Annotated in this window: 106 protein-coding genes, 1 tRNA gene and 1 riboswitch (1 of these 108 running past the window's edge); of the genes, 46 read left to right on the top strand and 61 right to left on the bottom strand. The window is 35.3% G+C overall.

All coding sequences use genetic code 11. The features are described from left to right. Nucleotides 1-227: 227 nt before the first annotated feature. The gene (locus tag BAZ10_RS06405; protein WP_078771361.1) at nucleotides 228-2264 is read right to left on the bottom strand and encodes a M3 family metallopeptidase; all 2037 of its coding nucleotides are present in this window, start codon (nucleotides 2262-2264) and stop codon (nucleotides 228-230) included. 92 nt (nucleotides 2265-2356) lie between these two features. Here BAZ10_RS06405 and BAZ10_RS06410 point away from each other — a divergent pair, with 92 nt between their 5' ends. Further along, entirely contained in the window at nucleotides 2357-2890 is a 534-nt protein-coding gene (locus BAZ10_RS06410) for an SRPBCC family protein (protein ID WP_078771362.1), read from the top strand. A 184-nt stretch (nucleotides 2891-3074) separates the two neighbouring features. Here BAZ10_RS06410 and BAZ10_RS06415 read toward each other — a convergent pair whose 3' ends face one another. The 6 genes from BAZ10_RS06415 to BAZ10_RS06440 all read right to left on the bottom strand — a co-directional run bounded on the left by BAZ10_RS06415 (nucleotide 3075) and on the right by BAZ10_RS06440 (nucleotide 11355). Beyond that, nucleotides 3075-3989, bottom strand: a complete 915-nt coding sequence (locus BAZ10_RS06415; protein WP_245803768.1) for a glycerophosphodiester phosphodiesterase family protein — start codon at nucleotides 3987-3989, stop codon at nucleotides 3075-3077. Between the two features lie 31 nt (nucleotides 3990-4020). Continuing rightward, nucleotides 4021-4902, bottom strand: coding sequence for a glycerophosphodiester phosphodiesterase family protein (locus BAZ10_RS06420; protein WP_221407372.1), 882 nt, complete (start codon nucleotides 4900-4902; stop codon nucleotides 4021-4023). Between the two features lie 17 nt (nucleotides 4903-4919). After that, nucleotides 4920-6320 (bottom strand): RagB/SusD family nutrient uptake outer membrane protein, encoded by a 1401-nt coding sequence (locus BAZ10_RS06425; protein ID WP_078771364.1) that lies wholly within the window; start codon nucleotides 6318-6320, stop codon nucleotides 4920-4922. Between the two features lie 22 nt (nucleotides 6321-6342). Beyond that, nucleotides 6343-9549: a SusC/RagA family TonB-linked outer membrane protein gene (locus BAZ10_RS06430; RefSeq protein ID WP_078771365.1), complete on the bottom strand. Its 3207-nt coding sequence runs from the start codon at nucleotides 9547-9549 to the stop codon at nucleotides 6343-6345. An 84-nt stretch (nucleotides 9550-9633) separates the two neighbouring features. Next, nucleotides 9634-10452 (bottom strand): FecR family protein, encoded by an 819-nt coding sequence (locus tag BAZ10_RS06435; RefSeq protein WP_078771366.1) that lies wholly within the window; start codon nucleotides 10450-10452, stop codon nucleotides 9634-9636. Nucleotides 10453-10866: 414 nt separating this feature from the next. Continuing rightward, entirely contained in the window at nucleotides 10867-11355 is a 489-nt protein-coding gene (locus BAZ10_RS06440) for an RNA polymerase sigma factor (RefSeq protein ID WP_165690094.1), read from the bottom strand. A 392-nt stretch (nucleotides 11356-11747) separates the two neighbouring features. On the opposite strand from BAZ10_RS06440, the gene BAZ10_RS06445 reads away from it, so the two are divergent. Then, nucleotides 11748-12260 carry a nitroreductase family protein gene (locus BAZ10_RS06445; protein WP_078771368.1) on the top strand — a complete coding sequence of 171 codons (513 nt, stop codon included), beginning with the start codon at nucleotides 11748-11750 and terminating at the stop codon, nucleotides 12258-12260. A 151-nt stretch (nucleotides 12261-12411) separates the two neighbouring features. Here the strand turns inward: BAZ10_RS06445 and BAZ10_RS06450 are convergent, their stop codons facing one another. Then, on the bottom strand, nucleotides 12412-12756 hold the full coding sequence (locus tag BAZ10_RS06450; protein WP_078771369.1) for an FEKKY domain-containing protein: 345 nt from the start codon (nucleotides 12754-12756) through the stop codon (nucleotides 12412-12414). A 147-nt stretch (nucleotides 12757-12903) separates the two neighbouring features. Here BAZ10_RS06450 and BAZ10_RS06455 point away from each other — a divergent pair, with 147 nt between their 5' ends. The 4 genes from BAZ10_RS06455 (at nucleotide 12904) to BAZ10_RS06470 (ending at nucleotide 18884) form a co-directional block, all read left to right on the top strand. Next, nucleotides 12904-13293 carry a hypothetical protein gene (locus BAZ10_RS06455; protein ID WP_078771370.1) on the top strand — a complete coding sequence of 130 codons (390 nt, stop codon included), beginning with the start codon at nucleotides 12904-12906 and terminating at the stop codon, nucleotides 13291-13293. Between the two features lie 67 nt (nucleotides 13294-13360). Beyond that, nucleotides 13361-16516 (top strand): efflux RND transporter permease subunit, encoded by a 3156-nt coding sequence (locus BAZ10_RS06460; RefSeq protein ID WP_078771371.1) that lies wholly within the window; start codon nucleotides 13361-13363, stop codon nucleotides 16514-16516. A gap of 5 nt (nucleotides 16517-16521) precedes the next feature. After that, a complete protein-coding gene (locus BAZ10_RS19435; protein WP_078771372.1) occupies nucleotides 16522-17748 on the top strand; it encodes a TolC family protein in 1227 nt (408 codons plus the stop codon). A 2-nt stretch (nucleotides 17749-17750) separates the two neighbouring features. Further along, the gene (locus BAZ10_RS06470; protein ID WP_078771373.1) at nucleotides 17751-18884 is read left to right on the top strand and encodes an efflux RND transporter periplasmic adaptor subunit; all 1134 of its coding nucleotides are present in this window, start codon (nucleotides 17751-17753) and stop codon (nucleotides 18882-18884) included. A 71-nt stretch (nucleotides 18885-18955) separates the two neighbouring features. Here the strand turns inward: BAZ10_RS06470 and BAZ10_RS06475 are convergent, their stop codons facing one another. The 28 genes from BAZ10_RS06475 to BAZ10_RS06610 form a co-directional block, all read right to left on the bottom strand. After that, entirely contained in the window at nucleotides 18956-19417 is a 462-nt protein-coding gene (locus BAZ10_RS06475; RefSeq protein WP_078771374.1) for a lipocalin-like domain-containing protein, read from the bottom strand. Between the two features lie 270 nt (nucleotides 19418-19687). After that, on the bottom strand, nucleotides 19688-20338 hold the full coding sequence (gene ribB / locus BAZ10_RS06480; RefSeq protein ID WP_045182071.1) for a 3,4-dihydroxy-2-butanone-4-phosphate synthase: 651 nt from the start codon (nucleotides 20336-20338) through the stop codon (nucleotides 19688-19690). 92 nt (nucleotides 20339-20430) lie between these two features. Then, nucleotides 20431-20556, bottom strand: a riboswitch (FMN riboswitch). A gap of 181 nt (nucleotides 20557-20737) precedes the next feature. Then, a complete protein-coding gene (locus BAZ10_RS06485; protein ID WP_009084853.1) occupies nucleotides 20738-21286 on the bottom strand; it encodes a YbhB/YbcL family Raf kinase inhibitor-like protein in 549 nt (182 codons plus the stop codon). An 89-nt stretch (nucleotides 21287-21375) separates the two neighbouring features. Then, a complete protein-coding gene (locus BAZ10_RS06490) occupies nucleotides 21376-22212 on the bottom strand; it encodes a helix-turn-helix domain-containing protein (RefSeq protein ID WP_078771375.1) in 837 nt (278 codons plus the stop codon). An 87-nt stretch (nucleotides 22213-22299) separates the two neighbouring features. Further along, entirely contained in the window at nucleotides 22300-22989 is a 690-nt protein-coding gene (locus BAZ10_RS06495; RefSeq protein ID WP_078771376.1) for a hypothetical protein, read from the bottom strand. 137 nt (nucleotides 22990-23126) lie between these two features. Next, on the bottom strand, nucleotides 23127-23855 hold the full coding sequence (locus BAZ10_RS06500) for a DUF3108 domain-containing protein (RefSeq protein ID WP_078771377.1): 729 nt from the start codon (nucleotides 23853-23855) through the stop codon (nucleotides 23127-23129). A 204-nt stretch (nucleotides 23856-24059) separates the two neighbouring features. Continuing rightward, on the bottom strand, nucleotides 24060-24533 hold the full coding sequence (locus BAZ10_RS06505; protein ID WP_078771378.1) for a GNAT family N-acetyltransferase: 474 nt from the start codon (nucleotides 24531-24533) through the stop codon (nucleotides 24060-24062). A gap of 79 nt (nucleotides 24534-24612) precedes the next feature. Continuing rightward, a complete protein-coding gene (locus BAZ10_RS06510; protein WP_165689647.1) occupies nucleotides 24613-25641 on the bottom strand; it encodes a proline-specific peptidase family protein in 1029 nt (342 codons plus the stop codon). A gap of 37 nt (nucleotides 25642-25678) precedes the next feature. Then, a complete protein-coding gene (locus BAZ10_RS06515; RefSeq protein WP_078403442.1) occupies nucleotides 25679-26179 on the bottom strand; it encodes a DinB family protein in 501 nt (166 codons plus the stop codon). Nucleotides 26180-26181: 2 nt separating this feature from the next. Continuing rightward, a complete protein-coding gene (locus tag BAZ10_RS06520; RefSeq protein ID WP_078771380.1) occupies nucleotides 26182-26703 on the bottom strand; it encodes a YdeI/OmpD-associated family protein in 522 nt (173 codons plus the stop codon). A 12-nt stretch (nucleotides 26704-26715) separates the two neighbouring features. Further along, nucleotides 26716-27273 (bottom strand): YdeI/OmpD-associated family protein, encoded by a 558-nt coding sequence (locus BAZ10_RS06525; protein WP_078771381.1) that lies wholly within the window; start codon nucleotides 27271-27273, stop codon nucleotides 26716-26718. A gap of 18 nt (nucleotides 27274-27291) precedes the next feature. Further along, entirely contained in the window at nucleotides 27292-27675 is a 384-nt protein-coding gene (locus BAZ10_RS06530) for a 5-carboxymethyl-2-hydroxymuconate Delta-isomerase (protein WP_078771382.1), read from the bottom strand. 10 nt (nucleotides 27676-27685) lie between these two features. Continuing rightward, nucleotides 27686-28132, bottom strand: coding sequence for a nuclear transport factor 2 family protein (locus BAZ10_RS06535; RefSeq protein ID WP_078771383.1), 447 nt, complete (start codon nucleotides 28130-28132; stop codon nucleotides 27686-27688). 135 nt (nucleotides 28133-28267) lie between these two features. After that, nucleotides 28268-28450 (bottom strand): hypothetical protein, encoded by a 183-nt coding sequence (locus tag BAZ10_RS06540; protein ID WP_078771384.1) that lies wholly within the window; start codon nucleotides 28448-28450, stop codon nucleotides 28268-28270. A gap of 186 nt (nucleotides 28451-28636) precedes the next feature. Then, nucleotides 28637-28987 (bottom strand): NUDIX hydrolase, encoded by a 351-nt coding sequence (locus BAZ10_RS06545; protein ID WP_245803787.1) that lies wholly within the window; start codon nucleotides 28985-28987, stop codon nucleotides 28637-28639. Nucleotides 28988-29074: 87 nt separating this feature from the next. Next, nucleotides 29075-30370 (bottom strand): hypothetical protein, encoded by a 1296-nt coding sequence (locus BAZ10_RS06550; protein WP_078771385.1) that lies wholly within the window; start codon nucleotides 30368-30370, stop codon nucleotides 29075-29077. Between the two features lie 143 nt (nucleotides 30371-30513). After that, nucleotides 30514-31284: a hypothetical protein gene (locus tag BAZ10_RS06555; protein ID WP_078771386.1), complete on the bottom strand. Its 771-nt coding sequence runs from the start codon at nucleotides 31282-31284 to the stop codon at nucleotides 30514-30516. 30 nt (nucleotides 31285-31314) lie between these two features. Beyond that, a complete protein-coding gene (locus BAZ10_RS06560) occupies nucleotides 31315-32013 on the bottom strand; it encodes a DUF6304 family protein (protein WP_078771387.1) in 699 nt (232 codons plus the stop codon). 9 nt (nucleotides 32014-32022) lie between these two features. Beyond that, entirely contained in the window at nucleotides 32023-32874 is an 852-nt protein-coding gene (locus tag BAZ10_RS06565; protein WP_078771388.1) for a GLPGLI family protein, read from the bottom strand. A gap of 145 nt (nucleotides 32875-33019) precedes the next feature. Then, nucleotides 33020-33691: a hypothetical protein gene (locus BAZ10_RS06570; protein WP_078771389.1), complete on the bottom strand. Its 672-nt coding sequence runs from the start codon at nucleotides 33689-33691 to the stop codon at nucleotides 33020-33022. 1 nt (nucleotide 33692) lies between these two features. Then, the gene (locus BAZ10_RS06575) at nucleotides 33693-33989 is read right to left on the bottom strand and encodes a hypothetical protein (protein WP_078771390.1); all 297 of its coding nucleotides are present in this window, start codon (nucleotides 33987-33989) and stop codon (nucleotides 33693-33695) included. Nucleotides 33990-34153: 164 nt separating this feature from the next. Continuing rightward, nucleotides 34154-35197 (bottom strand): tetratricopeptide repeat protein, encoded by a 1044-nt coding sequence (locus tag BAZ10_RS06580; protein WP_078771391.1) that lies wholly within the window; start codon nucleotides 35195-35197, stop codon nucleotides 34154-34156. 142 nt (nucleotides 35198-35339) lie between these two features. Next, nucleotides 35340-35747 carry a helix-turn-helix domain-containing protein gene (locus tag BAZ10_RS06585; RefSeq protein ID WP_078771392.1) on the bottom strand — a complete coding sequence of 136 codons (408 nt, stop codon included), beginning with the start codon at nucleotides 35745-35747 and terminating at the stop codon, nucleotides 35340-35342. A 185-nt stretch (nucleotides 35748-35932) separates the two neighbouring features. Then, nucleotides 35933-36703: a hypothetical protein gene (locus tag BAZ10_RS06590; protein ID WP_165690095.1), complete on the bottom strand. Its 771-nt coding sequence runs from the start codon at nucleotides 36701-36703 to the stop codon at nucleotides 35933-35935. 180 nt (nucleotides 36704-36883) lie between these two features. Next, the gene (gene groL, locus BAZ10_RS06595; protein WP_078771394.1) at nucleotides 36884-38509 is read right to left on the bottom strand and encodes a chaperonin GroEL; all 1626 of its coding nucleotides are present in this window, start codon (nucleotides 38507-38509) and stop codon (nucleotides 36884-36886) included. Nucleotides 38510-38623: 114 nt separating this feature from the next. Further along, nucleotides 38624-38902, bottom strand: a complete 279-nt coding sequence (locus BAZ10_RS06600) for a co-chaperone GroES (RefSeq protein ID WP_024564629.1) — start codon at nucleotides 38900-38902, stop codon at nucleotides 38624-38626. Between the two features lie 719 nt (nucleotides 38903-39621). Continuing rightward, a complete protein-coding gene (locus BAZ10_RS06605; RefSeq protein WP_078771395.1) occupies nucleotides 39622-41982 on the bottom strand; it encodes a M1 family metallopeptidase in 2361 nt (786 codons plus the stop codon). A gap of 111 nt (nucleotides 41983-42093) precedes the next feature. Then, nucleotides 42094-42672, bottom strand: coding sequence for a HupE/UreJ family protein (locus tag BAZ10_RS06610; RefSeq protein ID WP_078771396.1), 579 nt, complete (start codon nucleotides 42670-42672; stop codon nucleotides 42094-42096). An 87-nt stretch (nucleotides 42673-42759) separates the two neighbouring features. Between BAZ10_RS06610 and BAZ10_RS06615 the strand changes: the two genes are divergently transcribed. Further along, nucleotides 42760-43272 (top strand): DUF6702 family protein, encoded by a 513-nt coding sequence (locus BAZ10_RS06615; RefSeq protein WP_059324145.1) that lies wholly within the window; start codon nucleotides 42760-42762, stop codon nucleotides 43270-43272. On the opposite strand, the gene BAZ10_RS06620 is transcribed toward BAZ10_RS06615, so the two are convergent. The 7 genes from BAZ10_RS06620 to radA all read right to left on the bottom strand — a co-directional run bounded on the left by BAZ10_RS06620 (nucleotide 43269) and on the right by radA (nucleotide 50780). Then, nucleotides 43269-43844, bottom strand: a complete 576-nt coding sequence (locus BAZ10_RS06620) for an acyl carrier protein phosphodiesterase (protein WP_078771397.1) — start codon at nucleotides 43842-43844, stop codon at nucleotides 43269-43271. The genes BAZ10_RS06615 and BAZ10_RS06620 overlap by 4 nt on opposite strands. An 861-nt stretch (nucleotides 43845-44705) precedes the next feature. Continuing rightward, nucleotides 44706-45680, bottom strand: coding sequence for an NAD-dependent epimerase/dehydratase family protein (locus BAZ10_RS06625; RefSeq protein ID WP_078771398.1), 975 nt, complete (start codon nucleotides 45678-45680; stop codon nucleotides 44706-44708). Next, nucleotides 45677-46510 carry an SDR family NAD(P)-dependent oxidoreductase gene (locus BAZ10_RS06630; RefSeq protein ID WP_078771399.1) on the bottom strand — a complete coding sequence of 278 codons (834 nt, stop codon included), beginning with the start codon at nucleotides 46508-46510 and terminating at the stop codon, nucleotides 45677-45679. The genes BAZ10_RS06625 and BAZ10_RS06630 overlap by 4 nt, the downstream gene beginning before the upstream one ends. 345 nt (nucleotides 46511-46855) lie before the next feature. Next, nucleotides 46856-47560: a VanW family protein gene (locus BAZ10_RS06635; RefSeq protein WP_078771400.1), complete on the bottom strand. Its 705-nt coding sequence runs from the start codon at nucleotides 47558-47560 to the stop codon at nucleotides 46856-46858. A gap of 6 nt (nucleotides 47561-47566) precedes the next feature. Beyond that, nucleotides 47567-48247 carry a class I SAM-dependent methyltransferase gene (locus BAZ10_RS06640; protein WP_078771401.1) on the bottom strand — a complete coding sequence of 227 codons (681 nt, stop codon included), beginning with the start codon at nucleotides 48245-48247 and terminating at the stop codon, nucleotides 47567-47569. Nucleotides 48248-48279: 32 nt separating this feature from the next. Further along, nucleotides 48280-49413: an AraC family transcriptional regulator gene (locus tag BAZ10_RS06645; protein ID WP_078771402.1), complete on the bottom strand. Its 1134-nt coding sequence runs from the start codon at nucleotides 49411-49413 to the stop codon at nucleotides 48280-48282. Between the two features lie 20 nt (nucleotides 49414-49433). Beyond that, entirely contained in the window at nucleotides 49434-50780 is a 1347-nt protein-coding gene (gene radA / locus BAZ10_RS06650; protein ID WP_078771403.1) for a DNA repair protein RadA, read from the bottom strand. A 216-nt stretch (nucleotides 50781-50996) separates the two neighbouring features. On the opposite strand from radA, the gene BAZ10_RS06655 reads away from it, so the two are divergent. After that, complete coding sequence (locus BAZ10_RS06655) at nucleotides 50997-52616, top strand: CTP synthase (protein WP_065081204.1); 1620 nt, start codon at nucleotides 50997-50999, stop codon at nucleotides 52614-52616. Nucleotides 52617-52624: 8 nt separating this feature from the next. After that, complete coding sequence (gene yidC, locus BAZ10_RS06660) at nucleotides 52625-54406, top strand: membrane protein insertase YidC (protein WP_078771404.1); 1782 nt, start codon at nucleotides 52625-52627, stop codon at nucleotides 54404-54406. Between the two features lie 55 nt (nucleotides 54407-54461). On the opposite strand, the gene BAZ10_RS06665 is transcribed toward yidC, so the two are convergent. Together BAZ10_RS06665 and BAZ10_RS06670 are read right to left on the bottom strand one after the other, a co-directional pair. Next, nucleotides 54462-54599, bottom strand: a complete 138-nt coding sequence (locus BAZ10_RS06665) for a hypothetical protein (RefSeq protein ID WP_059333890.1) — start codon at nucleotides 54597-54599, stop codon at nucleotides 54462-54464. Between the two features lie 70 nt (nucleotides 54600-54669). Continuing rightward, a complete protein-coding gene (locus BAZ10_RS06670; RefSeq protein ID WP_078771406.1) occupies nucleotides 54670-55248 on the bottom strand; it encodes a ribonuclease HII in 579 nt (192 codons plus the stop codon). Nucleotides 55249-55966: 718 nt separating this feature from the next. Here BAZ10_RS06670 and BAZ10_RS06675 point away from each other — a divergent pair. Next, the gene (locus BAZ10_RS06675) at nucleotides 55967-58918 is read left to right on the top strand and encodes a SusC/RagA family TonB-linked outer membrane protein (protein WP_078771407.1); all 2952 of its coding nucleotides are present in this window, start codon (nucleotides 55967-55969) and stop codon (nucleotides 58916-58918) included. A gap of 11 nt (nucleotides 58919-58929) precedes the next feature. After that, nucleotides 58930-60489, top strand: a complete 1560-nt coding sequence (locus BAZ10_RS06680; RefSeq protein WP_078771408.1) for a SusD/RagB family nutrient-binding outer membrane lipoprotein — start codon at nucleotides 58930-58932, stop codon at nucleotides 60487-60489. Nucleotides 60490-60562: 73 nt separating this feature from the next. On the opposite strand, the gene BAZ10_RS06685 is transcribed toward BAZ10_RS06680, so the two are convergent. Next, nucleotides 60563-61087 carry a hypothetical protein gene (locus BAZ10_RS06685; protein WP_078771409.1) on the bottom strand — a complete coding sequence of 175 codons (525 nt, stop codon included), beginning with the start codon at nucleotides 61085-61087 and terminating at the stop codon, nucleotides 60563-60565. A 238-nt stretch (nucleotides 61088-61325) separates the two neighbouring features. On the opposite strand from BAZ10_RS06685, the gene BAZ10_RS06690 reads away from it, so the two are divergent. From BAZ10_RS06690 to argS, 9 genes are all read left to right on the top strand, one after another. After that, entirely contained in the window at nucleotides 61326-64355 is a 3030-nt protein-coding gene (locus BAZ10_RS06690) for a SusC/RagA family TonB-linked outer membrane protein (RefSeq protein ID WP_078771410.1), read from the top strand. 26 nt (nucleotides 64356-64381) lie between these two features. Further along, entirely contained in the window at nucleotides 64382-65830 is a 1449-nt protein-coding gene (locus BAZ10_RS06695; protein WP_078771411.1) for a SusD/RagB family nutrient-binding outer membrane lipoprotein, read from the top strand. Nucleotides 65831-65996: 166 nt separating this feature from the next. Beyond that, complete coding sequence (locus tag BAZ10_RS06700; RefSeq protein ID WP_078771412.1) at nucleotides 65997-67232, top strand: lanthionine synthetase C family protein; 1236 nt, start codon at nucleotides 65997-65999, stop codon at nucleotides 67230-67232. Between the two features lie 22 nt (nucleotides 67233-67254). Then, nucleotides 67255-69486 carry a lantibiotic dehydratase family protein gene (locus tag BAZ10_RS06705; protein WP_078771413.1) on the top strand — a complete coding sequence of 744 codons (2232 nt, stop codon included), beginning with the start codon at nucleotides 67255-67257 and terminating at the stop codon, nucleotides 69484-69486. Further along, nucleotides 69483-70382 (top strand): thiopeptide-type bacteriocin biosynthesis protein, encoded by a 900-nt coding sequence (locus BAZ10_RS06710; RefSeq protein ID WP_078771414.1) that lies wholly within the window; start codon nucleotides 69483-69485, stop codon nucleotides 70380-70382. Before BAZ10_RS06705 ends, BAZ10_RS06710 begins: the two co-directional genes overlap by 4 nt. 56 nt (nucleotides 70383-70438) lie before the next feature. Further along, entirely contained in the window at nucleotides 70439-70612 is a 174-nt protein-coding gene (locus tag BAZ10_RS19035) for a hypothetical protein (RefSeq protein WP_154492337.1), read from the top strand. 17 nt (nucleotides 70613-70629) lie between these two features. Next, a complete protein-coding gene (locus BAZ10_RS06715; RefSeq protein WP_078771415.1) occupies nucleotides 70630-70908 on the top strand; it encodes a hypothetical protein in 279 nt (92 codons plus the stop codon). Between the two features lie 147 nt (nucleotides 70909-71055). Then, nucleotides 71056-71205 (top strand): hypothetical protein, encoded by a 150-nt coding sequence (locus BAZ10_RS18885; RefSeq protein ID WP_165690096.1) that lies wholly within the window; start codon nucleotides 71056-71058, stop codon nucleotides 71203-71205. Between the two features lie 68 nt (nucleotides 71206-71273). Continuing rightward, complete coding sequence (gene argS / locus BAZ10_RS06720) at nucleotides 71274-73037, top strand: arginine--tRNA ligase (RefSeq protein ID WP_078771416.1); 1764 nt, start codon at nucleotides 71274-71276, stop codon at nucleotides 73035-73037. Nucleotides 73038-73088: 51 nt separating this feature from the next. Here argS and BAZ10_RS06725 read toward each other — a convergent pair whose 3' ends face one another. Further along, complete coding sequence (locus BAZ10_RS06725) at nucleotides 73089-75248, bottom strand: S9 family peptidase (RefSeq protein WP_078771417.1); 2160 nt, start codon at nucleotides 75246-75248, stop codon at nucleotides 73089-73091. Between the two features lie 161 nt (nucleotides 75249-75409). Here BAZ10_RS06725 and BAZ10_RS06730 point away from each other — a divergent pair, with 161 nt between their 5' ends. From BAZ10_RS06730 to BAZ10_RS06770, 9 genes are all read left to right on the top strand, one after another. Then, nucleotides 75410-77974 (top strand): M1 family aminopeptidase, encoded by a 2565-nt coding sequence (locus tag BAZ10_RS06730; RefSeq protein WP_078771418.1) that lies wholly within the window; start codon nucleotides 75410-75412, stop codon nucleotides 77972-77974. Between the two features lie 43 nt (nucleotides 77975-78017). Further along, nucleotides 78018-79049: an AMP-binding protein gene (locus BAZ10_RS06735; RefSeq protein ID WP_078771419.1), complete on the top strand. Its 1032-nt coding sequence runs from the start codon at nucleotides 78018-78020 to the stop codon at nucleotides 79047-79049. A gap of 38 nt (nucleotides 79050-79087) precedes the next feature. Continuing rightward, nucleotides 79088-79480 (top strand): alternative ribosome rescue aminoacyl-tRNA hydrolase ArfB, encoded by a 393-nt coding sequence (gene arfB, locus BAZ10_RS06740; protein WP_059324163.1) that lies wholly within the window; start codon nucleotides 79088-79090, stop codon nucleotides 79478-79480. Nucleotides 79481-79557: 77 nt separating this feature from the next. Next, nucleotides 79558-80535, top strand: coding sequence for a deoxyhypusine synthase family protein (locus BAZ10_RS06745; protein WP_034870957.1), 978 nt, complete (start codon nucleotides 79558-79560; stop codon nucleotides 80533-80535). Nucleotides 80536-80596: 61 nt separating this feature from the next. Continuing rightward, entirely contained in the window at nucleotides 80597-81685 is a 1089-nt protein-coding gene (locus tag BAZ10_RS06750; protein WP_078771420.1) for an acyltransferase family protein, read from the top strand. 86 nt (nucleotides 81686-81771) lie between these two features. Next, nucleotides 81772-82470 carry a Dph6-related ATP pyrophosphatase gene (locus BAZ10_RS06755; protein WP_078771421.1) on the top strand — a complete coding sequence of 233 codons (699 nt, stop codon included), beginning with the start codon at nucleotides 81772-81774 and terminating at the stop codon, nucleotides 82468-82470. A gap of 49 nt (nucleotides 82471-82519) precedes the next feature. Next, nucleotides 82520-82828, top strand: coding sequence for an MGMT family protein (locus BAZ10_RS06760; protein WP_059324166.1), 309 nt, complete (start codon nucleotides 82520-82522; stop codon nucleotides 82826-82828). 2 nt (nucleotides 82829-82830) lie between these two features. Next, on the top strand, nucleotides 82831-83397 hold the full coding sequence (locus BAZ10_RS06765; RefSeq protein ID WP_078771422.1) for a Crp/Fnr family transcriptional regulator: 567 nt from the start codon (nucleotides 82831-82833) through the stop codon (nucleotides 83395-83397). A gap of 106 nt (nucleotides 83398-83503) precedes the next feature. After that, nucleotides 83504-84193 carry a type 1 glutamine amidotransferase domain-containing protein gene (locus tag BAZ10_RS06770; protein WP_078771423.1) on the top strand — a complete coding sequence of 230 codons (690 nt, stop codon included), beginning with the start codon at nucleotides 83504-83506 and terminating at the stop codon, nucleotides 84191-84193. 82 nt (nucleotides 84194-84275) lie between these two features. Here the strand turns inward: BAZ10_RS06770 and BAZ10_RS06775 are convergent, their stop codons facing one another. After that, nucleotides 84276-84614: a winged helix-turn-helix transcriptional regulator gene (locus BAZ10_RS06775; protein ID WP_078771424.1), complete on the bottom strand. Its 339-nt coding sequence runs from the start codon at nucleotides 84612-84614 to the stop codon at nucleotides 84276-84278. 135 nt (nucleotides 84615-84749) lie between these two features. Here BAZ10_RS06775 and BAZ10_RS06780 point away from each other — a divergent pair, with 135 nt between their 5' ends. Together BAZ10_RS06780 and BAZ10_RS06785 are read left to right on the top strand one after the other, a co-directional pair. Further along, nucleotides 84750-85697 carry an NADP-dependent oxidoreductase gene (locus tag BAZ10_RS06780; RefSeq protein ID WP_078771425.1) on the top strand — a complete coding sequence of 316 codons (948 nt, stop codon included), beginning with the start codon at nucleotides 84750-84752 and terminating at the stop codon, nucleotides 85695-85697. Between the two features lie 119 nt (nucleotides 85698-85816). After that, the gene (locus BAZ10_RS06785) at nucleotides 85817-86611 is read left to right on the top strand and encodes an alpha/beta hydrolase (protein ID WP_078771426.1); all 795 of its coding nucleotides are present in this window, start codon (nucleotides 85817-85819) and stop codon (nucleotides 86609-86611) included. 75 nt (nucleotides 86612-86686) lie between these two features. Here BAZ10_RS06785 and BAZ10_RS06790 read toward each other — a convergent pair whose 3' ends face one another. Then, nucleotides 86687-87001, bottom strand: a complete 315-nt coding sequence (locus BAZ10_RS06790) for a hypothetical protein (protein WP_078771427.1) — start codon at nucleotides 86999-87001, stop codon at nucleotides 86687-86689. A gap of 428 nt (nucleotides 87002-87429) precedes the next feature. Between BAZ10_RS06790 and BAZ10_RS06795 the strand changes: the two genes are divergently transcribed. Further along, entirely contained in the window at nucleotides 87430-88506 is a 1077-nt protein-coding gene (locus tag BAZ10_RS06795; RefSeq protein ID WP_078771428.1) for a serine hydrolase domain-containing protein, read from the top strand. An 84-nt stretch (nucleotides 88507-88590) separates the two neighbouring features. Here the strand turns inward: BAZ10_RS06795 and htpG are convergent, their stop codons facing one another. Beyond that, nucleotides 88591-90486, bottom strand: coding sequence for a molecular chaperone HtpG (gene htpG / locus BAZ10_RS06800; protein ID WP_078771429.1), 1896 nt, complete (start codon nucleotides 90484-90486; stop codon nucleotides 88591-88593). Between the two features lie 145 nt (nucleotides 90487-90631). Continuing rightward, nucleotides 90632-91633 carry a recombinase RecA gene (recA, locus tag BAZ10_RS06805; protein ID WP_009084978.1) on the bottom strand — a complete coding sequence of 334 codons (1002 nt, stop codon included), beginning with the start codon at nucleotides 91631-91633 and terminating at the stop codon, nucleotides 90632-90634. A gap of 190 nt (nucleotides 91634-91823) precedes the next feature. Between recA and BAZ10_RS06810 the strand changes: the two genes are divergently transcribed. Beyond that, nucleotides 91824-91894, top strand: a tRNA-Gln gene (locus BAZ10_RS06810). A 225-nt stretch (nucleotides 91895-92119) separates the two neighbouring features. Then, nucleotides 92120-92620, top strand: coding sequence for a Cif family virulence factor (locus tag BAZ10_RS06815; RefSeq protein WP_078771430.1), 501 nt, complete (start codon nucleotides 92120-92122; stop codon nucleotides 92618-92620). 91 nt (nucleotides 92621-92711) lie between these two features. Here the strand turns inward: BAZ10_RS06815 and BAZ10_RS06820 are convergent, their stop codons facing one another. Then, nucleotides 92712-93161 (bottom strand): cupin domain-containing protein, encoded by a 450-nt coding sequence (locus BAZ10_RS06820; RefSeq protein WP_078771431.1) that lies wholly within the window; start codon nucleotides 93159-93161, stop codon nucleotides 92712-92714. Between the two features lie 137 nt (nucleotides 93162-93298). Then, nucleotides 93299-93748, bottom strand: a complete 450-nt coding sequence (locus BAZ10_RS06825) for a GNAT family N-acetyltransferase (protein WP_078771432.1) — start codon at nucleotides 93746-93748, stop codon at nucleotides 93299-93301. 278 nt (nucleotides 93749-94026) lie between these two features. Here BAZ10_RS06825 and BAZ10_RS06830 point away from each other — a divergent pair, with 278 nt between their 5' ends. Further along, nucleotides 94027-94848, top strand: a complete 822-nt coding sequence (locus BAZ10_RS06830) for a hypothetical protein (RefSeq protein WP_078771433.1) — start codon at nucleotides 94027-94029, stop codon at nucleotides 94846-94848. 73 nt (nucleotides 94849-94921) lie between these two features. After that, entirely contained in the window at nucleotides 94922-95701 is a 780-nt protein-coding gene (locus BAZ10_RS06835) for a hypothetical protein (protein ID WP_078771434.1), read from the top strand. 14 nt (nucleotides 95702-95715) lie between these two features. On the opposite strand, the gene BAZ10_RS06840 is transcribed toward BAZ10_RS06835, so the two are convergent. From BAZ10_RS06840 to BAZ10_RS06855, 4 genes are all read right to left on the bottom strand, one after another. Beyond that, entirely contained in the window at nucleotides 95716-96429 is a 714-nt protein-coding gene (locus BAZ10_RS06840) for a LytR/AlgR family response regulator transcription factor (protein WP_078771435.1), read from the bottom strand. A gap of 2 nt (nucleotides 96430-96431) precedes the next feature. Further along, a complete protein-coding gene (locus tag BAZ10_RS06845; RefSeq protein WP_165689646.1) occupies nucleotides 96432-97448 on the bottom strand; it encodes a sensor histidine kinase in 1017 nt (338 codons plus the stop codon). A 270-nt stretch (nucleotides 97449-97718) separates the two neighbouring features. Beyond that, nucleotides 97719-98381: a hypothetical protein gene (locus BAZ10_RS06850; protein ID WP_131828790.1), complete on the bottom strand. Its 663-nt coding sequence runs from the start codon at nucleotides 98379-98381 to the stop codon at nucleotides 97719-97721. Nucleotides 98382-98477: 96 nt separating this feature from the next. Further along, complete coding sequence (locus BAZ10_RS06855) at nucleotides 98478-100640, bottom strand: TonB-dependent receptor (RefSeq protein WP_078771438.1); 2163 nt, start codon at nucleotides 100638-100640, stop codon at nucleotides 98478-98480. Between the two features lie 203 nt (nucleotides 100641-100843). On the opposite strand from BAZ10_RS06855, the gene BAZ10_RS06860 reads away from it, so the two are divergent. The 5 genes from BAZ10_RS06860 to BAZ10_RS06875 all read left to right on the top strand — a co-directional run bounded on the left by BAZ10_RS06860 (nucleotide 100844) and on the right by BAZ10_RS06875 (nucleotide 104449). Then, the gene (locus BAZ10_RS06860; RefSeq protein WP_078771439.1) at nucleotides 100844-101836 is read left to right on the top strand and encodes an MsnO8 family LLM class oxidoreductase; all 993 of its coding nucleotides are present in this window, start codon (nucleotides 100844-100846) and stop codon (nucleotides 101834-101836) included. A gap of 93 nt (nucleotides 101837-101929) precedes the next feature. Further along, nucleotides 101930-102472 (top strand): helix-turn-helix domain-containing protein, encoded by a 543-nt coding sequence (locus BAZ10_RS06865; protein WP_078771440.1) that lies wholly within the window; start codon nucleotides 101930-101932, stop codon nucleotides 102470-102472. A gap of 87 nt (nucleotides 102473-102559) precedes the next feature. Continuing rightward, on the top strand, nucleotides 102560-103474 hold the full coding sequence (locus BAZ10_RS06870) for a hypothetical protein (protein WP_078771832.1): 915 nt from the start codon (nucleotides 102560-102562) through the stop codon (nucleotides 103472-103474). 156 nt (nucleotides 103475-103630) lie between these two features. Continuing rightward, entirely contained in the window at nucleotides 103631-103768 is a 138-nt protein-coding gene (locus BAZ10_RS19040; protein ID WP_165689645.1) for a hypothetical protein, read from the top strand. Nucleotides 103769-103840: 72 nt separating this feature from the next. After that, nucleotides 103841-104449, top strand: a complete 609-nt coding sequence (locus BAZ10_RS06875) for a DUF5715 family protein (RefSeq protein ID WP_078771441.1) — start codon at nucleotides 103841-103843, stop codon at nucleotides 104447-104449. A 42-nt stretch (nucleotides 104450-104491) separates the two neighbouring features. Here the strand turns inward: BAZ10_RS06875 and BAZ10_RS06880 are convergent, their stop codons facing one another. Continuing rightward, on the bottom strand, nucleotides 104492-105769 hold the full coding sequence (locus BAZ10_RS06880; RefSeq protein WP_185116397.1) for an esterase-like activity of phytase family protein: 1278 nt from the start codon (nucleotides 105767-105769) through the stop codon (nucleotides 104492-104494). A 166-nt stretch (nucleotides 105770-105935) separates the two neighbouring features. On the opposite strand from BAZ10_RS06880, the gene BAZ10_RS06885 reads away from it, so the two are divergent. The 5 genes from BAZ10_RS06885 (at nucleotide 105936) to sucC (ending at nucleotide 111541) form a co-directional block, all read left to right on the top strand. Next, a complete protein-coding gene (locus BAZ10_RS06885; protein WP_078771834.1) occupies nucleotides 105936-107870 on the top strand; it encodes an ABC-F family ATP-binding cassette domain-containing protein in 1935 nt (644 codons plus the stop codon). A gap of 103 nt (nucleotides 107871-107973) precedes the next feature. Further along, nucleotides 107974-109302 (top strand): hydroxymethylglutaryl-CoA reductase, encoded by a 1329-nt coding sequence (locus BAZ10_RS06890; RefSeq protein WP_078771442.1) that lies wholly within the window; start codon nucleotides 107974-107976, stop codon nucleotides 109300-109302. An 11-nt stretch (nucleotides 109303-109313) separates the two neighbouring features. Beyond that, nucleotides 109314-109703 carry a DUF423 domain-containing protein gene (locus tag BAZ10_RS06895; protein ID WP_078771443.1) on the top strand — a complete coding sequence of 130 codons (390 nt, stop codon included), beginning with the start codon at nucleotides 109314-109316 and terminating at the stop codon, nucleotides 109701-109703. A 9-nt stretch (nucleotides 109704-109712) separates the two neighbouring features. Continuing rightward, the gene (locus tag BAZ10_RS06900; RefSeq protein WP_078771444.1) at nucleotides 109713-110270 is read left to right on the top strand and encodes a hypothetical protein; all 558 of its coding nucleotides are present in this window, start codon (nucleotides 109713-109715) and stop codon (nucleotides 110268-110270) included. A gap of 77 nt (nucleotides 110271-110347) precedes the next feature. Then, nucleotides 110348-111541 (top strand): ADP-forming succinate--CoA ligase subunit beta, encoded by a 1194-nt coding sequence (gene sucC / locus BAZ10_RS06905; protein ID WP_009085002.1) that lies wholly within the window; start codon nucleotides 110348-110350, stop codon nucleotides 111539-111541. Between the two features lie 54 nt (nucleotides 111542-111595). Here sucC and BAZ10_RS06910 read toward each other — a convergent pair whose 3' ends face one another. The 3 genes from BAZ10_RS06910 to BAZ10_RS06920 all read right to left on the bottom strand — a co-directional run. Continuing rightward, the gene (locus BAZ10_RS06910; RefSeq protein ID WP_078771445.1) at nucleotides 111596-112450 is read right to left on the bottom strand and encodes a mechanosensitive ion channel family protein; all 855 of its coding nucleotides are present in this window, start codon (nucleotides 112448-112450) and stop codon (nucleotides 111596-111598) included. Between the two features lie 71 nt (nucleotides 112451-112521). Further along, nucleotides 112522-113106, bottom strand: coding sequence for a porin family protein (locus BAZ10_RS06915; protein WP_078771446.1), 585 nt, complete (start codon nucleotides 113104-113106; stop codon nucleotides 112522-112524). A gap of 240 nt (nucleotides 113107-113346) precedes the next feature. After that, nucleotides 113347-115343 carry the 3' portion of a TonB-dependent siderophore receptor gene (locus BAZ10_RS06920; protein ID WP_078771447.1) on the bottom strand. 244 nt of this gene lie beyond the right edge of the window, so the window shows 1997 of its 2241 coding nt (coding positions 245-2241); the start codon falls outside the window, past its right edge; its stop codon occupies nucleotides 113347-113349.

The following is a 115343-nucleotide window of genomic DNA, read 5'->3' on the forward strand; positions in this document are numbered from 1 at the left end:
GGTTTTTAGGGATACTTACAATATGAACCAAAAAAAAGTAAGAATAACAGAAGAAGTAATTCAAAATATTATTAAAAACCAGGAAAGGCTGATTGAGCTGACGGAAATACAAAATGGAATTCTAATTCAAATATTGAAATGTGAGAATTGAGAAGAGTATATATTCGTTATCTAAAAAAATCCCCTTAGAAATCTAAGAGGATTTAATGTATAAGAGTTTTTTATAATTATCCGAATGCTCTTTTTAGCAAGCTTTCTACTTTCGGTTCACTACCACGGAAGTTTTTATACAATTCCATAGGATCTTTAGTTCCTCCCGAAGATAATAATACTTTATATTTTGCTGCTGTTTCCGGATTGAAAATTCCGGTTTCTTTGAAATAAGCAAAAGCATCTGCATCCAGTACCTCTGCCCATTTATAAGAATAATAACCGGAAGCATACCCACCCTGGAATACGTGTGAGAAGCTTGGACTAATTGCTGTCTCCGGATTTACAGGATACAATTGTGTTGCTTTGGTCTGTGCATCTTCAAAAGCTTTTATGTCTGTTACTTCATTAACTTTTATATGATAAGCCATATCCAGTAACCCAAATCCTAACTGACGCAGGGTCTGATAGCCTTCCATAAAGTTTTTAGAGTTCTCAATTTTTTCAATCTTTTCATCGCTTAGTACTTCACCTGTTTGGTAATGTTGCGCGAAAGTCTTTAAGAATTCAGGTTCGTAGCAGAAGTTCTCCAGAAACTGAGAAGGTAATTCTACAAAATCCCATTTTACAGATGTCCCGGAAAGACCAGGATATTGAGTGTTTGCTAATATTCCGTGGATAGCATGTCCAAATTCATGGAATAATGTAGTTACCTCCTGGAATGTTAGTAAACTTGGTGTATCTCCACTTGGCTTGTTGAAATTACATACCACTGAAATATGTGGACGGCTATTTTCTCCATTTTGCTTGTATTGGTTTTTATAGCTTGTCATCCATGCACCGGCACGCTTTCCTTTTCTTGGGAAATAATCCACATACAAAATTGCTTTGTACTGTTGATTGTCAGCCGAACTATCGGAGGTTTCTTTTACTTCATAGGTTCTTACTTCATCGTGATATTTAGGAATGTCTTTTCTTTCTTCAAAAGTAAGCCCAAATAATTGCTTAGCAAGACGGAAAACAGCATCCTGAACTTTTTCCAGAGAAAAATAAGGCTTTAGCTCCTCATCATTCAGATCATATTTTTGCTTTCTTAGTTTCTCAGCATAGAAAGAGTGGTCATGGCTTTGCATATCCTCTATTCCGTCAGCTTTAGCCAGAGCTTTTAATTCTTCTATTTCTTTTTGGCTGTATGGTGTTGCTTTCTCCAGTAATTCATGTAGGAAATTTTCAACCTTTTGTGGTGATTTTGCCATTCTTTCTTCCAATACAAAAGCAGCATAGTTTTCATAACCCAAAAGTTTTGCTTTCTGATCTCTGAGGCTGATAATATCTTTAATCATTTGCTGATTGTCGAATTCTCCACCGTCAAAAGACTTTTTACCATTGGCTAAAGCCAGCTCCTGGCGTAATGCACGATTCTCTGCATATGTCATAAAAGGAACATAGCTAGGATATTGCAGGCTTACTGCCCAGCCATCCAATCCTCTTTCTTTAGCTTCCTCTGCGTATTGTGCGATAATAGCTTCCGGAATTCCGGCAAGATCTTCTTTTTTTGTCAGGTGCTTTACATAAGCATTTGTAGCAGCCAATACATTTTGTCCGAACTGAAGTTGTTTTGTGGATAACTCTATACTAATGTTTTTTAGCTTTTCTTTATCCTCCTCATTCAGTAAGGCACCATTTCTTACAAAACCTTTGTAGGTTTCATTCAGTAAAGTTTGTTGTTCTTCATTCAGCTCATAGTTTGCCTTTTCGTCGTATACTTTTTTAATACGTTCAAATAACTTTTCATTCTGAGATATTTTAGAGGAGTATTCTGTTATTAAAGGCGAAACCTCCTGTGCAATTTGCTGGATTTCATCGTTGGTCTCGGCAGAATTGAGGTTGAAGAAGATATTGGAAACCACATCCAGTTGTTCTCCTGCATAAGCTAATGCTTCAATAGTATTGGCAAAAGTTGGAGTTTCCGGGTTGTTAGCTATCTGTTCAATTTTTGCTTCGGATTTTTTTATCAGTTCCTGAAATGCAGGAAGGTAATCTGTGTTTTTTATCTGGTCAAAAGGAGCCGTATGAAACGGAGTTTGAAAGGATTCTAATAAAATATTGTTCATTTAAATCTTAAATTTTTAGAGATATAAATTTACAAAATTCGCACCAATAATATTGTTTACCTTTGTTCTTAATAACTATTAAAATCTGAACTATGAAGAAATTTTTTAAAATCATGCTATGGTTTTTTGCTATAGTATTCATTCTTCTTACCGTTACCATGTTTGTATTGGGTAAAAAATACCACTACGAAAAGTCCATTACAATTAATACGGCACCGGATAAGGTATGGCCTCATATCAGCTCTATGAAAGCACTGAATGAATGGAGTCCTTTTATGAAACTTGATCCTAACATGAAAAGAACTTATAGTGGGACTTCCGGAGAGGTTGGAGATTCTTTTACATGGGATAGCAATGTTCGTGATGCCGGGAAAGGAGAGCAAAAGTTATTAGAAATTGTTCCCGGTGAGAGAATTAAAACTGCAATTCATTTTATTAAGCCTAATGAAGGTCAGGCAACTTCTAATATTACACTTACTCCTGAAGGAGCGCAGACTAAAGTAATCTGGAGTCTGGATACAGAAATGAACTACCCTATGAATCTTATGAAACTCTTTATGGATGGATTCATGGATGATGCCTACGGAAGAGGACTTAAGAGTTTAAAAGAAATCATTGAGAAATAAGTCTGTTAAAAGAATCAGACAAAAAAATACCTTATAGGTTTTAAAACCTATAAGGTATATAATTACGAAATTTACGGAAAGTGGCTTAGGGATCTGAAAGAAATCAGAATAAAAATATCTTATAAGCCTCCAAGACCTGTAAGGTATAAAGGTATATAAGTACTGATTTCTGTGAGGATTTTGTTTATTTTCCGTCGTATTTTTTTCCAATTGATCTTAGATAGCGGATCAGACTTTCCGGTCGGTCGGTCTGAATGATATTTGCTCCCTTCCGGATCATCCATCCCCAATGTACATCTGGCTGGTCTTCTGCAAGGTCATCATCGTGTCCTGCACAAAGTTCTGGCCACAGGGCATTGATCCAGATTAATGCTTTTTTACTTCTTATAAGCTTCAGAAGCTGATCAGCCTTTGGTGTATCATCTTTAATAATCACTTCGTAGGCAACAGGATTAAAAATAGCTGAGAAATCATTGATATAGGTTTCCGGATTTACTACCTCATCTCTTTTATAGATGCTATAATCTTCCGGCCATACCATTGGCATGTAGATTATGTTATCCAGCTTGTTACCGATTTCCTTTTTCAGTTCAGATGCCTTTTTATTTCCTTTTAGTATGATCTGCTCTCTGGTTCCAGTCTTGTTAGCGATGGCAAGAACCTCATCCAGATAGTCCCAGGCTTTATCCAGATTGAGCATAATCCTTTTGCCTTTAATAAAATTAAGCATTTCTTCAAGCGTCGGAACTTTCTCGCGCGTCGGCATGGAAGCACCGTTTCGTAAAATAAGAGTTTTCACATAATCTAATGTTACGTCCGATATTTTACCGGTACCATTGGTGGTACGGTCTAGTTTGGGGTCGTGCATAATGATGAGCTGCCCGTCTTTAGTTTTCTGGATATCTATTTCCACAATATCTACACCCATTTTAATAGCGCCTGCAACTGCTTTTATAGAATTTTCAGGATAGTTTCGCCAGTCACCGCGATGGGCAACTACAAGTACTTTATCCTTTGGAAAGGTTTTACTGAAGTAGTTGGTTTGTGAGAAAAAGAACTGGCATAAAAGGAGAGCCAGAACAAAAGTATATTTTGACATTTTTGGTATCATAATTTTTTATTGATAGTGGTTAATAATAAAGTCCTTTTGCTTTTAGAAAGTTAATGAGCTCTTTGGGCCTGTCTGTTTGGATTATATTCACTGCATGATCGGTATACCATTGATAAATATTGGGGTTGTCCAGTACCTTATCATCCTCATGTCCGGCATTGTGATGTGGCCATAAAGAATTTACCCAGACTCTTGCTCCCTTTTTTCGAACTTCTTTAAAGTCGATCAGCCTGGATTCATCGTTTCCTATTGTGAACTCAAATCCATAAACTTTATAATGATCCAGATATTCCTTTATTTTTTGCCAGCCCTCCAGATTATTCAGCCGGATAATAGGCATGTACTTTATATCATTTTTAATGTTACCATACTTTCTGTTGAATTCCGGGTAGGTTTCTGTTCCTTTGAACAAAACCTGATCCAGCATGTTTCTTTGTTTCAGCATGGGATATACAATATTGATATAATCAAAACCTTTATCCAGATTAATAAGGATTTTGTCCTTGGTAATATCCAGTATCTCTTCCAGAGTAGGTATTGGTATTTGTGTTTTACTGCCAAGACCGTCCCGCAAACTAAACTTTCGGATCTCCTCGAGTGTATAATCGGAAACCTGACCTTTTCCTGTGGTAGTCCTGTCAATGGTTTTATCATGCATCAGAACGAGTTTTCCGTCCCTGGTTATTGCCAGATCCAGTTCTACCATATTAATACCTTTTTCAATCGCTTTTTTTACAGCCCATACAGAGTTTTCCGGAGCTTCCCGCCAATCGGCTCTGTGGGCAACAACCATTACTTTGTCTTCCGGAAATCCGGATAAGGAAACTTGTTGTCCCCATACAAATCCGGAAACCAGAAGAAGTAAAATAAATAGTGTGATATTCGAGAATCTATTAGTCATTTTTTGAAATTTTTAAATTAATAACCCGGATTTTGTTTAATGGATGGGTCTGTATTAATTTGTCCTTGTGGAACAGGCATTACCAGATTGTACTGTTGTATCTTCGCAGTGCTGTACCCGGGTGTATTTTGGAAATGCTTTGTCATTACTTCTATGGCTTTGCCAGTTCTTACCAAATCGAACCAGCGATGTCCTTCACCAATTAATTCTTTTCTTCTCTCAGTAGCAATCTCGTCCAGCAGAGTATTTTTATCAGAGATATTAACATTATCCAATCCGGCTCTTGTTTTTATTTTATTCACATAAATATTCGCATTGGTAGTATCACCTGTCTGAGCGTAGCATTCGGCAATCATCAGATAAATTTCGGCAAGTCTTAGTACAACAACATTACTACCGCTGTCTGCGATTACATCAGATGTTTTTACCAGTTTTTTGGTGTAAGGAACTCCACTCGGGGTTAATCCTATATAAGCATCTCTTCGTTTGTCTTTAGACGAATACATATTGTATATCTCCTTAGTAGGCAAATTATGCCCCTTGGCTCCTGGTACAAACCCGGAAGGACTAAACATTTGAAAAGCGCTATTTCCTTCAGAGTTGGCATTGATTCCTGATGCGAACTGAACATCGAAAATAATCTCAGAATTATTTTTGTTGGTTGGTGAAAAAATCTGAGCAACATCGTTTTGTAGACTGTATCCTAAACCTTCTGACTGTTTTAGGTAAGGAATTGCTTCATTGAATTTTCCATTTGTAATCAGAACTTTTGCCAGTATTCCCAATGCTGCACCTTTTGTAGCTCTTCCTTTCTGAGCTGTAGTGGCCGGGAGTAAAGCAATAGCATCTGTAAGCTCTTTCACAATAAATGCATAAATCTCTGTTGTAGCATTTCTGCCTTTACCAAAATAGTTATTAACATTAGTTGTTTCTTCTGTACTTAGTGGGACATCTCCAAAGATCCTTACCAAATCGAAATACATTAGAGCACGCAGAAATTTCATTTCGCCAATTCTGTAGTTTTTAATCTGGCTGTCCATAGCTACAGGGGTTATTCTGTTCAGTACAATATTGGCCTGCTGAATTCCGATATAGTGATCGCGCCATGCCTTTGCTAATAGATCATTTTTAGCCTGTATTGTAAAAAAGTCAAATTCACCATAGGTAAAGCTGTCATTTGCCGGAACTTCATCAAATGTATTATCCGAAGGAATTTCTCCTATAGTAGGCATTGCCAGTTGGTATTGTCCGTCGTATTGCAATGCTCCGTAGGTTGCGTTTACTCCTTGTTCCAGCTGATCAGCATCTTTATAGAAGTTAGTGGTAATTTTAGTACTGTCGGGAAACGTATTCAGAACATCTGACGAACATGATGTCATAAGAAAAGCAAGGACAGCAGCTGATATATTTTTTTTCATGATTGATCTTAAATTTGAAAGTTTAGAATTTCATACTGATACCCAATGAAACCGACCTGGAAACAGGGTAGTACCCGTTATCATATCCTTGTGTAAGTACATTATCTGTCGTTGCATCTATATTTTGTCCTTTATAAGGAGTGATGGTAAACAGGTTATTTCCCATTAAGTATAACTGTATTGCACGGATATTAAGTGTGGACAAAATTTCCTGTGGTACATTGTAAGCCAATTTTACAGATCTTAGCCTCAGGTAATCTGCTTTTTTAAAGAACATACTGGATGTCCTGGCTTCTTTTCTGTTATTAGAGAAATTCATATTTGGCATTGCAAAAAATCCGTTAGGATTAGTTACAGGATTGTATCGGTTATCAAAGTAATATTGACTCGGAACACCAAAACCTTCGCCAGCCTCTCCAATGCTTACCATATCTCCGTTATATACCCGTTTACCTAATTCACTGTATAAAGTGAAATTAAGCTCGAAATTTTTATACCTGAAGTTATTTGTAAAGCCTAAAATATATTTAGGAATTCCGGATCCAAAGCTTTTTTTATCTCTTTCATCAATAATTCCGTCACCATTTAGGTCTTCCATAACGTAATCACCTACAAGAGTTCCGGTAATATGAGGTGTATTGTTTATCTGATCCTGATTTTTGTAAACACCAAGAATATTATAACCATACATTTCGCCGATTGAGCCTCCTACTTTTGTAATTGAAAAATTGTTGGCTCCGGATACGATCTGGCTTTGTCCGTTCGCTAATGCCAGCACCTTGTTTTTGTTTGTGGAAAAGTTGAAAGAACTGTTGTATTCAAAGTCTTTACCTAACTGAATGGGTTTTAACGATAGCTGTAGTTCCAGTCCGTTATTTCTTACCTCACCTATATTCTGAAGGGAAGTACTGTAACCCGACTGCTCAGGAACCGGAACATCCAGTAGTAGGCCTGTTCTGTTCAGAATATAGTAATCTCCCGATACATTCAGATATTTATTGAATAGCGAGAAATCGATTCCGAAGTTGGTAGATTTTGCTTTTTCCCAGGATATATCTGGATTTGGAGCGGTAAAAGCTCTGTATCCCGGTGCTAGAATTCCACTGAATACATAATTTTCCTGCTTCATCAGAGATTTAGCGCCAAAGTTTGGAATTTGATTATTACCATTATTCCCAACACTGAATCTTAGTTTTACAGGATCTATGAATTTATTCTTAGGGAAAAAGCTTTCGTTGCTTAGGTTCCATGCAAAGGAAAAAGCATAGAAATCTCCCCATTTAGAGTTATCCCCAAAGCGGGACGAACCATCGCGTCTGTATGAACCCATTATGGAATAACGGTTTCCATAGCTATAATTCAGTCGGGCAAAATAAGACAGTAATGTCCATTTGTATTCGTTAACAGTTACATTGAAGGAGGATCCGCCTGCAATATTCGTAATGCTATTATCCGGAAAACCTCCTGCCACAGTCTTTACCTGATTGAAATTCTCTTTCTGGAAAGACTGTCCGGCCATAGCGCTAAAGCTATGCTCATTAATTTTTTTATTATAGGTTAGTAAGTTTTCGATGAGGTAGTTTTTACGGATATAATCTGTCCGGGAGGCTGTTGTAACATCAGGAGCCGGAGTTCGGTATGATCCTACAGTAGAAGGATCGAAGAAATTGTATTCGTAACTGGAGTAGTCACCACCTACCGATATTTTATATTTAAAATCTTTTAGAATCTTTAGTTCTGCAAATAGATCTCCGAAGATTCGCAGATTGGTATACCTTCTTTTGGTCATTTCAGCGATGGCAACCGGATTTTCAACCAGAGCGGCATCAGTCGGCGTATTTGCTTTTATTTGTTGAGAGATCAGTAAATTTCCATTGGCATCTCTTGGTGCAAAGAAAGGATACATCGTACTTGCCATTTGCACAACATTATAAGTTCTGCCTCCATCTACCATATCGAAAATATTACCGGATGAGTAGGATGGTGTAACCGATACACCCATCTTCAGATTATTGCTAAGATCTGTAGAGAGGTTGATATTACTGGAATATTTTTCATAATCGGTACCGATAACAATACCTTTCTGGTTAAAATAACTTCCGGTGAATGAGTATCTGGATTTATCACTTCCCCCATTCACATTGAACGTTGTATTGCTTACTGGAGCATCTCTGAAAATAGTGTTGTACCAGTTATTGTTAGTAAGTCCCGGTACACCGTTGAGATAAGGGGTAAGGTAATCCGGAATGAGTTCTCTAAGGCTTGCTCCTTTTGCCTTACGGGTAGCAGTATCATCATTAATGCTTCTGTTAGATCCTTTGGACAGATAATTGTTGTCTCGGGATTCTTTCATAAAAACTGCCATCTGATAAGCATCTACTACTTTGTTATTGCTGGCTACGGATTGAATACCATAATAGGAATCTACAGATACTTCTGTTCTTCCTTTTTTTCCTTGCTTGGTCTGAATCAGGACAACTCCATTAGCTCCTCTGGATCCATAAATAGCTGAAGAAGCAGCATCTTTCAAAATATCAATAGATTCTATGGAAGCCGGATCTATAGAATTGATGTCCGAACCTTCCGACAATGGAAAGCCATCTACTACAATAAGTGGATTAACACCAGCTGTTAATGTACCAATACCTCTGATTCTGATGGTAGGTGAAGAGCCTGGTGTAGCATTGCTTTGCGTTACCTGAACACCTGTAGCCTTTCCGGCAATCATTTCACCAAAATTACTTGAGGCCATTCCGGTAAGATCTTTTGTGCCAAGAGAGGCAATAGACCCTGATACATCTTTTTTCTTCTGAGTACCATAACCAATAAGCACTACTTCATCGATTTTCTTTTCTTTAGCCGATAGCGTGTCTGCTTTAGGTGTGGATAATATTTCTTTTTTGGAAATACTTTTTGTTGCCGTTTTGCGGAGGACTACTGTATTATTCCTTATCTCGTATTCTACAGGATAATGAGTTTTAAGGTAATTTAGTGCCTGTTCCAGAGAAGAGTAGTTAATTGCACTCTCATCTGCATAAATACCTCTGAAATCAGAACTTGAGTAAAAGAAAGAGGTATTAGTGGATTTACTAAGTTTATCAAATACCTTAGCAATAGGAATTTGATTTCCGCTTTTTAGACTGGTGCCGGTTCGGGTGGTCTGCCCGTAATGAACTACGGGAAGTCCGACCGCGACCAATAACGCAATAGATATTGCTGTTTTTTTCATACATTTGACGGTTAATTTATTAGACTTTAGCGAGTTTGTATAATTAATTATGTGCACCGATAACCCCCATTATCGGTGCTTTTTTTATTTTAATTGTATTACATTGTCATTGCTTTTTTCTGGTTTTAGATTAAACGGATAGCCTATCACAGATAATACCTCGTTCAGGTTTCCGGAGAATGATCCTCTTATCTGCTTGTTTTTGTACTGATCCGGATAATCAATTTTTACATGATATACTTCTTCCAACTGGTTGATAACTTTTTCAAATGCTTCATCCTGAAAAGAAAAACTCTTCTTTGCATTCACAGCGTAATAATGAAAGTCCTGATTTTTTGAGTTTTTACTCCAGGTTTCATTAGGAAGCAAATAGGTGATTTTTCCTTTGTAATCAATTTTTACCTTTCCTTCAAATAATTCTACTTTTTGCTCTTCACTGGTTTGATCAAGGAAAAATTTTGTGCCCAGAATCTGCACATGGAAATCGTGCGCATTAATATGGAAAGGCTTTGTCTTGTCTTTGGCAATATCGAATACAGCCTTTCCGGAGAATGTTATATTTCGGTCAGTTTCTCCAAAATCAGCAGCCAATTCAATTTTACTATGAGGTTGTAACGTGATCATACTACCATCCGGTAAGGTTACTTTTTTGCTGTTATTGGTACTGAAGAATATGTTAGTTTCATGTTGAGCTGAAGGCGAGAATTTGAAAAAATAAAGACCAACTCCCAATATAACTACGGCAGCAGCAGCCCAGTATATTTTTCTAATATTTACAGATGGCTTTATTTTACGTTCAATACCCTTCAGGATGCGTTCATCACTCCGGGCATCTAATTGTTGTTTTTCAGTAGAAACTTCTTCCCAATTTCTTTTGAAATCTTCATCTTCAATTTTGTTCATATCTAGTATTACGCAGGAAGTATAAAATCGTCAACCTCCGGAAAGTATTTTTTTGAAAAAAAATGAAAAGACATATAAATGTGATAGTACTAATTGCTTAATAGATAAAGCCTTGGCAAGGCTAATGAGAATTGTAAAGCAATTTTTTTGTGGTTTATAAAAAGAACGTAAAAAATATCAGGATACTTTTCTAAGGTTTAACCACAAAAGGCTCAAAAGGGATGCTGAAATACCACCGCTTTTAGTACACAAAGATTTCACCTAAAGGTAAAATTGTTTCGACCATTTAGACATTAAGAAAATTAAGTTTTCAACGGTTTTTGCTAAACACTTGCGGCTTTACGTTCCCTTAAAAATAGGAGGATAAATAAAAAAGATCTTTGTGATTTTACAGTTTATATAATAAATCCGTTATTAAAAGAAAGAGCTAAGATTGGTTCTGAGAAATAAAAGAACTTTATTCACATGTTTAGCCACCGCATTTTTAGAGATACTGTTTTCCTTAGCAATTTGTGAATAACTTAGCCCGTCTATTTTATGCTTCAGGAAGAAATTTTTGCTTTTCTCAGGAATCAGGTATAGCAAATCCTCAATTTGTTTTATATGACTAACCGGAATATCTTCGTTGCTATCAGCTTTTAATGTATTTGTACATGTATCTTCTTCCAGAGCAGAAAAAGAAAGCTTGTTTTTTCTGTAGAAGTTGGCAATTTCCTGTTTTGCTGTTTTAAAAACTGCAGCACTTAGATTGGTATCATTTAAAGAATGACGATGTTTCCACAGGTGGACGAAAATATCCTGAACTACATCTTCAATATCATCTCTCCCGTGAATATATTTTTTCACGAAAAAAAAGACCTGATGCTTGTATTCGGTGTATATTTTTCTAAATGCTGAATCCACCCTTAATTTCTTTTCACCTCTAAATAAACTATTCGGACAAAAGTATTGAAAACAAAATACCTTTGTTAAATATAGTGTATTAATTATTATTAATAATCCTGTATAGATTTTCTGAATAAATTCATTATCAGGTATTTACATGCATGATGGTTTACTGTAAAAGCAAAGCGTATCAGAGCGAGAAGATGTACATACATACACAGGAATGTGGGTGTTTTGGATAACTTCTGAGCAGAGTGGAATTAACTTTTGCGCATGTTTTTAGGAGTGTCTGTACAAAGGTTTTCTAAATTGAGCAGGACGAGCTTATAACAGTATGAAAATGTCTATTTTTGTGTAGCAAAAAGAGTAATCACTAAGTGTACGATGTTGCCTTAGAAATAAAATAAACGATGAAGACAAACGCAGAAATCTTAGAAGAAATTATAAAATCCAGAAAAAGTGTTTTCCCAAAAGACTATACAACAGAAGCAATTCCACAGGATGTTCTGGGTAAAATACTGGAATCCGCTAATTATGCACCCAGTCACAAAAAAACGAATCCATGGAGATTCAGAATTTTTCAGGGTGTGGAAAAAACAGAATTAGGGGAGACTTTGGCAGAGTTATACAAAGCAACTACTTCTCCGGAAACTTTCCTTGAAAAAAAATATCTGGATATCTCAGATAAAGTTAGCAAAGCCAATACAGTTTTAAGTATTGTTGCTGATTTTAGTGGTAAAGTTCCGGAATGGGAAGAAGTAGCAGCTACTGCTATGGCCGTTCAGAATATGTATCTTATGGCTACCGCCAATAATGTAGGTTGTTACTGGAGCTCTCCGGGTATGATCCATCATGTTGGAGATTATCTTCAGCTAAAAGAAAATGAAAAATGCTTAGGTTTTTTCTATATGGGGATGAAATAGTGATAAGAAACTATACAAGAAAATAGGAGGGAAAGAGTGATCTTTCCCTTTTTTAATTTTGTCATACCTATTAAAATATTTATAATTTCCATAAACTGAATTTTCAAGATATGAGAAAATCAAACCTTGTCATGTTTATTAGTAAAATTAATTAAGGTTTAGTTCCGTATGGTCTAAATCCAAGGTCTTTTTCCCAAGTGTTTCCATATTTTTTGTTGAGGTATTTTATAAGGACTGTGTTATTCTCCTGTGCCTTCTTCGACATGTCAGGAGACACAAGACATCCCATATTGCGGACGCCAATTCCATATTTCTTTTGAAAATTTTGTCCGTCAATGCCTGCAAAACCAAACTGAATAAAAGCAGCAGTTTTGTTTTTATTCAGATCCTGATAATTGGATTCCGTCGCATATGGGGGTGTAGTATCTTTTTTCTGTCCGAAGATATTTCCGGAATATAAAAATACCAGACAGAGCAATATAAACATTCTTTGCATGGTGTATCTTTTACATATATATGACGAACTGATATGGTAAAAGGTTGGAATTCATTCCTAAATTGGAGTTGGACTTATTCTAAATCACGATTTTGATTTTTTTCTTTCCAAAAATTGAAATATTTTTGCACTATAACCTGAGAGGTGATGAGAAAGTATTTTGCGATCATATTACTGATTTTCTATCTTTTTTCTTCCACAGAATTGAGTCAGGTTATAAAACTGCCTATTTTTATCGAGCATTTCAAAGAGCATTCCAAGGCAAATCCTAAGCTTACTTTATTGGGTTTTATCAAGCTTCACTACTTCAATGGTGATCCCGATGCTCCGGATTATGAGACCAATATGAAGCTGCCTTTTAAAAAGCATGATTTTTATTTGGTAACCTCGGTTATTATTCAGGATATACCAAAGGCCTTTAATCTGGATATTAAAGCACCTAGTTTTGAAGAAGGCAAAACAAGAAACTTTTTTTATACTATAGGTGAAATCCCTTCACCGCTATTTTCTATTTTTCAGCCGCCTAAAGTAGCCTAATTTTTAAAGTACACAGCATTCCCACATACAAGGGAATGAATTTTCAACGTTTAAAAATTAGATTTTTATGCTAAATAAAATCATTGAGTTTTCTATAAAAAACAAACTCATTATTGGTCTTATGACCTTGGCATTAGTTATATATGGAGTTATAGAACTTCGTAAACTTCCTATAGATGCTGTGCCGGATATTACAGACAACCAGGTACAGATTATTACAACATCTCCGTCACTGGGGGCACCGGATGTGGAAAGATTTATTACTTTCCCAATAGAACAGGTTTGCCGGAATATTGTAGGTGTAAAACAAATTCGTAGTTTTTCCCGTTTCGGACTTTCCGTAATTACTATTGTTTTCAACGAAGAAACCAATGTATACCTTGCACGCCAGCAGGTTGCTGAGCGGCTTCAACAGGTTTCCCAAGATATACCAAAAGAAATTGGAGTACCTGCAATGGCTCCTATAACCACAGGTTTAGGAGAAATCTATCAGTATGTTGTACGTCCTAAAAAAGGATATGAGCACCGTTATTCGGCAATGGAACTTCGTACAATCCAGGACTGGATCGTAAGAAGACAACTCCTGGGAGTAGATGGTGTAGCAGATGTTGCCAGCTTTGGTGGTGATCTGAAGCAATATGAAATTGCAATAAAGCCGGCACAGCTAAAGGCTGTAGGTGTTACCATGCAACAGCTTTTTACCGCGGTAGAGAACAATAACCAGAATGCAGGTGGAGCCTATATAGAGAAAGGCCCAAATGCTTTGTTTATAAGGACAGAAGGGTTGGCAAAGAATATTTCCGATATAGAGAATATTGTCGTCAGAAATCTGCCCGATGGAACACCGATATTGGTAAAAAATATTGCTGAAGTAAAATTAGGTAAAGCCATAAAATATGGTGCTATGACTTACAACGGCAAAGGAGAGGTAGCCGGAGCTGTTGTGATGATGATGAAAGGAGGAAATTCTAATCAGGTTATCGATAAGATAAAAACCAGAGTAGAAGAAATCCAGAAAACGCTTCCGGAAGGTGTGAAATTAGAAGCCTTTCTGGACAGAACTAAAATGGTGGATAATGCTATTGGGACAGTTTCTAAAAACCTGATTGAAGGTGCACTGATTGTCGTTTTTGTACTGGTTTTGTTCTTAGGGAACTTCCGTGCAGGATTTATTGTTGCTTCTGTTATTCCGTTGGCAATGCTTTTTGCTATTATCATGATGAATATTTTCGGGGTCAGTGGAAACCTGATGAGTCTCGGAGCTCTCGACTTTGGACTTATTGTGGACGGAGCCGTTATTATTGTGGAGGCAGTATTGCACAGGTTACACTCCATTAAAGGAAAAGAAGGTGATAAGATTTCCGGTGAACAAATGAATAAAGAAGTGAAAACTTCCGCCGGAAAAATGATGAACTCCGCGGTATTTGGACAGGTTATTATCCTTATCGTATATCTGCCAATATTATCGCTTCAGGGAATTGAAGGTAAAATGTTCAAGCCTATGGCGCAAACAGTAGCTTTTGCTTTGGTAGGTGCTTTTATTTTGTCACTTACCTATATTCCGATGATGAGCTCTGTATTTCTTTCTAAAAAAATACAGACAAAACCTACATTCTCCGACAGAATGATAGATAAGCTTGTAGGTTTCTATGACAGAAGCCTTACCAAAGTTCTGAAATCCTCAAAAATAGTAATGGCAGTTGTATTGGTACTTTTTGCCCTGGCTGTATTTATATTATCGAGATTAGGCGGCGAGTTTATTCCGAGTCTTCCTGAAGGAGATTTTGCTGTGGAAACAAGAATACTTCCCGGAAGCAGCTTGAAAACTTCTACAGAGGCTGTGCTGAAAAGCCAGCAGATACTGATGAGCAAGTTTCCGGAGATTAAAAAGATTGTTGGGAAAACCGGAAGCAGTGAAATCCCAACGGATCCAATGCCGCTGGATGCCAGCGATATGATGGTAATTCTGAAAGACAGAAAAGAATGGACATCTGCAGACAACTATAGTGACCTGGCCGATAAAATGCAGAAAGAGCTGCAAAAAAATATGGTTGGTGTCACTTACTCTTTCCAGTATCCTGTTGCAATGAGGTTTAACGAGTTAATGACCGGAGCGCGCCAGGATGTGGTCTGTAAGATATTCGGAGAAAATCTGGATACACTGAAAATCTATTCGGAAAAGCTTGCAGCAGTTGTGAATAAAGTGAATGGAGCTCAGAATATTTATGTAGAGCCTGTTTCGGGACTTTCACAGATTGTAGTAAACTATAACAGAAGCGCCTTAGCCCAATATGGATTAAATGTTTCGGATGTGAACAATCTTGTGAATGCTGCTTTTGCCGGAAAAGTGACCGGAGCTGTATTCGAAGGAGAGAAGAAATTCGATATGGTAGTCCGTATGGATAGCGAAGAACGCAAAAAGCTCGAAGACGTACAAAACCTGCTGATTACGACTCCATCCGGAACAGATATTCCACTAAAGAGCGTGGCGGACGTGGATATTAAAGAAAGTGTAAACCAGATTCAGCGGGAAAACGCAGCACGACGGATTATTGTTGGTTTCAATGTACGTAACCGCGATATTCAGTCTACTGTAAATGATCTGCAAAGCAGGGTGAATAAAGAATTAAAACTTCCCGCAGGTTATTCGGTTACCTACGGCGGTAATTTCGAGAATCTTCAGGAAGCAAAAGCCAGATTGGGAATAGCAGTACCTGTATCACTATTATTAATCTTACTGATGCTGTATTTTGCTTTCCGTTCTGTAAAGTATGGACTGATTATTTTTACAGCAATTCCGCTTTCTGCAGTCGGTGGTGTATTTGCCTTATGGCTGCGTGGTATGGATTTCAGTATATCCGCAGGTATAGGCTTTATCGCTCTTTTTGGAGTAGCTGTACTCAATGGAATTGTACTGATTGCTGAATTCAACCGTCAGAAAGCCGAGCATGGAAATCTTAAGGATGTTGTCCTTACAGGAGGGAAAAACAGACTGCGTCCGGTACTGATGACAGCAACTGTTGCTTCATTAGGTTTCCTGCCAATGGCACTAAGTAACGGTGAAGGAGCTGAGGTACAACGACCACTGGCTACAGTGGTAATCGGAGGGCTGATACTGGCAACATTCCTTACACTGTATGTATTGCCGATACTCTATATATTCTTCGAAAAAAGATCATTCAATAAAATAAAAACAGTTTCGGAAACGGAACATAAGATATAATTAACATGCAAAAGTTAAGCATTATTATAGCGCTCTTTCTTACTTTTCTGGGTGTTAAAGCACAACAGTCAGTTACCTTGGAAGAAGCCTATCAGAAAATACTGGATAACAATCTGAACCTGAAAGGAGGAGCATTGAAAATAGATGCCCAAAAGCTACTGAAACAATCTGCCTTTAATCTGGATCCGCTGAATGTAAGCGCAGAGTTTGGTCAGTTTAATACAGATAAAACAGATCATAAGTTTTCGGTGTCGCAAAATTTTCGTTTTCCGGGATTTTATCAGAAACAGAAACAAGTTTTCACTGAAGAATGGAAGCAGAGCATGCTGAATCTTTCTCTTCAGAAATGGCAGTTGAGGCGGGAGCTTACTCTTATCTTTAACGAACTGAATTATCTGGATGCAAAATATGCACTGATCAAGAAAGCGGACAGTCTTTATGGTGTGTATTATGATAAAGCGACATTGAGGCTGAGAAAAGGAGAGAGTAACGTTTTGGAAAAATCTACCGCAGAGAATTATAAGTCTCAGTCTCATTTTCAGTTACTGACAATAGAGAAAGATAAAGCGGTAACATTGGAGAAATTAAACTTTCTGATTAACGATGGTAATAGTTATACGAATGAAAAGCAGCATTTTTCTTTGCAGAATGTTTTGTTTTCCCAGCTGCAAAATCCGGAAGGAAATCCTTATGTGGAAACCCTGAAACAGGAACAGGAAATACAAAAAGCCCGGACAATGGAAGCCAAAGCCAGATTGTCTCCAAGTATAAATCTGGGGTACAATAATACATCCATGATCGGAAATCAGGAAAACGGTAGTTATAATGACGGTAGTAAAAGATTTCATTCAGCGGTAATAGGTGTAGGAATTCCGTTATTCAATAAAGCACAAAAGCTGGCAATAGAAGCACAGCGTGTGAATGAGAAAATAGCCGAAAACAATTATCAGCTGGCTTTAAATAATCTGAATATGCAGTATAAACAGTATACAATTCAGTATCAGAATGCCCTGAAAGAGACTGATTACTTTCAAAACGACGGTCTTAAAAATGCGGAGACTATTCTGAAAACGGCAAATCTGCAATTCTATAATGGAGAGATTAATTATCTGGATTATGTGTTGTTGGTAAACCAGGCACTGGATATCCGGAACAGAAATATCGACAGTATAAAAAAACTTAACGATGCCGTTACCGAAATGAACGCTCTTCAACAAACAAAAATTGACTAATCATGAACAAGATATTTTTAATTATAATTACTTCATTTACCATTTCTTCATGCTCCAAGGAAGCCCCCGTAGAGAAAAAGGCAGAACATACCACTGAAAATCAGGTTACTCTAAACGATAAACAATATAAAAATGCAGGAATAGAAACCGGAGCATTAGAAGGCAAAGAAACAGCTTCTGGTATTGCTGTTACAGGTTCTATAGATATTCCGCCTCAGTCCGTAGCCAGCGTTAGTGCCCCATTTGGTGGTTATATTAAATATACTAAATGGATGCCTGGTGAGCATATTGGTAAAGGTCAGGTATTGGCTACAATCGAAAACCCGGAACTGGTACAAATACAGCAGGATTACCTTTTGGCAAAATCCAATCTGGAATATTCACAGAAAGATTATCTGCGTCAGCGTGATTTGAATCAGAGTCAGGCAAGTAGTGATAAAGTAATGCAGCAGGCACTTAATCAGCGCAACAATCATATGATTAATATGCGGGCGTTGGGAGAAAAGCTAAGGATTGCAGGGATTAATCCGGAAGCATTGACGGCAAATAATATAAAAAGAGTTACCTCTGTAGTTTCGCCTATAGATGGTTATATTTCTTCAGTGAATGCTAACATCGGACAATATGTATCGCCTGTAGATAAACTATTCGAAATCGTTAATACAAGTGATATTCACTTAGTACTAAAGGTTTTTGAAAAAGATCTCGATAAGATATCTATGGACCAACAGGTGATTGCATACACCAATCAGAATCCTGAAAAGAAATTTACGGCGCGTATTGTACTGATCAGTAAAGATTTTGCTGCTGACAGAAGTGTACTGATTCATTGTCATTTCCAGAATTATGAACCGCATTTGCTGCCTGGTACTTTTATGAATGCGGAAATCGAAACGAATAGTCGCGCTTCTCTGGCAATTCCGGATGGTGGAGTAGTGGCATTCGATGGTAAGCAGTATATCTTTGAAGAGATAAAGCCTAAAACATATAAAATGGTTCCTGTAAAAATAGGTAATTCCGAACATGGCTTTACGGAGATTACAGGATTAACCTCTGAGCAATCTTCTAAGAAGTGGGTGACAAAAGGTGCTTATAATCTTCTGATGGCACTGAAGAATGTAGAAGATGAAGAATAATACCTAAAAACTTATAATAAAAATGGGCGGAAATATTTCCGCCCATTTTTATGTGGTTGAATAAATAGGAGTTATTTCACTTTTACGTAAATCTCTTTTATTTTTTGTTTTATCCCCAATTCCGGAATGTCTTCTTCACCTGTCTGGATTAATGTATCAGCACGTTTTTCCAATGTGAAATGAAATTGTCTTCCTTCCCATTCTCTGTAGCTGCAATATTCAAGATTTTCGGTGTATTCTTTTCCTTTTAGCTGATAAGTTCCGGCGCCGCTGGAGAATGATTTCAAACTGTCTTTCCCTTTTGATTTGTCGTGGTTCAGGAATGCAAAATGGCTGTCATTAAACATTTTGATCATCTCTGTTTTCGCAGGATCTATAGTGGTGCGAATAGTATCTGTTCCTTTTACTGTCTCAGAACCTACAAGCCTGTAAGTACCGTCTAAAATATCAGCCTTGGTTGTTGATTCTTTTTGCTGACAGGAAAATGCAAATAAGAGTAATCCGGCAGAAATCATGGTAAAGTAGTTTTTCATAAAATAATATTTTGTATAGAATAAATGTATTAATGACTTTAATAATGCTAATTCATTCAAATATAATTAAAAAAATTATTGAAATGTATATAATATAAAAAGTCCATTGCGAATTTTCACAACGGACTTTTCTGTACGTTAAAATAATATGTTTTGATTAGCTCTTCTTACATTTAAATATAATGAATACCTTCTTGATAAAATATTCTTTCAGAATTTCACCGAAGTGATGTATTCATTATTATTTGCAAATTGTGAAGCGAGCTAAGATTAATTCTGACTGATCAGATCTTTACGGTATGTGTAAATATCCTCAATAGTTACCACGGTCATTTCTCTTTGGATCGCAAAATCTACAATCTCCGGAAGCCTTGCCATAGAACCGTCTTCGTTGGTTAATTCGCAAAGTACTGCATCTTCACCAAGGTTAGCCAGTTTTACAAGATCTACGCTTCCTTCAGTATGTCCACGTCTTTCGAATACACCATCTTTTCTGGCAATAAGCGGAAATACATGTCCCGGACTTGCAATATGTTCCGCCTGTGCATTTTCTGCTACAGCAGTTCTGATGGTGGTTACACGGTCTTTAGCGGACACACCGGATTCAACGCCTTCTTTGGCTTCAATCGTAATGGTAAATGCTGTTTGGTTTTTGCTGTTGTTGGTTTCTACCATCGGACGAAGGTTCAGATGTTTGCTTTTCTCTTCAGAAATACACAGACAAACAATTCCGCTGCATTCACGGATCAGAAGTGCCATGTCTTTTTCTGTGATAGTAGAGGCAGGGAAGATGATATCGCCTTCGTTTTCACGGTTTTCATCATCCACTAGCAGGATGCCTTTGCCTTGTTGTAATTTCAGAAGCGCATTTTCTACACGCTCTTTGGAGTTTACTCCGAATTTTTCTAATAATGTTTCCATGTATTTTACTTTTAAATGTTAAAATAGGTCTTCGGTACATGGAAATGAAATACAATACAATAAGTCTATAGGAATAGCCTTACCGATTGTTCCATTTTCTTCTCTCATCCAGACTTTAACTGTCGGTTTTGGAGTTTCACCAAATCAGTCCTTTAAAATAAAAGGAGTCGCGGACTGTAACCGCCGGTAGGGAATTGCGCCCTGCCCCGAAGAAAACTTATACTAAGTTTTACTGTATGTTCTAATTAAATTTTTTATTTCATTGATTACTATTTAACGTACAGGCCGCTAATTTCCGAAAGTTTTTTCAATCCGGAAATAGCCTTCTGATATAATTTATCAATAAAGATGAATGTTTAGTCGATTACAGGTTTGGAAACATAAGCAGACTATATGATTTTAACGCTTATAATAAGCGACTATACTTGACTTGGCTAGTACATTATTCCAAAGATTAAAACCTACAATTGCAGGATTTGTGTTTTCATTAAGGCCTAATTTCTCAGATTTGAGCGCATAAACAGTTATAATGTACTGGTGAAATCCGTGACCTTTTGGTGGACATGGTCCTCCAAAACCTTTTATACCATAATCTGTAATACTTTGTATTGCTCCTTTTGGTGCTATATTGAGTTTAATATTTCCAGCATTGGCTGCTAACTCTGTTGTATTTGAAGGAATATCAAATATTAGCCAGTGCCAAAAACCACTGCCTGTGGGAGCATCCGGGTCATACATTGTAACTGCGAAGCTTTTTGTTCCTTCAGGAGCGTTCACCCACTGTAGTTGTGGAGACTGGTTATCACCTGTACAGCCAAATCCGTTGAATTCCGTTTTTTTTGTAGCTTCTCCTCCCAGATCTTTACTGGTAAGGGTAAACGTTTTTTGTGCAAAAATTGTTGTGGACAAAAAGAAAGATAGTACTAAAATTAAATTTGCTTTTTTCATCTGATAATTATTTAAAGATTTATGGCAAATTTAATCTCAGACAGAGCTAAAGAAGAATAGAGATTTGTTCAAAAACTATAGATTAAAGCTCAGATTTTTTGATGAAGTTTAGGTGTCGTTCCGTATTTTAATTTGTATGCCTGTATAAAACTCGATAGATTCTCGTATCCCACCTCAAAATAAATTTCTGAGGGGCTTTTTTTTGTATTATTAAGTAAATGGCGGGCATATTCCAGTCTTTTGTTTTGAAACCATTTTACAGGCGATTCTGTGTAGTGTTTTTCAAATTCTCGTTTGAAAGTAGAAATACTCATATTGCATAAAAAAGCCAGTTCTTTTAGGCTTAGCTTATTCAGTTGATTACTTTCTATAGTATGGATAAATTTTCTGGTTGCATCATTACTGTTTACGATTAATGACTGAATGAAATCTGTGCCATGCAATTCTGTAAGGTATAGCATTATCTCATGGAATTTAAATTCCAGTAATTTACTTCTTACTTTATCTGAAAGCTTCGAAATATCAGATAAACTACTTATAAAACGCTTGATGAATTCATTATATTCAAATGCATGAACAGAACTGTGCTTAGATGGCTCTGCTTTATTTAGTTCGATGCTCCTGATAAATTTTGATAATGCTCTATCGGAGAAGAAAAAAAGAATACTTCTATAGTTCTTCAGATCAGATAATCGTTCCGTCATCAGACAATGTCCTGATCTCATCAGAATAAATTTGGAATTATCTATTGATAAAGATGAATTATCAAAAACAACCTCTTTGCTCCCATCTATCAGAAAGCTGAAAGCATTTTGATTCAAAATGATTTGCTGTCTGGAAACTTCCTGAGATGATGTATAATCAAAAACCTGAACGGGTGATGATATATCTATATTCAATTCATCGGGGAGCGTAATAATATTCATTTTGATGATTAATAAGGTTTGAAATATGTTTTCTGTAATTATACCAGTTGGCTAATTAATCACAGAGTGCGCGGCCTAATGAATTTTTTAATTTCTCAATACAATAGCCAGAATAATCAATAAAAGATCCACTCCACAGGCAATCCATACCAGAAGCATGGAAGGTTCCAATGATTCCTGTACAAACTGTTTTAGTTTGGAGGAAATAACCTCGGCATAATTAAGATTGGGATCCGAGAAATTAACATCATCCATTTTAACTTTTTTCAGGCAGTATCCGGTTATCTTTCTGAAGAACCAGGATGTAGTGCCGTCTTGTTTATTTTCCTGTATCAGCTTTACACGGAAGATTTTCCAATTTGGAATCTGTTTTACAAAGTTCGGCTGTTTGGCAATGATTTTATTAATCAGCAATTGTACCTTAGGCTCTATATAATCTGTAAGCTTATAATTATATGCATTATACATTGCACTGCTCATAGCCTGTTTATTGGCCAGAACAATAAATAACGGAATCTTTAAAAAGCCAATTAAGATAAGGAGTGTAGGGAAGAAGTTAGTGACAAAGTAATTAATAATTATCATGAAAAATACCAGAATAGCGGCGGCACCGTTTACGTGGCCGGCTGCCATACCGCTTTGCGGGCTGCTGATAATTAAATAAAATCCTACGATAAGATCAGCCAGCACAAATATGCTTCCGATCAGAATAACTTTTATCCAGGCCCACAAAGATTTTCGGGTAATGGTTGAGATAATTTTTAAATTTTCGTTCATAGTGGTGTTTGAAAGATGGTGTTTAGTCTATTTAGATTTTACGAAACTAATGAAAAAGAATTATATCATGAAATTGTGAAAAAATAAAAGCAGAGTTAATCAAGCCCTGCTTATTTTAAATTTTACGTCTGTTTGTTTTATTTCACTCTTTCCATCAGCATTTTTCTTTGTCCCATATCCATTTCCTGTTTCAGAAGCTGGCGTGTTTTGAGGTCAATATAAAAGGTAGTAATGACTTTATGATCGGTAATACCATCTGTTGTTTTTACAATCCATACAGGTATGTTTTTAAACATTCCTTTTTCTGTATTCTGAATATTGACTTTTAATACACCACTTTTTTTAGGATTATAATCGTAAATGGCAATATTGGTTTTGTAATTTTCCTTCAGTGGAAGCCAGCGAATTAATTGTGGATAAATATTACTGTCGAAAAAGTCTTCCGAAGTTTTCTCATTAATCTCCGTTTTTTTGTTGGAAGCTTTATCCAGATAATAGCCGGTCACTTCTTTACCAAAATTGAGTACCATATCCCGTTGCATATTAAAGGATGAATGCTTTACAGGGGCAAGATTCGGTAATTTTGCCGAAGTTTCATCTGTCCAATCTGCTGGAGCTCCTTTCATCTTTACTGTAGTTGTAATGTTGACCTCGTTTGCTGCACGCGATATTTTGGTAATCACTTTTCCGATTTCAATCTTCGTGGTGTCCTTTACAGCATACCAGTTCATTTCTGTCTCTTCATTTTTAATCAGAGCGGAATTTACATCATTGTGTTTTGGTGTCTGAATTTTCTCCTGTGCATTTAAAACTGATGCCGAGAAAAATAGCAGAATTGCGGGAATAAAAAATCTGACTGATTTCATGTTGATACAATTTAATAGTTATATCACAATCAGTTGATTGCCAATGAAAAATGTTACAGATTTAATTGTTAAAATTATAATTGTGGAATTAATATAATGCTTAATTACCTCAATCCCTAAATGATAAATTAAACTATTTGGAGATTAAGATAATTTAGAATTTTTTTTTAAAAAATGCCTTTAAAAACTATATGTAAAATGCAGTTATTCGGATAATGTTTTAATATAAGTAACGGAGACTTTCCCGAAACCGTTTTTCTCAAAAAACGAATGGGCTTTATCATTGGTAATTCCACTTTCCAGAAACAAAGCTTTGACTTTTTGTTCGGCTGCAAAATTGTGGATAAAATCCATTAGCTTTTTTCCTAAGGACATTCCGCGAAGGCTGCCATCTACAATCATATCCTCTATAATAAGGTATTTCCTGTAAATTCGGAGTATAGCAATCCCAATAATTTTGTTGTGGATATCTTCTATAGTAATCAGATTACAGTCGTCCTCATCCAACTCTGCAGAAAGAATTTCAGCAAAGTTTTCACTCCACTCTGTAGCAGATTTGGCTCTCCCGGACATAATCTCGGAGTGCGAAATATAGCTGTCCGTTTTGTGCTTAATAAAGAAATTAACAGCCTCTTCTTTTCTTTTGTTGTTATCCTGATGTCTGATGAAGACTTCCATTCCTTTATTTTTTGTTCATGTACAACAGTCAATTTTATGCCAATTCCTGCTTGCTAACTATTAACAAGGCTAATGCTTGTTATAATTTTCCGGAATCGACATCTTTAATAAACTTAATGACCCCATTCATAAATACTTTCTGATCATCCCACATCGCAAGGTGGCTGCCGTTAGGACAATACAGATAGCTTCCCTTTTTTACCAGTTTGCTTTGTTCTTCCATAGCTTTAGGATCCATTGTATCGTACTTGGCGCCAATCATTAATGTTGGTGTCGCAATTTCATGAAGTCTGTTTTTAATATCCCATTTAGCCAATCTTGCATCAGCGCTCATTCCAAGTTCACTAGGTCCCTGCATAAGGGTATATACAGTACTGTTTACGTGTTTCAGGGAGCGGTTTAAAGCATCTGGCCATTCCGGAAGTCGGCAAATGTGCTGCGCGTAATAATTGGGGAACAGTAATTCGGTATAGCGTGGATTGGCATAGTCCTTTTTAGCTTCAATGGCGCGGACTTCGGCGAGTACCTCAGGTTTCATTTGTTTAGCTAAAACCTCTGCATATTTTACATATTCCGGTGCACTGGCCATCATATTGGCTACGAGTAATCCTTTTAGGTTTTTCTGATATTTTAAGGCATATTCCATGGCCAGAATCCCACCCCAGGAATTCCCCAGAACATAAAAATTATCTTTGTCTGCATTAATGGCTTTGCGTACCTGCTCGACTTCATCTACAAAACGGTCGATATTCCACAGGCTTTTGTCTGTAGGCTGATCGCTGTAATAGGAGCCCAGCTGATCGTATTCGTAAAACTCGAAGCCTTCCCGTTGAAGGAAAGTCTCAAAGCATTCCATGTATTCATGAGTCATCGCCGGACCTCCATGTAATAACAAAACTTTTATTTTAGGATTCGTTCCGAAGCGCTTGGTCCATACTTTAAAGTTACCAACAGGAGTGGTAATTGGGATCATCTTTACGCCACCGGCTTCTACAGAATCTTTATAATTGAAATAATCGGCAGTAGAAACAACTACGGGGGCTGATTCTTTTTGCTTGCAGGATATTATAAACATTGCAATGCTTAGTAGTAAGATAAAAATTCGCATGTTTTTCATTTTAAAAGAAGTGATTTGGTGGTGTATTTTACTTGTCTTTATAAATATTCCAGAAGTTGTAGTCCGTCATTGGTGCATCGGTTATGCCTATGCACCGTCCCATTGTTACAATTTGCCCGCGGTGGTAGGTTCCGTGGATAATAACATGTTGTATATATTCGTATTTAGAAAAATCGCACTGAAACCACTGGGATTCGATTTTTACATTTTTAATCAGGTCTTCTTCTGTAAGACCATCTACATAATCTGCCAGCTTTTGTGAGTTATTTCTAATAGCACTGAATATTTCTTCTCTTCCGGATAATGCTGCAGTAGCTGCAAAGTCGAATTCGTTGTTTTCAGAGATATGGCTCCACCAATATTCCTGTGTTTGCCATATGTGATGTAATGTTTTTAGAATAGTAGGGAAGCTGGATGGTGTTTCCTGATTCAGTTGTTCGTCAGATTTGGCAGACAGCCAGTCCAGGTATTTATTAACTACCCAATTGTTGTACTGAACGGATTTGGAGATTAAAGTTTTTAGGCTCATGACTATGGATTTTTAGTTAGTTTTAGTTCAGGCTTATCACGTCCTACAAAGCGTCCTTTTCCAAGAAGGAAGTTAATGGCTTTAGTTACATTGTTATCAATGCTTTGCTCTGTTTTCAGGTAGGAGATGTATTTTATAATTTCGTTTCTGGAAGAAGGGCGGAGCTGATTAAAAATATTCAACGCTTCCGGACTTTCTTCCAGAGCTGCCAGCAATTTTGGATGTGCCTCAATTTTCCTTTCTTCGTGATCGACTTCTATGCTGATGTCCAGTATTTCACCAATTCTTTTGGGTGAATTTTTCAGCATAGTCGTATTGATGTACAGCCGCCATTCACCACTGTATTTTACAAGAGTTTGTATATAGTCTACACCGTTTACTGTACCCTTTATAGGAATTTTGCCTTTGTACTTTTCCGAATGTTTTAGCATAGCTTCCAATACGTGCGGAGGCAGAAATACAAAAGGATTGATCCCGATAATTTCGAGTTGTGCAGTAAAGTAATGTTGTTCTGTTGGTGTCATTTGTAGTCTGTGTTATCTCAGTCTTTTTTGCTGTTCACTTTCCTGTATTACTTTTTCCAAACGGGATAGCTGTGTTTTTTCCTGCTTGGCACTCATAATCCAGTGTATCATTACTTTTTTATAAGAAGGAGCCTGGGTTGTGAAAAAATTCCATGCCGTTTTATTTTTTTGAAACTGCTTCTCGAAATTTTGATGGAGTGGGATAGGTTCTTTCTCGTGAGAATATATCCTGGATTTATTTTCCGTACGAAGATTAAAAGCTTTTAGACCCGCTTCTTTCATCAATCCCTGACCAGAAAGGTGTTCAACTTTTTTTATATTGATAGCACTCCAGATGCTGTCTTTTTTTCGGGGAGTAAAACGAATAGTATAGCTTTCCTCATCCATAGATTTTCTTACACCATCTATCCAGCCAAAACAGAGTGCCTGATCAACGGACTCCGACCAGCTCATAGAAGGTTTGCCGCTGTTCACTTTATAAAAGCCTACGAGAAGCTCGGTCTCTGTCTGATGGTTATTTTCTAACCATGTTCGGAAATCGGATTGTGTACTGAAAAACTGAGGCTTCATTGCTAGTAAGTATATTGTTTATAGTTCAAAATGCCTGTTATGATTTGTATTATCCGGGTTTATCAGCGATTTGTTGCAATAAGTAGCTGTTTCGAAATCGTTGATGCTAATGGAGAGAAAGGAAATATCAGGAAATAAGACGGCAAGCTTTATAATGATTTGTTTCGAAAGATTAGCCTTTTGTTCTGTAGTTCGTCCCTCCATGATATATCCGAAAATGTGAATAAAATCTTTCTTGCTTTCTGCCAGCTTATAATACTGGAAAGCTTGTATTCTCACTTTTATATCGTTAGGTGCAAATAGACCTGTTTCTTCTGCAGCTTCATAGACGCTATTCATAATTTTATCGGGTGCAACCTGCTGAATAACATCCTGTGAGCAGTCTATAATAAAATTGGGCATGATGCTTTAATTAATTTGTTTGCCTTTTGGAATCGTTGTATTGCCACAGAACATTGATAATTTTCCATATGCCATTGAGTTTCACAAGGTGCATGTAATCGATCCATTCATCTGCAAAAAGCTTAACGGAAGCTGTTCTGTCAGAAACATCGAGTAGTTTTATGTCTTTTCGGGGAGACGCCGGAAATTTGTCACCGTTTTTGTTATAGCTTTCCGCAAGTAGAATCATAGATTCTGTATTGGTTTCCCGGACATAGTCTTTTCCTGTCGCTTTGTCTTTCCAGAAAGTACGCTTTACCATTCTGGGATGTAAAGCTCGTTCCATTCTGTCTGGATTTGGTGTGTGTTGCGATTCTATATAATCAAGGGCAGCTTGTTTTATAGCAAGTGTATCCTGTTTTGTCTGTGCAGAAGCAAAAAAAGAAAAGAACAGGATACAAATAACAGAGTATCTCATATCATTAAATATTGGTTTGGTGTATAGGTAATCTGATGATTTGAAATTAACTGATTGAACCTCTGTCTAAAATTAATGAAAAAAAGAGATTGTAAAATATATTTTAGTGATTTTGTATTAAAGCAATTATTGTTTTTATTTCTTTTTCGTGTTTTTTGCCAGAAAGAAAATACTGGCGAAAAATACTGTAGCATAAACAGTTGCCAATGCCGGCTTTTCAAATTTGAAGGTTTGAAAATCAAATTGTTTATAGAGTATAAAACCGAGGATAATAGCTATAATAGCAAAAGTAATAGATGTTGCTTTTTTGTTTTCCATATGTTGGATATTAAGTTAGTTTATGATGAATTTAAGCAAGTTCTTAACACCACATTGTCAGTCTGAGTGATTTTGGAAAAAAATCGTATCGAAGACTAGCTTGGAATGAGAAAATTGATGTCAGATTGAGCTTTTCTGAAAGAAAAGAGCGTCGAAATCCAATCAATTTCAGTATTCCAAAGTATGTTAATCCAGTAAGCCTTTATCCTTCAGGTTATCGAAAATCAACTTATCAACTTCGGAAATCTTGTCTTTATCCGAATATTTTAACCATTTCATTTCTTCGATTTCAGAACTCACTTTTAGTTCTCCTGAATATTCAGCAGCGTAGCAAGTCATTTTTACAATTGTACCTTCTTCATGTCCGTGTGCCTGAGCTTCGAAAGTACCAATGTAATTAAGTGTTTTGTTATCTATTGTTACGGTCAGTTCTTCACTAATTTCCCGGATCAGTGCCTGCTCGTCTGTTTCTCCGGCTTCTCTTTTTCCACCGGGAAGGTAATATTTGTCTTTTCCATAGCTTTTGGTGGAAAGAATGGATTTGTCTTTTAGCTATATCCAGGCAAGTTTGTCAATTATTTTCATTTTTCTATTAATATAGTTGTATGTTATCGTTATTTGCTCTTACTTTTTTCCAAGAACATAGTTATTGCTCTTTTCATCTTTTTTTACGGTGTAGGCTTTATTTATTTTGATCGTCCAGCCTTCACCTTCAATCAGTTCATCGCTTATTTTTACAGGCGAGCTTACCGATATTTTGTCCCAGTTAGGACTCATCAATGCACCTTTTGTAACCTCCAGAATACCCCAATTGTCGGTAACTCTTATTTGTGGATAAACGGTTCCCTTATCTTCAATCGGGATTATATTCCTTGGATCAAAAGAAACATTCATTTTCTCAAATTTTATTTCAAGGTGTGGTTGCTCAATGAATTTACTTTTATACCCGGCGATCAGTTTTTTTATTTTTTCGTCTCTCACTTTTTCTTCCGAAAAAATAGCTGCTCCGTTGTAGTTATTGGCTATTTTGTCAACACTAGCTTTTAAATGAGTGGGTATTTTTATTCCAAAATCCTGAATAAAGAAATCTGTAAGATTGGTATCGCCTTTAATTTTTTGGTTCCAGTATTTGTCTTTTTGACTGAGCAAATAGCCATATACAGGAATGGTACTGTACGCAAATGAACGAACATAAGTAGGGTTTTTAAGAAATGCATTGGTAGTCGCTACGAAATGTTCTTTTATCTGTGCTTTGTTTCTTCCGCTTATCATAAATCCGGTATACTCCGCAAGACCTTCGTTCAGTTCCAATTGGTTTTCGATTGTAGCTGATTCCGGAAAAAGAGAATTTCTGTATTTTCTGAAGGTAAGTGCATTGGTCAGATGCTCTTTTTGTTCTTTTTTTGAATCAGAGAGGACAGCTTTTGTAAGGGCTTCTAATTCTAAACGAAGGTATATTCTCCCGTCTTTCTGATCTAAATGGTTGCTTTCTTTATTACTTTGGGTAAAACCCAATGCAGATTGGGCTTTATGGAAAAGTTCGTGTGCCAGTAGGTTTATCCGGTTGTTTTTATTTTCAGACAATGGCAGCATAATCATAGCCCAGTTTTTACCATTCCACATTAGGGAAGTATTGGCCGTATTAATATTGTCGGGTAATTTACCAACATAGATATCGCCTTGTTTTGTCAGGCTGTTTTGGGCGTCCGGCTCGTTGCTGTATAATTGTCTGGTTTTAGTTTCTACCAACAAGATTCCTCCATACAGGTCTTTATTCCATAGTCTGATATTTTGCTGAGTAGCAGTTTTAATTTCCTCAAAATAATTGGAAATACTATTTAAATCCTGAGTTTCGGCTTTTTGGGCAGATACTGTTGAAATCTTGATGAGGAATAGAAATGCTAAAAATACTTTTTTCATGGAGACTTAGTTTTAACCTGTATTTATATACAAAGCCTAAATTTAAGCATTCTATTGAGATTATGTTTATTAAATGTATTGTAATTTGTTGATTTTATTTAGAAATTGCTATAGTGTGATTAAAATATTAAGGAAAAGCTAAGTTATTCTTCAGTCCTTTTATTTTCCAGAATTTCAGCTACAAATTTTCCGCTTTTGTCTTTAGACACAGCTACTAAAAGATTGGCACCACCTTCCTGATACATTCGCTTTATTGTAAGAAGATATTTATCGCCCTGTTTTTCGATGTTTAGAATTTCATCGTTTGCTCCATCATCATTTTTAAGTTCAAAATATGGATAATCGCTTTCGTAATTTTTATTCTTCACCATTTTTACCAAGCCTTCATATTTGGCAGATTTATCGGAGAACAGAATTGGTGTATTAACCGAGCAGCCTGTTAAACCGTCATCATCTGAAACGCCAATGCCAAAGTAGGCTGTCGGTGTAAAGGAAACTTCGTTGCTGCCTGTTTTTACTGTTTTAACCCGAGCATCTTTTGTCGGTCCGTAGACTTTTCTGCCATCAACATAGCCTTCGGTATCTCTTGTTTTCATTTTCACATACCTGAATTCCTGACAATGCTCATCCGCCGGATTTGCTTTGTAAGTAAGGTCACTTACTTCAGTTATATCAACAAGCTGTTCATTCAGGTTGCTGATGTCTTTTATTTCTTTAAAATTTCCGTCCAGAAGTTTTATATCGTTGCCCAATAAGACTGCTTTTCCGTCAGCTTTATGAAAGGTGATTTTGGAAGCTGTGGTATCCTGAACAATATGCTCTGTTTTTTCAGTTGTTATAACACTGGTTTTGTTCTCTTGTTTTCCACAGGAAATAAGGGTAATAAAACCTAATGCCGGTATCAGTTTATTCATTATTTGTATAATAGGTGTTCGTAATTTTTTTTAGCCTCGATAACCTGCTCCGGCTCTTCTTATTTCATATTGGCTGCAGCAATATATTTCCTGTACGGTGGTAGTTTTATCAGTTTCCAGATCCATATATTCCTGTTTGTTGGTCACTTTTTTATATTTCTCTTTTTGAGCAGCAAAGCATAGCATGGTCCCAAAGGCACTTTGTCCGTAAACGCTGTAATCACCATACAGACAACCATAACAATTTTTAAAATGATAGCTTTCTCCAAATTGACTATGGATATCGTCCAACGCAGTTTCCATCAGATTACCAATACCTATATAAAGGTTTCCTTCGATGGTTAAAGAGACTGAAATTCTCTCATCTTCAATTCCGCCATCTGGTTCCGCATTGCCCAGTAGGTATTCAATTTTCAGATCCGAATAAAATTCGGAACCTGTTGTTTTGTCTATAATAAGCTGTGGAACCAAAATTTCAAAAGTACAGTTGCAAAGTTCTTCTCTGACTATTTCTGAGTTGTAAACAGGTGTTTTACTCCATGTAAATCTTTGCAGTTGCTGTTCGGTATATTTTGTTTTATCATCTAAAGACAGATCGGAAAATTCGGAACCTGAAAATTTCACACCGTCAATTTCGGTATATAAATTTTTAAAATCATTTTCTACAATTACAGCTGTTGTCCCGGAATTGTCGGTATATATACCGTTGTATTTTTTTCGTTCCGTCATATAGCTGTGCTATTGAATTCTTTCAATGGTATTCTCGTCGTTAAAGTTTTTTTGTTTTTGCAGCTGAATATTCCGGAAGGTTTCTCTCGATTCCGGTAATATAGTTGTTTCCATACTTTGAAGTGTTCCAACCATATTATTAACGAAATTCTTTTTGGCCTCCCGCAAACCTGCCATAGTTGTAATATTGGCATTTTCATACCTGCGTTTTTCAATAGCCAGCATCTTACCCTTCAGTTGACTGCTTGGTATAGATTTTACAAGCTCAAAATCATAATCTCCGCTCTGATCGGATATTTTGATAATTAGTCCCGGTAATCCGGTAAACTTATAGGGACCATAAGCAAGCGGAATATCTGTGGTATACCATGCTGTCCAGTTTCTTCCGTTGTAATTGATTTCTGCTTTTCTGCAGTTGAATGATTGTATAGTCTTTGACTCATCTACAAGTTTCCAGTTATTGATTACAGGTTCTTTATAGCTGAGTAATGACATTCCGGCTCTTTCGAAATACTGATTGTTCTGATTGGTTTGTAATATAGTATACGGAAATTTTGTCTTTGGAAAAGATTTTCCACTGAAGTCTATACGTGTAGTCCCTCCTACAGTAGCTTTTTGAAATTCACTCTGAAAAGTAGAATCATATTTTATCGATTTCTCGCTAATGAAAAATGCACGATCCTTCAGCACCTGCAAAGAGAATAGTTCTTCGAATACCTGATCGGGAGTAGACTTATAGAGTTTGGCTTTTACTAAATAAGTAAAGCTTGCAATAAGGCTGTCTTTTTTTTCTGTCTGAGAATAGAGTAAAGCAAATAAAAAGAAACTTATAAGTATTGAGATTTTCCTGGTGTTGTTCATAAAGTTTTTATAAGTGCTAAAAATAACATTTATTCTTAGATTTACGAGCCCATAGGATAAATATTTCCCTAAAATTAGATCTATTTCTGTTGTTATTTTTAGTGAAAATCACAATAATATTTCCATTCTCCTGTTTTAGTGTTTTTTAGGCAGAACAAACTTCAAATCTATCTATTGCGGTTAAATACCATTTATTATTTATTTTGGCTATGTAGAAAATAAAAGTTTCCTGATTTTCACCAATTAAAGTGACTTTATGACTTTTACGCTCTATTTCTTCAAATAGCTTAATTTCTTTTTCATTCCAAATGGTTTCTTCCGTAAGCTTATTTTCATTTATTGCAATTGTTGATAAAAATTTGTCCTTAGTTTTCATATCAACATAAATTCCGGAAGGCTTATTCCAGCTTTCAGTTTCACAGTTAAAGACAGGAGAACCAGTTTCATTTATCAGGTATTGTGTTTCAAAATTTGTGTCATACGGTAAATATTCTGGAACAGGCTCCTTGAATGAAATTTGTTTTGCTGTAGAGATATTATCAGCTACGCCTCTGGCAAACAGAAATGTAAGTCCATAATCTTTGTAGATTAAGTTATTTAAGGTATTTTCATCTTTCCTTTGATAAGCCTTAACGATCTTTATTATAGTATCGTTCATTTCATTTTCTTTCGTAGTCGATTTAATGTTTGTCGAAATTGAGTTTTCAGTATTTGTATTCTCAACCGAAATTTTATTTTCGACTTTTTCATTTTTCTGACCGCAAGAAAATGTCAGATAGCTTAAAAAGACAATAAATGTTATGCTTTTATTTTTCAATTTACTTTTTATTATTTTTCAATTCGCTTTCATGTTGAATCCCATTTGCATTAATTCTGCAATTCCATTTGCAAATCGGAAATAATCCCGTCTTATTTAGCTCTACAGGTCCACTGGCTAATAAATTGTCAACAGCGCCATTTTCATCTGTATCATCCATATAAATATCAATTTCTTTGCCCGGGAATAGTAAGACTTCTTGCCCGCTATAGTCCAATTTAATGTCCTGCTGGGAAAGCAAAACCAAATCGCTTTCAATAAGTTCGTTAAAGTCAACTTGAATTCTGGCAGGTTTCATCTCAATTTGTATACTGTTTTGCTTTACCTATTTGCTATAGAAGCAAATGTAAATAAAAGTTGAACGATGAAAAATGGCTGGTTCCGGCTAATTTATATGGGTACAGGCACGAGCGTCACGCTCGTGCTAGCAAGGGATTTACCTGCTGTTGTTCATGATGTATGTTATTTCCAGTTGTAATTTTTAGACCAATTATAAAATTCTTTAATCTTGTTCTGATGCTGCTCATTGTACTGAATCGCATCTTTGTCCTGTATGGCAAGAAAAATAATATTGGCAAAAGGTTCAAGTAGGTTTTTGTCATTCATTTCAATAAAGTAAGGTGCCAAAAAATCCCAGTAGTAGCCTTTTTGTTTCGGTTTTACTTCTTTCATAATTCTGCAAACAGGAGAGAACTTGTCTATAAATTTCTGAATTTCGGTTTTGTCTTTATTTTCCTCATGTAGGTCTTGGGTTGCAGACATTGAGAGCATAATATCGACAGTGGAGAAATCATCGGTATTTGATTTTTTATTATTTGTTTTATCAGCCGATATTGAAGAGAGAGAAACATTGATTGAGTTATCTTCGCTTTTGCTAACACCTTGTTTCATCAATGTAAGCATAGTTACCAGATTGCCTTTGGCTCTTGAAGATTTATTGTCTAGTATCAGGTATCTTCCCGCTGCCAGTATTGAGGGGATTCTGTTGGATCTGTCAATTACAGCCAATGCATTGTATGAGCCTGCATGATTGGGATTCAGTCTGGTTGTTATCTGAAAAGCTTCTGCGGCTTTTTCAGTTTCTTTTACTTTATATAGAGCAATACCCTTATTGAAGTAAAGGTGGTAATAATCGGGATATTTTTTTATTCCCTCGTTGTAGGCTTTAATGGCTAAATCCGATTTACCAATATGATCCAAAGCATTTCCATAAGTAACATAAACAGTTGCATTATCTTCTTTTGGATATAGCTTTAGAGCAAGCTCACTAACTTCAATAGATTCATCATAGTTTTTCATTATTTCCAAAGTCATGGCTTTTTCAGCAAGAGCAAAGAAATTGTTTTTATCAAGATTTAGCGCTTCATTATATCTGGATAAAGCTTCATCATATTTTCCTTCATCATAAAGCGTAACCCCTTCACGAATCTTCTTTTCGGCTTCTGCCTTATTTTGGGCAAATCCTAATGTTGAAAAACACAGAAACAGCAAATAAAATTTCTTCATGTATATTGATTTTTATTAACAGCTAAATTTACACATTATGTGAATGTGGAATGTGAAAAAAATACCTTTAATGCTCAGTTCTATGAAAATAAAAACCATTCTGTAACAGAACGGTTTTATTTATTGTATCGGTGGCTGGCCGTTATTTCTTAATAAGCTGTTCCAGTTTGGCCATCATTTCATCTTTTTCTTTCAGCATTCTTTCGTACAAAGCAATTTTTTCTTCGTGTACTTTAATCAATTGTTCTACTGGATTAATCGTAGAGTTATAGAAAATAGATGCGGGCTGCTGACAATTATCAAAAGTATTAGAAATAATATTGATAGCCTGTTCTTCATCAAAATTCTGAAATGCTTCCACCGGAATTTTTAATACCTCGGAAATCTTTTTTAGCAAAGGATCTTCAATAATTTCTTTCTGCTCCAGAAGCGAAATCTTCTTTTGATTCCAGTCTTCACCAAGATCAAAAGCCAAAGCATCCTGCTTTATGCCTAACATTTCACGAAAACGCTTGACATTTCTACCCTGATGTATTTTTTTGCTTTGCATAGTTATGTGGCTTATAAAAACAAATATAAGTAAAACCTACAGGATAAAAAATGACAGGTTTTGGCTATTTTATTTGGGGGGAAGTGAATTTTAGACTTTACCTAACATGAGTGTGATACTTATAATAGCTAGAAGTAATGGTAATAGTAATAGTAATGGTAATAGTAATGGTAATAGTAATAGTGTTAACTGTACCTTTCTTTACTATGGTGAAAAATATGAAAATATTGTATTTTATTCAAGAGTGTCATTAAAAATGAGAAATCATCAGTAGATATTTCTAGCTCGAAATGATACATTCTAGCTAAATAAATTGTATTATATATACTTTCTATAACCTGTGGAAACATAAATCCTAGATTTTTTTGAAATATGGTTCTTAATTCATTTTTATCACTGGTGGTTAATTTACTTGTGTTTAAGATATCATTTAATGTTAAAAAACAATTATCAGTTGATATTATAAAAGATGATATCTTACTACCTGATTCATTAATTAAGCTTAGATTTTGTAGAATTGCTTCTTTATTATCTAAAGCTATCTTTACTCTCTCTTCTCGAGTTTCTGAAAATACAAGACTAACATGTTTTAAATTTTCATATAAATAATAGAGTGCCTCATTATTGCAGATTTTTACATCACTATCTTTTAGCACTAATTTTTCTAACGCTTTTTCATATCTATCCAATTGAACATACACGAAATTTGTCATTCGATCATGAAGATATTGATATTTCGATTCTTCGAAGTCTTTTCTTTGAATTATCATTGATATAATCACACCACAAAATGCTAATGCTGAAAAAAAAGTGTTTAATGCTCCAAAGCTATCACCAAATACGCCTTGTTCATTTGAATCGTGGATAAATAGATTTAAAAATATTGGATAGAGAATAATTATAAAAAGAATAATTATAATTATATACATTGGTCGTTTTAAAAAGAAATGTTTCATTTTATGTATATGGATATGAAATTGTGATATACTCTCAAACTTACAAAAATTTAGCTTTTCAAAGAAATTTACTGACATAATATAAATAGTTATATAAGTTTAATATATTTTATTAACAGAAAAGCAAAAAACCGCTCTGTTTCCAGAACGGTTTTAATATATCGTCTCAGCGACTCGCTGTTACATCATTCCTGGCATACCACCACCCATTGGCATAGCTGGCTCGTCTTTCTTCACCTCAGTGATTACACACTCAGTAGTAAGAAGCATACCTGATACAGAAGCTGCATTTTCAAGAGCAACTCTTGTTACTTTAGTAGGGTCGATGATACCTGCTTCCAACATGTTTACATACTCGTCAGTTTTAGCATTGTATCCGAAGTCACCTGTACCTTCCGCTACTTTAGCAACGATTACAGAACCTTCGCCACCTGCATTAGCAACGATTTGTCTCAATGGCTCCTCGATCGCTCTTTTTACGATTTTGATACCTGTAGTTTCGTCAGCGTTAGCACCAGTAAGGCTGTCTAAAGAAGAGATCGCTCTAACTAAAGCAACACCACCACCAGCAACAATACCTTCTTCTACAGCAGCTCTGGTTGCGTGAAGTGCATCGTCTACTCTGTCTTTTTTCTCCTTCATTTCAACTTCAGAAGCAGCACCTACATAAAGTACAGCAACACCACCAGCTAACTTAGCCAGTCTTTCCTGAAGTTTTTCTCTGTCGTAGTCAGAAGTTGTAGTCTCCATCTGAGCTTTGATCTGCGCTACTCTTCCTTTTATTTTAGCTTCTTCACCACCACCGTTTACGATAGTTGTGTTGTCTTTGTCGATAGAAACTTTCTCAGCAGTTCCTAACATATCTAAAGTAATATTTTCCATAGTGAAGCCTTGCTCTTCAGAGATCACCTGTCCACCTGTAAGGATAGCGATATCTTCTAACATAGCTTTTCTTCTGTCACCGAATCCTGGAGCCTTAACAGCAGCAATCTTAAGAGAACCTCTTAGTTTGTTTACTACCAATGTCGCTAAAGCTTCACCTTCTACTTCTTCGGAGATAATTAATAGAGACTTACCACCTTGTGCAACTGGCTCAAGAACTGGTAATAATTCTTTCATTGAAGAGATTTTCTTCTCAACTAAAAGGATATAAGGATTGTCTAGTTCCGCAACCATTTTTTCTGGGTTGGTTACGAAGTAAGGAGACTGGTATCCTCTGTCGAACTGCATACCTTCTACAACATCTACAGTTGTATCAGTACCCTTAGCTTCTTCTACAGTGATTACACCTTCTTTACCTACTTTACCGAAAGCTTCAGCGATTAGAGTACCGATAGTATCATCATTGTTTGCAGAAATAGAAGCAACCTGCTCGATTTTTTCTGAAGAATCTCCTACAGACTGAGACTGAGATTGTAGGTTTTTAACTACAGCTACAACAGCTTTGTCAATACCTCTCTTCAAGTCCATTGGGTTTGCACCAGCAGCTACGTTCTTAAGACCTTCTCTTACGATAGCCTGTGCCAATACAGTTGCGGTAGTAGTACCGTCACCTGCGATATCATTAGTTTTGGAAGCAACTTCTTTTACCATTTGCGCTCCCATGTTTTCTACTTTGTCTTCAAGTTCGATTTCTTTAGCTACAGAAACCCCGTCCTTTGTAACGTGTGGTGCACCGAAAGATTTTTCGATTACTACGTTTCTACCTTTAGGACCTAATGTTACTTTTACTGCATTTGCTAATGCATCAACACCTCTTTTTAGAGCGTCTCTTGATTCAATATCGAATTTAATTTCTTTTGCCATTTTTATTTAGATATTAGATGTTAGACGTCAGATATTAGACGCCAAGCATTATTTTAAAATTAATTTTTATAAGGAAGCTATCTGCCAGAAGCCAATAGCAATAAGCATTATCGCTTATCCGATGATTCCTAATAAATCAGCTTCTCTGATGATTAAGTAGTCTTTTCCTTCCAGTTTTAATTCAGCACCGGAGTATTTTCCATAAAGTACTTTATCTCCAACTTTTACAGTTAACGGTTCGTCTTTTTTACCGTTTCCAACAGCTACAACTGTTCCTTCCTGCGGCTTTTCTTTTGCAGTGTCCGGGATAATGATTCCTGAGGCAGTTTTAGTTTCTGCAGCGATTGGTTCTACAAGAACTCTGTCTGCTAATGGTTTGAAGTTTACTGACATAATTATCTTAATTTTTTTGATTTTCTGGTTTAGTTTTCTCCAACAATGTGCCAAGTTGGTTATTGGTTGCAAGTTGTAAGTTCAGGGTTAAAAATTGGCAGACTTTTTCTCGGGATAAGAAATTTTGGCAGAAAAAATGAAAATACAATTTTAAGATCCGAACCAGAAAGGCATAAATCTGAACTCGTAATTTGAAGCTTATTAACCGCAAAAGACACAAACGAATATTGCTGCCGAAAAGTTTTTACCACATAGATACATAGTTTCCATAGTGTTGAATAAGGGTATCTTCGATACTAACATAGAATACATAGCTGATGTGTGAAAATTTATTTTCCTATGTAGAACCTATTCGGGGTTATTGGCTATGTACCTATATGGTTTAGAAATTAGAATAAACCACAAAAGGCACAAAAGAAGTTTTGGTTTTTACCACATAGGGACATAGGGTTTATGACTGAAAAGTATTTTACTATGTATCTATGTGGTTTGAAAGTATTTCGCTTAGAGGTTTTTGCTAAGCGTTCGCGGCTTTGCGGTCTTAGAAACATAATAAATGTACAAGGAATCTTTGCGTACTTTGCATTTAAACTATTACCACAAAATTTTTACCCAAGATACTTATGCTATGTATCTATGTGGTTTGAAAATAGGCATAAAAAAGCCTTATCACATATGCAATAAGGCTTTAAATCATATTAATTAATAATTGATCCTGGCTATTTCTTTGCGGCCTGCATTGGATTCATGACACCATTTGCAGCGCCTCTTGCCTGATTTTGTTTCGCTTTGAAGATGCTAAACTTGCTGGCTTCAGGCATTGCTCCCCAATAGTTGTTGGAAGTATCGATGTCTGCCGTTTCCAACATTGGGTCTAGTTGTATAGATTTTACTTTCTTGTTGAAGAAGTAAGTTTTGGATGCTTTTTGCTCGTTGTGTCTCCAGATTTGGGCAGAAGTCCTGTCTCTGGTTTTAGAACCATCTTCAAAAGTGAATTCCACAATTAGCGGCATTACCAGTCCGCCTTTGTTGGCGAAGTCTACCTGATAAGCGTAAGTATCTTTATACTGTTCTTTGTCTTTTCCTGTCAGGTTTTCTGATGCCGGCGTTTTTACTTCGAAAGTTTTGTTAGGATCTACTTTCTCCATACCTCTGTCATATCTCCAATAGAAATCCTGTGCTTCCTTGTCTTTATCGGTATAGAAAGTTATTCTCTTGTCCTCGCGGTTTCTGATTTTTGAAATGTCATCGAATACCGGAAGATCTGGTTTTGCAACTTTTACAGAAGTAGATTTTTCTACAGCTTTTGTATCGGTGTCAGCTTTTGCAACGCTTACTTTTTCTATCGCAATATCTACAGGATCTGTTCCGTAGAACCAACCTCTCCAGAACCAGTCAAGGTCCTCGGCACTGGCATCCTCCATTGTTCTGAAGAAATCTGCCGGAGTAGGGTGGCGGAAAGCCCATCTTTTAGCATAGGTTTTAAATGCTTTATCGAAAAGCTCGCGGCCCATAATGGTTTCTCTAAGAATATTAAGTCCGGTTGCCGGTTTGGAATAAGCATTAGGACCAAAACGCGTAATATTTTCGGAATTCGTCATAATAGGTTCCAGTTCATCTTTCGGAAGCTTCATATAATCCACAATAGTGTGTGCCGAGCCTCTTTTAGACGGGAATTTGTTATCCCAAAGTTCTTCGGTCAGATATTCCACAAAGGTATTAAGTCCCTCATCCATCCAGCTCCATTGGCGCTCGTCACTGTTTACAATCATTGGGAAGAAGTTGTGTCCCACTTCGTGGATCACCACACCAATCATTCCATTTTTAGTGGCTTCCGAATAAGTGCCGTCTTTTTCTGCTCTACCATAGTTGAAGCAAATCATCGGATATTCCATTCCGTTAGAAGCTTCCACACTCTGTGCTACAGGATATGGATAAGGAATTGTAAAGTCTGAATAGGTTTTAATCGTGTGTGCTACAGCTCTTGTGGAAAACTTGCTGTAGATAGGATAAGCTTCTTTTCCGTAGAAGCTCATACACATTACTTTGTTATTGTTTTCGGCGATCACCTGTGGCATAGCATCCCATACAAACTTACGGGAAGATCCCCATGCAAAGTCTCGCACGTCATTGGCTTCGAAAATCCAGGTTTTTCTTTCCTTGGATTTATTTTTCTCCGCTTTTTTGGCTTCGTCCAGTGTAACGATTTCTATAGGTGCAGTAGCACTTTGTGCCTTTTGCCATCTTTGTTTTTGTTCGGAAGACATTACCTGATCGTAGTTTTTACATTCACCGGTAGCTCCTACAATATGATCTGCAGGAACATTGATGCTTACCTTATAGTTACCGAAAGGAAGTGCAAATTCTCCACGTCCTGTAAACTGATGGTTCTGCCATCCCTGGAAATCGCTGTATACGCACATTCTCGGGAACCATTGCGTCATGGTGAAAAGGTAATTACCATCTTCCGGGAAGTATTCATATCCACCGCGGCCACCATCTTTCATTCTATCAGATATGTTGTAGTTCCAGTCTACTTTAAAGACTATTTTTTCTCCTTTCTTCAGAGGTGTAGTAAGGTCTATACGCATCATGGTTTTGTTGATGGTATATTTTAGCGGACTGCCATTAGCATCCGTAACTTTTTCTATTCTTACGCCATAGCCATTATCTTTTACCGGAAATTCCGAAATCTTCAGTTTGTCTGCAGTAACAGCCTGCGGAATCGTACTGGAGAATTCGAATCCTGCATTGTTCACAGAGCTGTGCTCGTTTTCATCCAGCTGTAACCACAGATAGTCTAAGGTATCCGGAGAGTTGTTGTAATAAGTAACGGTTTCGGATGCTTTCAGATGTTGTTTGTCCTCATCCAAGTAAGCATTGATATTGTAGTCTGCACGCTGCTGCCAGTATTTTTCACCTGGAGCGCCGCTGGCAGTTCTGTATACATTGGGCGTAGGAAGTATGGTTCCTAACTGTTCGAATTTGTTTCCGTGATTGCTGCCCGGATTGTTCTGAATATTCTGTGCAAAGGCACCAAGGCTGCAAAGTGATAATAAATACAGAGACTTAAATTTCATGGTCGAAATTATTTTTATTTCAAAGGTATAAAAATGCAGGTGTATTTTCTGCAAAAAGGAGCGAACTTTTTTACAGAATTATTTGATAATTGTTTTATAAGTATTGAATCCTTAAAAAGGAATTCTTTCTAAAGCCATTTGCAGGGACAATGCAAATACACCGGAGGAAATAAACATAATCCAGTTTTTCCGATCCAGCTTGAAGATGGTTGTTAGTAAAAACAGAATAATAAGAACGGCGAGTACAACGACAATCTGTCCCAGTTCAAGACCTATATTAAAGCCTAATAATCCTGTCGTAATGCTTTGTTCTTTAGCCAGCGTTATCCGGATAGAATTGGCGAATCCCATCCCGTGGATCAAACCAAAAAATAGTGCCAGAGAGTAATTGAGCTTCATTTGCTTCTGGACGTTGTTTTTGCCAAAAATATTAATCAGTGCAGTAATGGCAATAGTACATGGAATAAGAAATTCTACCCACGCAGAAGGAACTCTCAGTATATCGAAAACGCTTAGTGCCAGTGTAAGAGAATGCCCAATCGTAAATGCGGTAACCAGAATCAGTACTTTTTTGAAATCCTGTATGGTGTATACAGCAATTAGTACAAGTATAAATAACTGATGATCCAGTGCATCTTTACTAACAATATGATCCCAGCCCATCCTGAGGTAAAACATAAAATCGTTCATGGCGTCGTTTTTGCGAAAATATTGATTATTTTTGAATTAGTTTAACGGCAATGGCTTTTAAATACTAATAATTATAAATGTGTGCAGATGAAAATCTTTTTTAGGATCTTTTTGCTGATTTCGGGAATCTTGTTTTTTTCTTCTGCAAAAGCAAAAGATGTTCATCCTTATCATGTAGGTTCGGTAGAGTTCAGCTACAATGCTAAATCTCAGACTTTTGAGATTACCGGAAAGTTCTTTATAGACGATATGGAAAATGCGCTGGATAAAAAGTATGCGAAAAAGGTATTTTTCAATAACCCAAAATTTAAAAGTGACATGCAGTCTCTGCTGCAGAAATACTTTGAGGAATATCTGAAGCTGAAAGTTAATAACAATCAAATCCGGATCAACTTTTTGGGTTACGAAGAAAATTCGGAAGCTGTAGATGTATATCTGGAAACCGAAAAGGTTGTCAATCCTAAAAAAATAGAAACGGCAGTGAGTATACTGTATAATTTATTCGATGATCAAATGAATATTATACATGTTGTGGTAGGCGGGCAAAGGAAGAGTACTAAATTGCTGTATCCCGACCGCTATCAGTATCAGCAGTTCTAAACTTTCAGATTTTCTATGTGACTTTTCAGGTCCGGAAAAAACTCATCATAACATTCTTTCAGGAAATCTTTTTCCTCCATAAACGAATTGAAAACCGGAATATCCTTTTCCAGATACCTGGCCTTGTTCAGAACATTTTGCAGGCTGTATTTTATGCCCCAGTCGTATCGGTAATTAAAAAGCCAGTCATCGGCCTCCATTTTAGGAAGGATATGGAGAAATCTATCAGGAAGTATTTCCTCATAATTCCATAATGTGTTGTACACATGTCGTGTATGTTTCTTCCAGTCAGTTTCATCGTGTATCGTAATGTCGTTAGCAAGGAAGTAATCCATACTCACATCTACAAAAGCTCCGGAATATAATCTGACCAAAGGCTGGAAAACTTTTTTGGCTTTATGAGTAATAGGATGCTGATCAGTATAGGTGTCAATTTCCCTGTGGATAACAATGCCTTGTTGTACTTCGGTGGGAAGCTTTTCACGGTCGGCATTTCTGACATAGTCCGCTATCATATTGCCCACAATTTGTCCATCGGAAAACGATAAATAGGAATGAGCAAGGAGATTCATCTTTATTTTATTTGAGTAAAGGTAGCGAATTTGTTCAGAACAAATTGTAAAGGTCTTTTCCGAGCAGCTTAAAGGAAAGATCTGATATTTTACCTTTAGGTGAAGTCTTTGTGCCCTAAAAACCCTTAGTACATTAATATTTCTTTTGTGCCTTTTGTGGTTTATTCTAAATTCTTAAACCACATAGGAACATAGCCAATAATTCTTAAGAAGTTTTGCATAGGAAAATAAATTTTCACACATCAGCTATGTATTCTATGTAAGTGTCGAAGATACCTTTATCTAAAGTTATGAAAACTATGAAAGCTATGTGGTAGAAATCTCCTTTTAACCACATAGGAACATAGCTAATAGTCCTGAATAAGGTTTTGCATAGGAAAATAAATTTTCACACATCAGCTATGTATTCTATGTAAGTATAGAAGATACCTTTATCCAATGTTATGAGAACTATGTAACTATGTGGTAGAAATCTCCTTTTAACCGCATAGGAACATAGCTAATAGTCCTGAATAAGGTTTTGCATAGGAAAATAAATTTTCACACATCAGCTATGTATTCTATGTCAGTATCGAAGATACCTTTTTCCAACGCTATGAAAACTATGTAACTATGTGGTAGAACTTTTGTTGTAAGTAGTTATTTAAACGCAAAGTACGCAAAGATTCTTTGGATATTTATTGTGCTTTTAAGTCCGCAAGGCCGCTAACGCTTAGCAACGACCTCAAAGTCCAATGCTTTTAAACCATATAAAATACTTTTCAGCCATAAACTCTATGTCCCTATGTGGTAAAACCAAACGGCAGCAATATTTTATTGTGTCTTTTGTGGTTTATTCTATTTAGTAGTGACTTCGGAGTTTTAATGTTTCCGAAAGTCATTTTTAAAATAATCCGACGCTTCTTTTATAGCAATTTCAACAGGTTGGTATTTTACATTGAGTTCTGTTGTCGATTTGTGATTGGAATAATAATTCTCAATACATAAAGACTGCATATTTGGAGTACACAGATCCGTTTTAATATTCAGTCTTCTTAGCAGATCTCCGAAAAGGCCTGCTAACTGTAGAAGGAATCCGGGGACTTTTATCATCAGAGGATTCTGGTCGTTTATTTTATTCAGCTTCTGAAAGAAATCTTTATAGCTTATATTCTCATTGCAGGCGATATATTTTTCTCCATTTTTAGCAAAGGTCATCGCATTGATAATGGATTGTGCAACATCTTTTACATATACAAAGTTTTTTCCGCCCGGTGGATAGAAAATAACTTTTTTATAAAGTCCCATCAGAATGATCCTGCCGGAGCTGGGCTTGCTGTCAAAAGCGCCTAACATAAAGGTAGGACAGATAATAACTGTTTCTGTAGCATTGCTTTGTTGCAGAAGATAGTCTTCCGCAGCTTTTTTACTCAACGCATAAAAAGATTTTGTGAATGGGAATTTCATCGGTTTATCTTCATTGCCTAAACCGTCTGAATCTGCAAATCCGGAGGTGTTGGCAGTACTTACGAAAATAAATTTCTTTACATCCGATTTTACGGCAGTTTCATATAAATGACGTGTGGCTTCGAAATTGGTTTTGTAATATTCTTCATACCGAAGGATGTTTTGTTTGGTTTCCGCAGCAATATGGATAACGATGTCAGTAACGGAAAATATAGCAGAATAATCGTCAAAAAGCCCGCCCTTTAGTAAAGTGAGATTTTCATTTCTGGTACCGGTAAAGTTGTCGGGATTTCTGATCACTCCGGTAACTTTGTATCCCTGCTCCAGAAGAATATTAACAAGATTGGTTCCTAAAAGCCCGGAAATACCGGAAATAAATATATTCTTCATTCTTTTAATGAAACAGTTCTTCGCGTTGCTTTTTTATATTCAGTATATTGTTCCAATATCTCTTTTTTACTGGCTTCAGAAATTAAGCGTGTTTTTAGCCAGTCCGGAGCGTAATTCATCACCAGCCAGCTCAGTTTGTTCAGAATAATTAGTGATTTGCCTTTTAATAAGTAATCCACACATATTCTGGCGTTTCTCTCCGGTGTTGACATCAGGAATTTTCCCAAAGTACCTTGTCTGTCGAGTCTTTCGGAGTTTTCCACAGTTGTTTTCATTGGGCCGGGATGTGCTACACTTACCAGTACATTTGTATCTTTCAGTTCATACCTCAATCCTCTGGAGAAAGAATGTACAAAGGCTTTGGATGCAGGATAAACCGTTTTATAGCCAATCGGTGCTAAAGCTGCAATACTGGAAATATTTAGAATATATGCTTTTTTCTGACGGATGAGGTTGGGGAGGAGCAGGTGGGTGAGCAGGGAAGTAGCCGTTACATTCAGTTGGATAATTTTATTAATGTAGTCTGTCTGCGCATCTGTGAATTTCATCGAACCTCCTAATCCTGCATTGTTAATAAGTATATCGATTTCAAAATTCTCATTAACCCATCGAGAAAGTGCTGTTATACTCTCTGGTATGCAAAGATCGGTTTCATACGCAATAGCTTCGATTCCGAAATCTGAAGCCAAGGTTTTGCAAAAAGAATCCAATTCCTGATCAGGAAGACTTATAAGAATAAGGTTGATATTCCGTCTGGCTAATTCCAGAGCAATATATTTTCCCATCCCCTGACTGGCTCCTGTTACAATAGCATATTTATTTTCAGACATCTTTGTAATTGGTTCTGCACTAAACAAATATAAATTAATTTTTATTGCAAAAGAGATCTTAATAGGTATTTTACAGACATTATAAATCTTTTTAAAAGATGTGCATAGCTGGTAGGAGGGATAGCAGGTAGTGACATTTTTTTATATTTTGTTAGCCAAATGTACGGCTAGCAGCTATTCGGGAAGCCCTTGTTTATAAAATGGAACCATATAGTAAAGCTTGTATTATTGGTGATTACACCTTATAGTAGTGCTGTTTTATAAACCGGAATATATTTCTTGAGATAAAATTTGTTCAGAGTTCTATTTGAAGTAATGCTAGAGGTTTCTTATAAGCTGCCTTAGTTAAGCTTTTAGATAAATGCTTTCAGACACAACTTTTTGATTGATTAAGGTTTTCACTTTTACCGTATCGGTTTGGTAATGGTATTCGAAATCTACAGAATGTTGTGGAAGAGTATTCTCTGCTAATATATATAAGGTAACCGAATGATCTTCGATTTTCGATTTTAACTGTACTGGAAAATGATAAGGATTGATGAACTGTAAGTCCCGAAAACCATAGACAACAGTACTGTCTGCACCTAATGGAATATAACGTTCGTCTTCTTTATAGATGTCTATAGAATGATGATGACGTTCGGTAATGATAAATCCGGCTTTTAAAGCAGAATAATAGAGTAAGGATGAAAACTGGCAAATTCCGCCGCCTATATCCTGAGAAAGTTTTCCGGCTACAAGATTTCTTCCTTCTTTAAATCCGTTCTTTTTACTGGCTTTACCTGTGATTTTCCAGAAAGAGAAATACTCGCCCGGGTAAATTGTAATACCTTCCTGTTTTTGCTGAACGATTTTCAGATTATGAAGCTTGTTTTCGAAGTAAGGACTTGGCATTACCTTAAGTCTCATCTCTGTCTGAATGTTACCAATATCTTTGGTGTTGATAACTGAAGCATACTTTTTATTCTGAAGAGCATCCAGCAGTTTTCGTTTCAGAAGATATAACTGAATTTTAAAAGAATGGGGAATATATCTTTTGATGAACCTCATGAGGAGTTACTGAACCTTTTGTAAAACAATAATCTGATATGAAGCCCACTTCTTCAGAAAAGTACGAGAAAGTAAATTGTCTAAAGGAAGAAACAGCCAGCGTAAATATTTTGGAATACGGTGTACAGGGAAAAATAAAATTCCACGGGTCTCAATAATAGTCCACTGATCTCTGAATAAAAATTTAATTTCTTCAGCATCAAAACTATTATAGGCATGCCAGCTTTCTGTGGAGGCGTGATTTCTTCTTCGCCTTTTTACTGGGAAGTCGAAAATTAGAAATCCGTTTGGTTTTAGTTTTTGCCATGATTCGGAGAGAAATTGCTGTGTTATTTCTTTGTCCTGATGCATGATAACATGAAATGAAAAAATACAATCCAGACTTTCGTTTTCAAACGGAATCTCTGTGATGTTTCCTGTGAGCAGATTTTTGTAAGGATATTTAACCTTAGCCTGTGAGAGCATTTCTTCGCTAAAGTCCACACCAGAGGTAGCAAAATCTAATAATCTGCCGGTTCCGCATCCCAGATCCAGTGTTTTGTTCAACCTTTTATGCTTATGAAAAAAAGATGTCAGAAAATTCCGTTCCTGTGCATTAATGTACCGACCATAAGTATTGCTGAACCTATTTTCGTCGTAGGTGCTGGCGAGTTGATCGTAATATTTTTTGATCTTTTCCTGGTGCATAATTAGAATGATTCCTGGATATGGTCTCTGATTTAGTTCAATTTTTCTTCTTCGGTGAAATTACCTTCACTCTGATTTTTTCTAAACTCTGAAGGAGTTACTCCCACGGTTTTCTTAAAAAAAGTATTAAAAGCAGTTTTCGAGTTGAATCCTGAATCAAAAGCAATGCCCAAAACAGATAATTTGTTGTAGGAATCACTTATTAACAATTCTTTAGCGTGCTGTACTCTGTATTTATTCACAAACTGAAAAAAGTTTTCATTGAACCCGTTATTCAGCAGATAAGAAAGCTGATGCGTACTGATGCCGATAAGTTCTGAAAGTTTTAATAAATTGAGATCGCCTTCCAGATAAGGTTTTTGGGATTCTATTAATGTTAGTAACTTTTCTTTCAGGTCTTCAAAATCTTCATCCGGAATTAACTTTTTCTTTTCAGTTTTTTCTTCGGATTCCGTTTCTATAGAAAGCAATTCCTCTAGTTGTACTTTACTAACAGGATAGATTTCTTTTTGTCGCAGGACATGGTAAAAAGTACTGTAAACGATAAACAGGAATAGTAAATCCATTATAAGATTCTGATGCATTTTGTAAACAAAAGCATTGAACAGCTCGTAACAAACGGTGATAATAATGGTTCCAAAAAGCAGTAAGCTTAGTTTAATCAGCCATTGTAAATTGATGCTTTCTGTATCAGATGAAATGGTCTCTATCCTTTTCTGATGTTTTCTGATTTTGTAATAGATAATTGCAACGTATGGCAGATTGTGGGCAACCGCTATGAGCAGTGTAATAGTGTTTAGCAGTTTGTTTTCATCAGCATTTAGTAATAAGACCAAATAAATAAAAGGAATAACAAGACAGATAAGATCCTTTTTCTTGAAATAGTAGTTGGGATTGATAAAGACAACAACACTGAAGAATAAGAAAAGGGGCGTAAATATTAATACAGAATAGACTGAAAATATTAATAAAGGGCCGGGGGAAAATCCACAAATCTTTAGAATATCTAAAACCCAATAGCCGGACCAAAGGAGCATGAATATCCCGAAAGCAAAATTTGCTTTCTTATTAACGTTCATAGGGTTGGCTAATAGGATAAACGACTGCAAAACCAGACTGCCGTAAAGCAATACAAGAACAAATTTCTGAATATTTTCAATCGGCATTCTGATGTTGTTTTAATTATTTAAAAAAGTCTGTCGTGGAAATCTTCAATCTTGCTAACTTCTTCAATCTTAATAGCAAATTTCCGCTTCGGTATCTTGTTAAGATTTGAAACGTAAATTTTATCATACCCTAGTTTTTCGGCCTCAGTGATACGGTGTTCGATTTGAGGAACAGGCCGTATTTCTCCGCTAAGACCTATTTCTCCCGCAAAACAATATTTTTCGGAAATAGCAATATCTTCATTGGAGGACAGAATAGAGGCTACAACTGCCAAATCCAACGCGGGGTCATCTGTTTTTATACCTCCGGTTATATTCAGGAAAACGTCTTTTGATCCAAGCCGAAAACCTGCTCTTTTTTCCAGAACTGCCAGAAGCATATTGAGCCTTTTTGCATCAAAACCAGTGCAGCTTCTCTGTGGAGTACCATAAACAGCAGTACTTACCAAAGCCTGGATTTCCAGCAGCATTGGGCGGTTTCCTTCCAAAGTTACAGCTACAGAATTGCCGGATAGCTCTTCAAATTTTTTGGTAATCAGTATTTCAGAAGGATTTTTAATTTCTTTCAGGCCCTGAGATATCATTTCATAAATACCAATTTCAGAAGTCGACCCAAAACGGTTTTTATTAGCTCTTAGTAATCTGAAAAGGTGATTTCTGTCGCCATCGAAGTTTAAGACAACATCTACCATATGTTCCAATACTTTTGGACCAGCAATTTGTCCGTCTTTGGTAATATGGCCTACCAGAAATACCGGAGTATTGGTCTCCTTTGCAAATTTTATAATTTCTGAGGAGCATTCCCGGATCTGAGAAACTGTTCCCGGAGAACTTTCGATAAGGCCAGAGTGTAGTGTCTGAATAGAATCAAGAATCATAAACTGAGGCTGTAATTTTTTTGCTTCGTGCAGAATTTTGTCCACAGAAGTTTCTGTAAAAAGGAAACACTCCGGATTTTGGAGATCAGTAAGGCGATCTGCACGCATTTTAATCTGTGATGCACTTTCTTCTCCGGATACATACAAAACACGTTTGCGCATTTTTAGCGCCAACTGAAGGAGCAGGGTAGATTTCCCTATTCCCGGTTCACCACCAATTAAAGTAACAGACCCCAGCACAATACCACCACCCAGAACACGATTCAGTTCATCGCTTGGAGTTGCAATTCTTGGCTCCTCCTGTGCATTGACCTCTATAATATTAATAATGTGCTGCTTCTTTTCTCCGGAATAATTTTTTGAAGTTGTTTTTTCAATGACCTCTTCAACCAAAGTATTCCATTCCCCACAATTTTTGCATTGTCCGTGCCACTGCGGATACTGAGTTCCGCAATTTTGACAGTAATATGCCGTTTTGACCTTTGCCACTTTTTATCTCTAAACCTTTGATTAATACTGCAAATTACAATTTCATTTTCAGTTTTTGCCAAAAAAGTTTTGCTGAGGAATGATTTTGGTGAAGGTGTAATGGCAGAGAAAATAAAGACTTGTTTTATAAAGGGCTGATTAATTGATTTTTAAATCAATTGCATTTCACGTTGCCCAATTGGATGAGAACCTTTAACTTTGCACAAACCTAATCTAATGAGTAAAAAAGCTACAAAATACATCTTCGTCACCGGTGGTGTAACATCTTCTTTGGGAAAAGGGATCGTTTCTGCGTCCCTTGGTATGTTGTTGAAAGCCAGAGGTTACAATGTAACTATTCAGAAACTGGATCCGTATATTAATATCGATCCGGGAACTTTAAATCCATACGAACATGGAGAATGTTATGTAACAGAAGATGGTGCTGAAACAGATTTGGACTTAGGGCATTACGAGCGTTTCCTGAATTCACCAACCAGTCAGAACAATAACGTTACGACAGGGAGAATTTACCAGACTGTTATCGATAAAGAAAGAAAAGGTGATTTCCTGGGTAAAACTGTACAGGTAATTCCTCATATCACCAATGAAATCAAACGCAGAATTAAAATTCTTGCAAAAGAAAACTACGATATCATTATCACTGAAATTGGTGGTACTGTAGGAGATATCGAATCTCTTCCTTATATAGAAAGTGTACGTCAGCTTCGTTGGGAGCTTGGCGAAACCAATTCTATGGTGATTCACCTGACACTTCTTCCATATTTAGCATCCAGTGGTGAGCTGAAAACCAAACCTTCTCAGCATTCTGTACGCCAGTTAATGGAGTACGGCGTTCAGGCAGATGTTTTGGTATGCAGAACCGAACATAAAATTCCAAAAGATCAGCGTGCAAAATTAGCACAGTTCTGTAATGTAAATCAGGCAAATGTTATCGAATGTCTTGATTTACCAACAATTTATGAAGTTCCGTTAGAGCTGCATAAGCAAAACTTTGATGAGGTTGTATTAACTGAATTGGCATTGCCAACAACCAATACACCTGATCTGAAAGACTGGAAAGACTTCCTGAAAAAATATAAAAACCCTAAGAAGAGCGTAGAAATTGCTTTGGTAGGTAAATATGTAAGCCTTCAGGATTCTTATAAGTCTATTGCAGAGGCATTTATCCATGCAGGTGGGTCTATGCAGACTGAGGTGAAAGTACGTTGGGTGTACAGTGGAGATATAGAGAGTGGAGATGTTGCTGAATTGCTAAAAGGTGTAGATGGTGTATTGATAGCACCTGGATTTGGTGACAGAGGTATTGAAGGTAAAATTGAAGCGGCGAAATATGCCCGTGAAAACAATATTCCGGTATTGGGAATTTGCCTTGGTATGCAGATTATGACGATAGAATTTGCAAGAAATGTTTTGGGTCTTAATAATGCCAACAGTACCGAGTTCGATACAAACGCTGAATATCCGGTAATTAACCTGATGGAAGAACAAAAAGATGTTACCGAAAAAGGAGGTACAATGCGTTTAGGTGCATGGAAATGTGCTGTGAAGGCTTCTACTAAGCTTTTTGATATCTATAATTCTAAAAATATTTCTGAGAGACATCGTCACAGATACGAGTTCAACAGTGATTATACTTCTGATTTTGAAGCTAAAGATTTTATTCCTTCAGGTAAGAATCCTGAAACAGGATTGGTAGAAGCTTTGGAATTGAAAAGTCATCCATTCTATGTAGGTGTTCAGTATCACCCGGAATACAAAAGTACTGTAGCAAATCCACATCCTTTATTCAAGGCATTGGTAGAGGCTGCTGTAAAATTTCAAACAAAAAAATAATTTTTTAAATGCAACAAAATAATGGTGTAGGCAAAAGCCAACTGATCAGTTTTGCGGTTTTTTCATTAATCCTTATGGGGGTTATGTTTTACTTCCAGTCGAAGCAAAAACCTGAAGATCATGCAAAAACTCAGGTGACACAGTCTGCTCAGAAATCAAATGCTGCACAAATGCAGAATAATGCCAATGCGGCAAGTATTCAGAAAGTACAGTTGAAGAATGATTTACTGACAGTTGATTTTACAACGCTTGGCGGACAAATTTCTACGGTAAGACTTAATAAGTTCAACGCTTTTGATGAAAAGACAAAAGATAAACCTCTTTTGTTATTTGCCAATAACAATGCTGATTATGGCTTTCAGTTTAAAGACAAATCCGGAAAAGTAATTAATACCAAAGACTTAGTCTTTAATGCAACAGCTAATGGCAACGCTATTACAATGCAGGCGAATGTTGGAGCAGCTACAATTCAGTTTGTCTATACCTTATTAGATAAGTATACTGTAGACTTTAAAGTAAGAACACAGGGACTTTCTCAGTTAGTGTCTGATAACAAAGCTGAGTTTGTATGGAACTACAATGTTCGTGAGGCTGAAAAAGGACGTTCTCAGGAACAGACACATACAGAGTTTGTTTACGCTTTCAATAACTATAAAAGTTATGATTATGATTCGAGAGGTGATATGGATGAAACCAAAGAAAACCTTAACTGGATCGGTGTAAAGCAACAGTTCTTCTCTGCGGTAATTGAAGCCCAGAATGGTTTCAAAAACTCTAAAGGTAATCAGGAAACAATTGAAAAAGGTGAGTACCTGAAAAAATTCAACTATAATGGACAGGTTGATTTGGCTGCTAATGAGCTGAATCAGGATTTCAAATGGTATTTTATGCCATTAGATCTTAATCTGTTAAAGTCTTATGATAAAAACTTTGATGAGATTCTTCCTTTTGGATGGTCTTTCATCGGAAGTTTAAACAGATGGTTCTTTATCCCTGTTTACAATCTTCTATCATCCTGGGGTATTGCTGCTGGATGGGTGATTTTCTTAATGACAATTGCGGTGAAAATTATCCTTTCTCCAATTATGTACAAGCAGCATAAGCTGAGTGCAATGATGCGTGTGATCCGTCCGGAAATTGAAGAAGCTCAGGAAAAGTTTAAGAATGCTGATCCTATGAAGAAACAGCAAGCAACAATGGAGGTCTATCGTAAAGCTGGTGTCAACCAGTTTGCAGGATGTCTTCCGGGCTTGGTACAGATTCCTATTTTCTATGCCTTGTTCCGATTCTTCCCGAACATGCTGGATTTGAGAGGTAAGAGTTTCTGGTTTGCAAATGACCTTACGGCTTATGATGATCTTATCAAGTTGCCATTTAATGTTCCTTTCTTAGGAGAACACCTTAGTGTTTTTGCATTGGCGTGTACTGTTGTAATTCTTATTTATACAGTTATGACAGCAGGTAATATGCAACAACCTACTCAGGAAGGAATGCCAAACATGAAGCCATTGATGTATATCTTCCCGGTTACATTCCTGTTCTTCCTTAACTCTGCAGCATCAGGTTTATCTTGGTACTACTTTGTATCCAACGCGATTAATATTGTAATTATCTTAGTAATCAAATATTTTATTTTGGATGAAAAGAGAATTCATGCTCAGATTCAGGAAAATAAGGCTAAGCCTAAAAAAGAAGGCCGTTTCCAGGCAAGAATGCGTGAAATGATGGAGAAAGCTCAGGACCAGCAAAAGCAGGTTGAGCAGTTGAAGCAACAAAATAAGAAGAAGTAAACTTCTTTCACCTATATAATAAAGCCTCGGTACATGAACCGAGGCTTTATTTTTTTTAGTCGCACTCTCTTGGAGGTGGTTGGTTTGGATCCGGGCATGGTCTGCCACATACACATATTTTTCCTCCTGTAATTTGTCTTAACCCTTTCTTGTCCAAAAGTTTTGCATTGGCAAGTTTTGAAAATGTTTTCATATTGTGATATTTAGTTGGTTGTAAACCAAATATAAAAAAAATAATCACTTAGTTGTGATTATTTTTTTATCTAAAGTAATTTGAAACTCATTCTGTGATATGGTGTTGTGCCGAATTCCCGAATAGCATCCCTGTGTGCTTTGGTAGGGTAGCCTACGTTTTTGGCCCAGCCGTATTGTGGATATTCTTCATGAAGTTTTTCCATTAGCCGGTCTCTGTAGTCTTTTGCTAAAATAGATGCAGCGGCGATACTTAAAACTTTGGAATCTCCTTTTATTACACACTGATGGGGTATATAATTGTAGGGATGAAACCTGTTACCATCTACTAAAATAAATTCAGGACGTACCTTCAACTGGTCGAGTGCTAAATGCATAGCATGGATACTCGCATTTAGAATATTATGCTTATCAATAAACTCAGGAGGCAGCTCTGCAATAGCATAATCGCGAGCATTTGCTTTGATATATTCTGCAAGTTCTTTTATTGAAGTTTTTGATAAGGTTTTAGAATCTTTAACTAAAAAATTGTTAAATTTTTCATCTAATATAACGCTAGCTGCCACTACAGGTCCCGCTAAACAGCCTCTTCCAACTTCATCGCATCCGGCTTCTATATATTTGTTTTGCCAATTTTTTATCAAATCCATAATTTATCCTTTTTTTAGGTGTTTATTTTTTTATTAATACTTCAAATATATTGAATTATTTAGAAAAAAAATAATCTTTTGTTGATATTGTATAAACTTTATGAATCTTAGAGTTTATGAATAATAATTTGATATAAAGAGACAGGCTAATAGTGTTTTAGGAAGAAGTTCATTTACCAATAGTAATAGTAAAGCTAATAAGTTTTGTAGTGTGATTTACTTTACTACTTATTCTAAGTAATTGTGTGAATATTGTGAAGGTGATTTAGGGCTAATATTTTGCTGAAAATGAATTTACTTCCTTCTAGCATCTATAGTATTTGGAATAAAAAAAACTAAACCATAGGATGCGAATTACATGTTTTTTTGGTTAATATGTGTCTATGTGATTTTTTGTTGGGGCTTTTGATGTGATTATATTAATTGTTTTATTGTTTTGTTTTTGTGATATTTTATATTTAATATGTTAATTTGTTATAATTAATTTTATTTTAGTGTTGTTTCTATCTGTAATATGATAATGTTTAATTGTTTATTATATTATTGGTTTTTTATTTTATGTGTTATTTGTTTGTTTTATTTCTGTTATTACATTTATTTTATATATATTTATTAGTTATTATTGAATATATTTTAATTTATAAAAAAAATGTTAATTTTTTCTTTTGTTATGTTAATTAAAATTCACATATTTGAAACAGTGAAAAATTAATTTGATATGAAGAAACTAACTAACAGTGTTTTGGTGGTAGTTTTGTCTTCGGCTTTTGTAATGGTTTCTGCACAAAAGACGAAACAGGACTCTGCTAAAACTAAAAGTATTGAAGAAGTTGTTATTACGGGTGCGTTAGGGATTAAGAAATCTAAAGATGCACAGACTTCCGCTCAACAAGTCGTAAAAGGTGATGAATTAAGACAAGCGTCTAACCCAGATCCAATTCTTGCAATGCAAGGAAAAGTATCGGGAGTTCAAATCCGCCAAACAAATAGTAGTGTTGATGGTACAAACAGTATTATTATCCGTGGTAAAAGAACAATTACGGGTAGTAATGAAGCTTTGGTAGTTATAGACAATGTAATTTCTACAGCTACAGCTCTGCAACAGCTTCCTCCAGATGTAATTGAGTCGATCAACATTATAAAAGGGGCGCAAGGTTCAGCTCTTTATGGTTCCCAAGGGGTTAATGGTGTTGTTGTAGTGACTACTAAGAGAGGCGCCAGAGGAGGGAGGATGAATGTTACCTTTAATAGTTCTGTAGACTTTGAATCACCTGCGTATCTTCCTAAACGCCAGACTAAATATGGACAAGGATGGGATGGAGATCGTATTTCTGTAGAAAATGGGGCGTGGGGGCCGGCTTTTGATGATCCTAAATATGCAGGAAAACTTTTACCCTATGGTATCCCATTATATGATTATAATGGGGATGGCAAAATTACAATAAATGCTAATACTGGTGCGGATACACCGGATTCTCCTGCTTCTATTTATTCACCATTTGCACCTTACGGTAAAGATAATGCAAGAGACTTTTTTGTTAATGGTACATTGTATCAGAATACAATAACTGCAAATGTCGGAGGAGAGAATTCTTATTTGTTAATGTCGTTAAATAACACACAGAGAGGATTTGTTGTAGATAAAGATAAATTAGAAAGAACTACAGCTTTGTTTAAAGCAGGAATTAAGTTTGATAAGTGGTCTTTTGACGGAAGTGTAAATATTCAGAAATCATATACATCACAAACGACACCTGATATATACTATTGGTTATTGCAATCATCATCGGATATTCCTATTACCAGATGGAAAGAGCATAGAGATTTTGCTTATGGATGGAATAAATATTATGGAAATCCATATTGGTATATAGACAATGTGAGAAATAACAACTCAAGTTATTTCATTAATGCTACTGGAAGTGTAGGGTATAAAATTAATAAAAATATTGATTTACTATATAGAGGTAGTCTACAGCTAACTTCTTCGGAATATAAGGCCTATAATAATGGTTATTCCAATGTTTTATTAGGATCACAGATTAAAGCAATTACTTCATCATATAATCAGTATAATAGCCAGTTGGCGCGTTATTATGGTGATTTTATTGCGAATTTTAATTATGATCTTACAGATGATTTAAATTTGAGAGTAAATGCAGGTCATAACTATCAAGAGTATAAATATTCAATTACTACAGCCGGAGGAACTGGGATGATTATACCGCAATTTTATCAGGTATGGAATTTGGCAAACCCTACAATTCCATATAACTTAAATAATGGTACTACGCGATATAATGTTCATGCATTATTTGCAAACTTAGATTTGGCTTATAAAGATTATTTATTCTTGAATGCAACAGCAAGAAATGAATGGTCTTCAATTTTGCCGAAAAATAATAATAGCTACTTTTTCCCTTCTGTAGGGGTTTCATTTATACCGACTAAAGCTTTTGATTTTGGTGGTAATGTACTAAACTATATGAAGATATTTGGTAATTATGGCACAACTACCAGTTCCTCAGCAATTGGAACATATGCTATTCAGAATTTATCCGATTTAGGTTATGGTTTCCCATATAAAGGAGACTTAAGCTTCGTTGTACGTACTTCTCAAACAGATCCTAATATCAGGCCTGAAAAAGTAAAAAAGGCGGAAATTGGGATTGCATTGGGTTTCCTAAAAGATAGAATTACCTTTGGAGGTTCCCTGTATCAAGATGATACTAATGATTTGATTACTAATGCATCTACTTCAAGAACATCAGGTCTTACACTAAGAACGATGAATATAGGCTTGTTAAGAAATCGTGGTATTGATGCAGATTTGAATATTAAAATATTTAATTCAAAAGATTTTAAATGGGATATTGGTATGTCTTTAACAACATTTGATACCAATGTATTAAAAGTTACAGATGATACTGATGAAGTATTCTTAGGGGGGTACACGTTTGCGGGTGTATATGCTAAAAAAGGAGAAGGAATCATTTTAAAAGGAACAGGATATCAAAGGGATCCTCAGGGTAGAATTATTGTAAATGCAAATACTGGAGACCCTCTATATACCAGCACGCTAGAGAGTTATGGGAAAGTTGATCCTAAGTATAAATTAGGATTTACAACAGGTTTAAATTATAAAGGCTTCCAGCTAAGTGCAGTATTAGAGTATAGTAAAGGGGGGAAATTTTTTGCAGGAGCTAAGAATGGATTTGCATTCTCTGGAGAGCTTTTGGAATCTGCTGATTTTGATAGAACCAAAGGTGGTTTCGTAATGCCAAACTCTGTTTATAAAGATGCTTCAGGAAATTATGTTCCAAATACCACAGTGAAGACAGGGGGAGATAATTATTCTGGTGTTTCTTCATATTATTCTAATGTTTATACAAATATTGCAGATAACTTTATTATAGATGCTACAGTATTTAGAATTCGAGAAATAGCACTAAGTTATTCTTTCCCGGCAGAGGTTATTAAGCCAATTGGTCTGACAGGATTTACTATAGGAATACATGCAAGAAATCCATTTACTAAACTAGCAAAAGGAAATGATAATTATAATGATCCTGATACTTCATTTACAAATGGTAATGCGCAAGGGCTTAGTACATCAAGTCAGTATCCGGTGCTGAAGTCTTATGGTGTTAGTCTTAATTTAAATTTTTAATTAGAATCGTTATGAAAAAAATATTTTTAATAGCAGGAGCAGTCTTTTCAATATATTCATGTAGTCGTTTGGATGATAATATATCACCCAATGCCGTTCCTGATGGAAATGTTCCGGCAAGACAAAAATTAGCAGCAGCTGAAACGTCAACTTTTGATGCTCAAACTGGTGACCTGATTGAACTTTCAAATTTCTGGATGAATACAACTGCAGGGAATAATTATCAATGGGCAAATGTTTATCCTAACGAAAGCTCATTAAATTTGAACAGTGCTTTCAGAAATCAACTATGGAATAATACTTATCTTTCAGTAGCTAACCTTCAGGCAATTATTGATGGGTCTTCTGCAAAAAGTTTGCCTTTACATGTGGCTATAGCAAAGATATTAAAGGCTAATTATTTACATTATATTGTAGATTTTTATTCAGATGCACCTTATTTTGATGCATTTAAGCAGCAATCAAATTTAGCTCCAAAATATGATAAAGGTGAAGCTATTTATATGGACCTTATTAAAGGAGTAAATGAAGCTATAGATGCTATAGATAATACTCCGATAAATAGTGATACACAGGTAAAAGCGAGTGAAGATGTTATCTTTGGAGGTAGTTCACAAATAGCTAAATGGAGACAGTTTGCAAATTCTATCAAGCTAAGAATGTTGTTGAGAATGTCTAATGCTACTGATGGGGCAGTTAAATCATTTGTTACAAGTGAATTGGCGAAATTAAATAATGATAAAGTTCCTTTTGCAACAAGATTTGTTACTTACAATGTGACTATTAATCCTGGTTATAATGCAGGAAGTAATCAAGGGTTGAATCCTTTCTTTAGAAGATATGGTGCTGTAGATGTATCAGGTACAGATAATGATACTTATACACAGATTCGGGTATCAGAACACTACGCTAAATTAATAAACGGAGATGCTTCAAAGCCTACTGCAGGAATTGTAGATCCGAGAGGAGTAAAACAATTTATAGCTATTGATGGCGAGTTGGTAGGGACACCTCAAGGTAATGGAAAGATTGCAGGGGCTTCTCAGGATGATTTTTCAGCTCTTGGTGGTAATCTGAATAAATCTGCATCCAATACTCTTGGTGGACTTGATAACGGATATCTAATGTTAGCATCAGAAGGTAATTTTTTATTAGCCGAAGCTGCAATTGTATACCCTCAGTATTTCTCAAATGGTAAAATATATTTCGAGCAGGGAATCAGAGATTCATTTACTTTCTGGGGGTTAACCAGTGCTCAGGCAGCTACTTATATAACAGCAATTACTGGTAATACTCATTTAGGATGGGATGCGGCAGGTAACAAATTGGAGCCTCTGCAGTATCAAAGATTATTTGCATTAGCAAATTATCGTCCTATGGAAACCTATCTTAATTATATTAAAACTGGATTTCCGGAAACTCCGTTGGCAAGTAATGCACAGCAGCCCCGTAAGCCTTATAGGTTAATTTATCCGGTTTCGGAATATACAGGGAATTCCTCAAATGTCCCTAATATTAGTGCTGCGGATTGCTTTACTAAAAATCAGACAACTCCGTTCTGGTTAAGATAACAATATTAATAATTTATATAAAAAATAACTTTCTCCACGGAGAAAGTTATTTTTTTATTGGTAGTATAAAGTTTTATTTTTTATCCTGAGGTAATTTATAATATTCCTGAGATAGTTTGTTATTCTCTTCAGCGTTTTGCTTAAGATAACCATTTAGTTTATCAATTTCATGATTGATATTTATAAGCTTTTTTGATGATTCTGTATACTTGTTTGATGTTTTATCAGGTATTTGTGATAAATCTTTTTCTATAATCAGCTTTTTTGTTGTCAGCTTTTCCATTTCTTTGTCTATTTGGACTTTATCTTGTTCATTAAGATAAATGAAATTTAAAACTTGTTCTTTTAATTTTTTTGGTTTGTCCCCAATACTTTCTTTTACTTTTATGTAGTCATTGTAATTAGATAATTCCTCATAATTTTTATCTCTATTACGGTTAATGTAGTTTTGGTTTCTCTGATTCTCTATTACTGTATTATTAGCTACAGGTGCAATTGGTCCCTGAATTGTGGTTGTCCAAGTTCCAGTTCCGGATACTTGCCCATATGCTCCAATAAAAGAAGCAAATATGAATAAGATTGTGATGTTGTGTTTCATAATTTTTTATTTAATAATTACTCAAATTTATAATAAATATTGTTTAGAAATATTATTTTATTAATAAAGTATAATTTATGAGATTAGTGTATAAGTAGAGGTCTTTTGTGTGATTGTTTGATTGTATTTTTTTAGATGAATTTGTTTTGATTATAAAAAAGTTAATTTGTTGTTAATTTTTTGTTTTGTCATGTTAATAAACTTTCACATATTTGTAAAAGTTAAAATTTAATTTGATATGAAGAAACTAACTAACAGTGTTTTGGTAGTGGTTTTGTCTTCTTCTTTTGTATTTGTTAATGCTCAGAAGAAACAAGATTCTACTAAAACAAAAGATATTGAGGGGGTTGTAGTGACCGCACTTGGTATTAAAAGAGAGAAGAAAGCACTTGGCTACTCTACACAAGAGGTAAAAGCAGAAGATCTTGCTAGAAATCCTGTTACGAACTTTACTGCAGGACTATCTGGGAAAGTTTCTGGATTGCAAGTAAAAGGAGTGGGAAACTTTGCAGGTTCTGTAGATGTAGTACTCCGAGGATATCGTTCGATATTGGGACAAAACTCACCATTATATGTAATAGATGGTGTACCTATTATTAATGCAAATAATAATACAAGTGGACAGTTAAATGGTTCTCCTGGATACGATTTTGGAAACACTGTTTCTGATATTAATCCTAATGATATAGCAGATATAAATGTTCTGAAGGGAGCTGCTGCTACAGCACTTTATGGGTCTAGGGCACAGAATGGTGCAATTATTATTACAACTAAAAAAGGTAAAAAAAGTAATAATATTGGTATAGAGTATAACTCTTCGATTGCAGTATCTGCAATCGATAAATCTACATTTGTAACCTATCAGAAAGAATATGGCCAAGGACAGGGTTATGTATATGGATTTGCCGGAGATAAGAGATTTGAGAATTACAACGGAGAGAGAATGGCTCCTACCCAGGTGGATGCATCTTATGGGGCACAGTTTGATCCAAATTTATTAATATGGCAATACGGCGCATTTATTCCAGGATCTCGTACTTTTGGACAAAAAACACCGTGGGTTGCTGCAAAGCATGATCCTTCTTATTTCTTCGAGACCGGAGCGATGTATACTAATGATATTTCCTTATCCCAAGGTAATGATAAGGGGAGCTTCAGACTATCATATCAAAATCAGAATGGTACAGATGTTCTGCCTAATTCTAAACTGAATAAGAATACTGTTAATGGTAGTGCAACATATAAATTCACAGATAAGTTAAATGCAACTTTCAATGCAACTTATGTTTCACAACAAGTAACAGGGCGTAATAATACAGGGTATTCCGGAAACCTTATCAGTGGGTTTAGACAATGGTGGCCAGTAAATGTTGATATTTATGATCAGCGCGATTTCTATAATATGTCGCAGAGTAATTATTCATGGAACATTACAAATGGAAATGATATAACTCCACAATATTGGAATAACCCTTATTTTCAGAGATATCAAAACTTCTCTTATGATACTCGTGAAAGATTTGCAGGTAATTTTAGTTTGAGTTATGATATAGATAAGCATATCAATTTATTAGCAAGAGTTGGTACAGATGGTTATACAACCAGAATGGAGGATAGAAAAGCTATAGGATCGATTGCAGCAGCAATGGGGTTTGGTAGAACGACTGCTACTCAACCATCAGGTTTTGCGGTAATGAATATCAAGCAGAGAGAAACGAATTATGATTTCATTGCAACTTACAAAAATGATTTTGCAAATGAAATTAGTTTAACAGGATTATTAGGAACTAATTTAAATGTTCGTGATTTTTATAGCAATTCACAGTCAACCTCTGGGGGATTATTAATCCCAGGAGTTTATACAGTAGCAAATTCAGTTTCGGTACCAGCTGTACCTCAAACAATAGATATAACTAAAAGAATTATTGGGGTATTTGCACAAGCTTCATTGGGTTACAAAGGTACGTACTATTTAGAAGGAACTGTGAGGAGAGACCAGTCTTCGGCTCTTCCAACAGCTAATAGTGCTTACTGGTATTACTCAGGATCCGGAAGTTTAGTGTTTTCTAACTGGAGTTTCCTGAAAGGTGGAATATTAAGCTTTGGTAAATTAAGAGCTTCTTATGCAGAAGTAGGTTCTGATACAGATGCAAACCAATTGTTGAATCAGTACTATGTAACAACATCATTTAATAATTTACCAGTTTATTATTATACTACAGGAGCAAGTAATCCTAATCTGAGACCAGAAAGATCCAGACAAACAGAGCTTGGTCTTAATATGAAATTTCTGAAAAACAGGATAGGATTTGATGTTGCATGGTTTAAGAATGACTCATATGACCAGATTTTGGCGTTACCTTATTCTAATGCTACAGGTATTTCTACACAGGTTAAAAATGTTGGTAATTTAAGGACTAAAGGCTGGGAGATTTCACTAGATGTAACCCCAATTAAAACGGAGAATTTTAAATGGGATATTAATGCTAACTGGTCTAACCCATATACTAATGTGACATCTTTAGCTGACGGAGTTGAGAATATTACAATGGGTAATTATCAGGGAGGGGTAACAATTAATGCAAGTTTACAGGACCCGTACGGAACTATTAAAGGAAAAGATTTTGTTTATACAAACGGACAAAGAACTGTAGGTTCAAATGGTAAATATATACTTACGTCTACAACCAATAATGTAATTGGGAATATCCAGGCAAAATGGTTTGGAGGTATAACCAATACATTTACTTATAAATCATTCTCCGTAGGGTTTCAGATAGATGTGAGACAAGGTGGAAATGTATTTTCTTTAGATCAATATTATGGGCAGACGACAGGACTTTATCCTGAATCTATTGGTGTAAATGATCTTGGAAATCCAATCCGTAATACCATTGCAAATGGTGGCGGGATTATTCTGCCAGGAGTTTTGCCTAACGGAACACCTAATAATATAAGACTAGATACAAGTGCTAATGGCTACTTAGGATATTCAAATATGCCAAATTCAGTATTTGTTTATGATGCATCTTTTGTAAAACTAAGACAAGCTTCAATTTCTTATTCTTTACCTAAGAAAATGCTTGAAAATACATTTATTCAGGGAGTTACTTTCAGTGCTGTTGGGAATAATCTTTGGATTATCAAAAAGCATGTGCCTTATGCAGATCCGGAAGCTGGATTAAGCTCTGGAAATGCTCAAGGATTCCAATCCGGGGTTATGCCTGCGACAAGAGTATTCTCTTTTAATGTGAAAGTAAATTTCTAAAAGATTAAAATTTTAATTGATAAAAAATGAAAAAATATATAATTAAGACATCGCTTTTATTTTCTGCTTTGGCATTTCTTAGCGGATGTAATACAAGTGATATGAATACTGACCCTAATAGTTTCTATTCGGCTAAGCCTGAAACATTAGTTACTTTTTCACAAAAGGCACTTGGAGATTATTTAAATACACCTGGTGTTAATACTAATAATTTCAGACTGGTAATGCAATATTGGCAAGAAGCTTCTTATGCAGATGAAAGTAACTATGATTTTGTTACAAGAAATATTTCCAATAATGTATGGCAGGCAAATTACAGAGATGTATTACAAAATCTTGTACAGGCAAAAGATATTATTAACAAGTATCAGCCTACTCCTTCTGAACTTGCTACGTGGCCGGGTGTTAAAAAAAATCAACTGGCAGTTATTGATATTTTGCAGTGTATAGTTTTTGGAGATATGGTAGATACATTTGGTGATGTACCTTATAAAGCTGCGAATGACTTAGCTGGTAATCCGTTACCAGCTTATGATAAGGCAGCAGATATCTATACCGATCTTATCGCACGTGTTACTAAGGATATAGCAGATTTGGATACTTCTTTTGCAAGTTTTGGTAATGCCGATGTTATTTATAAAGGATCTCCCGGGCAATGGAAAAAATTTGGAAATTCACTGTTGCTGAAATTTGGTATTACACTAGCAGATGCTAATCCTTCATTGGCAAAGAGTACTATTGACAAAGCAATTGCAGGAGGAGTTTTTGCTTCTGCCAGCGATAGTGCATTGCTTCCTTATGAAATTGCAGCCCCTAACTTTAATCAGTTATACCAAAACCTTAAAGCAAGTGGTAGAAATGATTTTGTTGGAGCAGTAACACTTATTAACAGTATGAAGGCAAACAATGATCCAAGAATCTCGGCATATTACCAGCCAACAAAATCAGGCGAATATATTGGTGCGCCGATTGGTATAACTGCAAGTTTTGCGACCCAGTCTCACATTGGTATGTTTGGTTATACCCCCAATACGCCAGGTACAATATTAACTTATACAGAGGTGGCTTTCTATCTTGCTGAAGTGGCTGCAAGATGGAACCCTGCACAGGCTCCTGCAGCATATCAGAATGCTGTAAAAGCTTCATTCAAGGAGTGGGGGTATACGGATGCAGATGCTAATACTTATATTGCTTCTAAGCCTTATGATGCAACTAATTGGAAAAAATCAATAGGAGACCAGGCATGGGTAGCAATGTATAATCAACCTAATGTTTCATGGAACTTCTGGAAAAGACTTGATTATCCAACTTTAACTGCTCCACCAACAGCGGTATCTCAGGCTGAAGGTAAAGTTCCGGTTAGATTACAATACCCGGTAAGAGAAACGACAACTAACCCTTCAAATTATGCTGCTGCTGCCGCGGCAATCGGAGGAGATAAGCTAACGACTAAAGTCTTCTGGGATAAAAACTAAGATTTATTTCAAACTATATCTAAACCGCCTTTGGGCGGTTTTTTTTATTTAGCTGACTGTACTTTTATTTTTTTAAAATTTAAATCTTATTGAGAAAATAAAGGTGATAAATAGTGATGTTATTAATTAATAAATCTTATTTTTATTAGATCACAATAATATTTTTATGATAAAAGATACAGATGTAGAAACTGCTCAAATGGCAATTATAAAATTAAAAGAAATTTCATCAGAATTACTAGATGAACGGTATTTGAATGAAGATAATAGTATAGGCATTTTGGGAGGAAGCTCTGGAATAATAATGTTTTTATTTCATTACGCTCAATATTCCGATGATATCATTTATTCTGAAGTTGGTAAAGAATATGTTTATCAACTTTTTGATAAAATAAATGCTGGAAGTATAGGAACTACATTCTGTAATGGGTTAGCTGGTACTATATGGCTGCTTGACTATTTAGTTAAAAATAATTTTATCGAATTTGACATAGATGATAATGTTGCTCAGTTGGATGAGTATCTTGCTGTATACATGCAAAAAGATATTGATAGTAATAATTATGATTTTTTACACGGAGCTATAGGATATGGAATGTATTTTTTAGAGAGATGTAAGAATACAAATAATGATAAATATAAACAAGAATATTTAAAATACATCTATCAGTTGATTAATTTTTTTGAAGAATCTTCAATTGAATATAATAATACTATATATTGGGAATGTGAGAATAATCAAGAACCCAAACATATTAATCTAGGCTTAGCACATGGTATTCCAAGTATTATTTGTTTTTTAGCAAAAGTATACAATGTCAATATCGAGAAGGAAAGAATAAAAAATCTTTTAGAACAATCTGTTAGCTTTATTTTAAAATACAAAACTTTTGAAAATATTTCAAGTTTTCCTTCTAAAGTAAGTCTTAATAACATAGATTATGATAATAAAGAAGATATTAGTAGAATGGCATGGTGTTATGGTGATTTGGGAATTGCAATAGCACTTTATCATGCAAATCAAATACTTAATAATGAAGAAGTAGAAAGAGAGTATATAGAATTATTGCACAAGTCTTTAAAAAGGAAAGATAAATCTATATCTATGGTAGAGGATATAAGTGTATGCCATGGTTCATTTGGATTGGCACTTATATTTAAAAAGTTTTATGACAGAACAAAAATTGATAGTCTAAAAGAAGCTTATATATATTGGCTAAACGATGGTCTAAGTAAATCAGTTTATACAGATGGAATAGCAGGTTTTAAAGCTCATAGAGGAGATAATAAGTATGAAAGAGAAACCGATATTCTTGGTGGGGTTTCTGGTATTGGTATGGTACTAATGTCTATATTAACTGAAAATAGCCTTGATTGGGACGAATGTTTATTATTGTCTTAATCGTAGTCTTGAATTTAACTTAATGAATGTAGATAACTTTATGAGTAAAAATCCATATAATTTTTTTGAAAAGTTCGTTTTAAGATTTCCTGTTTATTCATCCGATGAAATATTAAATCGGAAGGTTGATGTAATTAAAGAATTTCAGTCAAACACTTTTTTTAGAGATGCAATTTGTAATGCTAGCTATAGTTTCTACAGCCAATTAACAAGTGCCTTAAAAGAAAATAATATTGAAAATAAAGAGCGAGAAAAGCTTGAAATAAGTCTGTATAAATATTATTCCAGAATGTGTACTAGGAGTACACCGTTTGGACTTTTCTCAGGAATAAAAACTGGGGTTGTATCTTCTCATTCTGATTTTACAATTAACACTCAAAAGATTGAAGTCATACAAGAATATGATAATCTTTTCTTATATAATATTGTAAAAGAGAATTTTAGAGCTACAAATGAAGACTTTCATTTATTTTCAAATAATACAGTAAGCAGATACTATAAAAAATACAGGTATGTAGAAGAACTTACAGAAAGTAATAAAGGTGATAAATCATTTAGAATAGTTCAAACTGAATATAATCAGATATTAAAAAGGATATTAGACTATTCAAAAAATGGAATTAGTAAAAAAGCATTGATTTATCATCTTTTAGATTCAGGTTATGACGCTTCGGAATTAGATAATTATATCACCGAACTTATTAATAACAATATATTAATAGTAAATATAAATCCGGAAGTTAATCTTAAATATATTGAAAAACTTAATCAGTTTTTTAATAATACTAATTATAATGATTCTATAAAAAATATACTACATCAATATAATCTCCTGAAGAATGATCAGTCTAAAAGAATAAGCACTAAATATGAAGACGCGTTATCAGTCACAAAAAAAGAATTTTCCGGTATTACTACTAATAATCTTTTTAATTGTACAGTCACAATTCAAGAAAATGAAACTGTTTTGGACAAACATTTTCTTGTACAAATAAGAAACGTAATTCCATTTTTTAACAGAATATCCCGGGTACAGAATAGAAGTAATTTAGTAGAATTTATAGATAAATTTTATGAAAAATATGAATTTCAGGAAATTTCATTATTGGAAGCCTTGGATAGAGATATAGGTATTGGCTTTCCAGTGAGTAGTGGGCATACTATTAAAAATGAGTTTATTGATGACTTGAAAAAATTTATTTCGTCTAAAGACACTATTTCCAAATCAAACACAGTTCTTAATCATTTCGAGAATATAATTAGCGCAAAAATTATTGAATCTTTTAGAAAAAATAGACAGGTAGTAGAATTAGAAGATAATGATTTTACAGATAATGATCAGTGGGAGGATCTTCCGGTTACTATTTATGGCTCTGCTAAATTATTTTATGAAAATGGAGAAGAAAAAATTGCCATAAGTGGCCTCTCTGGATCTTCTGCTGTGAATCTTTTGACCCGGTTCTCATTTGCAAATAACAATATAAAAGAATATATAAATGAGATTGTCGAATTCGAACAAGGGCAATTGAGAAAAGATAATGAGAATTGGACTAAACAATCAGTAATAGCTGAAATAGCTTTTACTCCTACCATTCGTATTTCTAATGTGATCGAGCATCCTATTTTTTATAACTATTTTATTCCTATTATGAGTAATCCGGAGCATTCAAAAAATGCAAAGCCTATACACTTAGATGATCTATTTTTGAGACTTACTTTGGACAAAAAACTTATACTATGGTCGAAAAGTTTAGATGTTGAAGTCATTCCGAGATTAACGAATGCTCATAATTATTCTATGTCGGATTTAGATATTTATAAATTCCTTTCTGAATTTCAACATCAGAGGAAGCGTTCATTTATTGGATTTTCATTTGGAGCTTTGGCTAATCTTTATTCCTTTATTCCTCGTTTTGAATATAAAGGGATTGTAATTTCTGAGGCCAGATGGTTTATCAACAGTAATGAAATAGATAATATAAAAAAAATATCGAATAACAAAAGTGATTTATTAAAGGGAATTGAAGAACTATGGAGCCGTCATCAGTTACCTAGATATGTACTTTTTGTTTATGGAGATAATGAGTTACTAATAGATATCAAAAATGAGATGTCGCTAAAAACATTAGTAAAAGAGTCTGTGAAACTAAATAGAATTGAGTTTAAAGAATTTTTATTGCAGGACAGCTATCTTAAGGATAAAGACGAAAAGAGATATTCACATGAATTATTAGTAGCTTTTTATAAACAATGAGTAAGAAAAAAAGAAACTTTATGATAGGCTCTGAATGGGTGTATTATAAAATATATGGAAACCCTGAATTTATTAATTTATTATTGGTGAAATATATATTACCATTAACGGATAAATTGGCAAAAGACGGAATATCGGATATGTTCTTTTTTATCCGATATAACGATCCTGACTTTCATCTTAGATTACGATTTTTACTTAAAACAGATAAAATCGGTGAATTAATATCTAGTGTTTATAAATTATTGGATAAAGAAACCTTAAGAAATAAAATTCATAAAGTACAACTAGATACTTATCAGAGAGAACTAGAACGATATGGTGAGCAGACAATAGATCTTGTAGAGGAATTGTTCTACTTAGATAGTATTAAGAACATGAAGTTACTAAAATTAGCTTTAGATGATGATCAACAGAACTGGTTGTGTGCATTAGCTGTAGTCGATTGTTATTTTAATTTGTCCGAAATCACATTAAGCGACAGGATTGTTTTTATAAAAAGAATAATAACAAATCTGAAAGCTGAATATAATATAAAGTCACCGGAATATACTAAGGTTCTTTTAGAGGGATATAATAAAAATAAGAATATACTAAGAAGTTTTTTCCTTGATAAAACAAGCAAACCACATTTTTACTATAAAGTGGAGAATGAATATTATATAAAACAAAAGAAGATAATAGAATCTATAAAACTTGAGAGCCATAAGAATAAAGATGAAACTAAATTTTCAGACATGCTGGGAAGTATTATCCATATGTCTTTAAATAGATTTTTTGTTTATGATGCGCGATTTTCAGAAATGGTTTTATATGAGTATTTGTTAAAGATATATAACGAAAAAATGAATAATAAGAATTTTTTTAATGAAAAAAATAATCTTTTATCAGAATAATTGTTATCTTAGGAGTGACCAAAAAATGAATTTATTAATTTCAAAATCAAAATGTTATGAAAAAACAAAAAATTAAAAAAAAGCTACTGATTAAAAAAGAAATTCTGGTTGATCTAAGTAAAATAAAAGGAGGAATTGCTCCTCCGGAAGAAAGTGCTTTTATGGGAGTATGTGAAACACAGCATGGTTCCAGATGTGTATTATATACGCTTCCTCCTGGAGGTTGCTAAAGCTCAAACATTAAATTATGAAAAAGCAAGCGATCAATAAGAAATTACTTTTTAAAAAGGAAATTGTAAAAGATTTGAAATCAGTTACTGGAGGGGATGAACCAGAAACAATGCCGGTAAATTCATATGCGTGTGGAGATACTTATCGCTTTATGTGTACTACACCAGATCCTCTTCCAAATCTTGATACCTGTATTTGTGGGACAGGTGGCTTTAATGATACACTAAACGCATGTCATACAAAACATGGAGTAACATGTGTATTAAATACTGTTGTTAATTGCACTACCCCTTAAAAATTGTAATTTACTTCAAACAATATCTAAACCGCCTTTGGGCGGTTTTTTTATTTGTTAGTATATTTATTCTAAATATTGTGAATTATTTTGTAGTTATGGAATTAAATATGATATTTGTCATGTAAACCAAATAAATATATTATTATGAAAAATCTGAAAGCATTAAATCGGGATGAATTAAGAATTATAGGAGGAGGAATGGCACCAAGATGTTGTATTGGCTGGAATCCAATTACAAAAGAGTGTAGAGGAGGATACGATCCTAATTGTGAAAATCCTGGATATCCAAGATAACAAATTTATAAGGCCTTATTGAAGGCCTTTTTTTATTTCGTAAATTTGCAGCTACAACTATTTTAAGAATGGAGATAAAAAAACAGATTCAGGATCAGATTACTGAGATTATTCAGCAGAAATACCAGTTAGAAGGTATTACACTAGAAGTTCAGCAAAACAAAACCGATTTTGAAGGAGATTTCACTGTAGTGATTTTTCCGCTTGTAAAACAGGCGAGGAAAAGTCCGGATGCATTGGGACAGGAATTGGGTGAAGAACTTATAGCAGCTACTGATTATATCAGGTCCTATCAGGTCGTAAAAGGTTTTTTAAATCTTTCTCTGAAAAATGATTTTTTTATCGGTCAGGTCCAGAATTTAGGTGATGATTTAGGAAATCTTTCTGCAAAGGCAGAAACTATCATGGTAGAGTATTCGTCTCCGAATACTAATAAACCATTGCACTTAGGTCACGTAAGAAACAACCTTTTAGGTTATTCTGTTGCACAGATACTGAAAGCTGCGGGGTATAATGTAATCAAAACTCAGATTATTAATGACCGTGGTATTCATATTTGTAAATCAATGTTAGCATGGGAGAAGTTTGGGAATGGTGAGACTCCTGAATCAACCGGGTTGAAGGGTGATAAATTAGTTGGTAATTATTATGTAAGATTCGATCAGGAATATAAAAAGCAGATTGAGGAACTAAAAACTCAGGGAGTAACAGAGGAAGAAGCTAAAAAGAAGGCTCCAATAATGTTGGAAGCTCAGAAAATGCTATTAGAATGGGAAAATGGTGATGAAAAAGTACGCCAGCTTTGGGAGATGATGAACGCTTGGGTGTATAAAGGCTTCAATGAGAGTTATGCGCGTATGGGAGTTGATTTTGAGCAGCGTCAGTTTGAAAGTAATACTTATCTTCTAGGAAAAGATATTATTCAGGAAGGACTGGATAAAGGCATTCTGTTCCGTAAAGATGACGGTTCCGTATGGATAGATCTTACGGAAGATGGTCTGGACCAGAAATTATTACTGCGTTCTGACGGAACTTCTGTATATATGACTCAGGATCTGGGAACAGCTGTAGAGCGTTTTAAAGACAATGATATTCAGCAATTAATTTACACTGTTGGAAACGAACAGGATTATCACTTCCAGGTATTATTTTTGATACTTAAGAAATTAGGATACTCATGGGCAGATCATTTACATCATTTATCTTACGGAATGGTGGAACTTCCTAATGGAAAAATGAAATCCCGTGAAGGTACAGTTGTTGATGCTGATGAATTAATGGAGGAAATGTACCTTACTGCAAAAGAAAAAGCGCAGGAACTAGGTAAGATGGAAGGTCTTACGGAAGAAGAAAAAGAGAAATCTTATGAAACTGTTGGGCTTGGTGCTTTGAAGTATTATATTCTGAAGATTGATCCGAAGAAAAAGATATTATTTAACCCGGCTGAAAGTATTGATTTCAATGGTAATACAGGACCATTTATTCAGTATACTTATGCAAGAATTCAGTCATTGTTGAATAGAGCAGAATATAAAGAGGGTAGTATTTCTGAAAGCTACCAATTAAATGCTTCCGAGAAAGAATTATTAGTAATGACTTCTCAGTTTAATGAAGTGATAGCTAAAGCAGCAGAAACATTGAGTCCTGCTCAGGTAGCAAATTATGTTTATGATTTAGTAAAATCTTATAACTCTTTCTATCAGAATAATCCTATCCTTAATCAGGATAATGAAGATGCAAAACAGCTTCGTTTAAAATTATCCAAAGTAACTGGGAATATTATTCATAAAGCATTAGAACTTTTAGGAATAGGAACAGTCAACAGAATGTAATTTCTTAGATTTGAAATAATAAAAAAACCTGCTTTTAGCAGGTTTTTTTATTTACTTAGTTTTATTAGGCCCCAGTAAGAACTCTTTCGGATGTTTCTTACCCAGAAGATGAGCCGTAAAATAATCCCAACGACGTCTCATCATATAATAAGTATGTTCTCCAAAACCATGAGCACTGTTAGGAAAAGCAATAAAATCATAATCTTTATTAGCTTTTTCTAAAGCTTCAATTACCAGTAATGCATTGTATGGAGGTACATTGTCATCCATCATACCATGTGCAATGAGTAATTTGCCTTTCAGGTTTTTAGCATAAAGCTGATTAGCCTGTGATGCATAGTCTGAATTTTCTACAAGCCCGTTATATCTTTCGCCCCAGTCATCTTCATAATTGCGATTATCGTGATTACCAGATTCTGAGATACCAACTTTAAAGAAATCCGGATATCTGAACATGGCTGCTGCAGTTGCAAAACCTCCACCCGAATGTCCCCAGATGCCAACTTTATCCACATCTATAGGATATGTTGCTGCAAGTTGTTTAATCGCAGCGATCTGATCGGGTAAAGTATTGATTGACATATTTCCGTAGCTCATGTCATGATAAGATTTTGAACGATAAGGATTGCTGGTCCCTTCCAAAACCAAAACATAAGTACCTAGTTCAGCAAGGGCATTGTTGTCTCCTTTAGATGCAGTGAAAGCCCAGCTTCCAACGCTTCCGCCTTGCGGACCAGGATAAATATAATCTATAATCGGATATTTTTTACCAGCAACAATATTACTAGGCTGGAAGAGAAGACCATAAACATCAGTAACGCCATCACCAGCTTTTAGCTTTACAGGTGTCGGTGCTTTCCAGCCGGTAGCTTCCAAAGCCGTTAAGTTTGCCTTTTCCAAATCCATAACTTTCATACCATCCAGCTTTTTGACTAAAGAAACTGGTGCTATATTAGGCTGTGAATATTGATCTATGAAATGAGTTCCGTCTGGAGAAAGTGTAATCTGGTGGGTACCTGTTTCCGGAGTTAGATTTTTGAAGTTTTTTCCGGAAAAGTCGATTGAGCAGAAAGAAATAAAATAAGGGTTTTCTTTTTGCAAACCCGCTGCTGTGAAATATAATTTTCGGTTCTTCTCATCTACCTTTAATAGATTAGCTACAAGCCAGTCTCCTTTAGTAATCTGATGTTTCAGTTTTCCTGTTTTAGCATCATACAAATAAAGATGCCCCCAATTATCTCCTTCGGAATACCACAATACTTCATTTGTTGCAGCTAAATAACGCCAGTTGATTGCATTACGTCCGGATTCAAATTGTGTAGCAACAGTTTCTTCAAAAACTTCACGGATAGAACCATCCTTAGTATTGGCAATTCTTAATTTTGCATTTTTGTGATCTCTGGAAGTAGATACAAAGGCAACTTCTGAACCATCCGGATTCCAGTCGATATCATCAAAGGTCCCACTGGCAGCAATATCATCGCTTAATGTTCCTCTGTGAAAATCAGGCTGCATTTTGAAACGAACTAAACCACCGTTTTCAGTATCTATAACGACTCTGTGCAACATCGGAAGAACTGTGTCACCAGGTAGTGGATATTTCCATGCTTTTAGTTGTGGATGGCCTACATTGGTAGTCACGAGATACATTTCGCCTACATTTCTTTCATCCATCTGAAAAGTAGTAATCTTTTTGGAATCAGGTGACCATCTTAGAATAGGTGCATCACTATGCTTCCAGCCTGCATTATCGGTAGCATATCCAAAGTCTTTTATCCCGTCAGTAGTCAGTTGCTTTTTATCATGTGTGGTTGTGTCTTCTATCCACAAATTGTAATTATCTATGTAAGCCAATTTTTTTCCATCGGGAGAGAGAACGCCAGGTTTATTGTTTTTCCTTTGTGGCGGTGTGATTGGAGAATTAGGATTTCTTTGACCAGTCTGAATTACCGTTTCAGTTTTAGTCTTTTTTTCAAGAACCACATTAACATTAGTGAGCTCTCCTGCTGATGAAGTTTTGGTATATTTAAATCCTTTACCATCTTTATCCCATGTAGGGGCGTTCATTGCATTCCGGACCAGAGGCGCGGTTTTGTAAAACAATCTGCTTTCTGCTCTTTTGTAATCTGCAACCGTAACAGAATCCTGAGCGTAAAACATAGAAACAGATACCGACCCTAATGCAATCAGAGCCAATTTTGAATACTTCATATTATTATTAGTTAATTAGAATAACAAATATCGTAATATGAATGCTAATAATTTAATAAAAAGCAGATTAACTGAGTGTAATTATTATTTGTAATCGATTCTGACATTTGGATTAATCCGGACTTTTATTATAATTCCGATTCTATTCTTATCTTTAAACTATGAAAACAGGTTTACTCACATCATTTTTTATCATATTCAGCAGTTGCTATAATGCCCAAATAAAGTCCGGTCTGAAAGTTGAGTCTGGTGTATCTTATGAATTAGCTCAGTTTAGGAAAAGTACATTAAGCGATATTAAATACGAGCTAGATCTGGATATTCCTGAAAGCAAAACCGAGAGAATTTCTGGAGCAGAAAACATTACTTTCAGCTATAAAAAACAAGGTGAGCTACCTTTGCAAATAGATTTTAAAGAAAATGCGGCGTCTTTATTGTCCGTGACTGTAAATGGACAAATCATAAAACCTGTTCTGGATCAGGAACATATTTTAATAGATCAGAAATACCTGAAATCAGGGCTTAACCAGATTGCTTTTAAATTCTTAGCAGGTAATTCCGCACTGAACAGACGTGATGGTTATCTGTACACTTTGTTTGTACCGGATCGTGCGCGAACCATGTTCCCATGTTTTGATCAGCCAAATTTAAAAGCTACCTATTCTTTAACCCTTACAATTCCTGAAAAGTGGAATGCAACGGCTAATGGCAAGCTAAAAGAAACAACCATAAAGCAAGGAAGGAAAAAACTGAGTTTTGCCCAATCAGATTTATTACCAACATATCTGTTTTCTTTTGCCGTCGGAGATTTTAAATATTTCAAAGAAAAGATAGGAAATCAGGATGCTGGTATGTTGTATCGTGAAACCGATTCTGTAAAGATTAAAAATAGTATGGATTCTGTTTATAATATTTACAGAAATTCACTTGCTTATTACGAAAAATGGACAGGTATTCCACATCCTTTCCAGAAGCATGGTTTGGTTGTTGTTCCCGATTTTCAGTTTGGTGGAATGGAACACCCCGGGGCAATCCTGTTTCAGAATTCTACTTTATTTTTAGATAAAAATGCAACACAAAGCCAACTGAATAATCGTTCTAATCTTCTTGCTCATGAGGTTGCACATCTATGGTTCGGAGATATGGTAACCATGGACTGGTTTAATGATGTATGGACAAAAGAGGTTTTTGCCAACTTTATGGCAGATAAAAGCACAGGAGCTTCTTCAGATAAAAGTATTTACGATCTGAAGTTTCTAACAACACATTTCCCTGCGGCATACTCTGTAGACCGTACTATTGGTGCAAATCCTATCCGGCAGATCCTGGACAATTTGCAAAATGCAGGAATGATGTACGGGCCTATTATTTATAATAAAGCCCCGATTATGATGCGCCAGCTGGAATTGTTAATTGGTGAAGATAACTTCAGAAAAGGGGTAAGTGAATACCTTAAAAAATATGCTTATAGCAATGCTACATGGCCAGATCTTATTAAAATTCTGGATAGTCACACACCGGAAGATCTGCAAAGTTGGAATAAAGTATGGGTAAATGAACCGGGGAGGCCAGTTATTGATTATAAGGTGAAATATAATGGAAATAAGATTGGAAGCTTTACAATAACCCAACATCCGGAACATGGCGAAGTACAAAAACTCTGGCCGCAGGAGTTTCAACTCAGTTTATTTTATCCGGATAGAATTGAAAAAGTTAATGTGAAACTTTCCGGGAAAGAACAGGAAGTATCTGAACTACAAGGAAAACAAAAGCCATTATTTATTCTGCAAAATTCATCGGGTATTGGCTATGGGGTATTCAGAACCGGGAAAGAAGTAATATCTGATTTTTCATTGGTAAAAGATCCGGTAAGCCGTGCCAGTGCTTATATTTCTTTGTATGAAAACATGTTGGGAGGATCAGGTATTACGTCGCAGGAATTATTGCATTTTTTTACCGGACAGCTACAAAAAGAAAATACAGAGCTTAACCTGAGACTTATTACAGGATATATTTCCGGAATATATTGGGGATTTTTACCCGAACGTATACGGAGCAAAGAGTCTGAAAGCTTAGAGAATACGATATGGAATGCATTGCAAGGGCAAGTGGCAACAAATAATAAGAAAATTTTGTTCGATTGTTATCAGGGAATTTTTCAGTCTAAAAAGGCATACGATAATTTGTATACAATATGGAAGACGCAGACAGCACCACAAGGTATTACTTTAAATGATGAAGACTTTACAAGCCTTGCGTTAGCTTTATCATTGCGAAATAATAACAATAGCGATCTTCTGCAGGAACAATTAACCAGAATTAAAAATCCTGATAGAATTAATCGTTTTAAAATTATAATGAAAGCTGCTTCTTCGGATAAAAAAGTTCGTGATGAATTTTTTAATAGCCTTGCTGAAAAGCAAAACAGAACTAATGAATCATCTGTTGGGGCTGCATTAGGATATTTACATCATCCGTTAAGACAGCAAACTTCTGTTAATTATTTACCGAAGTCTTTGGAGCTATTGCAGGAAATACAGAAAACAGGAGATATCTTTTTCCCGGATAACTGGCTTCGCTCTACTTTTGGCAGCTATCAGAATCCTGAAGCACTTAATGTTGTTAATCAATTTATTCAGAAAAACCCCGATTATAACTCAATCCTGAAAAATAAAATTTTACAGGCAACTGAAAACCTGCGAAGAGCTCAGGTATTGGTGAAATAAAAGTCATGTTGTTCTTTGTCGCAGATTGCTGTAAATTTGAAATATGAAGATTGATTTTTCAAAAAGCATTGACATAGAGAGCCTAAAGCCTCAAAATGATTTTGAAGTGAAGGTTAAAAACTTTTTATCAGAATGGTTCTCCGATTCCGAAACAGTTGAAGTGCAGACTTCTGGTTCCACAGGGATTCCTAAAAAATTCCCGATTGAGAAATCCAGAATGCTGAACTCAGCAGAGATGACCTGTAATTTCCTAAATCTTAAAGAAGGAGATACAGCATTACTTTGCCTTCCTGTAGAATATATCTCGGGTAAAATGATGGTGGTAAGATCTTTTCTACGCAGGATGAAACTTACAATTGCAGAGCCCAAATTGGATCCTCTTAAAAATATTGAAGAATCTGTTTGCTTTTGTGCAATGACCCCTTTGCAGGTTGAAAATTCTCTGGATAAAATACATTTGATAGAGAATTTAATAATTGGAGGAGCAGCTGTATCTGAAAGTTTGAAGAAAAAGCTGAGTGATATTTTAGAAAATAAACAGGCAACATCCAAAGTTTATGAAACATATGGAATGTCTGAAACCCTTTCTCATATTGGATTGAAACGGATTTATCCGGAAGGTGAAGATTATTTTACACTTTTCGATGGTGTGGATATCTCCCTTGATGATCGTGGTTGTCTTCGTATTTCTGCGCCTAAGATTAATCCTGAACTACTGCAAACTAATGATATCGTTGATGTGCTTAACGCTAAACAATTCAGGTTTTTAGGCAGAGCCGATAATGTTATTAACTCCGGAGGTGCTAAGATATTTCCGGAACAGCTAGAGGCTCTTGTTAAAAAGGAAATTCCTAATGAAGCAGTTTTTATGGGAATTCCAGATGAGGTACTAGGACAGAAATTAATCTTGGTTATTGAGGCAGATGAAAACGAAATACTGAGATCTCAGGTTTTGGATATTAAATTTGAAAAGCCTTTTCATAAGCCTAAAGAAATAATATTTGTAGCTGAAATTCCAAGGACGCCTAATGGTAAGGTAAACCGAATGGAACTTCTGAAACTTATGACTAGATAGTCTTTTATCTTTACTCTTGATTCTTGTATCTTTATAAAATGAAAGATTTCACTTCAGAATTAAGTTTTAAAACTGCACGGAGTAGTGGTGCGGGAGGGCAGAATGTGAATAAAGTAGAAACTATGGTTACTGCCCGCTGGGCGGTATGGGATTCTAAACTCTTTTCGGATGAAGAGAAAAAACTGATTTTCGAAAAACTGAAAAATAAGATCAGTGCTGAAGGCTATTTGCAGTTGAGTGCTCAGGAATCCCGCTCTCAGCTTGATAATAAAGAAAAAGTAATCCAAAAGTTATTGGAGTTGGTGGACAAAGCACTCTTTGTACCGAAGAAAAGATTCAAGACTAAGCCAACAAAGTCTTCCAAAGAAAAAAGGTTGACTCAGAAAAAGCAACATTCCGAAAAAAAAGAAAACCGAAAATTTAGAATGTAAATTAAATGGGGTCGTTGGATGAAGCTAAATTTCTAATTACGAATCCCTATCTTTGCAGAAATTAAATAATAATAAAAATGAGCAATAGACCCATTTCTGATTTTATAGAAAAATATTATTTACACTTTAATGCAGCAGCTTTAGTAGATGCTTCTAAAGGTTATGTTGCCCACCTTAAAGATGGCGGGAAAATGATGATTACTTTAGCAGGTGCAATGTCTACTGCTGAGTTAGGTAAAATTTTAGCAGAAATGATCCGTCAGGATAAAGTAGCTATTATTTCTTGTACAGGGGCTAACCTTGAAGAAGATTTAATGAATCTGGTAGCACACTCTCACTACGAAAGAGTTCCTCACTACCGTGATCTTACTCCACAGGAAGAATGGGATCTTTTAGAAAGAGGTCTTAACCGTGTAACAGATACTTGTATTCCTGAAGAAGAAGCTTTCAGAAGATTACAAAAACATATTCACGAGATCTGGAAAGATGCAGAAGATAAAGGAGAAAGATATTTCCCGCATGAATATATGTACAAAATGCTTCTTTCAGGTGTATTAGAGCAATACTATGAAATTCCTAAAGAAAATTCATGGATGTTGGCTGCAGCTGAGAAAAACTTACCAATCGTAGTACCGGGATGGGAAGATTCTACAATGGGTAACATCTTTGCATCTTACTGCATTAAAGGAGAATTAAAAGCTTCTACAATGAAGTCAGGTATCGAATATATGACTTACCTGGCAGACTGGTACAAAGGTAACAGTAGCGGAAAAGGAGTTGGATTCTTCCAGATAGGTGGAGGTATCGCAGGAGATTTCCCTATTTGTGTAGTTCCGATGATGTATCAGGATCTTGAAATGCACGATGTACCTTTCTGGTCTTATTTCTGCCAGATTTCTGATTCTACAACATCTTATGGTTCTTATTCCGGAGCTGTTCCGAATGAGAAAATTACATGGGGTAAATTAGATATCCACACACCTAAATTTATTGTGGAAAGTGATGCCACAATCTGTGCTCCACTAATGTTTACTTACATTCTTGAGAACTCTTAATAGAAACAGAATATAAATTTCTTAATAAAAGGCTTATCCAATAAGCCTTTTATTTTTTACAATGCAGTCTCCAAACACCGTTAAATACGATGCCCTTACCGGAATGCGTGCTATTGCCGCGATTATGGTATTTGTTTATCATAACCGAAAATACTGGCGCAATGATCTGCCATGGGCAATAATGCGCTTCATCAGTGAATGGCACATTGGAGTAACTGTATTTTTTGTTCTGAGTGGCTTTCTGTTAGCTTATCGTTATCAGGACAAACCCTTGGAAAGCAAAAAGGACTACCTAAAATACATTCTGCTAAGAATAGCCCGAATATTTCCATTATACTGGATTTTGCTTAGCTTCTATTTTCTGGACACGGAATATTCTAAGAATGTAGATACCTATTTCCTGCAATACTTGCTACTGTATTCATTGTTTGATAAATATGTTCTTACCGGAATTGTACAGGCCTGGTCACTTAATGTGGAATTCTTTTTCTATCTGCTATCACCGGTGTTATTTCTTTTACTAAAGAAAAGCTGGAAATATTGTGTCTCACTGATGTTGGGATTATTCCTTCTCAGTTGCGCTATAGGCTATGGTTTGCATTGGTACAATGCGAATCCCAAAGGTTTCTTGTACCCGCTGAACTTTATTATGAGCAATACTTTTTTCGGAAGAAGTACAGAGTTCTTCTTCGGAATGCTATTGGCTTATATGATGAAGCAGGAAAGTAGAGTAAATACATTGTTGAAACTAAAGAATCCTACATTGTACGGGGGACTTTTAATAATGCTGTTTACAATTGCCATTGCTTTTTTTGCCAGAAATAATTTTGTGCATGGAGTGGAACGTTGGGAAGGCAGATTAATTCATGAGCTGTTTCTTCCTGTTGCGATAGCATTATTCTTTTGGGGATTAATGTCTGAAAAAACATGGGTGTCCAGATTTTTATCCACAAAGTTTCTGGTTCTTTTGGGAAATGCCTCTTTTGTTTTTTATCTTATCCACATCAGTTACTTCAATCTGAAACTTAAATCCTTGCTTTATTTGCCCGATCGCAATTTTGTACTGCTTTGGATTTGTTCCATTATAATCTATCTATGGATAGAGAAACCTCTTTACAAGCTGTGCAGAAATCTTATTGCTAAAATTTAGTTTTCCACATTGTAGCTTATCTTTTCTTCAGGATAAAGAAATATACTATTGACTGTTCACCAATAACAAGTAACTTTAACTTCTGTATGAAGGAAAAAGTATTAATGAACTGGAGCGGTGGAAAAGACTCCGCAATGGCACTTTATAATATAATCAATAACAAAGACTATCAGGTTGAAGGCTTACTTACCTCTGTTAATGCCGTTAACCAGAGAATTTCTATGCATGGTGTAAGCGGAAGTTTGTTAGTAAAACAAGCTAAAAGTATAGGATTACCACTTACTAAAATTAATTTACCCGAATCCTCAGATATGGCTGCCTATGAAAATATAATGGAGCAGACATTATCCACATTTACAGAACAGGGTATCAAGACATCTGTATTTGGTGATATCTTTCTGGAAGATTTGAGGAAATACAGGGAGAAACAATTAGAAAAAATTGGGTGGAAAGCTATTTTTCCGCTTTGGAAAAAAGATACCCGAAATCTGGTATATGAATTCTTAGAACTGGGCTTTCGTACCAGAATCTGTTGTATCAACAAACAATATCTGAATTCCGACTTCTTAGGATGTGACCTGGATGAATATCTTATTGATAAGCTTCCTGAAAATGTAGATCCTTGTGGTGAAAACGGTGAGTTTCATACATTTGTATACGCAGGACCTGTATTTCAAAATAACCTGAGTATTAAGAACGGAGAAAGAGTAGAAAAGTCTTATAACCATGATGGAAAATCTTATGGATACGAGTTTTGCGATATCCTATTAGAGGATCAGCAGTAGGTGTATTGTTAGTAAATATTTTTTTAACTTTAGATTAAATACATTCTTCATGGATCAGCAATTTAAAGATCAGGTTTTTGAAATTATCAGGATGATACCAAAAGGCAGGGTAACATCCTATGGAGCTATAGCAAAAGCTGTTGGCTATCCCAATCATTCCCGTCATGTAGGAAATGCATTGCGACATTATGATGCAGGCTTTCCGGCACATAGAGTTTGTAATTCTTCCGGAGTGATTACAGCCGAATCCTGCATTCCTGATTTTACTAAGAAACTGGCAAAAGAGGGTGTTGCAGTAAAGGGGAACAAAATCCAAAACTTCAGAAAAATTTTTTGGGATCCATTAAACGAAATTTAATAATGTCAGATTTTCTCAGAAAGCATATAGAAAATATTGTCCGTCTATCCGATGAGGAATATGAAGAAATCCTGGAGTTCTTTCAGTTCAGGAAGTACAGAAAAAGACAATTTCTGATTCAGGAAAACCAAAAGGTAGACGAATTATTTATTGTGAAATCGGGATTGTTAAAATGTGGTATGATTGACGATTCCGGTAAAGAGCAGATATTACAGTTCGCTACAGAAGACTGGTGGATTTCTGATTATACAGCCTTTTATAAACATCAACCTGCCCGATTGGCGGTGGATTGTATAGATGATAGTGAGGTATATTCCATCACTTATACGCAAATGAATGAAGTATGCAGAAGAATACCAAAAGCAGAACATTTTTTCCGGGTAAAAAGTAATTTAGGCTATTGTGCGCTACAAGACAGGGTTTTGGCTCTTATGACTAAAACGGCAAAAGAACGATATGAGGATTTTATTCATCAATATTCAGAATGGAGTAACAGAATTCCCAAACAGCTTATTGCCAGCTATCTCGGAGTATCACGGGAGACACTAAGTAGGCTTTATACTTCCTGATATGTGACCTAGATCACAACTTTTTTTTGAGGTATGTCCTGTGATAATTTTTAGTACTAACCGAACTTTGTATCAGTAAATATTAATAATACAAAAGCAAGATATTATGGAACAGAAAAAAGCATTAATCGTTGTGACAAGTGTAGAGAAATATCCTAATATGGAAAGAGCGACAGGGCTTTGGTTGGGAGAAGCTGTGCATTTTTATGATAAAATGGTAAACGCCGGAAAAGAGGTTGACTTTGTAAGTCCCAGAGGAGGTTATACGCCTTTGGATCCCGTAAGTATTCAGCAGTTTGTACAGCCGGTAGACTGGAAGTACTATGCTGATGAAACTTTTAGAAATAAACTGGCAGATACACTAAAGCCGGAAGAGGTAAACGCATCGGATTACGATGTTATTTATTATGCTGGCGGACATGGAGTTGTATGGGACTTTCCTGAAGATAAAGGATTGCAAAATATAGCAAGAACAATTTATGAAAATCAAGGGATTATCTCCTCTGTATGTCATGGAGCAGTGGGATTGTTTAATATTACACTTTCCGATGGTTCTTTATTAATTAAAGATAAAACGCTTACAGGATTTAGTAATTCCGAAGAAATTGCGGCTGAGCTGGCAGATCATATGCCATATCTTACAGAAGATGTGCTGAAAAGCAAAGGTGCAAATTATGTAAAAGCTGAGCAGGATTTTACACCGTTTGCTGTGACAGATGGCAGATTGGTAACTGGTCAGAATCCACAATCCGGCGGAGCTGTAGGAGATCAGGTATTAGAAATTCTAAATCAATAAGAATACTTAATATAGAAGAATTTAAAAGCCCTGCCAGAATCATAAACCCTGGCAGGGCTTTTTTATGGATATAAATAAAAGTCTAACTTCGAGCTTTCTCCATTTCTTTTTCTCCCCATTTTCTTAAATGTTCTATAAAAGGGATAAGCTCGGCTCCGGTCTCAGTAAGGTAATATTCAACTTTTGGAGGCACCTCCTGATATACCTTTCTGTGCAGTAGCTTGTCATCTTCCAATTCGCGAAGTGTCTGGGTAAGCATTTTGGGGGTAATATCCCTTAGTGTTTTTCGTAGTTCTCCATAGCGCATTATATCTTCAAGATGCAAATGCCATAATATTCTGCCCTTATATTTTCCGCCTATTCGCTTAAAAGCATAGTCTACGGGACAGGATGTTTCGTTGATAAATTTATTATTATTCACTTTTTATTAAAATTTAATTTACTGATAATCAGCATTAGTATATTTTAGGTATGTAGGGTACTAAAAAGTGCATACTTGACATAAAGATACTAAATATTCTACATTTGCTCTATTAATATTTAAAATAAAACTCAGATGAAAGCAATTCTTTTAAATGAAGCTGGAGGAGTAGAAAATCTGCAACAAACAGAAATAGAAATACCAACTATAAAAAATAATGAAGTGTTGGTAAAAGTAGCATCAATTAGTATAAACCCTGTTGATGTAAAGGCAAGACGTAATGATGGAGTATTAAGCTGGCTATTTGCAGAAAAGCGTCCTGCTATTTTGGGCTGGGATATTTCTGGTGAAATTACAGAAGTTGGTAAAGATGTAAAAGATTTTAAATCCGGAGATAAAGTTTTCGGAATGGTTAACTTCTTTGGAAACGGAAAAGCTTATGCTGAATACGTAGCTGCACCAGCGGAGCACTTGGCACTTATTCCAGCAGGCATATCTTTTCAGGAAGCCGCTGCAGCAACTCTGGCAGCTTCTACAGCTTATCAGGCATTAACCGAAATTGGTAAAGTAAAAAAGGGCGATCGTGTATTAATTCATGCGGCTTCAGGAGGTGTAGGACATTATGCTGTTCAGATAGCTAAGCATTTAGGTGCCTATGTTATAGGAACTTCATCTGCAAAAAATAAAGATTTTGTATTGTCGCTGGGAGCAGATGGACACATTGATTATACAAAAGGGGATATCCAAGATTTAGTTAAAGATATTGATGTTGTATTGGATGGTATTGCTGGTGAAACTTTACTAAAATCATTGGATGTAGTGAAAGATAACGGAATTGTGATAACATTACCTTCCGGAGATATTCCGGATGAAGCATTGGAAAAAGCTGCACAAAAAAATGTCGATTTACAGTTCTATTTAGTGTCTTCAAAAAAAGAGACCATACAAACTATAGCTCATTTACTAGAAACTAAAGCATTAAAGCCTCATATTCATCAGGAATTTAGTTTTTCAGAAATGGGGAAAGCTCATACAGAAGTAGAAACCGGAAGGGTAGTAGGGAAGGTAATTGTGAATGTTTAAAAAAAATTGAGTTCAGGATTTTTACTATTCGGTATTTTAAAATAACAGCTCAGCGATATTATTTTTCTTTTCTGTGGTCGGTAGGGTAGCTTTGAACCATAATTTAAAAATCAAATACTATGAAAGCTATCAACATTTTCTCAGCTCTTTTTTTATTCTTATTAAGTTTCGCTCATGCACAAATGGACGATAAGTTTTATCAGCCAGGGAAAAAACTTAAGCCACTTGAATTTTCAAAAGTTGAATATATTGCTGTTCCGGTTGAAAAGGATACTGTTACTGCTTATGTTGTGAAACCTGAGACTAAAAAGATTAAGAAAACTATTTTCTTTTTTCATGGTGCAGGGGGGAATGTAACTACTTACCAATATATTACAAAACCTTTAGTGGATGCAGGATTTCAGGTAGTGATGATAGATTTTCGCGGTTATGGAAAGTCAACCGGAAAACCTACTCATCTGAATGTAGCTGCGGATGGCCAGATGCTATTCGATAAATTTATCAACAGGCCAGATATCAAAAATACTAAAGTTTATATCTATGGAGCCTCTTTAGGATCACAGATTGCGACGCATCTGGCAAAAAATAATGTGGATAAAATTTCAGGTTTAATTTTAGACAGTCCAATGGCTTCGTTTACTGATATAGCTTCGTTCTATGCACCTCAGTATAAAGATATGATCCTGAAAGGTATGGTTTCTCCTTATTCAGCAAAGGAAGATATAAAAGGACTTGGGAAGCTTCCTAAAATAGTTATCCACAGTAAAGAGGATAAAGAAGTTCCTTATGAACAGGGTAAATTAGTTTTCGACAATGCTACAGAGCCAAAACAATTTATCGAATCTGTAGGAGCGCATTTGGGCGGTATGCAAAATAATTCTGCTGAAATCCTAAAAGCTATTCAAAGCCTTTAATTAAAATAAAAACCTCATAGGTTTCTGAAACCTATGAGGTTTTAATAAGTGATAACTAATTTTTTTTAATCTACTTTATTCAGATGTTTCTGTTGATACAGCCTGCTGAATATAAGTGAGTAATTCTAAATGTGGAATCAAATCATATGCAATCTGTAAAACATTGCAGAGATCGGAAGTTTCTGCAAGAGAAGATCCGTTGTCCAGACTTTCCAACGCCTGCATGCATACTGCCAAAATAGATTTAATTTTAAAACCTATATCGGAGTAGTCTCGTACTTCGATATTAGCATTCGTGTGGCCAGAGCCCGATTGGCTAATGGAAACAAGCCAGTCTTTTAGCTCAACTTCTTTGCCGTTCAATATTACGGCAGTTTTCTTTGGGTTCATAATCTAATTTTAGGAAATAGTAAAACCCGAATGGTTTAGGTGTCCTAACGCTTAGATTAAGCGTTTGCAGTTGTTTCCAATACTGCCATCATACCATACGGGCAAAAATTTTTAAATCATTGAATCCACATAGTTTAATAACACTGAAGATATAAAATAAATTAATATTGGATTGGGGAATACAGCCGGCTAAAAAAATAGAAACCTCATAGGTTACCTAAACCTATGAGGTTTAAAAAACGGACTGGGCAATTTATTGAATATACTGGTGCCCATTTAGGTGGTATGCAAAATAATACTACTGAGATCCTAAAAGCGATTAGTAAGTTGCCATAGTTTTTGTACTAATATATAAATGTCAGAAAATGATATAGTTAAATAGTGTAATTTTGTAAATGTAGTAAAGAGTACATTTATATAAAATAACTATGACTAACAGATTATTAACGATCTTTCTGATAATGATTTTTCCAGCTTTAGAAGCTCAAATAGCTAAAGCTCCGGGAAAATTATTATTAAACCAGATGTCAAATGCGATTAACCAAAATGAATACAATGGAATTAATTCGGTAATCATAGCCCAAGGTTCTAAAATAGTGTATGAAAATTATTTTAATGGATACACAAAAGATTCCCTGCATGACTCCAGATCCTCCTTTAAATCGGTTACTTCACTATTGGTAGGTATTGCTATTGACAAAGGCTTTATTAAAAGTGTAAATCAAAAAGTTTATGAATTTTTCCCAAATAATCCGGTATTAAGAACTGATCCTCTTAAAAGTAAAATAACTATTAAAGACTTGCTTGAGATGAGGTCTGGAATTGATTGTGAAGAATTTAATGAAACCAAAGTATGTGAAGATGATATGAGTCTTTCTCATGACTGGTTGAAATTTTCTTTAGAGCTTCCTATGAAAGTCAAACCTGGAGAATTATGGTCGTATTCATCAATTAATACAATGATCTGTAGTGGTATTATTGCAAATGCTACGGGGATGAGTGTTCCTGAGTTTGCAAAAAAATACCTATTCGATCCTTTAGGGATGATAAATTACAAATGGACTATTGATCCGTCAGGAAACGCAATGACAGCTGGATCTTTTTATATTCTGCCAAAAGATATGTTGAAAATAGGCCAGTTGATAAAGAACAATGGAAGGTGGAAAAATAAACAAATCGTTTCTGCTAAATGGATTAATAACTCTACAAAGTGTGATATCATTATTCCTGAATTTTCTTTTATAAAATCCAGCAGAAGCAAGATAGGTATTCCACAGCCGGCGTATTATGGATTTTATTGGTACAAAGAATTGTTAAAGACAAATGATTTTGCCGAGAATTTATTGTTTGCATCGGGAAATGGAGGTCAGTATATATTTATAATCGGAGATCTAAATCTAACGGTTGTATTTACTCAGAGCAATTATGGCAGTTATAAAGCAAAACAGGCTTTTGAAATTATGGCTAAATATATATTACCAGCGGTAAGAGCTGGTAAATCTTAAATTTTTACAGAATTGTTTAAAATAAAAACCTCATAGGATTTGGGATCTCCTATGAGGTTTCATTGAATATATATGAAAAAAAGATTACTTTTTCAGTTGTGCAAAACTTCTCTGGATAAAGTCAGTAAGATCTTTTCCTTTCAATAAGTTTTGGGAAAGCTTAGCCAGATCCAAAGCCTGTTTTACCAAAGCATTTTTATCTTCAGTATTTTCAGTTTTCAGGATACCACTAGCCAGATCACTATTAGCATTTACAACAAGGTTGTACATATCCGGGAATCCTCCCATTGCAAACATTCCGCCCCCGCCAGTCATCTGCATATCTTTCATACGACGCATAAATTCTGGCTGGGTTATAATGAACGGTGCATCATCGCTGTCCAGATCTTCTAATTGTACAGTGTATGCCTGATCGTTTACGGCTTCTTCAACAGATTTTTTCAAAGTTTCCTTTTCTGTGTCATTCAATTTAGCAATTACAGGCTCATCTTTTTTAATCAAATTGTTGATATGGTCTGCATCTACTCTTGCAAAAGAGATGTTTTCTTTAGAGGATTCAAGCTTCTGGATCAAATGCGGGATAATTGGAGAGTCTAATAAAAGAACCTCGTATCCTTTAGCCTTAGCATTTTGGATATAACTATCCTGCTCGTTGGTGTTGGATGCATACAGAATAACCAGTTTTCCGTCTTTATCGGTTTGTATTGGTTTTATTTTTTCGGTTAGTTCGTCCCATAAGTAATGTTTACCATCTGTTGTCGGGTAAAGTGCAAACTTGTCAGATTTCTCATAGAATTTATCTTCGGAGATCATTCCGTATTCGATAACTACTTTTATGTCATTCCACTTCTTCTCGTAATCTTCACGGTTTTCATTAATTAATGAAACCATTTTGTCTGCCACTTTCTTTGTGATGTAAGAAGAGATTTTCTTTACAGCACCATCAGCCTGTAGGTACGAACGGGAAACATTTAACGGAATATCTGGAGAATCGATTACCCCGCGAAGTAACATCAGGAAGTCCGGAACAATACCTTTTACTTCATCTGTTACGAAAACCTGATTTTGGTATAACTGAATCTTATCTTTTTCTATATTAAGATTGTTACCCAGTTTAGGGAAGAATAAAATCCCAGTCAGGTTGAATGGATAATCAACATTTAGGTGAATATTAAATAGAGGTTCTTCAAACTGCATTGGATACAATTCGTGATAGAACTTCTGATAATCTTCATTTGTAAGCTCACTTGGAGACTTTGTCCATGCCGGACTTGGATTGTTGATGATGTTGTCTACTTCTATAGTCTCAGGTTTAGCATCTTCTGCAGCCCCTTCAGGAAGAGGTAAGGTTTCAGTTTTCATTCCGAATTTAATCGGAACAGGCATAAACTTGTTATACTTTAAAAGTAGTTCGCGAATACGGGACTCTTCTAAGAACTCAGTTGAGTCTTCAGCGATATGAAGAATAATCTCAGTTCCGCGATCTGTTTTTGCAGTTGTTTCTTCCAGTGTAAATTCAGGGCTTCCGTCGCAAGTCCAGTGTACAGCAGATTCTCCTTCTTTATATGATTTAGAAATAATTTCCACTTTGTCTGCAACCATAAATGCAGAATAGAAACCTAAACCAAAGTGTCCGATAATTCCGGAATCTTTAGCAGAATCCTTGTACTTTTCCAGGAACTCTTCTGCTCCGGAGAAGGCAACCTGGTTGATATATTTTTCTACCTCTTCAGCAGTCATACCAATTCCTTGGTCTGTGATGTGAAGTGTTTTGTTGTCTTTGTCTATTTTAACTTCAATTTTTGGATTGCCATATTCTACTTTGGCTTCACCGATAGAAGTAAGATGCTTTAGTTTTAACGTAGCATCTGTTGCATTAGAAATAAGCTCTCTTAAGAAGATTTCGTGATCACTGTAAAGAAACTTTTTGATAAGCGGGAAAATGTTTTCCACCGATACATTGATATTTCCTTTTGCCATAATTATTTAGATTTTTTTATTTATGATTTACAGACGAATTTTTTCAAAAAAAATACCATCCTGCAAAAAGTGACAGAATGGCATTTTTATGTTTTGTGAAGAAAAATGAGAGATTGTATTTCTAAATCTCAGTTTTCAGATCATACTAGTTTCCGTTGATCTTTTCTTTGATTTTTTCCTCTAATTCTTCCTGAAGCTCCGGATTGTCTTTGATAACGTCTTTTACCGCATCACGACCCTGACCTAGTTTAGTATCATTGTAGCTGAACCAAGAACCGCTTTTCTGGATCACTCCTAATTCAACACCCTGATCCAGAATTTCCCCTACTTTGGAAACTCCTTCTCCGTACATAATGTCGAATTCTGCTTGTTTGAAAGGAGGTGCTACTTTATTTTTTACAATTTTCACTTTCACACGGCTACCTACAGCCTCATCACCTTGTTTGATTGGTGCACTAGCCTTACGGATATCAATTCTTACAGATGCATAAAACTTAAGAGCATTACCACCAGTTGTAGTTTCAGGGTTACCGAACATTACACCGATTTTTTCTCTTAACTGGTTAATGAAGATTACGGTACATTTTGTTCTGGAAATAGTAGCTGTAAGCTTTCTTAGTGCCTGAGACATTAATCTTGCATGAAGACCCATTTTAGAATCTCCCATTTCTCCTTCAATTTCCGCTTTTGGTGTTAAAGCTGCTACAGAGTCTATTACAACAATGTCAATTGCCCCTGAACGGATCAGGTTATCCGCAATTTCCAAAGCCTGCTCGCCATTGTCCGGCTGAGAAATAATAAGGTCTTCTAAGTTAATTCCCAGTTTAGCTGCATAATTTCTGTCGAAGGCGTGCTCGGCATCAATAAATGCTGCAATTCCGCCTTGTTTTTGAGCTTCAGCAATTGCATGAAGCGTTAAGGTTGTTTTACCTGACGATTCAGGTCCATAGATTTCGATAATTCTTCCTTTTGGATAACCACCAACACCTAATGCAAGGTCAAGTCCTAGAGAACCTGAAGGAATAACTTCGATAGAGTGGTCTACAGAATCCTCTCCTAAAGTCATTACCGTTCCTTTTCCGTAGGTTTTATCAAGCTTTTCCAGCACAAGTGCCAGTGCTTTTTTCTTATCGTCTGTATTGCTCATCTAAAATTTAATTTTTTCAAAATTACGGAAATAAATATACTAAAACCACTCTGTGGATAAAAATTACGATGTATTTTTTAATATTGAAATTCAGCTGAATAGCGTGTCTAAAAGAAAAAAGTGTGTATTTTTTTTACGAAGTTCTTGCAAAATAGAAAATTTGTCGTAAATTTGCACCACAATAAAACAGAGACCCATGGTGTAGCGGTAACACTACTGATTTTGGTTCAGTCATCTGGGGTTCGAATCCCTGTGGGTCTACAGTTTAAGACAAGCAATCATCTGAAATTCAGTTGGTTGCTTTTTTATTTATTGCCGATTTTATAATCAGGTTGAAAGTTATATAAGGATTTTCATCTTTATTTATAAATATTACTGTTAAATATTCTGTAACTTATTATTTAATAAATATTTATGTTATGATATGTCTGGGAAATTTTTAATTTTATAGAGAAATATTATTCAGTCTCATATAAATTAAAATCTATGAAAGTAATTATTTTAGTACTGTCTCTTAGCTTTTTTAGCTTCACATTTGCACAGAACCATAATGGAGAAAAAGCTGAAATTAATAAAGTTGTTCAGCAATTTAAAGAAAGTATTATCAAAAAAGATTCAGTAACGTTTTATAGTTTGTTTCATGAAAACCCAGTTGTTTGGATTGGATTGGTGAAAGATAAGACACAGCAAAAGAGATTAGAACTAAACCCTGCAAATACCAAAAACTTCTTCAGAGATACTTATGAAATTTTCTTTCGGGGTATTCTTGAAGAAAAGGACAGTACTGAAGAGAAATTCGAAGATGTTCAGATTATTAATGATGAGGTTATTGCCAGCGTGACATTCAATTATTCATTTTGGTTTAATAATAAAATGACCAACTGGGGAAAAGAATTTTGGCACTTGATAAAAGTGGATGGCAAATGGAAAATTACAAGCGTTGTCTATTCTTATGAACTCACCAAATACTATCCAAAACCAAAATAACCTAATATATTAGGTTATTTTTATTCGATTTTTAAAACTTACCTGCTCTGTAATAATGGCAGATTTTTGCAATTAAGTGTTTGTTTGTAGCTTATTTTATATTAGTTGTTATCGCAAATATTATTAATGGCTCATCATTAATATTTTCAATTGAATGATACCCATATGAATTTATAACAGCGATATTCCCTTTTTGAAGAATCCTTTTTCTAATCGATTGATTCATACCATTTCGCTCCCGGTATTCTCCCGATCCGTGAATAACAAGGTAGATTTCTTCTTCATTTCTGTCTCCATGGGTATGAAATCCAGACTCATCTCCTTTGTTTAGTAATACCATATAAGCGCCAATACGGTTGTTTGCCAGCTCCTTTTCTCCAAACATCTGCAGCATGTATACAATGCCTTTTCCTCCATACATATTCTTACGCTCATCTATACGTACATAGCCTCTTTCGTCCTTTTGGAAAGGAATTGTATGTAAATTGATGTATTTAGAGATAGTGCTGATTAAAGTGTCGTATTTTTCTTGATTTTCCATTTGTGCTTTTATATATTGAGTTATGATTTAGCTTATAAAAATTGGTTGGAAAATTAAAGGTTTTTATTTAACCATTTAAATCAACCATATATTTATTATTCCAAACTAGAATAGTTTGATTTGGATATTGTATTAATTTATAATGTCTTTTCAAAACAAAGACTGCTTTCTACATTTTCATACTGCCCGTAGTTTGGAATTTGTTTATATCCGCTTTTACGATATAGGCCTATAGCTTCAGGCATTTTATCTCCTGTTTCTAAAATACATTTGTTGTAAGATAGCTCTTTGGCCCATTGTTCCAGATTATTTAAAATTGTTCCGGCAATATTTTTTCCACGCTGCTCTTTTAGTACAAACATTCTTTTTACTTCCATAGTATTGTTATCATATGCTTTTATTGCACCGCAGCCTACAGGAATGTTGTTGGAATAAGCAACGATAACATTTTTGATTAGATTGGTTTTATTAAATTGAGCAAAGAAATCATTTTTTTCTCCGTTTCTTTCCGCCAGATCTGTATCAAGCTTATATATTAAATCCTGAAAATCTTTATTCTCTGAATCAGTTCTGTTAATCGTTATCATATAATGTGTCTTTATAGCCTAAAACTTAAATGTTTTTTCCTGCAAACAAAAGTATAAACTTCTGATTTAGTTTTGTTATAATTTTTTATACTAAAAGCTAGTTGTTTTATAAAGTAATTTTCATTCATTGACTTATACTTTTGTCGGTTGGTTTTACCTGTCTACATAGATTTATTTCGATTATTTGAATCATTTCTTTAGAAAAAGTATATTTGTCCCAAAAAAGTGAAAAATATTTTTTCTTTAATTAAATAGCAGCAAATAATATAAAAACAGATATGAAAAAAATAATTTTATTAGCTTCTTTAACTTTAATCTTCGCAAGCTGTAGTAGAAGTAGTGATAATACAAACGAAGTCGTTGTTGATCCTCCAAAAGAAGTACCAACTTTACCAACGAAGGTATCTGGAAGTTATGGAGTGAGAACAATTAAATATAATGGAAATAAATTACTTGAAATAAGTTCATCGATATCAAAAATGACAATTGAATATACAGGAGGACTTATTACTAAAGTAACTAGTTATAATGCAAATGGAGAAAAGTACAGAACAGTCGAACTTACATATAGTAACGGAAATTTAACGAATGTATCTTCTAATGGAGGAGACTATAATGGAACCTTCAGTTATTCTTACCCAAGTACCAATGTAATTAATTGCACAGAGATAAAGAAATTTACATTTTCAGGATTGCCTAGTTATAGTAAAAGAGAAATAACTTATACGCTGAATAATGGTAATATTGTTTCTGAAGGAGTAGTTTTTTATTCTAATGATAAGCCAGATGGAAAAGCATCTATAGTTTATACTTATGATGATAAAAATAACATATTTAAAAATATTTTAGGAGTTGATAAGATTAAGGCTTTTCTTTCATCAGAAGAACTGCCGGAGAGTATAACTGGCACCAGTAATAATATTTTGACAATGGATATAACTAATATCTCGCTTGCTGGCGTGCTTACTAAATATAAATTCATTAATAATATTTCTTATTCTGCTAACAACTATCCTATACAGATTATTTCTAAGCAATATGATGCTAATCAACAACAGCATGGCAATACTATAACGGATTTTTTTGAATACAATAAATAGTAATCTCTAATACTATTTTGCTCATTACCGCAAAAATTCTCAATTTCTATTATAGCTTTAAAAATAACAATTAATGAAGAAACTATATCTATTATTTGTACCGTTGGTATTTACATTGTTTACGTCTTGTAATAATCGTGATAATAATGATTCTTCGGAACAAAAGAAAATGATGATCAGTAGAATAACGGTTACTTCTTTTGACAATCCTGCTTCTCCATATATAAGTTCAATTTTTTATAAATATAATTCTACAGGAGATGTAGTGGAAATAAGTTCCGGCAATTCTGGTGAATATGCTGCTATCACATATGCTGCTGATAAAAAAATTAGTAAAATAGATCATTATAAGAAGAATAAAGAAATTAAATATACCGAGAATTTCACGTATCTAAATGATCAGTTGATAAAAATTGTAGCGGAATATGAAAATAAAGCATTCAATAGAATTATTGATTATACATATAATAGTAATGGAAACCTGAAAACTACATCCATATGTGAGGGGCCACCTTGTGGTAATCCCTGGAAAACAACTTTTGATTATACCGGAAATAATGTTAGCAGAAAGACTGAATCAGGAGCGGGAAGTTCTAGTGTATCTGTAAATGAATATACTTATGATAGTAAATCCAATCCATCTGTTAATATGAATAAATATCTAAGAATTGTTTTTGGTTATCAGGATCTTATTGGAGCGAACAATATACTTACAGAAAAGATTTATACCAATCGAATGACTATTACCTATGCCATAGATTATAATGCAGAAGGACTGCCTGTCAAAAGTTTGGGAAAAGATGAAAAAGGCAACAATTGGGTACAGTATAATTATGAATACATAAGATTATAATATTTTCAAAATAACTAAATACCCAAAAGGCTAAATAATTCGTCTTTTTTTGTCAGTGCAATAGGAATTGTTTTACCATTATTCAGCTCTGCTGTATTTCCTGAAATGGATTTTATAGCATTTATTTTTACAATAAAAGACCTGTGTATTCTGAAATATTTTAAAGGCAACAATACATCTTCCATTGACTTCATAGTTGCTAATGTTGTAAGAGATTCCGAGGGGGTTACAATTTTCAGGTAATCTCCCAAAGCTTCTATGTAAAGAATGTCTTTCAGGATCACCTTTACAAGCTTACCATTTACTTTTACAAATATATATTCAGAGGAAGGTAGCTCTGGTTTTAAAGATTCGGTACTTGCTAAATCAGCTCTGTCTTTTGCCCTGTTTACAGCCTTCAGAAACCGGTCATATGCAACAGGCTTTACCAGGTAATCAACAACACCATTTTCAAAGCCATCCAACGCAAAATCCCGATGTGCAGTGATAAATACTATTAATGGAGGTTTGGTAAGAGAACGGATGAGGTTTATACCATTGATTTTTGGCATTTGAATATCACTAAAGATTATATCTGTTTCGTTGGACTGCAGATAGGTTAATGCTTCTATAGGATCCTCAAAGGAGGCTCTTAGTTCCAGAAAGGGTATGGTTTGTACAAAACCAACAATCAGTTCTTTCCCAATAGGTTCATCGTCAACAACGATACAGCGTAATTTATCAGCCATTTTTATTTTAAATTTATGGATAGTGAAACAGAAAAATAAGTTTCTTTATCTTCTATTTTAAATTCATGTTTGCCGGGGTAGATCAGGGCTAGCCTTTTCTCAATATTTTTAATTCCGATTCCTCCCAGAGCAGCCTTTTTGGATGGGCTTTTTTCTTTGTTATTCTCAATGAGAAAATTAAAAATATTATCCACAATATTTATATTTATTTTCACAAAATTATTTTCAGGTTCTTTCAGTCCATATTTAAAAGCATTTTCTATGAAGGTAAATGTCAGCAGAGGGGCTATCATTAGATTCTGCATTTCCTCAGGAGCATCAATATTTAATGAGATATCTTTGTTTTTGGAGTGTCGCATTTTCTCCAGGGAAAAATAATTGCGGATAAAATCTAATTCTTTTTCGAGAGCGACCTTTTCGGTGTCCGACTCATATAAAGAATAGGCCATAAGGTTTGAGATACTGATAATAGTTTGAGGAGCAGAAGGATCATTTTTAACAACCAAGCCATAAAGATTGTTCATGGTATTAAATAAAAAATGTGGATTGAGCTGAGATTTAAGAAAATCTTTTTCTATGTTTAGATTCTGAAGCTCCAAATCTAAAGTTTGTTTTTGAAAAAATATAGTTCTGCTAAAAAGCCTTGTAGCGTCAAAAAGCATTTTTGTGAAAAATAGCGGTGAAAATGAATAAATAACTTGTATCGTATTCCCCAATACAGTTTCTACTGATAAGGCTTCCGAAAGCTTTAAAGCCGCATTTTTCTTTATAATATCCTTTAGGGGCCCATTGTGAATATCAATATTAAAATAATTCAGTACAACAAGTTGTAAATGGTTAACAAATAACCATGTATAGACAGCAAGGGGCAGACATAGGATAAGAAATAAAATCCCAAAACGACCTTTAATGATATAAGGAATAACCAGATAGAAAAGCAAATAAAATACAACAATATTATTAATAGCCGCTCTGAAGGTGACTAAGAAACTAACTATTAGCGGTAGTTTTATCTCCATTATATAGTATAAAAATAATAATGTGGAAAAGAAAATCCACATGCTCATATGGCATAGGACTCTTATAAGAGGCGTATAATGCTTATCGAAATTTATATTAGAAATTCTTTCTAAAAAAGGAGTCATTTTCTGATGAGGTATGTGCATATTTTTACTTAATCATTTAGAAAGAAGCAAAAATATCATAATTATTAATCCGTGAAGTAAATTTTATCGAATAAAAAAGAAAAGCTTACAAAATAAATAATGTAAGCTCTTGGATCAAGCATACTAATCTTGTTTACAGCTGTCTTTGATTTTGGAAAGCAGTTCCTTTTCTCCCCATGTTGGATAGTTTTTGCCTGCAGGCTTAAAGCTGGCAAATGATTCTTTATTTTTCTGAAGTTTATTGCAAAGATCATTATCTTTTTTCCCCATGAAGCCATTCATTCTATCCTCAAATAAATTCAGTAGATACTGAGGTCTTGGATTCGCAGGGTTTATAGTAATTGCTTTTTGGTAATTGCTGATAACATCTTTGTAGTATATCTGTCCGTTTTTCTGTGGATCCTGAGTAATTTTGGCATAATAGTAATAACCTAATAGCGTATATAATTCAGATTTATCAGAAGCAGGATTGTCTAATAATTTTTCAATCCGTTCTTTAGCATCTGTTAGTATTGCTTCCTTTTTATCAGGATCAGTAAAGAAGGACATAGAAGTTTCCATATAACTAACATAGTATGACGGTAGCCAGTAATTGGAATCCAGAGATTCTATTCTTTTAATTTCATTAACCGAATTTTGTATGTAATTTTCTGTATGAACAGTTTTCGCCTTCTCCAGAGCCTTCTCCAGAAAGTCTTCTTGCTTTTCGGAAGACACGCTAGACTGTGCCATACAGTTAAATTGTATTAGAATAAAAACTGCAAGAGGTAATGTTTTTAGTTTCATAAGATTATTTTTTGGAGTTAAATTGATGTTTTTTATTGTTTTAAGTATTGTGTATTTATATATTGTGTAACAGGGGATTTTCAGAATAGATGATTACTAAAAGTTCGAGACATCGTATGCTGAATTATTTTTGAGTGATATGAAAATACCGATATAGAAGAATCTGTTTCTTGAGGCTGTAATAGGTTCATTGTTGTAGAATCCGTTATTATTTGGATGCTGTGCAAATCGATAAGAGAAAATATTTTCCCGTCCCAATAGATTAGATAGAGAAGTATACAGAATCACCTTTTTCCCAAGCAAAATACTTGCATTAGCATCCAAGCTGCTGTATACTGGGGTTTTCGATTGGTTGAATCCTTGTAAGCCTGGATTATTGTAAGTCCTTCCGCTGGCAAAAGTGTGAGTAATTCCGAAATAAGTTTTAATAGGTGATATGTAGTAAAGTGCATTCAGCCTGATATTATGCTTTGATGCAAAAGATGGCGTTGCGGTTTCAGTATATCTTTCATACAATCTTTTAGAATCATTGTAAGAGTATGAAAGTGAATATTTGAAATTTTTGATATTCTTATCATCCGAAAAATAAACATCAAAACCCTTACTGTCTCCAAATCCGTTAGAGGTATACTCATTATCCTTCCATAAATGTAAGTTTGAATATTTCTTGTAATAAAATTCTGTTTTCAGGCTGATACCGTGATTGTCATAACTAAAGCTGGCAATATATTGATCTGAAATTTCTTGAGACAGATTATTAGATTTGGCTAATACCACATTTCCTGGTAATTGGTAATATCTTCCATATATTAATGATGACTGGAACTTTTTATTGATATAATCCAATGATAATCTCGGATAGAAAACAGATGATTTATTGTAATCATTATATTCTGCTCTTGCTGAAATATTAGTATATAAGCCTTTATGTAACCTTAGCTGATTGTCTGCAAAGATTGCTGATATAAAATAATTGAGTTTTTGATTCTGCAATTTCTGGTCATTCAGATAATATTGATTGTCATAGTTTCTTACAAAACTTTCAGCACCAGCAGTTAATTTATAGTACTTGGAGAATGTTTTTCTAAGTCTGAATTTTGCATGGATTTCCTGTTGTGCTTCATTGTAAGCATCACCGCTAACCTGTGTATTACTGTATTTGTCATCTACTCTTGAGAAAGCCAGTCCTGCAAAATATTGTAATCCGTTTTTAGGTTTTGTTTGGTAGGTTGTGTTCAGATAATAGTTGTTTTCTGCCAGTCCCAGATCTCTGGATTGTAGAGTGTTTATATCATTGTATTCTCTGCTGAAATCAGTTCTGTTGTAGCCCCAGTAGACCTTTAGCTGTGATTTGTCTTTAAATATATTTTTAAATTGTCCTTCCCCGGAAAAGTTGCTGTAATCTTTTTTCCATGTATAGCGGTCAGGAAAAATACGGTTGTATAAACCCAGATTTGTATAATTGAGGTTAAAAGATACAGACTGATGCTCTTTTCCCAAAGTTCCGCCACCACCAACACTAAGTGGGGAGAAATTAATTCCCAGTTTAGATTCACCGGAAACATCTTTTGTTTCCATTGGTAATACTGATGACAAAGCCTGCCCATATTCTAATTCATAGCCGCCCAGAGATAAATTGATTCCCTTAAAAATGAAAGGAGAGAATCTTCCACGGGAGGGTGTGTCTTGTGCATTTGCGGTATATGGTGAAAATACGTGCATACCATCAATATAGGTTCCTAGTTCGTTACTGTCTCCACCACGAATGTAAAGCTTACCATCTTCTCCTACTTTCTGGGTTCCGGGTAGGGATTGCAGGGCGCCCATAATATCACCATTAGAACTGCCAGTCATTACAACATCCAGAGCATTCAGTTGTTCCACACCTCTGCTTTTTCCCAAACTAAAAGAATTGGCAGAAATAACTACCTCATCTATGGATTTTGCTTTTTTATCGATCAGTATATTTCCCAGATCCAAAACCGATGGTGTATTGCTATCCAGGCTAATTGATTTACTTTCATATCCTGTAGCATTTATAATTAATATTATTTTCTCAGGAGTCTGATCTTTTTCTAGATTAATTTTAAACTGTCCCTGCTCATTTGTAGTATCTCCCAGGATTGTATTTTCCAGATATATATTTGCTCCCGAAATCGGAGTTTTGCCAGTGCTCTTTACAATGCCGGTAATACTTGTCTGAGAATAGACTACCGAAAAAATAAGTATTGCAGAGATAGAGAATAATTTATTTAACATTTGACTGATTTTAATTGTTGTTGTTTAATTGATGGGTCAAATGTAGAAGAGCAGGGTAATGAATGAAATTTTTTTCGATGAGATAAGAATTTCAGCGGACGAATATGATCAGATTATCGGTGAACAATTATTAAGATAATCTTTCGTTGTATGAATCTATGAAGTATATTTACAATAGCGAATAATCGGAACAAATTACTGATATGAAATTGAAATTAAGCATTTTAGATCAGTCACCTGTGATTAAAGGAGGTACAGCTGCATTTGCACTTCGGAATAGCTTAGAGCTTGCCAGAATGGCAGATGAGTCCGGATACCACAGTATATTATATTCCGAGCATCACGGAGTCGCAGCTTACGGAAGTCCCAGCCCGGAGTTGCTAACGGCCATAGTCCTTGCAGAAACAAAAAAGATAAAAGCCGGGACAGGAGGTATTATGCTGCGGAATTATTCTGCATTTAAAATTGCCGAATGGTCCAAAATGCTTGCAACAATGTTTCCCGATAGATTTATATTAGGGTTGGGGAAAGCTCCGGGAGGTCTGAAAGATGCTGTTTTAGCATTAAATAACAACAAACCACCCGTTCTTAACGATCTGAATAAAAAACTTGAAGAGATAATAGCTTATATTACTGGACAAAACTCTGTGTATGAAGATTTAATTGCTCAGCCGGAAAAACCTTTAATCTTCCCGGAAATACTGTGGTTGGGTTCAGGAGTTGGTTCAGCAAAGGAAGCTGCAGCTAAAGGAGTAGGATATTCAATGGCTGGTTTTATTTCCGATAATTCCGGAGAAGATGCTTATAATTTGTATCATGAAGAATTTAATAATGATGGATATACAGATAAACCGGTTTTTCAGGTCGCATTATCAGTTTCAGTAGCCGCAGATACAGAGCAAGCACGGAAAAATGCCTACGGAATGGTATACCAGTTTGTACAATCCAGAAAATTATTAGCCCCGGATAAGCTTATGCCTTATGCTGAAGTAGAAGCCTTGATTGCAGGAAGTGTTGATGAGAGTTTGTTTTACTCCTTGCTGGACAAAGTTGTTATAGGTACTCCCCATACAATATCATCTCAATTAGAAAAGAAAGCAATTCAGTATAAAACCAACGATCTTATGTTGTTATGCAATATGTTTAAGGAAGAAGATCGATTATTTACTTACAAAAGCATCATAGAAAATGCTTAAAAGAAACATAATTTAGAAATGAGCCTTTGACAGTTTTTATTATTTTGTTTACTTTACATTATACAAAGTTTATAAAATCCAGTTTAACAGAAAATGAAAACAATAGTTCAAAAATTGAGAGAAGAGCAAAACCTGACTCAAACTGAACTTGCAGAGAAATCCGGGATTTCATTAAGAACTGTTCAGCGGATTGAAGCCGGGAATATTCCGAAAGGTTACACTCTAAAAGCACTCGCTTCGGCCTTGAAAGCTACTCCTGAGGATTTAATTCTCAAAAATGAAGAAACAATTAATGTTGACAGAGCTAAACTAATCAACCTTTCCGCTTTATTAGGATTAGTTATTCCACTTGGCGGAATTATCTTTCCCTTGATACTAACCTATAAAACAAAAGATATAAAGAATAGAGAATTGGGAAAATGTATTGTAAGTACCCAGATTATTCTGGCATTTATCGTTTCAGTTTCTATGATAACAAGTCCGTTTATTCAGAAAGCATTATCTGTGAAATTTCCACTTTTTATTATTCCTCTGGTTATATTAATCTGCCTGAAATTATTTGTAGTTATCCACAATGGTATCTGTCTTAATAAAAACGGCAATATTTTTATTAAGTTGAAAACCAGCTTCTTGTAGTGTTTGACGTAAAACTGGCGTAAGATTGTCATATTGTTTTTGTGGAAAAACAGATTCATAAATCCGAATCTTGTACAAAAATCTGAAATGAAAATCTTTAAAAAAATTGTACTAGCCTTTTTAGGTGTTTTAGTTCTAGCCATAATATCAGGCTATATTTATTTTGACCGAAAATTCACTCCGGAAGATAACTATTTAACCATAGAGAAAGAAAGCGGAAAGATTCCTATAACCTGGCTGGAAGAGAATAAAAATGTTCTGCTATTGCCAATTCATTTTTATGGTGATTCCACAGTATATTATTTACAGTTTGATACAGGATCACCCTATACTTTGTTTTATACCGGAGCTATAAAGAATATAAAAGGAATTGTAACTTCAAATGAGCGGAGTAAAGCAACATTTTATCTGGGGAATACAAAAGTTACTTCGGATAAGTTCAGAATTATAGATACCGGAGAAGATTCTCATAAGAATGATTCTTTAAAAATTATCGGTACACTGGGAGCAGATATTCTTGAAGACAGAAAAACTGTTATCAGCTTCAAAGAAAATTATATTGTTTTTAATCTAACAGACACTCCTATTGGTTTTGGGAAAAATCTGGCAGATTTTACTTTTAAGAAAAGGCATATCATTATTCCGGCAATGCTAAAAGGTAATAAAGAAAAATTTCTTTACGACTCAGGGACCAGTGCTTACGAGTTACTAACATCAAAAGAAATATGGGAAAGCCTAAAGTCAAAAGATTCAAAAGTTAATAAAGAAAAAGCCAATTCCTGGCAGAATGTTTTAATCACTTATACCGCAAAGACAGATAATCTTATAAAAATAGGAAGCAAAGATATACCACTAAACAATGTTACTTATGTAGAAGGTTTTTCACAGGCTCAGTATTCTATGATGAAATTTTCCGGAATGACAGGAATGTTGGGTAATAAAGTCTTTCTGAATAAAAGCCTGTATATTGACTGCCTTAATCATAAGCTAGGCATTGAATAAATTACATTATTTCTGTTGCATATTTAACTTTATATAGCTTTCTGAAAACTGTAAACGGATTTTATTATTATTGTTAATCCGAATCTTATTTAGCAATATTCTCTTTTGTTTTGTTTATGAATTTCGTATCTTTATTAGGTATTAAATAATTAAGCTATGAAAGAGTCTGACAGAAATATACCAAACGGACTTGTGCTTGGTGTTATTGGAGTACTTGTTGTGATGATCATTGTTTATCTCGTTATAGCTTTATTTTTTCCGGATGTTTTAACTTCTATGAGCGAAGCAAAATAATAAGGGAAAATAAATAAGTGATCGATACAACAAATACGGCCTTTACAACGTTATTAATGATGAAAATTAATAATGAGGAAATTATTTTTTGTTTTTTTAGGGGTACTGATCTGGACAGGAGGCAAGTCTCAGTCCGCTCGTTGTTATGATCTTAGTACGGTTCTTAAAGTAGAGCCAACCCCTATTTATAAACAACATCTAGATGCTTCGGCAAAGTTTAATATTAACATTCTGGAGAACACCAAGAGTATAAATAAGTACACTAAAAAAGGAAAGCTTGTTTCTATAGGAAGTCTTGGGAAAGGTTACCGGATTCAGAAACTGGATTATAGCCGGGCTTATTTGGTTCCAAAGGCCAAAACGACACTTCGGGGCATCGCTAAAAAGTTTAATGCAAATACAAAAGGGAGTACGCTTACAATTACCTCTCTTACCAGAACTCTGGAAGATCAGTGCCGCTTGCGGAGAGTAAACCCTAATGCATCTTTAGGAATCAGTTCTCATAATTATGGTAATTCTTTTGATATTTCTTATGTCCGCTTCAATGACAGACATAAGTCTAACCCCAGGCTGGACGCAGCGCTGGAAAAGGTACTGAATGTTTACAGGGATGAAGGAAAACTCTACTATATTAAAGAAAGGCAACAGAGCTGTTATCATGTAACAGTACGTAACTATTAAATGAAAGAGCCTTCACATCATCTGAAGGCTCTTTCGTGAAATTTATTTTAAAGGTTTCTTTAGCTTAATGAAATAGATTGTATTTCTGTCAATAGTGTTGGATGAAGGAAGTATCTTCTGTTCATATTTTCCACTGCCGGTTACACCGAAGTCATCATCATTGCTAATGGCTATTGTATTTTTGTCGATAACAAAAATACCTTCAGCTTTGTCATGTGGATATATGGTATTCAAATCAGTCATCAGGTCAAGAACAAGAGTTTTCTTTACCGGGACTATATTATTCTGCTGTAAACCACTTAAATTCATAAGCTGCTCCAAAGATTTTCCATTATACAGTTTCCCGTTTTCACCATTATTAGGATCAGATACATCCGTAGCACCATCTAGCTCAATCTTGTATACCTTCTTAAAAACAGAACCTTTGTTTGCTGAAGTAGCATACTCTCCGTCACGTTCCAGTACAAGGAAGCTATTGTTGTCTATAGCGGCTATCTCGCTAACTGCCTGTAGATCTTTGTTTTCTATAAGATAAACAAACTGTTGCGTTTTGCCCGAAGCAATATCAAAAGTAATGATGCGAATAATTAAAGAACCTTTCATATCAGTTGAAGATGGATTGTACAGTGGAAACTGCATGATGCCTACCAGTGTTTTACCATCCGGGGTAATACACAGGCCTTCCATACCGCGATTAGGACGTCTTTTAGCAAAAACCTTTGGGATTTTTCTCGATGTATTAAATGGATTAATCTTTTCAATAGTGTTTCCGTTTTTATCAAAATGAATAATATGCGGACCATATTCATCACTTACCCAAAATGTACCGTCCGGAGCTATAGCAAGTCCTTCTGAATCCAAGCCGTCGATGTCATTGCTCAGAACATTGCCTTTGGTATCATAAGCGATTTCTCCTGTTCCACCAGAACCTATAGGATTAGGCAGCCCTGTAAGATTTTTTCCGGCTGCATTTTTCAGCAAAATAGTACCAATTTGTACTAATTTCCCGTCTTTTAACTGAAATTTCCCGATTTGTGGTGTAAAGTCGGGGTTGGAAAATACTTTTGAATCTTTAACAGGACCATCAATATTAGGACCTCTGTCTGTCAGCATATAGAAAATGGATTTGTCCTGCGGATCCTGTACAAGTGAAGATCCGTAGCCGCCATTGTAAACCTTAACACCATTGATGTCGTTGATGATTTTTGGTTCGGAAGCCTCTGTCATATCGGGATAGCTAACAGATTTAAAAGGGTTGTCGTCGTTGTTGCAAGCGCACAAAGCTGCTAATACGACCATGGATAAAAGTTTTTTTCTCATTATAGTAGTTGATTAAGTTGCGGCAAAAATATTTTTTTAGTGTTTACAGTATTTTAATAGAATATTATCTTTTAATGAACAAAAAGAAAATCAGGGCTTTGGATAAAAAATAGATTTCCTATTTTTGCAGATTCTTAGAGAGAATCGTTTAATACAGAAAATTATTATGCTTTCAGTACAAAGTTTAGGACTGCATCATGCCGGAAATTATCTTTTCCAGAATGTGAATTTTACCATTAAGAAGAATGATAAAATTGGTTTGGTTGGTAAAAATGGTGCGGGGAAATCGACATTACTAAAAATGCTTTCCGGCGAAATTAACTTCTATGAAGGAGATGTTGTTCCGGATGGGAGTATTACTATTGGTTTTCTGAAACAGGATTTGGACTTTGTAAAAGGAAGAACAGTATGGAATGAAACTATGCAGGCTTTTGAAAGCATCAATGCCATGAAGACCGAACTGGAAGAAGTAAATGTTGGATTGGCAACGCGTACAGATTATGAAAGTGATGATTATGCGAAGCTTATTGACAGAATGACGGAACTAAACGATCTTCTTGTTCATCATGATGCATACAATCTGGATGCTGAAATGGAGAAAGTATTATTAGGTCTTGGTTTCAGAGCAAGTGACTTCGAAAAGATTACAGATGAGTTTTCAGGAGGATGGAGAATGCGTATTGAGCTAGCAAAACTTCTTCTGCAGAAAAATGATATTATGCTTCTCGATGAACCTACCAACCACTTGGATATGGAATCTATTATCTGGTTGGAAAACTTCCTGAAAGATTATCCGGGGGCTATTGTATTGGTTTCCCACGACAAGCAGTTCATGACATCAGTTTGTAACCGTACTTTTGATATCAATAACAAAAAAGTTGACGACTATAAAGCTAATTATACCAAGTACCTTGAACTAAGAAAAGACAGAAAAGAAAAGCTGATTCAGGCAAAGAAAAATCAAGACGCAGAAATCAAGCATACTGAAGATCTGATCAATAAATTCCGGGCGAGTGCTTCTAAAGCTGCTTTTGCACAATCCCTTATTAAAAAGCTGGATAAGCTGGAAAGAATTGAAGTAGAAAATGATGATGTTTCCAAATTCAATATTCGTTTCGTACAGTCTGTTGTTCCCGGGAAAGTAATTTTTGAAGCTAAAAAGCTAGGAAAGGCTTATGGTAAAAAACAGGTCTTCAATAATGTAGATTTCTTCATAGAAAGAGGAGCGAAGATTGCTTTATTAGGACAGAACGGACAGGGAAAAACAACACTGGCGAAAATTTTAGCTGGTGAAATCCGTGATTATTCCGGAGAATGGAACCTGGGACATAATGTGAATATCGGTTATTTTGCTCAGAATCAGGAAGAAGTTTTGTCACCTAATAAAACTGTTTTGGAAGAAGCCGAAGATGCCGCTACAGAAGAAACACGTCCAAGGGTTAGAGACCTGTTAGGATCTTTCCTTTTCCAGGGAGAAGATGTCCAAAAGAAAACGAAAGTGCTTTCAGGAGGAGAGAGAAACCGTCTGGCTCTTTGTAAACTATTGTTACGTCCGTTCAATACATTGATAATGGATGAACCTACCAACCACTTGGATATTCAGTCCAAGGAAATTATTAAAATAGCACTACAGAAGTTTGAAGGAACTTTGATTCTGATTTCTCACGACCGTGAATTCTTACAGGGATTATCCGATAAGATTTTCGAGTTCAGAGATGGGAATATGAAAGAGTATCTTGGAAATATTGACGAATATTTGGAGTACAGACAAAAAGAAAGTATTCGTGAAGTTTCAATTGAGAAATCTAAATTGGCAGAAGCGAAACAAGAAACTCCTGCTCCAAAGGTGAAAGAGGAACCAAAACCTGTTGAATCTAAAAAGGAATTCGTAAGCAAAGAGAAGAAAAATATTCAGAATAAGATTTCTAAAACCGAGCAGAAAATCAATGAACTTGAAAGTCAGATAGAAGCTATGGAACAGGGGTTCTCTAAAGAAAATCCTACAGAGGAACAATTAGAAAAATACCAAAAACTGAAAGAAGATCTTGATCTTGCATTACAGGAATGGGAATTTTTAGCCGCTCAGTTGGAAGCCGAATAAATGTGTATATTACTACAATTCATGATAAAAAGCAGATGCACCGCATCTGCTTTCTTTGTTTTTAATGTTGTATCTTTGGGAGGATATTTTATAAGATAAAATAATGAAACATCAGCCTATAGAAGGCTTTTCAAAGCTTAGCAAACAAAAGAAAATCGATTGGTTAGTTAGTACTTATCTGGAAGGCAACCAACAATACACAGATATATTACAGCAATACTGGAATGAGAATGCAGACCTTCAGAAACTTCATGAAGAGTTCTCAGAGAATACCATTTCCAACTTTTATATGCCCTATGGTATAGCACCTAATTTCCTGATTGATGGAGAATTAAAAGCAATTCCAATGGCTGTGGAAGAAAGTTCTGTAGTGGCGGCAGCCTCCAAGTCCGCAAAATTCTGGTTGGATAAAGGAGGTTTCAAAACGACAGTGATCAACGAAAAGAAACTGGGACATACCCACTTTACATTTAGTGGAGAAAGTGTAAAACTTCAGTCATTCTTTAACCATGTATTAAAGCAAAAATTATTTGACGATACCCAGGATATTACAAAGAATATGCGTTTACGTGGTGGCGGAATTCTGGATATTGAATTGGTGGACAAGACTGCACAAATGCAGGATTATTATCAAATAAAAGCTTCTTTCAATACCAAAGATAGTATGGGAGCTAATTTTATCAACTCGTGCCTGGAGCAGTTTGGTAAAACCCTGAAAAAAGAAGTTGAAATATCTGATAAATTTACACAGGAAGAGAAAGATTCCCTTCGTGTTATTATGAATATCCTGTCCAATTTTACACCAGACTGTGTTGTCAGAGCTGAGGTTTCTTGTAAAATTGAAGATCTTATCGATGATAGTGGAATTGCTCCGGAAGAATTTGCCTGGAAATTTAAGCAGGCTGTAAATATTGCAGAGATCGAACCTTATCGTGCTACAACCCATAATAAAGGAATTATGAATGGGGTAGATGCGGTTGTTATTGCTACCGGAAACGACTTCCGTGCAACAGAAGCTTGTGCACATACTTATGCTTCCAAAGACGGAAGATATACAAGTTTAACGCATTGTTCAACCGATAATGGTGTTTTCAGATTCTGGCTAGATCTTCCTATCTCTGTTGGAGTTGTTGGTGGGTTAACAAATCTGCACCCATTAGTGAAATTCTCATTAGCTCTTTTAGGAAAACCTTCTGCGCCAGAACTTATGAGCATTATTGCAGTTTCTGGTTTAGCCCAGAATTTTGCAGCACTTCGTTCATTGGTAACTACTGGTATACAAAAAGGGCATATGAAAATGCATTTGTTCAATATCCTGAATCAGTTCGGTGCAACAGAAGCAGAGAAACAACATTTTGTAAATTACTTCAAAGATAAAACAGTGAGTCACCATGAGGTGATTGCTGAACTGGAGAAATTGAGAAAGAAATAAATTCAATAAGAATGAAAACAATAACTTTATTTTTCGGTGCTTTTTATGGAATGCTTTCAGTAATACTGGGCGCTTTCGGGGCACATGCATTTAAGAAGATTCTTTCAGTAGAAAGACTTGAAAGTTTCGAGGTGGGAGTAAAGTACCAAATGTATGCGGCGTTATATCTCTTGATTATAGGGTTTTTCCTGAAATTTGATACCGGGATTGAAAAAAGCGCAGGTTGGTTTATGATTGCCGGAACATTCTTGTTCTCGGTAAGTATATATTTCCTTTCTTTTCAGGACGTCTGGAATACCAATCTGAAGTTTTTAGGACCAATTACACCTCTTGGCGGTTTATTTATGATCTTAAGCTGGTTGATGCTGATGATTATTATCTTTAAATCAAAATTTAACTAAACATAGAAAATGAAAAAATTACTTTTTACAGCGGCTTTAGTATTATCAGTTGGGGCTTTTGCTCAGAAAAATATTACTAAAACTGTTGGGGTACCTTTTGAAATTAGCTATCCCGATAGCTTTAAACAAGTAGAAGGAGAGCAGGAAAATGTTGTTTTCCAAATCTTTGATCAGCCAAATGATTTCACATTATATATTATTCAGGATCCGATAGAAGACTGGAGAGAGACTCCTTTGTTTGCATCGGCTGAAGATGTAATCAAACATTACAACTCTACAGCAATTGAATCTTTAGAAAGAAATTCTGCTTTAAAGATTGGTGATATTAAAACTGAAGCTAAAAACGGAATGCAGTATGCTTACCAGAATTTTGAAGGGGATTATAAGTATACCGATTACGATGATAATGGTAAGGAACAGACTAAGTTTTCCAAGTATGCTTATGTTACTGTAGGTATTAAAACAGCTAAGTCTACCTATTCTGTATATTCCTTCTGCCCGGTAAAAGATAAGGCGAAATTTGAAAAAATATTCAAAACTGTAGTAGCCTCAATTAAAGAAAAATAAACATTTCACCCTTCTTTAGTTTCGGGTCTATTTTGTACATTTGTAAATCTAAAAAATAAAAATATAATCAAAACAATATGAATCTTCACGAATATCAATCAAAAGAGATTTTAGCGAAGTACGGTGTAGCTATACAACGTGGTTTTGTAGCTAATAATGTGGATGAAGCAGTTGCTGCTGCGGAAAAACTTACTGCTGAAACCGGAGCACAAGGCTGGGTTGTAAAAGCACAAATTCACGCCGGTGGTCGTGGTAAAGGTGGTGGTGTTAAGTTCTCTCCAAACATGGATAAACTTAAAGAAAATGCAGGTAATATTATCGGTATGCAACTTATTACACCACAGACATCTGCTGAGGGTAAAAAAGTTAATTCTGTATTGGTAGCTGAAGATGTTTATTATCCGGGAGAAACAGAAACTAAAGAATTTTATGTTTCTATTCTTTTAGACAGAGCATTAGGTAAAAATACCGTAGTATATTCTACAGAAGGTGGTATGGACATCGAGCACGTAGCTGAAGTTACGCCTCATCTTATCCACAAAGAAGTTATTGATGCTGCTTACGGACTACAAGGTTTCCAGGCTAGAAAAATTGCTTTCAACCTAGGATTAGAAGGAAACGCTTTCAAAGAATTCGTTAAATTCATCGGTAGCCTTTACAATGCTTATGTAGGTATTGATGCTTCTCTTTTCGAGATCAACCCTGTATTAAAAACTTCTGATAACAAAATTATCGCTGTAGATGCTAAAGTAACTTTAGATGACAACGCATTATACCGTCACAAAGACTTGGCAGAACTAAGAGATACAAGAGAAGAAGATCCTATGGATGTTGAGGCTGGTGAAGCTGGTCTTAACTTCGTGAAGTTAGATGGTAACGTTGCTTGTATGGTAAACGGAGCTGGTTTGGCAATGGCGACTATGGATATCATTAAGCTTTCAGGAGGTAATCCTGCTAACTTCCTTGACGTTGGTGGTACTGCTGATGCTCAGAGAGTACAGACTGCTTTCGGAATTATCCTTAGAGATCCAAATGTAAAAGCTATCTTAATCAACATCTTCGGTGGTATCGTAAGATGTGACAGAGTAGCACAAGGTGTTGTAGACGCTTACAAAGCTATGGGTAGCCTACCTGTTCCATTAATCGTAAGATTACAAGGAACTAACGCTGTTGAAGCTAAGCAATTAATCGATGATTCAGGTCTTCCTGTACATTCAGCTATTACATTAGAAGAAGCTGCAAATAAAGTAAAAGAAGTTTTAGCTTCTTAATTAAATTTGCAATCACATAAAAAACAGCCACTTTATTTAAAGTGGCTGTTTTATTTATGACTCTTTTTCTATACTTATACTCATTGGGGAACTTAGCTCGATATTTTCCTGATCCAGCTTTTCTTTTATTTTTACAAGAGCATCGCTTTTGGTATCAGCCACATTAGCTCCGATAGCAATCCAGAATTTTACCTGAATATTAAAGGTTCCTTGTTTTAGTGAAGTGAAAATGACATCTGCACTTTCCAACCGGTCTGCTTTATCCATATTTTTAATAACTTCCAAAATGCTGTCTTTTGCTTTCTGTATGTCCTGGCTGGCCGGAAGATCAAAATCAAAAATAATTTTTCGCTGTGGAGAAGCAGTGATGTTATAGAATGGGGCATTGAATATTGTCTGATTAGGAATATAAACCTTTTTACCTTCATCATTGATCAATTTTGTAGTAAGGAAACCTATCTCGGTTACAGTACCCGAATGAGCGCCTAATGTAATATAATCTCCTACTTTAAAAGATTTATCTATACCTACCAGCATTCCTGAAAAAATACTGGATACAAGATCTTTTAATGCAACCCCGGCAATAACCCCGGCAACTCCTAAACTTCCGATGAATTTCCATAAGAAACCACTAAAGTTCATTATTTCCAGGGAGATAAAGGTCCCCATCAGAATAATCAGAAAGCGAAAAACACCTACTAAGGCAACGGCAGTTCCCTGTTTGCTGCTATCCGGAAAAAAGTTATTAACAAGTTTCACTGTTGCTTTACTTAGATAGCGGCTTCCTTTCAGGAATAATATAAAAACCAGTATCCCAATAATTAGTCTTGGAGATAATTCAGCAAATTTTACATACCAGCTCTTTAATACAGCCAATACAATGTCAATGTATTTCAATCCTTCGTTCATAGTTGTAAATTTATGCAAAAATAAAAATGCCAGCCGGATTAGGGCTGGCATTTTGTATTAAAATGTAAATTTTATTGAGCTCCTCTTGTGATCTGTTTTACTTTAGATGTTGGAAGGTAAATCTGGAAACCTACATTGAAGCCAATGTTAGAAGTTGTACCTCTATTTCCGAATCCGAAATCACCGTTGTATTTTACAAGGCCTTCTACGGCAACATTAGGTGTGATGAAGTAAGCATAACCTGGACCAACCCCTAGGTTAATACCTGTAGTAGAACCTCCTCCTTTAGTCTCACTTGTACCGCCGAAACCAGCATTACCTTCTACGAAGAATCTTCCGTGCTTCAATAAGCTGTCTACCTGGTCGTTATTGAAGTAGTATCTAGCCATTGGACCTACATTGTAAGTGTATTTTGTAGCAGCATCTTTTGCTCCTGCAAATCCAAAGGTTACCTGGCCTCCAAGTGCAAAGTTATCATCGATAAAATATGCAGCTTTTGGTTGCAGTGTGAAGTTGTAACCACCACCAGTGTTTAATCCAAAGCTGGAAGTGATAATGTTACCACCTACCATCCAGTTTCCTTTCTGTAGCTGAGCTTTTGTTACTGAAAATAGACCTGTTGCTAAAATAGCTGTACTTAAAATTAACTTTTTCATTTTTGTATGATTTTTTGTTATAGAAATAAATTTTGAATTTTTTTGATTTGGTCATATACCTACTTTACAGGTTAAATATCTGCAGCAAGTATATTTATAACTTTTTAACGAAAATTATAAATACAATTATTGTTCCATTGCGTTATATTTTCAATAAAATGGGTTTGGCATTATAAACAGAAAAGCAGCAAATTCTAAATTTGCTGCTTATTATAACTGAATAGAATCAGGATGTTTTTCCTAGAGTCTGTATGTTAAAGTAAAGTAATAATTTCTCGGTGCAATAGGGTTTACAGAGTAGTTTTCATGTACATTGTAATTGACCGTATCAAATAAATTGTTAACCTTCGCCTGAATAGAAAACTTCTTCCAGTCGTATCCTACAGAAAGTGCAAAAGTTGTATAATCTTTTAGCGTAAAAATTCTGGATACTCCGTTTCTGGTGTTGTTGGTTGCTTTCGTATCATTCCATCCGGCAAGTCTGTCTCCTATATAATATAAGCTTGCTCCTACTTTAAGCCCTTTGATATATTTTGGTAATGTATAGAAAGCTGAAAAGTTAGCTGTTGTAGCCGGAGTTCTTACAATTCTCTGATTTTCTACATAACCAAAAGTATCCGGAGTATCTAAATAAACAGAGTTGTTATAAGAGATTCCTCCTATTAATGAAAGATTTTTTGTCGGGTTTCCTGTAATGTCTAACTCTACACCACGGCTGCGCATTTTCCCGGCAAATTCCTTCATGTTTGGGTCACTGTTTGGTTGTCCTCCAGCAGTAAGTTCTGCCGTCTGATAATAATTTTTATACAGAATTTGATAAGCGGAAAGATTAACCGCTATTGCATTGTTCCACAAATTCTTTTTTACACCCACTTCATACTGATCGATAGTAGTAGGCTTTAGTGTAGATCTGTTAATGTCGTAGCCGGTATTTGCTGAGAAAGAATTGGTATATGTTGCAAATAATGACAGGTTATCATTTGGCATATATACTAGTCCTACTTTTGGAGATAGTGCCTGATCTGAAGTTGAAGAATTATCTACTAATTTTTTGGAATTCGTTCTGAAATTAGTATTTATGGTTGGCATATTTTGGATGTAAGACCAACGTAAACCTGCCAAAACTTTAAATTCTTTTGTCAGACTGATAAAGTCCTGTACATATACTCCAACTCTTCTTGTTCTTATACGGTTTCTGTCCTGTGTTGCAGAAGCAGGAATGCTTCCACTGCTCCAGGTAGAAGCATCATCTAAGTATAGTGCTTCATTACCCCCGCTTGTTCCATAAATATAACCAGTACCATAGGTTTTATTATTGGAAGGGTTAAAATAAGTATAAGAATCTGCCGAACCGTAATCACTGTCTGCACCAATTAGAACTTTATGATTAATTTTTCCGGTGTTAAATTCCCCATTTAGATTTGCCTGAAAAGAAGTATAATTCTGTTCGTTATATGTTTTGTTCAGAGGTCTTTTCCAGTTAAGTCTGTTATTTTTATCATATTCCCACTGTACTCTTTCAGTAGAGAAGTAATCTTTTGTGTAATTCTGATAAGAAGTAATAACGTTTAGAGACCAGTTGTTACTAATCTGGTGATTGAATGTTATATTAGTTGAAGTCTGCCTTACGTCTTGATATTGCCAGTTTGCTCCAAGAAAAGCATTTCTTGAAAGCAGATTGTTCATAGAGTAGCTACCATCTTTGTTGGTAATAGCTCCAATACCGAAATCGGGAGTGAAATTATTGATCAAGTAATCACCCTCTACAATCAACTGAGATTTTTTCCCGATGTTGAAAAGTAAAGACGGATTGAAATAGATTTTTTCTGAAGAAACCCCGTCTCTGAAGCTGTCAGCTGTTTCATAAGCTGCATTTAATCTAAAAGCCGCACTTTTGGAGATGGGACCATAAACATCAAAAGTTGGTTTATAAGTATTCCAGCTTCCGCCATTCAGGCTAAAGCTCCCACCAGTTTGAAATCTTGGCTTCTTGGTAACCATGTTAATGACCCCGCCGGCAGCAGTATTTCCGTATAGCATCGCATTAGCTCCCTTCAAAACTTCTACACGCTCCAATCCGCTTACTTCAGGGAATACACCACTATTTATTCTGGCTCCGTTTTTATAAATATTATCGTTTCCAAGGCTGAAACCTCTTCCTCCAAAACTATCCTGAGAATTTCCCCTGGATGATGTTACATAGATTCCGTTTACATTTTGCAGCACATCACTTAATT

The organism is Elizabethkingia occulta, from assembly GCF_002023715.1.
GTDB lineage: Bacteria > Bacteroidota > Bacteroidia > Flavobacteriales > Weeksellaceae > Elizabethkingia > Elizabethkingia occulta.

Bases quoted from the DNA above. Each gene is read 5' to 3' on its own strand.
- BAZ10_RS06460 (WP_078771371.1), top strand. From the start codon at position 13,361: ATGCTAAATAAAATCATTGAGTTTTCTATAAAAAACAAACTCATTATT.
- BAZ10_RS06885 (WP_078771834.1), top strand. From the start codon at position 105,936: ATGCTTTCAGTACAAAGTTTAGGACTGCATCATGCCGGAAATTATCTT.
- BAZ10_RS06760 (WP_059324166.1), top strand. From the start codon at position 82,520: ATGGATCAGCAATTTAAAGATCAGGTTTTTGAAATTATCAGGATGATA.
- BAZ10_RS06830 (WP_078771433.1), top strand. From the start codon at position 94,027: ATGAAAAAAATAATTTTATTAGCTTCTTTAACTTTAATCTTCGCAAGC.
- BAZ10_RS06415 (WP_245803768.1), bottom strand. From the start codon at position 3,989: ATGTCAAAATATACTTTTGTTCTGGCTCTCCTTTTATGCCAGTTCTTT.
- argS (WP_078771416.1), top strand. From the start codon at position 71,274: ATGGAGATAAAAAAACAGATTCAGGATCAGATTACTGAGATTATTCAG.
- BAZ10_RS06485 (WP_009084853.1), bottom strand. From the start codon at position 21,286: ATGAAAAAAGCAAATTTAATTTTAGTACTATCTTTCTTTTTGTCCACA.
- BAZ10_RS06790 (WP_078771427.1), bottom strand. From the start codon at position 87,001: ATGAACCCAAAGAAAACTGCCGTAATATTGAACGGCAAAGAAGTTGAG.
- BAZ10_RS06550 (WP_078771385.1), bottom strand. From the start codon at position 30,370: ATGAAAAAAGTATTTTTAGCATTTCTATTCCTCATCAAGATTTCAACA.
- BAZ10_RS06880 (WP_185116397.1), bottom strand. From the start codon at position 105,769: ATGAGAAAAAAACTTTTATCCATGGTCGTATTAGCAGCTTTGTGCGCT.
- BAZ10_RS06475 (WP_078771374.1), bottom strand. From the start codon at position 19,417: ATGAAAAACTACTTTACCATGATTTCTGCCGGATTACTCTTATTTGCA.
- BAZ10_RS06855 (WP_078771438.1), bottom strand. From the start codon at position 100,640: ATGTTAAATAAATTATTCTCTATCTCTGCAATACTTATTTTTTCGGTA.
- BAZ10_RS06730 (WP_078771418.1), top strand. From the start codon at position 75,410: ATGAAAACAGGTTTACTCACATCATTTTTTATCATATTCAGCAGTTGC.
- BAZ10_RS06680 (WP_078771408.1), top strand. From the start codon at position 58,930: ATGAAAAAAATATTTTTAATAGCAGGAGCAGTCTTTTCAATATATTCA.
- BAZ10_RS18885 (WP_165690096.1), top strand. From the start codon at position 71,056: ATGAAAAATCTGAAAGCATTAAATCGGGATGAATTAAGAATTATAGGA.
- BAZ10_RS06860 (WP_078771439.1), top strand. From the start codon at position 100,844: ATGAAATTGAAATTAAGCATTTTAGATCAGTCACCTGTGATTAAAGGA.
- BAZ10_RS06455 (WP_078771370.1), top strand. From the start codon at position 12,904: ATGAGAAAGTATTTTGCGATCATATTACTGATTTTCTATCTTTTTTCT.
- ribB (WP_045182071.1), bottom strand. From the start codon at position 20,338: ATGGAAACATTATTAGAAAAATTCGGAGTAAACTCCAAAGAGCGTGTA.
- BAZ10_RS06535 (WP_078771383.1), bottom strand. From the start codon at position 28,132: ATGAGATACTCTGTTATTTGTATCCTGTTCTTTTCTTTTTTTGCTTCT.
- arfB (WP_059324163.1), top strand. From the start codon at position 79,088: ATGAAAGATTTCACTTCAGAATTAAGTTTTAAAACTGCACGGAGTAGT.
- BAZ10_RS06705 (WP_078771413.1), top strand. From the start codon at position 67,255: ATGAATGTAGATAACTTTATGAGTAAAAATCCATATAATTTTTTTGAA.
- BAZ10_RS06410 (WP_078771362.1), top strand. From the start codon at position 2,357: ATGAAGAAATTTTTTAAAATCATGCTATGGTTTTTTGCTATAGTATTC.
- BAZ10_RS06785 (WP_078771426.1), top strand. From the start codon at position 85,817: ATGAAAGCTATCAACATTTTCTCAGCTCTTTTTTTATTCTTATTAAGT.
- BAZ10_RS06610 (WP_078771396.1), bottom strand. From the start codon at position 42,672: ATGAACGATTTTATGTTTTACCTCAGGATGGGCTGGGATCATATTGTT.
- BAZ10_RS06605 (WP_078771395.1), bottom strand. From the start codon at position 41,982: ATGAAATTTAAGTCTCTGTATTTATTATCACTTTGCAGCCTTGGTGCC.
- BAZ10_RS06625 (WP_078771398.1), bottom strand. From the start codon at position 45,680: ATGAAGAATATATTTATTTCCGGTATTTCCGGGCTTTTAGGAACCAAT.
- BAZ10_RS06525 (WP_078771381.1), bottom strand. From the start codon at position 27,273: ATGAAGCCTCAGTTTTTCAGTACACAATCCGATTTCCGAACATGGTTA.
- BAZ10_RS06835 (WP_078771434.1), top strand. From the start codon at position 94,922: ATGAAGAAACTATATCTATTATTTGTACCGTTGGTATTTACATTGTTT.
- BAZ10_RS06670 (WP_078771406.1), bottom strand. From the start codon at position 55,248: ATGGATTTGATAAAAAATTGGCAAAACAAATATATAGAAGCCGGATGC.
- BAZ10_RS06750 (WP_078771420.1), top strand. From the start codon at position 80,597: ATGCAGTCTCCAAACACCGTTAAATACGATGCCCTTACCGGAATGCGT.
- BAZ10_RS06590 (WP_165690095.1), bottom strand. From the start codon at position 36,703: ATGAAACATTTCTTTTTAAAACGACCAATGTATATAATTATAATTATT.
- BAZ10_RS06600 (WP_024564629.1), bottom strand. From the start codon at position 38,902: ATGTCAGTAAACTTCAAACCATTAGCAGACAGAGTTCTTGTAGAACCA.
- BAZ10_RS06820 (WP_078771431.1), bottom strand. From the start codon at position 93,161: ATGGAAAATCAAGAAAAATACGACACTTTAATCAGCACTATCTCTAAA.
- BAZ10_RS06420 (WP_221407372.1), bottom strand. From the start codon at position 4,902: ATGACTAATAGATTCTCGAATATCACACTATTTATTTTACTTCTTCTG.
- BAZ10_RS06715 (WP_078771415.1), top strand. From the start codon at position 70,630: ATGAAAAAGCAAGCGATCAATAAGAAATTACTTTTTAAAAAGGAAATT.
- BAZ10_RS06675 (WP_078771407.1), top strand. From the start codon at position 55,967: ATGAAGAAACTAACTAACAGTGTTTTGGTGGTAGTTTTGTCTTCGGCT.
- yidC (WP_078771404.1), top strand. From the start codon at position 52,625: ATGCAACAAAATAATGGTGTAGGCAAAAGCCAACTGATCAGTTTTGCG.
- BAZ10_RS06850 (WP_131828790.1), bottom strand. From the start codon at position 98,381: ATGAAACTAAAAACATTACCTCTTGCAGTTTTTATTCTAATACAATTT.
- BAZ10_RS06745 (WP_034870957.1), top strand. From the start codon at position 79,558: ATGAGCAATAGACCCATTTCTGATTTTATAGAAAAATATTATTTACAC.
- BAZ10_RS06490 (WP_078771375.1), bottom strand. From the start codon at position 22,212: ATGAATATTATTACGCTCCCCGATGAATTGAATATAGATATATCATCA.
- BAZ10_RS06565 (WP_078771388.1), bottom strand. From the start codon at position 32,874: ATGAACAACACCAGGAAAATCTCAATACTTATAAGTTTCTTTTTATTT.
- BAZ10_RS06665 (WP_059333890.1), bottom strand. From the start codon at position 54,599: ATGAAAACATTTTCAAAACTTGCCAATGCAAAACTTTTGGACAAGAAA.
- BAZ10_RS06870 (WP_078771832.1), top strand. From the start codon at position 102,560: ATGAAAATCTTTAAAAAAATTGTACTAGCCTTTTTAGGTGTTTTAGTT.
- BAZ10_RS06495 (WP_078771376.1), bottom strand. From the start codon at position 22,989: ATGAACGAAAATTTAAAAATTATCTCAACCATTACCCGAAAATCTTTG.
- BAZ10_RS06765 (WP_078771422.1), top strand. From the start codon at position 82,831: ATGTCAGATTTTCTCAGAAAGCATATAGAAAATATTGTCCGTCTATCC.
- BAZ10_RS19435 (WP_078771372.1), top strand. From the start codon at position 16,522: ATGCAAAAGTTAAGCATTATTATAGCGCTCTTTCTTACTTTTCTGGGT.
- BAZ10_RS19040 (WP_165689645.1), top strand. From the start codon at position 103,631: ATGAAAGAGTCTGACAGAAATATACCAAACGGACTTGTGCTTGGTGTT.
- BAZ10_RS06910 (WP_078771445.1), bottom strand. From the start codon at position 112,450: ATGAACGAAGGATTGAAATACATTGACATTGTATTGGCTGTATTAAAG.
- BAZ10_RS06430 (WP_078771365.1), bottom strand. From the start codon at position 9,549: ATGAAAAAAACAGCAATATCTATTGCGTTATTGGTCGCGGTCGGACTT.
- BAZ10_RS06890 (WP_078771442.1), top strand. From the start codon at position 107,974: ATGAAACATCAGCCTATAGAAGGCTTTTCAAAGCTTAGCAAACAAAAG.
- BAZ10_RS06520 (WP_078771380.1), bottom strand. From the start codon at position 26,703: ATGACACCAACAGAACAACATTACTTTACTGCACAACTCGAAATTATC.
- BAZ10_RS06560 (WP_078771387.1), bottom strand. From the start codon at position 32,013: ATGACGGAACGAAAAAAATACAACGGTATATATACCGACAATTCCGGG.
- BAZ10_RS06640 (WP_078771401.1), bottom strand. From the start codon at position 48,247: ATGCACCAGGAAAAGATCAAAAAATATTACGATCAACTCGCCAGCACC.
- BAZ10_RS06710 (WP_078771414.1), top strand. From the start codon at position 69,483: ATGAGTAAGAAAAAAAGAAACTTTATGATAGGCTCTGAATGGGTGTAT.
- BAZ10_RS06435 (WP_078771366.1), bottom strand. From the start codon at position 10,452: ATGAACAAAATTGAAGATGAAGATTTCAAAAGAAATTGGGAAGAAGTT.
- BAZ10_RS06780 (WP_078771425.1), top strand. From the start codon at position 84,750: ATGAAAGCAATTCTTTTAAATGAAGCTGGAGGAGTAGAAAATCTGCAA.
- recA (WP_009084978.1), bottom strand. From the start codon at position 91,633: ATGAGCAATACAGACGATAAGAAAAAAGCACTGGCACTTGTGCTGGAA.
- BAZ10_RS06585 (WP_078771392.1), bottom strand. From the start codon at position 35,747: ATGCAAAGCAAAAAAATACATCAGGGTAGAAATGTCAAGCGTTTTCGT.
- BAZ10_RS06505 (WP_078771378.1), bottom strand. From the start codon at position 24,533: ATGGAAGTCTTCATCAGACATCAGGATAACAACAAAAGAAAAGAAGAG.
- BAZ10_RS06700 (WP_078771412.1), top strand. From the start codon at position 65,997: ATGATAAAAGATACAGATGTAGAAACTGCTCAAATGGCAATTATAAAA.
- BAZ10_RS06690 (WP_078771410.1), top strand. From the start codon at position 61,326: ATGAAGAAACTAACTAACAGTGTTTTGGTAGTGGTTTTGTCTTCTTCT.
- BAZ10_RS06795 (WP_078771428.1), top strand. From the start codon at position 87,430: ATGACTAACAGATTATTAACGATCTTTCTGATAATGATTTTTCCAGCT.
- BAZ10_RS06515 (WP_078403442.1), bottom strand. From the start codon at position 26,179: ATGAGCCTAAAAACTTTAATCTCCAAATCCGTTCAGTACAACAATTGG.
- BAZ10_RS06555 (WP_078771386.1), bottom strand. From the start codon at position 31,284: ATGAATAAACTGATACCGGCATTAGGTTTTATTACCCTTATTTCCTGT.
- BAZ10_RS06840 (WP_078771435.1), bottom strand. From the start codon at position 96,429: ATGGCTGATAAATTACGCTGTATCGTTGTTGACGATGAACCTATTGGG.
- BAZ10_RS06915 (WP_078771446.1), bottom strand. From the start codon at position 113,106: ATGAAAAAGTTAATTTTAAGTACAGCTATTTTAGCAACAGGTCTATTT.
- BAZ10_RS06900 (WP_078771444.1), top strand. From the start codon at position 109,713: ATGAAAAAATTACTTTTTACAGCGGCTTTAGTATTATCAGTTGGGGCT.
- BAZ10_RS06685 (WP_078771409.1), bottom strand. From the start codon at position 61,087: ATGAAACACAACATCACAATCTTATTCATATTTGCTTCTTTTATTGGA.
- BAZ10_RS19035 (WP_154492337.1), top strand. From the start codon at position 70,439: ATGAAAAAACAAAAAATTAAAAAAAAGCTACTGATTAAAAAAGAAATT.
- BAZ10_RS06865 (WP_078771440.1), top strand. From the start codon at position 101,930: ATGAAAACAATAGTTCAAAAATTGAGAGAAGAGCAAAACCTGACTCAA.
- BAZ10_RS06540 (WP_078771384.1), bottom strand. From the start codon at position 28,450: ATGGAAAACAAAAAAGCAACATCTATTACTTTTGCTATTATAGCTATT.
- BAZ10_RS06530 (WP_078771382.1), bottom strand. From the start codon at position 27,675: ATGCCCAATTTTATTATAGACTGCTCACAGGATGTTATTCAGCAGGTT.
- htpG (WP_078771429.1), bottom strand. From the start codon at position 90,486: ATGGCAAAAGGAAATATCAATGTATCGGTGGAAAACATTTTCCCGCTT.
- BAZ10_RS06445 (WP_078771368.1), top strand. From the start codon at position 11,748: ATGAAGACAAACGCAGAAATCTTAGAAGAAATTATAAAATCCAGAAAA.
- BAZ10_RS06770 (WP_078771423.1), top strand. From the start codon at position 83,504: ATGGAACAGAAAAAAGCATTAATCGTTGTGACAAGTGTAGAGAAATAT.
- BAZ10_RS06825 (WP_078771432.1), bottom strand. From the start codon at position 93,748: ATGATAACGATTAACAGAACTGATTCAGAGAATAAAGATTTTCAGGAT.
- BAZ10_RS06630 (WP_078771399.1), bottom strand. From the start codon at position 46,510: ATGTCTGAAAATAAATATGCTATTGTAACAGGAGCCAGTCAGGGGATG.
- BAZ10_RS06755 (WP_078771421.1), top strand. From the start codon at position 81,772: ATGAAGGAAAAAGTATTAATGAACTGGAGCGGTGGAAAAGACTCCGCA.
- BAZ10_RS06695 (WP_078771411.1), top strand. From the start codon at position 64,382: ATGAAAAAATATATAATTAAGACATCGCTTTTATTTTCTGCTTTGGCA.
- BAZ10_RS06425 (WP_078771364.1), bottom strand. From the start codon at position 6,320: ATGAAAAAAAATATATCAGCTGCTGTCCTTGCTTTTCTTATGACATCA.
- BAZ10_RS06615 (WP_059324145.1), top strand. From the start codon at position 42,760: ATGAAAATCTTTTTTAGGATCTTTTTGCTGATTTCGGGAATCTTGTTT.
- BAZ10_RS06450 (WP_078771369.1), bottom strand. From the start codon at position 12,756: ATGCAAAGAATGTTTATATTGCTCTGTCTGGTATTTTTATATTCCGGA.
- BAZ10_RS06815 (WP_078771430.1), top strand. From the start codon at position 92,120: ATGAAAGTAATTATTTTAGTACTGTCTCTTAGCTTTTTTAGCTTCACA.
- BAZ10_RS06620 (WP_078771397.1), bottom strand. From the start codon at position 43,844: ATGAATCTCCTTGCTCATTCCTATTTATCGTTTTCCGATGGACAAATT.
- groL (WP_078771394.1), bottom strand. From the start codon at position 38,509: ATGGCAAAAGAAATTAAATTCGATATTGAATCAAGAGACGCTCTAAAA.
- BAZ10_RS06895 (WP_078771443.1), top strand. From the start codon at position 109,314: ATGAAAACAATAACTTTATTTTTCGGTGCTTTTTATGGAATGCTTTCA.
- BAZ10_RS06575 (WP_078771390.1), bottom strand. From the start codon at position 33,989: ATGAAACCTGCCAGAATTCAAGTTGACTTTAACGAACTTATTGAAAGC.
- BAZ10_RS06510 (WP_165689647.1), bottom strand. From the start codon at position 25,641: ATGCGAATTTTTATCTTACTACTAAGCATTGCAATGTTTATAATATCC.
- BAZ10_RS06645 (WP_078771402.1), bottom strand. From the start codon at position 49,413: ATGCCGATTGAAAATATTCAGAAATTTGTTCTTGTATTGCTTTACGGC.
- sucC (WP_009085002.1), top strand. From the start codon at position 110,348: ATGAATCTTCACGAATATCAATCAAAAGAGATTTTAGCGAAGTACGGT.
- BAZ10_RS06845 (WP_165689646.1), bottom strand. From the start codon at position 97,448: ATGGAGATAAAACTACCGCTAATAGTTAGTTTCTTAGTCACCTTCAGA.
- BAZ10_RS06635 (WP_078771400.1), bottom strand. From the start codon at position 47,560: ATGAGGTTCATCAAAAGATATATTCCCCATTCTTTTAAAATTCAGTTA.
- BAZ10_RS06405 (WP_078771361.1), bottom strand. From the start codon at position 2,264: ATGAACAATATTTTATTAGAATCCTTTCAAACTCCGTTTCATACGGCT.
- BAZ10_RS06500 (WP_078771377.1), bottom strand. From the start codon at position 23,855: ATGAAATCAGTCAGATTTTTTATTCCCGCAATTCTGCTATTTTTCTCG.
- BAZ10_RS06875 (WP_078771441.1), top strand. From the start codon at position 103,841: ATGAGGAAATTATTTTTTGTTTTTTTAGGGGTACTGATCTGGACAGGA.
- BAZ10_RS06735 (WP_078771419.1), top strand. From the start codon at position 78,018: ATGAAGATTGATTTTTCAAAAAGCATTGACATAGAGAGCCTAAAGCCT.
- BAZ10_RS06655 (WP_065081204.1), top strand. From the start codon at position 50,997: ATGAGTAAAAAAGCTACAAAATACATCTTCGTCACCGGTGGTGTAACA.
- BAZ10_RS06580 (WP_078771391.1), bottom strand. From the start codon at position 35,197: ATGAAGAAATTTTATTTGCTGTTTCTGTGTTTTTCAACATTAGGATTT.
- BAZ10_RS06470 (WP_078771373.1), top strand. From the start codon at position 17,751: ATGAACAAGATATTTTTAATTATAATTACTTCATTTACCATTTCTTCA.
- BAZ10_RS06725 (WP_078771417.1), bottom strand. From the start codon at position 75,248: ATGAAGTATTCAAAATTGGCTCTGATTGCATTAGGGTCGGTATCTGTT.